This window comes from Sphingobacterium sp. 18053, assembly GCF_902706145.1.
Classification (GTDB): Bacteria; Bacteroidota; Bacteroidia; order Sphingobacteriales; family Sphingobacteriaceae; genus Sphingobacterium; species Sphingobacterium paramultivorum.
The window spans coordinates 1-115,343 of record NZ_CACSJW010000007.1; the positions used below are offsets into that span (position 1 = coordinate 1).

At 39.5% G+C, this 115,343-nt stretch carries 85 protein-coding genes and 5 tRNA genes (1 of these 90 running past the window's edge); 50 read left to right on the plus strand and 40 right to left on the minus strand.

All coding sequences use genetic code 11. The features are described 5' to 3' along the window. Positions 1-114 precede the first annotated feature (114 nt). The 17 genes from GVK91_RS16985 to GVK91_RS17065 form a co-directional block, all read right to left on the minus strand. Positions 115-258 carry a hypothetical protein gene (locus GVK91_RS16985; RefSeq protein ID WP_159730427.1) on the minus strand — a complete coding sequence of 48 codons (144 nt, stop codon included), beginning with the start codon at positions 256-258 and terminating at the stop codon, positions 115-117. Positions 259-293: 35 nt separating this feature from the next. Continuing rightward, on the minus strand, positions 294-458 hold the full coding sequence (locus tag GVK91_RS16990; RefSeq protein WP_159730429.1) for a hypothetical protein: 165 nt from the start codon (positions 456-458) through the stop codon (positions 294-296). Positions 459-726: 268 nt separating this feature from the next. Then, entirely contained in the window at positions 727-5,004 is a 4,278-nt protein-coding gene (rpoC, locus tag GVK91_RS16995) for a DNA-directed RNA polymerase subunit beta' (protein WP_153847174.1), read from the minus strand. 71 nt (positions 5,005-5,075) lie between these two features. Further along, positions 5,076-8,885 (minus strand): DNA-directed RNA polymerase subunit beta, encoded by a 3,810-nt coding sequence (rpoB, locus tag GVK91_RS17000; RefSeq protein ID WP_153847175.1) that lies wholly within the window; start codon positions 8,883-8,885, stop codon positions 5,076-5,078. A 168-nt stretch (positions 8,886-9,053) separates the two neighbouring features. Continuing rightward, positions 9,054-9,431, minus strand: coding sequence for a 50S ribosomal protein L7/L12 (gene rplL, locus GVK91_RS17005; protein WP_003011668.1), 378 nt, complete (start codon positions 9,429-9,431; stop codon positions 9,054-9,056). Positions 9,432-9,509: 78 nt separating this feature from the next. Next, positions 9,510-10,028, minus strand: coding sequence for a 50S ribosomal protein L10 (gene rplJ, locus GVK91_RS17010; protein WP_046672239.1), 519 nt, complete (start codon positions 10,026-10,028; stop codon positions 9,510-9,512). Positions 10,029-10,030: 2 nt separating this feature from the next. Beyond that, positions 10,031-10,729, minus strand: a complete 699-nt coding sequence (gene rplA / locus GVK91_RS17015; RefSeq protein WP_046672240.1) for a 50S ribosomal protein L1 — start codon at positions 10,727-10,729, stop codon at positions 10,031-10,033. Positions 10,730-10,751: 22 nt separating this feature from the next. Continuing rightward, the gene (gene rplK, locus GVK91_RS17020; RefSeq protein WP_028072660.1) at positions 10,752-11,195 is read right to left on the minus strand and encodes a 50S ribosomal protein L11; all 444 of its coding nucleotides are present in this window, start codon (positions 11,193-11,195) and stop codon (positions 10,752-10,754) included. 267 nt (positions 11,196-11,462) lie between these two features. Beyond that, positions 11,463-13,049 carry a S41 family peptidase gene (locus tag GVK91_RS17025; protein ID WP_159730431.1) on the minus strand — a complete coding sequence of 529 codons (1,587 nt, stop codon included), beginning with the start codon at positions 13,047-13,049 and terminating at the stop codon, positions 11,463-11,465. Positions 13,050-13,119: 70 nt separating this feature from the next. Further along, positions 13,120-13,665, minus strand: a complete 546-nt coding sequence (gene nusG / locus GVK91_RS17030; RefSeq protein WP_046672242.1) for a transcription termination/antitermination protein NusG — start codon at positions 13,663-13,665, stop codon at positions 13,120-13,122. Positions 13,666-13,685: 20 nt separating this feature from the next. Continuing rightward, positions 13,686-13,880 (minus strand): preprotein translocase subunit SecE, encoded by a 195-nt coding sequence (secE, locus tag GVK91_RS17035; RefSeq protein ID WP_028072657.1) that lies wholly within the window; start codon positions 13,878-13,880, stop codon positions 13,686-13,688. 23 nt (positions 13,881-13,903) lie between these two features. Next, positions 13,904-13,974, minus strand: a tRNA-Trp gene (locus GVK91_RS17040). Positions 13,975-14,138: 164 nt separating this feature from the next. Further along, complete coding sequence (gene tuf, locus GVK91_RS17045) at positions 14,139-15,323, minus strand: elongation factor Tu (protein ID WP_153847177.1); 1,185 nt, start codon at positions 15,321-15,323, stop codon at positions 14,139-14,141. A gap of 72 nt (positions 15,324-15,395) precedes the next feature. Continuing rightward, positions 15,396-15,467 (minus strand) — tRNA-Thr (locus GVK91_RS17050). 95 nt (positions 15,468-15,562) lie between these two features. Continuing rightward, positions 15,563-15,635 (minus strand) — tRNA-Gly (locus GVK91_RS17055). 50 nt (positions 15,636-15,685) lie between these two features. Next, positions 15,686-15,766 (minus strand) — tRNA-Tyr (locus GVK91_RS17060). A gap of 26 nt (positions 15,767-15,792) precedes the next feature. After that, positions 15,793-15,865 (minus strand) — tRNA-Thr (locus tag GVK91_RS17065). A 325-nt stretch (positions 15,866-16,190) separates the two neighbouring features. On the opposite strand from GVK91_RS17065, the gene GVK91_RS17070 reads away from it, so the two are divergent. Beyond that, a complete protein-coding gene (locus tag GVK91_RS17070; RefSeq protein ID WP_159730433.1) occupies positions 16,191-17,354 on the plus strand; it encodes a BamA/TamA family outer membrane protein in 1,164 nt (387 codons plus the stop codon). A gap of 177 nt (positions 17,355-17,531) precedes the next feature. Here the strand turns inward: GVK91_RS17070 and GVK91_RS17075 are convergent, their stop codons facing one another. The 4 genes from GVK91_RS17075 to GVK91_RS17090 form a co-directional block, all read right to left on the minus strand. Then, on the minus strand, positions 17,532-18,050 hold the full coding sequence (locus GVK91_RS17075) for a hypothetical protein (RefSeq protein WP_235032946.1): 519 nt from the start codon (positions 18,048-18,050) through the stop codon (positions 17,532-17,534). A gap of 82 nt (positions 18,051-18,132) precedes the next feature. Beyond that, positions 18,133-19,452, minus strand: a complete 1,320-nt coding sequence (locus GVK91_RS17080) for a PAS domain-containing sensor histidine kinase (protein ID WP_159730437.1) — start codon at positions 19,450-19,452, stop codon at positions 18,133-18,135. Positions 19,453-19,455: 3 nt separating this feature from the next. Next, positions 19,456-20,817, minus strand: coding sequence for a sigma-54 dependent transcriptional regulator (locus GVK91_RS17085; protein WP_153847181.1), 1,362 nt, complete (start codon positions 20,815-20,817; stop codon positions 19,456-19,458). 32 nt (positions 20,818-20,849) lie between these two features. Beyond that, complete coding sequence (locus tag GVK91_RS17090) at positions 20,850-22,232, minus strand: TolC family protein (RefSeq protein WP_159730438.1); 1,383 nt, start codon at positions 22,230-22,232, stop codon at positions 20,850-20,852. A gap of 623 nt (positions 22,233-22,855) precedes the next feature. On the opposite strand from GVK91_RS17090, the gene GVK91_RS17095 reads away from it, so the two are divergent. The 19 genes from GVK91_RS17095 to GVK91_RS17180 all read left to right on the plus strand — a co-directional run bounded on the left by GVK91_RS17095 (position 22,856) and on the right by GVK91_RS17180 (position 64,364). After that, on the plus strand, positions 22,856-24,109 hold the full coding sequence (locus tag GVK91_RS17095; protein ID WP_153847183.1) for an efflux RND transporter periplasmic adaptor subunit: 1,254 nt from the start codon (positions 22,856-22,858) through the stop codon (positions 24,107-24,109). Between the two features lie 81 nt (positions 24,110-24,190). Beyond that, entirely contained in the window at positions 24,191-26,566 is a 2,376-nt protein-coding gene (locus tag GVK91_RS17100; RefSeq protein ID WP_159730440.1) for an ABC transporter permease, read from the plus strand. Positions 26,567-26,596: 30 nt separating this feature from the next. Continuing rightward, entirely contained in the window at positions 26,597-28,963 is a 2,367-nt protein-coding gene (locus tag GVK91_RS17105) for an ABC transporter permease (RefSeq protein ID WP_153847185.1), read from the plus strand. A 91-nt stretch (positions 28,964-29,054) separates the two neighbouring features. Continuing rightward, positions 29,055-29,732 carry an ABC transporter ATP-binding protein gene (locus tag GVK91_RS17110; protein ID WP_046672289.1) on the plus strand — a complete coding sequence of 226 codons (678 nt, stop codon included), beginning with the start codon at positions 29,055-29,057 and terminating at the stop codon, positions 29,730-29,732. A gap of 44 nt (positions 29,733-29,776) precedes the next feature. Then, positions 29,777-32,182 carry an ABC transporter permease gene (locus GVK91_RS17115; RefSeq protein ID WP_153847186.1) on the plus strand — a complete coding sequence of 802 codons (2,406 nt, stop codon included), beginning with the start codon at positions 29,777-29,779 and terminating at the stop codon, positions 32,180-32,182. Positions 32,183-32,230: 48 nt separating this feature from the next. Then, positions 32,231-34,606: an ABC transporter permease gene (locus GVK91_RS17120; RefSeq protein WP_153847187.1), complete on the plus strand. Its 2,376-nt coding sequence runs from the start codon at positions 32,231-32,233 to the stop codon at positions 34,604-34,606. A gap of 62 nt (positions 34,607-34,668) precedes the next feature. Continuing rightward, positions 34,669-37,089, plus strand: coding sequence for an ABC transporter permease (locus GVK91_RS17125; protein ID WP_153847188.1), 2,421 nt, complete (start codon positions 34,669-34,671; stop codon positions 37,087-37,089). 34 nt (positions 37,090-37,123) lie between these two features. Further along, positions 37,124-39,595, plus strand: a complete 2,472-nt coding sequence (locus GVK91_RS17130; RefSeq protein ID WP_159730442.1) for an ABC transporter permease — start codon at positions 37,124-37,126, stop codon at positions 39,593-39,595. Between the two features lie 47 nt (positions 39,596-39,642). Beyond that, entirely contained in the window at positions 39,643-42,051 is a 2,409-nt protein-coding gene (locus tag GVK91_RS17135; protein ID WP_159730444.1) for an ABC transporter permease, read from the plus strand. A 69-nt stretch (positions 42,052-42,120) separates the two neighbouring features. Then, positions 42,121-44,502, plus strand: coding sequence for an ABC transporter permease (locus GVK91_RS17140; protein ID WP_159730446.1), 2,382 nt, complete (start codon positions 42,121-42,123; stop codon positions 44,500-44,502). A gap of 32 nt (positions 44,503-44,534) precedes the next feature. Then, positions 44,535-46,898 (plus strand): FtsX-like permease family protein, encoded by a 2,364-nt coding sequence (locus GVK91_RS17145; protein ID WP_153847192.1) that lies wholly within the window; start codon positions 44,535-44,537, stop codon positions 46,896-46,898. Between the two features lie 215 nt (positions 46,899-47,113). After that, a complete protein-coding gene (locus GVK91_RS17150) occupies positions 47,114-49,504 on the plus strand; it encodes an ABC transporter permease (RefSeq protein WP_159730448.1) in 2,391 nt (796 codons plus the stop codon). Between the two features lie 100 nt (positions 49,505-49,604). Beyond that, complete coding sequence (locus GVK91_RS17155) at positions 49,605-51,968, plus strand: ABC transporter permease (protein WP_159730450.1); 2,364 nt, start codon at positions 49,605-49,607, stop codon at positions 51,966-51,968. Positions 51,969-52,067: 99 nt separating this feature from the next. Beyond that, positions 52,068-54,452, plus strand: a complete 2,385-nt coding sequence (locus GVK91_RS17160; RefSeq protein WP_159730452.1) for an ABC transporter permease — start codon at positions 52,068-52,070, stop codon at positions 54,450-54,452. A 39-nt stretch (positions 54,453-54,491) separates the two neighbouring features. Further along, on the plus strand, positions 54,492-56,885 hold the full coding sequence (locus GVK91_RS17165) for an ABC transporter permease (protein ID WP_159730454.1): 2,394 nt from the start codon (positions 54,492-54,494) through the stop codon (positions 56,883-56,885). 51 nt (positions 56,886-56,936) lie between these two features. Further along, entirely contained in the window at positions 56,937-59,327 is a 2,391-nt protein-coding gene (locus GVK91_RS17170; protein ID WP_159730456.1) for an ABC transporter permease, read from the plus strand. A gap of 32 nt (positions 59,328-59,359) precedes the next feature. Then, positions 59,360-61,765 carry an ABC transporter permease gene (locus GVK91_RS17175; protein WP_159730458.1) on the plus strand — a complete coding sequence of 802 codons (2,406 nt, stop codon included), beginning with the start codon at positions 59,360-59,362 and terminating at the stop codon, positions 61,763-61,765. Further along, the gene (locus GVK91_RS27650) at positions 61,758-61,892 is read left to right on the plus strand and encodes a hypothetical protein (protein WP_259255529.1); all 135 of its coding nucleotides are present in this window, start codon (positions 61,758-61,760) and stop codon (positions 61,890-61,892) included. The genes GVK91_RS17175 and GVK91_RS27650 overlap by 8 nt, the downstream gene beginning before the upstream one ends. Before the next feature lie 66 nt (positions 61,893-61,958). Next, positions 61,959-64,364 (plus strand): ABC transporter permease, encoded by a 2,406-nt coding sequence (locus GVK91_RS17180; protein WP_159730460.1) that lies wholly within the window; start codon positions 61,959-61,961, stop codon positions 64,362-64,364. A gap of 149 nt (positions 64,365-64,513) precedes the next feature. Here the strand turns inward: GVK91_RS17180 and GVK91_RS17185 are convergent, their stop codons facing one another. Next, complete coding sequence (locus GVK91_RS17185; RefSeq protein ID WP_153847198.1) at positions 64,514-65,185, minus strand: hypothetical protein; 672 nt, start codon at positions 65,183-65,185, stop codon at positions 64,514-64,516. 136 nt (positions 65,186-65,321) lie between these two features. On the opposite strand from GVK91_RS17185, the gene GVK91_RS17190 reads away from it, so the two are divergent. The 6 genes from GVK91_RS17190 (at position 65,322) to GVK91_RS17215 (ending at position 75,027) form a co-directional block, all read left to right on the plus strand. Continuing rightward, the gene (locus tag GVK91_RS17190) at positions 65,322-65,546 is read left to right on the plus strand and encodes a helix-turn-helix domain-containing protein (RefSeq protein ID WP_153847199.1); all 225 of its coding nucleotides are present in this window, start codon (positions 65,322-65,324) and stop codon (positions 65,544-65,546) included. 205 nt (positions 65,547-65,751) lie between these two features. Beyond that, on the plus strand, positions 65,752-68,193 hold the full coding sequence (locus GVK91_RS17195) for an ABC transporter permease (RefSeq protein ID WP_153847200.1): 2,442 nt from the start codon (positions 65,752-65,754) through the stop codon (positions 68,191-68,193). Positions 68,194-68,219: 26 nt separating this feature from the next. Beyond that, positions 68,220-70,667 (plus strand): FtsX-like permease family protein, encoded by a 2,448-nt coding sequence (locus GVK91_RS17200; protein WP_159730462.1) that lies wholly within the window; start codon positions 68,220-68,222, stop codon positions 70,665-70,667. Between the two features lie 256 nt (positions 70,668-70,923). Next, entirely contained in the window at positions 70,924-73,317 is a 2,394-nt protein-coding gene (locus GVK91_RS17205; protein WP_159730464.1) for an ABC transporter permease, read from the plus strand. Between the two features lie 101 nt (positions 73,318-73,418). Beyond that, complete coding sequence (locus tag GVK91_RS17210) at positions 73,419-74,078, plus strand: ABC transporter ATP-binding protein (RefSeq protein WP_046672265.1); 660 nt, start codon at positions 73,419-73,421, stop codon at positions 74,076-74,078. Positions 74,079-74,175: 97 nt separating this feature from the next. Then, positions 74,176-75,027 carry a transglutaminase-like domain-containing protein gene (locus GVK91_RS17215; protein WP_317164631.1) on the plus strand — a complete coding sequence of 284 codons (852 nt, stop codon included), beginning with the start codon at positions 74,176-74,178 and terminating at the stop codon, positions 75,025-75,027. An 8-nt stretch (positions 75,028-75,035) separates the two neighbouring features. Here GVK91_RS17215 and GVK91_RS17220 read toward each other — a convergent pair whose 3' ends face one another. Further along, positions 75,036-76,205, minus strand: a complete 1,170-nt coding sequence (locus GVK91_RS17220) for a hypothetical protein (protein WP_159730466.1) — start codon at positions 76,203-76,205, stop codon at positions 75,036-75,038. 179 nt (positions 76,206-76,384) lie between these two features. On the opposite strand from GVK91_RS17220, the gene GVK91_RS17225 reads away from it, so the two are divergent. From GVK91_RS17225 to GVK91_RS17280, 12 genes are all read left to right on the plus strand, one after another. After that, the gene (locus GVK91_RS17225) at positions 76,385-77,035 is read left to right on the plus strand and encodes an epoxyqueuosine reductase QueH (protein WP_153847204.1); all 651 of its coding nucleotides are present in this window, start codon (positions 76,385-76,387) and stop codon (positions 77,033-77,035) included. Between the two features lie 102 nt (positions 77,036-77,137). After that, positions 77,138-77,674, plus strand: a complete 537-nt coding sequence (locus GVK91_RS17230) for a DUF177 domain-containing protein (RefSeq protein WP_159730468.1) — start codon at positions 77,138-77,140, stop codon at positions 77,672-77,674. A gap of 14 nt (positions 77,675-77,688) precedes the next feature. Continuing rightward, positions 77,689-77,880: a 50S ribosomal protein L32 gene (rpmF, locus tag GVK91_RS17235; RefSeq protein WP_046672269.1), complete on the plus strand. Its 192-nt coding sequence runs from the start codon at positions 77,689-77,691 to the stop codon at positions 77,878-77,880. Between the two features lie 106 nt (positions 77,881-77,986). Next, the gene (plsX, locus tag GVK91_RS17240) at positions 77,987-78,925 is read left to right on the plus strand and encodes a phosphate acyltransferase PlsX (RefSeq protein WP_159730470.1); all 939 of its coding nucleotides are present in this window, start codon (positions 77,987-77,989) and stop codon (positions 78,923-78,925) included. A 7-nt stretch (positions 78,926-78,932) separates the two neighbouring features. Beyond that, entirely contained in the window at positions 78,933-79,922 is a 990-nt protein-coding gene (locus tag GVK91_RS17245) for a beta-ketoacyl-ACP synthase III (RefSeq protein WP_046672271.1), read from the plus strand. 74 nt (positions 79,923-79,996) lie between these two features. Further along, entirely contained in the window at positions 79,997-80,476 is a 480-nt protein-coding gene (gene accB, locus GVK91_RS17250; RefSeq protein WP_159730472.1) for an acetyl-CoA carboxylase biotin carboxyl carrier protein, read from the plus strand. A gap of 73 nt (positions 80,477-80,549) precedes the next feature. After that, positions 80,550-81,905: an acetyl-CoA carboxylase biotin carboxylase subunit gene (accC, locus tag GVK91_RS17255; RefSeq protein WP_153847209.1), complete on the plus strand. Its 1,356-nt coding sequence runs from the start codon at positions 80,550-80,552 to the stop codon at positions 81,903-81,905. A 76-nt stretch (positions 81,906-81,981) separates the two neighbouring features. After that, positions 81,982-82,842, plus strand: coding sequence for a twin-arginine translocase subunit TatC (tatC, locus tag GVK91_RS17260; protein ID WP_153847210.1), 861 nt, complete (start codon positions 81,982-81,984; stop codon positions 82,840-82,842). 13 nt (positions 82,843-82,855) lie between these two features. Beyond that, complete coding sequence (gene rpiB, locus GVK91_RS17265; protein WP_088160307.1) at positions 82,856-83,302, plus strand: ribose 5-phosphate isomerase B; 447 nt, start codon at positions 82,856-82,858, stop codon at positions 83,300-83,302. A 180-nt stretch (positions 83,303-83,482) separates the two neighbouring features. Continuing rightward, positions 83,483-85,057 carry a M28 family peptidase gene (locus GVK91_RS17270; protein WP_159730474.1) on the plus strand — a complete coding sequence of 525 codons (1,575 nt, stop codon included), beginning with the start codon at positions 83,483-83,485 and terminating at the stop codon, positions 85,055-85,057. A gap of 154 nt (positions 85,058-85,211) precedes the next feature. Next, complete coding sequence (locus GVK91_RS17275; protein ID WP_159730476.1) at positions 85,212-86,144, plus strand: DnaJ C-terminal domain-containing protein; 933 nt, start codon at positions 85,212-85,214, stop codon at positions 86,142-86,144. Positions 86,145-86,148: 4 nt separating this feature from the next. Next, positions 86,149-86,439, plus strand: coding sequence for a chaperone modulator CbpM (locus tag GVK91_RS17280; protein ID WP_088160304.1), 291 nt, complete (start codon positions 86,149-86,151; stop codon positions 86,437-86,439). A 22-nt stretch (positions 86,440-86,461) separates the two neighbouring features. On the opposite strand, the gene GVK91_RS17285 is transcribed toward GVK91_RS17280, so the two are convergent. The 5 genes from GVK91_RS17285 to GVK91_RS17305 form a co-directional block, all read right to left on the minus strand. After that, positions 86,462-87,352, minus strand: a complete 891-nt coding sequence (locus GVK91_RS17285; protein ID WP_153847214.1) for a hypothetical protein — start codon at positions 87,350-87,352, stop codon at positions 86,462-86,464. A 16-nt stretch (positions 87,353-87,368) separates the two neighbouring features. Further along, positions 87,369-89,102: a M56 family metallopeptidase gene (locus GVK91_RS27395; RefSeq protein WP_200845651.1), complete on the minus strand. Its 1,734-nt coding sequence runs from the start codon at positions 89,100-89,102 to the stop codon at positions 87,369-87,371. 30 nt (positions 89,103-89,132) lie between these two features. Next, positions 89,133-89,501: a BlaI/MecI/CopY family transcriptional regulator gene (locus GVK91_RS17295; RefSeq protein ID WP_075991136.1), complete on the minus strand. Its 369-nt coding sequence runs from the start codon at positions 89,499-89,501 to the stop codon at positions 89,133-89,135. Between the two features lie 151 nt (positions 89,502-89,652). Continuing rightward, positions 89,653-90,057: an alternative ribosome rescue aminoacyl-tRNA hydrolase ArfB gene (arfB, locus tag GVK91_RS17300; RefSeq protein WP_159730478.1), complete on the minus strand. Its 405-nt coding sequence runs from the start codon at positions 90,055-90,057 to the stop codon at positions 89,653-89,655. Further along, positions 90,054-90,773: a DUF1003 domain-containing protein gene (locus tag GVK91_RS17305; protein ID WP_159730480.1), complete on the minus strand. Its 720-nt coding sequence runs from the start codon at positions 90,771-90,773 to the stop codon at positions 90,054-90,056. The genes arfB and GVK91_RS17305 overlap by 4 nt, the downstream gene beginning before the upstream one ends. 362 nt (positions 90,774-91,135) lie before the next feature. Between GVK91_RS17305 and bshA the strand changes: the two genes are divergently transcribed. The 4 genes from bshA (at position 91,136) to GVK91_RS17325 (ending at position 94,864) form a co-directional block, all read left to right on the plus strand. Beyond that, entirely contained in the window at positions 91,136-92,278 is a 1,143-nt protein-coding gene (gene bshA, locus GVK91_RS17310; protein ID WP_075991133.1) for an N-acetyl-alpha-D-glucosaminyl L-malate synthase BshA, read from the plus strand. 74 nt (positions 92,279-92,352) lie between these two features. Then, positions 92,353-93,057, plus strand: a complete 705-nt coding sequence (gene pyrH, locus GVK91_RS17315) for a UMP kinase (protein WP_075991132.1) — start codon at positions 92,353-92,355, stop codon at positions 93,055-93,057. Between the two features lie 28 nt (positions 93,058-93,085). Further along, complete coding sequence (gene frr, locus GVK91_RS17320) at positions 93,086-93,649, plus strand: ribosome recycling factor (protein ID WP_075991131.1); 564 nt, start codon at positions 93,086-93,088, stop codon at positions 93,647-93,649. A 231-nt stretch (positions 93,650-93,880) separates the two neighbouring features. After that, positions 93,881-94,864 carry a sugar phosphate isomerase/epimerase gene (locus GVK91_RS17325; protein WP_235032947.1) on the plus strand — a complete coding sequence of 328 codons (984 nt, stop codon included), beginning with the start codon at positions 93,881-93,883 and terminating at the stop codon, positions 94,862-94,864. A 44-nt stretch (positions 94,865-94,908) separates the two neighbouring features. Here GVK91_RS17325 and purE read toward each other — a convergent pair whose 3' ends face one another. The 8 genes from purE to glyA form a co-directional block, all read right to left on the minus strand. After that, positions 94,909-95,418 (minus strand): 5-(carboxyamino)imidazole ribonucleotide mutase, encoded by a 510-nt coding sequence (gene purE, locus GVK91_RS17330; protein ID WP_088160297.1) that lies wholly within the window; start codon positions 95,416-95,418, stop codon positions 94,909-94,911. 8 nt (positions 95,419-95,426) lie between these two features. Next, positions 95,427-96,569 (minus strand): 5-(carboxyamino)imidazole ribonucleotide synthase, encoded by a 1,143-nt coding sequence (locus GVK91_RS17335; protein WP_153847218.1) that lies wholly within the window; start codon positions 96,567-96,569, stop codon positions 95,427-95,429. Between the two features lie 31 nt (positions 96,570-96,600). Further along, a complete protein-coding gene (locus GVK91_RS17340; RefSeq protein ID WP_046674041.1) occupies positions 96,601-97,104 on the minus strand; it encodes an NADH-quinone oxidoreductase subunit B in 504 nt (167 codons plus the stop codon). A 2-nt stretch (positions 97,105-97,106) separates the two neighbouring features. Next, complete coding sequence (locus GVK91_RS17345) at positions 97,107-97,697, minus strand: NADH-quinone oxidoreductase subunit A (protein ID WP_159730482.1); 591 nt, start codon at positions 97,695-97,697, stop codon at positions 97,107-97,109. Between the two features lie 335 nt (positions 97,698-98,032). Next, positions 98,033-99,373: a signal recognition particle protein gene (ffh, locus tag GVK91_RS17350; RefSeq protein WP_159730484.1), complete on the minus strand. Its 1,341-nt coding sequence runs from the start codon at positions 99,371-99,373 to the stop codon at positions 98,033-98,035. 133 nt (positions 99,374-99,506) lie between these two features. Next, complete coding sequence (locus GVK91_RS17355; RefSeq protein ID WP_088160292.1) at positions 99,507-100,202, minus strand: zinc metallopeptidase; 696 nt, start codon at positions 100,200-100,202, stop codon at positions 99,507-99,509. A gap of 443 nt (positions 100,203-100,645) precedes the next feature. Next, the gene (locus tag GVK91_RS17360) at positions 100,646-101,242 is read right to left on the minus strand and encodes an RNA polymerase sigma factor (protein WP_075991123.1); all 597 of its coding nucleotides are present in this window, start codon (positions 101,240-101,242) and stop codon (positions 100,646-100,648) included. A 554-nt stretch (positions 101,243-101,796) separates the two neighbouring features. Beyond that, positions 101,797-103,068, minus strand: coding sequence for a serine hydroxymethyltransferase (gene glyA, locus GVK91_RS17365; RefSeq protein WP_075991122.1), 1,272 nt, complete (start codon positions 103,066-103,068; stop codon positions 101,797-101,799). A 285-nt stretch (positions 103,069-103,353) separates the two neighbouring features. Between glyA and GVK91_RS17370 the strand changes: the two genes are divergently transcribed. From GVK91_RS17370 to GVK91_RS17400, 7 genes are all read left to right on the plus strand, one after another. Next, positions 103,354-103,704 carry an iron-sulfur cluster assembly accessory protein gene (locus GVK91_RS17370; RefSeq protein ID WP_046674047.1) on the plus strand — a complete coding sequence of 117 codons (351 nt, stop codon included), beginning with the start codon at positions 103,354-103,356 and terminating at the stop codon, positions 103,702-103,704. Positions 103,705-103,917: 213 nt separating this feature from the next. Beyond that, positions 103,918-107,331: an isoleucine--tRNA ligase gene (gene ileS, locus GVK91_RS17375; RefSeq protein ID WP_159730486.1), complete on the plus strand. Its 3,414-nt coding sequence runs from the start codon at positions 103,918-103,920 to the stop codon at positions 107,329-107,331. Between the two features lie 3 nt (positions 107,332-107,334). Then, a complete protein-coding gene (locus tag GVK91_RS17380; protein WP_046674049.1) occupies positions 107,335-107,721 on the plus strand; it encodes a TraR/DksA C4-type zinc finger protein in 387 nt (128 codons plus the stop codon). A gap of 55 nt (positions 107,722-107,776) precedes the next feature. Next, entirely contained in the window at positions 107,777-108,427 is a 651-nt protein-coding gene (locus tag GVK91_RS17385) for a lipoprotein signal peptidase (protein WP_075991120.1), read from the plus strand. Positions 108,428-108,516: 89 nt separating this feature from the next. After that, entirely contained in the window at positions 108,517-109,461 is a 945-nt protein-coding gene (locus tag GVK91_RS17390) for a M20/M25/M40 family metallo-hydrolase (protein WP_075991119.1), read from the plus strand. 181 nt (positions 109,462-109,642) lie between these two features. Next, on the plus strand, positions 109,643-110,557 hold the full coding sequence (locus tag GVK91_RS17395) for an NAD(P)-dependent oxidoreductase (protein ID WP_153847221.1): 915 nt from the start codon (positions 109,643-109,645) through the stop codon (positions 110,555-110,557). 14 nt (positions 110,558-110,571) lie between these two features. After that, positions 110,572-111,099 (plus strand): acyl-CoA thioesterase, encoded by a 528-nt coding sequence (locus tag GVK91_RS17400; RefSeq protein ID WP_046674180.1) that lies wholly within the window; start codon positions 110,572-110,574, stop codon positions 111,097-111,099. 110 nt (positions 111,100-111,209) lie between these two features. Here the strand turns inward: GVK91_RS17400 and GVK91_RS17405 are convergent, their stop codons facing one another. The 4 genes from GVK91_RS17405 to GVK91_RS17420 form a co-directional block, all read right to left on the minus strand. Then, complete coding sequence (locus tag GVK91_RS17405) at positions 111,210-111,617, minus strand: EVE domain-containing protein (protein ID WP_075991117.1); 408 nt, start codon at positions 111,615-111,617, stop codon at positions 111,210-111,212. Positions 111,618-111,644: 27 nt separating this feature from the next. Further along, positions 111,645-111,995 carry a gliding motility protein GldC gene (gldC, locus tag GVK91_RS17410; RefSeq protein ID WP_088160288.1) on the minus strand — a complete coding sequence of 117 codons (351 nt, stop codon included), beginning with the start codon at positions 111,993-111,995 and terminating at the stop codon, positions 111,645-111,647. Positions 111,996-112,099: 104 nt separating this feature from the next. Further along, positions 112,100-112,345 (minus strand): hypothetical protein, encoded by a 246-nt coding sequence (locus GVK91_RS17415; RefSeq protein WP_075991115.1) that lies wholly within the window; start codon positions 112,343-112,345, stop codon positions 112,100-112,102. A gap of 6 nt (positions 112,346-112,351) precedes the next feature. Continuing rightward, complete coding sequence (locus tag GVK91_RS17420) at positions 112,352-113,722, minus strand: DEAD/DEAH box helicase (protein ID WP_153847222.1); 1,371 nt, start codon at positions 113,720-113,722, stop codon at positions 112,352-112,354. A gap of 176 nt (positions 113,723-113,898) precedes the next feature. Between GVK91_RS17420 and GVK91_RS17425 the strand changes: the two genes are divergently transcribed. Further along, positions 113,899-115,343 carry the 5' portion of a S46 family peptidase gene (locus tag GVK91_RS17425; RefSeq protein WP_159730488.1) on the plus strand. Its footprint extends 694 nt past the window's final position, so only the first 1,445 of its 2,139 coding nucleotides appear in the window; it begins with the start codon at positions 113,899-113,901; its stop codon lies beyond the right edge, outside the window.

A 115,343-nucleotide genomic window follows, 5' to 3' on the forward strand; every position in this document is an offset into this window, starting at 1 on the left:
CATAATCAGAATTCTTTTTTTATATCTCTGATCTTGGATCGAATTGAACGAATTACTTGAATTTGTTCATGACTTTCGTTTGTCTACTCGTCACGCTTACATGATTGTGTTTTCTTAAAGAACTTTTCGCGCTTCAACTTCCGTATCCGCTATATTCCGATAGGCATTGCGCCCCTCTTTATCGTTTTGTTTTCCCCTTCGTTTCCGTTGGGACTGCAAAGGTAGAAATCTTTTTTGAACTTCCAAAAACTTTTTCAAGTTTTTTTTCTTTTCTTTTTTTTCGATTTCCGCGTTTAAAATAAACTGAGCGGGATTTTAAATCCTGTCAGGCTTCTCTTAAACCCTTCTTTTTTCATGATTCCCTCTTTCGAAGCAACCGTTCCTCCCTTGCGGAGTGGTGCAAAGATAGGGAGTTTACCAACAAACTTCCAAGCCTTTTGTTTATTATTTTTTAACATTAAGGTTAACTAACTGTAACATTGAACGATTCATTTAAGATAGATATGCATTAAGCCGTCCAATCAGGTAAAATTAACCAATTAAACGGCCAAGCTGCTTGCTATAAATTTCAGTTCGCCCCCCTCCCTTAACAAGCAATTTCACAACTAAAAGGGCAAGTTTAAATACATTTTACTACGTTCTTCTATATCATATAAGGTCGCTATAGAAACAAAAAAGGTCCAGACGAATGTCTGGACCTTTCTATATAAAATAATCTATGATAGATTAATCTTCTTCTTTCGAAGCCAACAATTGATCGTACTCTTCGCGAGAACCGACAATTAAGTTGCTGTATTGACGGATACCTGTACCTGAAGGGATCAAGTGACCAACGATTACGTTTTCTTTCAAACCTAATAAGTTATCACGTTTACCTGCGATAGCAGCCTCGTTCAACACTTTTGTAGTCTCTTGGAAAGAGGCTGCAGAGATGAACGATTTCGTACCCAATGAAGCTCTGGTAATACCTTGCAACAATGGACTTGAAGTCGCCGGAATTGCTTCACGAACTTCAACAAGTTTTAAGTCACGACGTTTCAGACTAGAGTTTTCTTCTCTCAACTTACGTAAAGAAACAATTTGTCCCGGACGTAAATTATTGGAGTCTCCCGCATCAACAACAACTTTCTTGTCAAACAAGGAATCATTTTCTTCCATGAAATCCCATTTGTTAACTGCTTCTTTTTCTAAGAAACGCGTATCTCCTGGATCTTCGATGTTAACTTTTTGCATCATTTGGTGAACGATCGTCTCGAAGTGTTTATCGTTGATCTTTACACCTTGCAGACGGTATACCTCTTGGATACCATTCACAATGTAATGTTGCACCGCTGATGGACCTTTGATCGACAAGATATCCGCAGGAGAGATCGAACCATCTGATAATGGCATACCAGCTTTCACGAAGTCATTATCCTGAACAAGGATATGTTTAGAAAGAGGTACCAAGTATTTCTTGATTTGACCATCACGAGATTCGATAGACATCTCACGGTTACCGCGTTTCACACCACCCAATGTTACCACACCGTCGATTTCTGTTACAACAGCAGGGTTAGAAGGGTTACGTGCTTCGAATAACTCCGTTACACGTGGTAGACCACCTGTGATATCTCGCGTTTTACCTGTAGAACGAGGGATTTTAACAAGGATACCACCTTCTTTCACTGTTACACCATTAGCAACTGCAACGTGGGCGCCTACTGGGATATTGTAGGTACGAATAACCTCTCCCGATTTATCAAGAATCTTGATGGATGGGTTTTTCGTTTTATCGCGTGTTTCAATAATTACTTTCTCTTTGTGACCAGTTTGCTCATCTGACTCTTCACGGAAGGTAACACCTTCGATGATTGCATCAAATTCAACTTTACCGGCAAATTCCGAAATAATTACTGCATTATATGGATCCCATTCGACCAATTTATCACCTTTAGCTACTGTACCGCCATCCTCAACGAACAACTGTGAACCATAAGGAATATTTTGTTGGAATACGATTTTATTATGTGCATCAATGATCTTAACCTCACCAGAACGTCCTAAGACTACCTGATGTGTGCCATTATCGTTTGTTTGCGAAACAGTACGTACGTTTTCAAATTCGATTTTACCATCGTATTTAGAAATGATACTTGAATCAGCAGCAATGTTCGATGCCGTACCACCCACGTGGAATGTACGAAGTGTCAACTGTGTACCTGGCTCACCAATTGATTGAGCGGCAATAACACCCACAGCTTCACCTAACTGAACACGCTTACCTGACGCCAAGTTACGTCCGTAACAACAAGCACAAACACCACGCTTAGACTCACAAGTTAACACCGTACGAATCTCAATTCCTTCGATACCTGCTTTTTCGATAGTTTCAGCAATTTCCTCAGTGATATCTTCATTTGCAGAAACGATCAATTCGTCAGTATCCGGATGAAGAACGTCATGCAATGGTGTACGACCCAAAATACGATCGAACAATGGCTCAACAACATCATCATTATCTTTCAATGCTGTTGTATAAATACCACGTAAACCACCACAATCTTGTTCCACAACGATCATATCTTGCGCTACGTCATGTAAACGACGAGTCAAGTAACCCGCATCCGCTGTTTTCAATGCCGTATCGGCAAGACCTTTACGCGCACCGTGGGTAGAGATAAAGTACTCCAATACGGACAAACCTTCTTTAAAGTTTGACAAGATCGGGTTTTCGATAATCTCACCACCAGAAGTACCTGATTTTTGAGGTTTCGCCATCAAACCACGCATACCACATAACTGACGAATCTGCTCTTTCGAACCACGCGCTCCAGAATCCAACATCATGTAAACTGAGTTGAAACCTTGGTTATCATTCGAAAGAATATCCATAACGTGTGCAGTCAATCTGTTGTTGATACGCGTCCAGATATCGATGATTTGGTTATAACGTTCGTTGTTTGTAATGAAACCCATGTTATAGTTATTCATTACTTCTTCAACCTCGTTAGTTGCTTGTTGAATCAATTCAGCTTTCGCAGCAGGAATGTTCAAATCTTCCAAGTTGAACGAAAGACCACCTTTGAAGGCTGTTTGATATCCCAATTCTTTCATATCATCCAAGAATTGTGCTGCACGAGCCATACCCGTAGTCTTCACAATTTCACCGATGATATTACGCAAAGATTTTTTCGTAAGCAATTCATTGACAAAACCCATTTCCTCAGGAACAACTTGATTGAAGATCACACGACCTACAGTTGTTTCTAACAAGGTATCAACAATGCTACCATCTTTTTGTCTAACTTTTGTTTTTACTTTAATCCAAGCGTGAAGATCAATTTGCTTCTCATTTAAAGCGATGATAACCTCTTCAGCCGAATAGAAAATCATATCTTGACCTCTTACGATTTGATCACCAGCAGTTTTACGGCCTTTAGTAATATAGTAAAGACCCAATACCATGTCTTGAGATGGTACTGTGATTGGAGAACCATTCGCAGGGTTTAAGATATTGTGCGCACCTAACATTAAGATTTGGGCTTCCAAAACTGCAGCATTACCAAGAGGTAAGTGGACTGCCATCTGGTCACCGTCAAAATCGGCGTTGAACGCTGTACACACTAATGGGTGTAATTGAATAGCTTTACCCTCTACTAATGTAGGTTGGAAAGCCTGAATACCCAAACGGTGAAGCGTAGGTGCACGGTTTAGCAATACAGGGTGACCTTTCAATACATTCTCAAGGATATCCCATACCACAGGATCTTTACGATCAACGATTTTCTTAGCTGATTTTACTGTTTTTACAATACCACGTTCGATCATCTTACGGATGATAAACGGTTTGTAAAGTTCAGCAGCCATATCTTTAGGAAGACCACACTCGTGTAATTTCAAGTGAGGACCTACAACAATTACCGAACGAGCTGAATAATCCACACGCTTACCTAACAAGTTTTGACGGAAACGACCTTGTTTACCTTTCAAAATATCAGATAAAGACTTCAATGCACGGTTACCTTCTGTCTTAACAGCGTTCACTTTACGTGAGTTGTCAAACAAAGAGTCTACCGCTTCTTGAAGCATACGTTTTTCGTTACGTAAGATTACTTCAGGAGCCTTGATTTCGATCAAACGTTTTAGACGGTTGTTACGGATAATCACACGACGGTATAAGTCATTCAAATCCGAAGTCGCAAAACGACCACCATCCAAAGGCACTAAAGGACGCAATTCAGGTGGAATGATTGGAACGATTTTCACAATCATCCATTCTGGACGATTCTCGATATTTTCACGTGAACTACGGAAAGCCTCAACTACATGAAGACGTTTTAACGCTTCATTTTTACGTTGTTGAGAAGTCTCATTAGCAGCTTGGTGACGTAAGTCGTACGACAATTGATCCAAATCAATACGTTTCAACAAATCTTCTAACGCCTCAGCACCCATCTTAGCAACGAATTTTTGAGGATCGTTATCGTCTAAATATTGATTTTCTTTTGGTAAGGTATCTAAAATATCTAAATATTCTTCTTCAGTCAAGAAGTCCATGAAGTTGATACCATCTTCTTCCTTAATACCAGCTTGGATAACCACATAACGTTCGTAGTAAATGATCATATCCAATTTCTTGGTAGGAAGTCCCAATAAATAACCAATTTTATTAGGAAGAGAACGGAAGTACCAAATGTGCGCAACAGGAACCACCAAGTTGATATGTCCCATACGCTCACGACGTACCTTTTTCTCTGTTACTTCAACACCACAACGGTCACATACAATACCTTTATAACGGATACGTTTGTATTTACCACAGTGACATTCGTAATCCTTTACAGGACCAAAAATGCGCTCACAGAATAAACCGTCACGTTCTGGTTTGTAGGTACGATAGTTAATCGTTTCCGGTTTTGTAACTTCACCACTTGAGCGTTCCAAAATAGTTTCTGGAGAAGCCAAGCTGATCGTAATCGAAGTGAAGTTGCTTTTAATTTTATTATCTTTTTTGTAAGACATACTTATTCAAAAGTTAAAGCTTTATAAAGAAGCTTTGAAGGACTGAGCCCTTCAAAGCCCTATTTGCTTAATTAATCCAATGTGATATCTAGACCCAATCCACGTAACTCGTGTACCAATACGTTGAACGATTCTGGTACCGATGGTGTCGGAAGGTTGTTACCTTTTACGATTGCCTCGTAAGTTTTGGCACGACCAACCACGTCATCCGATTTCACAGTCAAGATTTCTTGAAGGATGTTAGACGCACCAAATGCTTCCAATGCCCAAACCTCCATCTCACCGAAACGTTGACCACCGAATTGCGCTTTACCACCCAGAGGTTGTTGCGTGATCAATGAGTACGGACCGATTGAACGTGCGTGCATTTTATCATCAACCATGTGACCTAATTTCAACATGTAGATTACACCCACTGTCGTCGGTTGATCGAAACGGTCACCTGTCAATCCGTTGTACAAATATGTACGTCCAGATTTTGGTAAGCCAGCTTTCGCAACCCAATCTTGTACCTGATCCATTTCAGCACCATCAAAGATAGGTGTAGCAAATTTCACACCCAATTTTTGACCTGCCCAACCCAATACGGTTTCGTAGATCTGTCCCAAGTTCATCCGTGAAGGTACCCCTAGTGGGTTCAACACGATATCAACTGGTGTTCCATCTTCTAAGAATGGCATATCCTCGTCACGTACGATACGTGCAACGATACCTTTGTTACCGTGACGACCGGCCATCTTATCCCCTACTTTCAACTTACGTTTTTTAGCAACGTAAACTTTAGCCATCTGCACAATTCCTGATGGAAGTTCATCACCGACAGATACTGCGAATTTATCACGTTTGAATGAACCTAGCTCTTCATTAATTTTGATATTGTAATTATGAAGGGCCATTTTGATCAACTCGTTTTTATCTTCGTCAGTTGTCCATCCCATTGGGTTGATGTTGTTGTAATCCAATTCAGCTAAGATTTTTTGTGTAAACTTAGCACCCTTAGCAACCAACAACTCTTTATATACATTGTAAACACCTTGGCTTGTTTTACCATTCACTACAGTGAATAATTTTTCAACCAAACGATCTTTCAATGATTTAACAGCTCTATCGTGAGCAACCTCTAGTTTCTCTAAAGTTTTACGCTCAACCTCTTTAGACATTTTCTTCGCACGCGAGAATAACTTCGTATCGATAACAACACCTTTTAATGATGGTGGAGTTTTCAATGAAGCATCTTTCACGTCGCCAGCTTTGTCACCAAAGATTGCACGTAACAATTTCTCTTCTGGAGAAGGATCAGACTCACCTTTAGGTGTGATTTTACCAATTAAGATATCACCACCACCAACTTCAGCACCGATACGGATAATACCGTTTTCGTCTAAGTCTTTTGTCGCTTCTTCAGATACGTTAGGAATATCAGCTGTTAACTCTTCTTCACCACGTTTTGTATCACGAACTTCAAGTTCGAATTCTTCAATGTGAAGAGAAGTAAACCAGTCTTCTTTCGCTACACGTTCGGAAATTACGATCGCATCCTCAAAGTTATATCCTTGCCAAGGCATGAACGCTACTTTCAAGTTACGACCTAATGCCAATTCACCATTTTCAGTCGCATAACCTTCACATAATACCTGTCCTGGTTCAACTCGCTGACCTTTCTTAACGATAGGCTTCAAGTTCATACATGTATTTTGGTTGGTTTTCTTGAATTTGATCAATTTATATGTTTTGACATCATCATCGAATGATACAAGACGATCATCGTCGTTTCTGTCATAACGGATCTTGATTTCATCAGCATCTACATATTCTACTACACCATGACCTTCCGCATTGATCAATGTGCGTGAATCTTTCGCAACACGACCTTCAAGACCAGTACCTACAATAGGAGCTTGTGGACGCAATACAGGCACGGCCTGACGTTGCATGTTCGATCCCATCAATGCACGGTTGGCATCATCGTGTTCCAAGAAAGGAATTAATGAAGCCGCAATAGATGTAATTTGGTTTGGAGCAACGTCCATATAATCAAGCATATTAGGCTCGATAATTGGGAAGTCACCCTCATATCTGGCTTTCACTTTCGCATCTTCGAAATTACCTTTGTCATCATACAAAGCATTCGCTTGTGCGATTGTTTTACCATCTTCATCCTCAGCAGATAAATATACGACTGGCTCGTCAACCACAACAATCCCATCTTTTACCTTACGGTAAGGAGTCTCGATAAATCCTAAGTGGTTAATTTTCGCATGTACAGCCAATGAGGAGATCAAACCGATGTTTGGACCCTCAGGAGTTTCAATTGTACAAAGACGACCGTAGTGTGTATAGTGAACGTCACGAACCTCGAAACCTGCACGCTCACGGGAAAGACCACCTGGACCTAAAGCTGACAAACGACGCTTGTGCGTAATTTCAGCAAGAGGGTTAGTCTGGTCCATGAACTGAGACAACTGGTTTGTACCGAAGAACGAATTGATTACCGACGAAAGTGTACGTGCGTTAATCAAATCGGTAGGTGTAAACACCTCATTATCACGAATGTTCATACGCTCACGGATTGTACGAGCCATACGAGATAGACCTACACCAAATTGAGCATATAATTGTTCACCTACAGTACGTACACGACGGTTTGACAAGTGGTCAATATCATCTACTTCAGCTTTAGAGTTGATCAAATTGATCAAATACTTCACAATCGCAATGATATCCTCACGGGTTAATACTTTCGTCTCATCCGGAGTTCCCAACTTCAACTTACGATTGATACGGTAACGACCTACATCACCTAAATCGTAACGTTTGTCAGAGAAGAATAAACGATCGATGATACCACGAGCAGTTTCCTCATCTGGTGGTTCAGCGTTACGCAATTGACGATAGATATGCTCCACCGCTTCTTTTTCTGAGTTGGACGTATCTTTTTGTAAAGTGTTATATATAATAGAATAGTCCGCATTGTTTGACTCATCATCTTTTGCTAAGATAATAGACTTAACGCCAGCTTCGATAATCAAATCAATGTGATCTTCTTCTAGAACAGTTTCACGCTCAAGGATAATTTCGTTACGGTCGATAGATACTACTTCACCTGTATCTTCATCCACGAAATCTTCTACCCATTTTTTCAATACCCTAGCCGCAAGACGACGACCAACATATTTTTTAAGACCAGATTTACTAACTTTTACTTCATCCGCTAAATCGAACAATTCTAAGATATCTTTATCCGAATCGTAACCGATAGCACGCAATAAGGTCGTAACTGGAAATTTCTTTTTACGGTCGATATAAGCATACATGACGTTGTTTACGTCAGTTGCAAATTCGATCCAAGATCCTTTGAAAGGAATTACCCTTGCAGAATAAAGTTTAGTACCATTTGTGTGTCTACTTTGACCAAAGAAAACGCCTGGTGAACGGTGTAATTGCGATACGATGACACGCTCTGCACCATTTACCACGAAAGTACCTTTAGGAGTCATATAAGGGATAGTCCCTAAATATACATCCTGAACAATGGTTTCGAAATCTTCGTGTTCTTCATCATTACAAGATAACTTTAACTTAGCCTTTAAAGGAACGCTATAAGTCAAGCCGCGCTCGATACACTCTTGGATATCATAACGTGGTGGATCAATGAAATAATCCAAAAACTCTAGCACAAAAATGTTTCTTGAATCAGAAATAGGGAAGTTTTCCGAGAATACCTTGAACAGCCCTTCCTGATGGCGGTTGTCAGAAGTAGTTTCTAATTGAAAAAACTCCTTGAAAGATTCCAATTGCACATCTAAGAAATCTGGATATTCCAATACTTTCTTACTTGTCGCAAAGTTTATTCTTTCTTGTTGAATATTATTGTTTGCCAAGGGAATATGAATTTTAGTTTTAAAAAAACTGCGCTTACACTTATGCTGTAAACCACCTTTCCACTGTGCCCAGCATATACACAGCATAGTGGCGTATTGATATAAATAGGAATAGACTCTGACGAAAAATCGTCAGAGTCTAAACCTTTTCGGGCTAATTAGTTGAGATTATTTAATCTCAACAACAGCACCAGCTTCTTCTAATTGTTTTTTCAAAGCTTCTGCTTCGTCTTTAGATACACCAGTTTTTAATTCTTTAGGTGCTCCGTCAACTAAATCTTTAGCTTCTTTCAAGCCTAATCCAGCTAAATCTTTAACCAATTTAACTACAGCTAATTTTTGACCACCAGCTTCTTTCAAGATAACGTCAAATGAAGTTTTCTCTTCAGCAGCAGCAGCACCACCTTCAGCTGGAGCAGCAGCTACAGCAACAGCAGCAGCAGCAGGCTCGATGCCATACTCGTCTTTTAAGATATCAGCTAATTCTTTAACTTCTTTTACTGTTAAGTTAACTAACTGTTCAGCAAGTTGTTTTAAATCTGCCATTTTATTTTGAATTTTTGAATGTACTTTATAAAAATTGTTAATTAAATTGTAACGAATGTTTCTGTTCTAGAGGATTCGTTAACCTCTTTCTTCTAAAGCTTTTACTAAACCTGCAACAGTATTTCCTCCTGATTGAAGAGCTGAAATAACATTTTTCGCAGGAGATTCCAAGGCTGCGATAACGTCCGCAATAAGTTCGTTTTTAGATTTAAGATTAACTAATGCAGTTAATTGATTATCTCCAACGAATGCAGTTGCTTCAATGAATGCCGCTTTTAACAACGGTTTTTCACCTGATTTACGCAATTCTTTGATTAATTTCGCAGGTGCGTTAGCGACTTCCGAAAACATCATTGTAGACGCTCCTTTAAGCGTTCCAAAGATTTCTTCTTCATCAACACCAGCTTCGATTAATGCTTTCTTGATTAAAGTGTTTTTTACAGCTTTAATCTCGATGCCTTGTTCAAAACATTTACGACGAATGTTATTCACTTTTTCAACGGACAACTCAGCAGTATCGGTAATATAGAAGTTACCGTAAGATTTAATCTGTTCGGCCAAAGCTAGAACAATTTCTTGTTTTTCTTCTTTTCTCATGATTAAATACCTGCTACTGATTTAGTCTCAATATGAATACCAGGACTCATAGTTGAGGAAATGTGAATACTTTTAAAGTAAGTTCCTTTAGCTGCAGATGGTTTCAAACGAGCTAGAGTTTGTAATACCTCTAGTGCGTTATCATATATCTTATCTGCATCGAACGACGCTTTACCAATAGAAGTATGGATGATACCGGTTTTGTCAACTTTGAAATCGATCTTACCACCTTTTACATCTGTTACAGCTTTACCAACTTCTGTTGTAACTGTACCAGTTTTAGGGTTAGGCATCAAGTTTCTCGGGCCTAAAATACGACCCAATTTACCAACTTTAGCCATAACACTAGGCATAGTAATAATGATATCAACGTCAGTCCAACCACCTTCAATTTTGCTGATGTAATCATCTAAACCTACGTAGTCTGCACCTGCCGCTTTAGCTTCTTCTTCCTTATCAGGAGTACATAAAACTAAAACACGAACAGTTTTACCAGTACCGTGAGGTAATGTTGCAATACCACGAACCATTTGATTTGCTTTACGAGGATCTACGCCCAAACGAACGTCGATATCCACAGAAGCATCAAATTTGGTCAATGAGATTTCTTTAACTAAAGCCGAAGCTTCTTTTAAAGAGTATGCTTTACCAGCTTCAATTTTGGATAGTGCCGCTTTTTGATTTTTTGTTAATCTAGCCACTTTTCTTAAATTGATTTCTTAATTAATTGTTCCAAGGAGCATTACCTGATACAGTAATACCCATACTACGTGCTGTACCAGCTACCATTCTCATAGCAGCCTCTACAGTAAATGCATTTAAATCAGGCATTTTATCTTTAGCGATTGTCTCAACTTGTTCCCAAGTGATAGCCGCAACTTTTTTACGGTTAGGCTCGCCAGATCCACTTTTTAATTTAGCAGCGTCTTTCAACTGAACAGCTACCGGTGGAGTCTTGATGATAAAATCAAATGATTTATCAGCGTAAACTGTAATGACAACAGGTAATACTTGACCTGGTTTGTCTTGCGTACGAGCGTTAAACTGCTTACAGAAATCCATGATATTCACACCTTTAGCACCTAATGCAGGTCCTACTGGAGGTGAAGGATTCGCAGCTCCGCCCTTAACTTGTAATTTTACTAACGCACTGACTTCTTTTGCCATTTTGTTTTGAATTTAATTTTGTTAAATGTCTGTTAGTAAGTTGGAAGCAAATAACGTAACATTCATCGGCCAGGACGTAACACCCCAACCGAGGTGCAAAGTTAATAAGAAGATTTGAATCCTGCAAGTATCTAACTTTTAATTTTTCAGGAATTTATGTTTTTTTACATCCTAGCCCAGATTGCCCATCCTTCTACAAAAAAAAATCTTGACACTTTTCTAAATATTAACACTAGAATTATCGGTTTTAGCAAATTCACATCAGCTCTACTGTCCTTTAATAGACTTCAACACCTTATCCAATACCGGATCTTTACCCTTGATAACATCATCAACACTCCGTACGACAGGAACATCCGGCATTACACCCCGCCCCTCTTCTGACACTTGATAATAAGGTTTGACATCCATTAAGCCAAAACGCCAACGTAGATGGGAGTTCGGAAGTTTCAGCACAGGAAGAGATCCGGCAACTGTCCCATTGGCAGCCCCACCAGTTTCCTCCCCCACAAAAACAGCCCGCTTCCCAACTTTTAGATTTGTAGCAATTAAACTCGCTGCAGAAAAAGTCCCGCCATCAATCAGTACATATAAATTACCACGATAGCGACTACTTTTGGATTTTTCGACTTTACTCCCTGTAAGGTGGGTATAATTTATCCCATCTTTGGAAAAGCTTTTTGTCCAGGACACGACAGCACTTGGTATAATAAATGGTGATAAAACGGGATAAGACCAGCCCGGCAATCCTTTTATCTGATAAAACGGCAAGTTGAATTTTGAGGTGATAACTGCCGGCTGAACAAATTGGAATTTATCTGCTTCAACCAGATAGCTATATAATTCACGGACATCGGACAAACGTCCGCCCAAATTGCCACGAAGATCCAAGATCAGGTATTGTACTGAATTAAGCTCAAGGCGATCAAAAATTCTTCTATAGGCTTCTTTTGGACGCCCATACGAAAAGTCAACCACTTTCAATGAAGCAACACTACTATCGCCTTTGACAGGGAAAGAGAGCTGTTTACTCATTCTTTTTAGATTGGCATTATAACCGAATATTTTGCGCTGCTTTTTCGTGTCGGACTTCTTTTCGGAAGGCTTCTTATTCGTTTTTTCTGTCGCAGCATGGCTGGTTCCCACCTTTCCCTTCTGTTCAGCGGCTTCAAACCTTCTGACAACAGTCCGCTCATATGTACTATCGGCACGAGAAAACAAAACCGAGATAGAATCTTTATACCCCAGTTCCAATTGGTAATACCGTGGTAATAAACGCTCGAAAGCCTGATCTATAAATGTTGTATTATAGCCGTCCGACGTAAAGGTTGGACGATATTTTGTGTACAGATTTTGCGGTTGTATCCCCTCAATGGCAAGAATTTTAGAGCCTGCTACCAAACTTGAATCTAACGTCCCATTTTTTGAGAGATAGAGTGTATTTTCTTGCCAATGAAAGCCCAATTGCGAAAAGGGCCCCTTGCTTTTTTGATAGCGGACCTTATCTTTACCTTTCGGATCAAATTTGGAAATAAGCGGACTCAGGGTCATATGTCCCTGCCGAACTTGGGCCAGTACAGAAGCTAATGCCAGCTGAAACTGATTGGGCAATAATGGCTGGTGGATCGCCCTACGAAGGCTGTCGAACTTAACCTTTAACTGATCCTCCCCCACATACAGAAACAAGTCTGGATGCATTTTCCATAAGTTATGCTCAACATAGTTGATATCTTGCTGCATAGCTTCCACTGCCAGGGGAGTTTCAATAAACCGATTGTACTTCTCGACATTTGCACAGCTCAGCAATGTCAGCACATACACCAATACAAATAGATAAATAGTTGGCCTTTTCATTTGTAGTAAGATACAAAAAAAAGCCTTCCAATTTTCATGAAAAGCTTTTCTCTATCGTTAATTACTAATCTTACTCTTTTTCTACTTGCATGTAGTTTAGTTCAAGTGGAGTCTTACGACCGAAGACCTTCACCATCACGATTAATTTCTTTTTATCTTCGTGGACTTCTTCGATTTCTCCGGTAAATCCATTGAAAGGACCATCGTTTACTTTCACTGTTTCACCCACATAGTAAGGAACGTTAATGGTTTCACCTTGCTCGGCCATTTCATCCACTTTACCTAGGATACGATTTACTTCTGCTTGGCGCAAAGGGACCGCATTACCAGCTTTATCTCCCAAGAAACCAATTACGCTATTGATATTTTTGATGATATGCTCTAACTCACCGTCAAGAGCTGCTTCTAATAATACATAACCAGGATAGTAGTTACGCTCTTTAGCAACTTTCTTTCCATCACGCATCAAGTAGTATTTTTCCATTGGAATCAACACCTGAGGAATCAAGTGCTCAATACCTAAACGGCTAACTTCGGCATCAATATATTGCTTTACTTTCTTTTCTTTACCACTTACAGCACGAACTACGTACCACTTTAAACCTTGATCTGCCATAAATAAATACGATTGAAAAATTAAGAAGCAATACCGTACAAGAATTCTAACCCTACGCTTGAAGCTTTATCCATTACAAAGACAACCAATGCAATAAGAAGAGATGCAACAAGCACAATAACAGCTGAACTTTGTAACTGAGACCATGTAGGCCAAGTCACTTTCTCAGTGATCTCTACATAAGAGTCTTTAAAAAAATCAAGTACTTTTGCCATTTTAGTTTATCTGTTTTTATAAGCACGGGCACCAGGACTCGAACCCAGACCAAAGGTTTTGGAGACCTTCGTTCTACCTTTAAACTATGCCCGTGTATTTCTTATTTTGTGATGCAAATATAGTGTTTTAAACCACTTTCTGCAAATATTTTTTCACTTTTTTTTTATTTTAATCCGATAAATCGCTTATCGAAAAAATAAGCTAATCAACCTCAGTCGATTAGCTTATTCTATGTGATTCTAAATCTTTATTAAAGACTAGATAATTTCAGTTACCTGACCAGCACCTACTGTACGACCACCCTCACGGATAGCGAAACGTAGACCTTTTTCCATTGCAATAGCAGAAATTAATTTCACGCTGATTGTAACGTTATCACCTGGCATAACCATTTCAGTACCTTCTGGTAAAGAGATTTCTCCAGTTACGTCAGTTGTACGGAAATAGAATTGAGGACGGTATTTGTTGAAGAATGGAGTGTGACGACCACCTTCAGCTTTTGACAATACGTAAACCTCAGCTTTGAAATGATCGTGAGGAGTTACTGAACCTGGTTTACAGATAACCATACCACGTTTGATATCAGTTTTCTCAATACCACGTAACAATAAACCTACGTTATCACCAGCCTCACCGTAATCTAAGATTTTACGGAACATCTCAACACCTGTTACTGTAGATTTCAAGTTCTCAGCACCCATACCTAAGATCTCAACTGGATCACCAGAGTTGATTACACCTCTTTCGATACGACCTGTAGCAACTGTACCACGACCTGTGATCGAGAATACATCTTCTACTGGCATCAAGAAAGGTAATTCAGTCAAACGTGGAGGAATTGGAATGTAGTTATCTACAGCATCCATTAATTCCATGATTTTCTCAACCCACTCAGGCTCACCGTTCAATGCACCTAAAGCAGAACCTTTGATTACAGGGATATCATCACCTGGGAATTCGTAGAATGATAATAACTCACGAACTTCCATTTCAACTAAGTCTAACAACTCAGCGTCGTCAACTAAGTCAGTTTTGTTCATGAATACTACTAACGCAGGAACACCTACTTGGCGAGCCAACAAGATGTGCTCACGAGTTTGAGGCATAGGACCATCAGTCGCAGCAACTACGATGATAGCACCGTCCATTTGAGCAGCACCAGTTACCATGTTCTTAACGTAGTCAGCGTGACCTGGACAGTCAACGTGTGCATAGTGACGGTTAGCTGTAGAATATTCTACGTGTGCAGTATTGATTGTGATACCACGCTCTTTTTCTTCAGGAGCAGAGTCAATTGAATCAAATGAACGAGCTTCTGACAAACCTTTATCAGCCAATACTTTAGTGATAGCAGCTGTAGTTGTAGTTTTACCGTGGTCAACGTGACCGATAGTACCAATGTTTAAGTGTGGTTTACTACGGTCAAATTTCTCTTTTGCCATGTTTATGCGAATTAGTAATTATAAATTATTTCTATTTGTTATATACTCTTGCTTAACTTTTACACAAGTACGAGCCAAAGATGGGATTTGAACCCACGACCTCTTCCTTACCAAGGAAGTGCTCTACCCCTGAGCTACTTCGGCTTACTAAAAAACCTTATTTACGTATTAATGCCCCCACCTTTAGATACATTATTATCAAAGAAGATAGAGACTAAATTTAATACTTGAAAAATTTGAGCGGAAGACGAGGTTCGAACTCGCGACCTATAGCTTGGAAGGCTATCGCTCTACCAACTGAGCTACTTCCGCTTAATAATTAGAAACTAGAATAAACCTAATACTCTAATTAAAATAAAGTGTGGAGGGAGAAGGATTCGAACCTTCGAAGCCGAAGCAACGGATTTACAGTCCGTCCCATTTGACCGCTCTGGAACCCCTCCAGACCTGTAACTTTCGTTACATTTAGAGCCTCTTATCGGAATCGAACCAATGACCTACTGATTACAAGTCAGTTGCTCTACCAGCTGAGCTAAAGAGGCTTCTAATATCTTTATTTAAACTTACATTCTATCAACGTCTGACTAAGCATTTCTACCTTTTCAGCGAGTGCAAATATCGAATTTACTTTTGATTTCTGCAAGTTTATTTTTTATTTTTTTTCATTTAAAGAACTAAGCAAACTTTCGTTGTTTTGAACCGTTGTTCCCTTGTTTGCTGATGCAAAGATAGACACAAAACTCACTTTACAAAAATATTTGTCAAAAAAAAAGACAGTTTTTGGCAATTATACTGATATGCAGCACAATAATTTTTCATTGCATATTTACCTGTTTTGGTTATTTGGCTAATATACTATCTTTGGGCATGCAAATTTTACCGCAATCACTTTCAAAACTTACCCGATACTCCGTACTATTTACGGTACTTTTAATGGGATCGGCCGAATTGAAAGCTCAAAATATTATTCAAAAATTGAGTAAAAAATTTCTTTCCTCTGAAAGAGATTCTACACGTTCCGGTAGTTTTATGGTTTTACCGGCCGTTGGTTATGCGCAGGAAACAGGCGTCGAATATGGCCTGGCAAGCGCTTATAATTTTTATCTGGACAAATCTGATCCCAAAATCCGCACCTCCACTGTCATGGTCATGGGAACCTTTACATCCAATAGTCAGTCCAACTTCAAACTGCAGACCGATCTTTGGACTAAAAACAACGACTACCATCTGATTAGTGAAATACGCTACCGTAATTGGCCCTTTAACTATTATGGTGTCGGTATGGACACTTGGAAAGCCGATGAAGAACGCATTGATCAAAAATTATTTCGCGTCAAACTCGAAGCCGAGAAAAAAATCAGCAACAACCTGTATTCGGGTATCAACATTCAATACGATAACTTCACGATTCGTAGCGATAGTGCAGATCGCATTTTTAATCATTCCGATCTTATTGGAAAGCATGGCGGACAACAGCTACTCGTAGGTCTTTCGCAATTGTTTGACAATAGGGACAACGTTTCTTATACAACAAAGGGGTATTATGCTAAATTGCGGCTGGCCTATGCTCCAAAGTTATGGACAAGTACTGATTTTACGGGGGCAAACCTCGATCTGGATCTCCGTGGCTTTATTCCTCTGCACAACCAAGTCACGCTGGCCCTGCAAGGAATCTTTCGTTCCACATTTGGAAAAACAGTCCCATTTTACAACTACCGTGAACTCGGTGGAGACATGATGATGCGCGGTTATTACCTCGGGCGATATCGTGACAAGAATTACCTTGCCTCGCAGGCTGAACTACGTTATCGCTTTCATCCACGCTTTGGTATTGTTGGTTTTTCAGGGCTCGGGTCGACCTTTTCCAAGGAAAATAGCAGCCGATATGTCGCAAGTTATGGTGGTGGTTTACGCTACTTCTTTAGTCTCGAACACAAGAGCAGCATACGCTTTGATTATTCTTTTGGTGAACAAAGACCCGGAGAAAAAAGACAGTCGGGTTTCTATCTGTCCCTAAGTGAAGCTTTTTAATAAACAAGAGCATCCATATATTTATGGATGCTCTTGTTTATTCTTGCCTAATGGCATCCACCTTTTCCTTTTTCCCCTCCTCTCCAATTCCCTCAACTTCAGATAAAATACTTGATGCCCAACGGAACGCGGTAGATGACTGACCATCGACAGTCAAAAAGAGGTCGGAACAGCAGCCTAAAATCGAATCAGAAAATTCTCTTTTCGCTGTTCTTTTCTAAAGTAAACCAACCCAATTCGGTATAGATCTATCGTAACTACACTATGATCATCCTCCTTCAGCTTATTCCAATAGGCTTCCCTTTTCGCTGATAAATGGGGCTCGTTTATAATTAATAAATCTCGATCGCCAACATTTTCCAAAAAATTCAGGTCGAGATCATCCAAATCAATATAATAAATATGTCGATACGCATAGCTTCCGCATTGGTCCTGTAAAAGTTTATTATAACTTTCAAGCGGACGATCGGCCCAATAGCTAAAATTGTCGTAAGCAAATGTCCTTAATAATCGATCGATTAATGCATACTTTTTCTGTTCTACCTTGCTCTCGTTTTGAATAGTTTGCGGTAGTTCTGAAATACTTTCTTTGGATGTCTTTTGATAGATCACTTCGTCTACCAATTTATAAACAAAAGGAGAATGGGTCCCATGGCGACTATGGGATACAAAATAATGCCGCCAATACTTAAGCATGTAGTTCATTTCGCTGCAAACATCGCTAAATTTTATGATTTTTCACATGGAACATCGGGTTTTAGTTTGCAGGAATGACCCCTTAAAACTGGAGAACAAAAACACTCCCTTCTCCTTCCGTACTATTGAGGAAAATAGTTCCTTTGTGCAAAAGCATGATCTGTTTGCTTAGGGTCAGGCCGACCCCTGTACCCGTTTTCTTTGTTGTAAAAAATGGCGTAAAGATCTGTTCCTGAAGATCGGCAGGAATTCCTGCTCCGTTATCTTCAATCCGAATCTGCACCTTTCCGTCTACTTCAAGAGCAGATAAACTAATATAGGCTTCTTCCCTATTTTTAACCGCATCTATTGCATTCAACATTAAGTTAATAATAACCTGCTCGATCAAATTGACATCGGCAGATAAGATTAGCCGTGTATTTTTCAGAATAATATCGACATCAATATTTTTCTGGATCAAGGTTGGTTCAAGCAGCTGATAAATATGTTCAAATAACTGCGAAATTTGGATCGGCGCTAGCTGAGGCTGATCGACCTTATTGATCATACGATAACTCTTCGCAAAATGTAAAAGTCCTTCACTACGACGTTTGATGGTGGAAATACCTGTTTTTAGATCATCAATATCTTCAGCTCCTTTAAAATGGTCCAAACGACCGTTTAAGGTTTCAGCAAGTGAGCTGATCGGGGCAATGGAATTCATGATTTCATGCGTTAGTACACGTAATAACTTGTGCCATGCCTTCGTCTCAGTCTCATCAATTGCTTCGTTGATATTTTGGTACACAACAATGCGAAACAAGGCGTCCTGTGTCTCAAAGCTTGAGCTCTGAATCAATAATTTTATTTTTCCTTTACTTGATTGAATGGACTCCATCTGTTGCTGTCCGTTTTCAAGTAACATGGTTTTTTCGTAAAGATCATTGTTTTTTTTCTTCAGTCCCGTGATGTTTCCAAGGTGTGGCAAATGAAACAGCTGTTTGAAAGCCTCATTCACCCACATGACCTTACCACTATCCATCTCATAAAAGATAATCGCCGAATTCAGCATATTGATCACACGATCCAGGTATTGGTGCTGAATCTCCTGCTTAATGCTGATCTCCTTATATGTTTCGTTGATCTGATTAAAGGCCAGAAAAAGCTGCCCCTCTACTGACTTTGTATTTTTCACCAAGAAACGTCTGGTAAAGTCGCGGTATTTGACCGCTTCGGAAAATTCAATCAGTTGCCTGGCCAAAAAATTATACTGTGCATATAGGTTAAAACCTAGGTATAGCATCATACAAAAGATCAAAGCCGCCTGTACATATTCCCTTTTTAGTAGCAAATAAGCGCTCGCAAGTGCCGCTACCAGCAGTAATATAACCTTGATTGCATTTAAGATTTTTCCGTGCCTCATCGACTAAATATCATATTTCTCCAAACGTCTATAAAGCGCCGCCCTGGTAAGCCCTAATTCTTTTGCTGCTTTACTGATATTTCCGTTATACCGCTCAATCGCCGATTTGATTGCTTTACGTTCCAATTCTTCCAGATTTTGACTGCTGGGACTGGATTCGACAACGCTGTTATCCATTTGCTGTTCTATTGGCGAGAAAAAGAGATCATTTCCGGCAATACTGAGCTGATCAGCCATAATTACGGCACGTTCGATGCTGTATTGGAGTTCTCGGACGTTGCCCGGGAAATGATATGCACACATTTTTTTAACCGCATCCGGTTCAAAGCCTTCAATCCGCTTATTGTATTTCTTCGAATAGATATCGAGAAAATGATCAGCCAATAGCTTGATATCCTCTCCTCGCTCACGCAAAGGCGGCACCTGAATTTCCACGGTATTGATCCGATAAATTAAGTCTTTTCGAAAACGACTTTCATCTGCGAGCTGTTTCAACGGAACATTAGTTGCTGAGATTAAGCGTATATCCACCGAGATTGGTTGATAGGAACCCAACGGTGTCACTTGTCTATTCTGCAGTACGGTTAACAATTTAGCCTGTTGCTGCAAAGAGATATTGCCAATTTCATCGAGGAACAATGTCCCCCCGTTTGCTGCTTCGAATCGACCTTGGCGGTCTTCACGGGCATCTGTAAATGCGCCCTTCTTATAACCGAAAAGCTCGCTTTCAAATAATGTTTCTGTCAGCGCCCCGACATCAACCTTAACATAGGTCCGGTCTGAACGTAAGGATCTTCGCTGAATGGCTTGAGCAATCAGGTCTTTCCCGGTCCCATTTTCACCTAATATTAATATATTGGCATCTGTAGGTGCAATTTTCTCCAATTTATATTGCAGTTCGTCCATAACAATGGAATTACCAATCAAATCAGGACTATTCGCACTACTGAGCAAGGAACTTTTACTTTTCTTTTCTTTATTTTTTGATTCAGCAAGAGCGCTTTCGATCGTTGCCAATAATTGCTCATTTTCCCAAGGTTTCACGACAAAATCTGATGCTCCCTGTTTCAGCGATTTTACAGCGAGATCAACAGCTCCATAAGCCGTAATCATAATGACGTGTACCTGTGGAAACTTTTCTTTGATCCGAGACAACCAATATAATCCTTCATTACCGGTATTAATCGTACTTTTAAAATTCATATCTAAAAGCACCAGATCGTAAGGTGTCTTCTCCAGATGTGCTATTAGGTTCTCCGGATTGGGTTCAACTTGAATATGACTAACTTTAGGTTTAAGCAAGATTCTTGCCGCAGTTAATAAATCCTGGTCATCATCAACGACTAAAATAGATGCTTTTTTCATACTTCCTGACTTCATTGAAGATACTAAGATAACTATAAATTCAACGAGCCTGCGTAATAATCATTGATATATTTTTGCAGCAGCCATTCATACTGCTTGACGACCAATTGAATCTGGCTGTTGTCGAATTTCGTTTTTGCGGTCAAAAATATCACTGAATTACTATTTCCCAATTCGAATACTACTTTGGCAATACGAAAAGATTCCGCATAATTTTCATTCTGACTACGCAATTGTGTAATCATATTGCTTGCGTTCTGCAAGTTAAAAACCGCATTGGACGTCGCCGACCGTAAAACATTTTGTTGGATCTCTTTTTGAAATCTAGCCGTCTGCAAATCTAGTTTTGCCAAGCGGACGTTGTTATAAACCTGCAAATGATTAAAAATCGGAACAGAAAGATTGAGAGAAATATACTTTCCTACGTTATTACGCATTTGTGACCAATACGTTCCTTGAATCCCCAATTTAGAATAATTTGATCCTAAACCAGCGTTCAGGCTTAAGGACGGATAATAGTATGATTTCGCAATCTTAATATCCCGCTCCGCCACTTTGATCCGATAATCCAGCGCCTGTATATCCGGCAATTGATCAACAGCCATTTCATAGAGCTGTTTCGCATCCAGTCGCTGCCCGCTCTCTTTTATTCCGAGGTTATCCAATTCGCCCAATTGATTTTCATCCATATTTAATAAGGCAGCAAGTTTCACCCGGCTACTGTATAGTAACTGACGATTATTTTCAATCGTGTTAACATCATTTGCCAGTTGTCCTTTCAAATCAAAGTAATCCCCAGGATTAATTGCGCCTTCCTTATGCATGCTCTCCGCACGTCTGACCTGTTCTCGGGTAACCTCAGTCTGCATTTCTGATTGCCGCAATATGTCCTGAGCAGTCAAACTTTGGATATAAGCGGTAATAACGTCCAGTTTTAAAGCATTAATCTGTGTATCAAAAGTCAATTTACCGGCAGTCTTTGCATCAGCACGCATCCGGATATCGTGAAATAAACGGAACCCTCTAAATATTGGAAGGCTTGCGCCCAAAGAAAAATTCCCTGTTGAGTTGTTGGATGAAATATATTGAAGGGTCGAATTATCCTGAGATCTTCCTGATGTTAGGCTATGCTGTAAGCTTGCGTCAACATCGGGAAGTCTATTCGCTTTAGCCTGTGCTAAATTCACTTCCGCACGCCTCACATCGAGTTCATTCTGCAATAAGGCTGGATTGGCCTTTATTGCCAACTGAATACACTCAGCTAAGCTCCGCTTGGCAATTTGTTTATCGTCTACCGCTGCAATTGTTGCTGTCCCCGTTACTCTTTCCGTTAGTCGCTGCTCCGTCTGTTGCGCCCCTGCCTTGGCATAACTCAATAAAAAGCATAATGTACTATATATATAGACTCTCTTCATATCCATTTTTTATTTTGTTGCTGACCATCGCCATGCCAAACAACAAAAACACTAACTATCAAATAGATACAAAAAACATATTTTCAAAAATGTTCATTAATGAACAGTCGGTGTGCGTAGTTGGACAATAGCAAAGACAAACTGTATAAATAGAAGAATAATTCAAATCAAATTCGACATTTATTCTTCTATTCAATGGATATAAGTCGGAGCTTGTTCGGATTTTTTTCGGTTACAACCGAAGAAGAACCGAACAAGCTCCGAACAAGCACCGAGTAAACAACGAAAGTAATATAGTTAAATCCTAAATTTTAACAGACCACTTTTACCAACCTTTTGGACCGATCGGTCAATATAGCTACCTACCTCTTACCTAATTTGCCCCAACAGAGTAGCCTTTGCCCCACCGGAACTAATGTGCTTCACGGCAGCCAGATTATATTTGCTAAAAGCGCTTCAGTTGACGCCCTAAACAGCAAAAAACTTCCAGTTGTACGCCTTCGTACAAGAAGTGTCCGCTATCGAACACCAAGCTTCAAACTAAACAAAATAAGAATCTATCAATCAATAAATTACATTCTTGGCACAGCTTTCATAGTTATATACAAAATTGATATTAAATTATGGACAGACCTTTAGAAAAGAAGAAGTGGAATAGCAAACGTATCATGACTATTGTGGGGGTTGCTGGCTTAGTTGGATTGATCAGCGCCAGTTTCTATTTTACCTCCGGCAAAAGCAAACTGAATGTTGAAGCTGACCGCATCTCTATCGTCGAAATAAAAAATGGAAACTTTCAGGAATTTATCCCTATAAATGGCACTGTGCTTCCTATTAGCAGCATATACCTCGATGCTTCTGTTGGTGGACGCGTAGAAGAAAAGTTTGTAGAAGATGGCACTATCTTAAAAAAAGGGGATGCAATCATGCGTCTTTCCAATACCGATCAGGAGCTTACCTTGGTACAACAAGAAACGCAAGTGCTGAATCTATTGACACAGTCCCAAATAGCGCAGACCAATGCACAACAAGCATCGATTAACAACCGCAACCAAATGGCTGATGTAGAACAAGCCTACCGAGAAGCTGAACGTATCTATACCTTAAATAGAAAATTACTCGCTGAAAAAGCCATTGGTACACAAGAGTTCGAAAAATCAAAGAACGATTATAACTATCAAAAAGAACGGGTCAACTTGACCAAGCAGATCCTAAAACAGGACGAAATCTCTAATGCGCAAAAAACTAATCAGGATAAGCAAACTTATCAACGTACACAGAGCGCATTGGAACTGATGAAAAGAAAAATTGGTGATCTGATCGTTAGAGCACCTGTTGACGGACAATTGACAGCCTTCGATGCAGAAATCGGACAAAACAAAAACGCCGGGGAACGGTTGGGACAAATCGACGTCTTGACAGGATTCAAAGTGCGTGCTGATATTGACGAACATTATATCAACCGTATTTTCCCAGATCTACAAGGTGAATTTTCTATCGGTGAAAAAACCTACAAACTCCGTATCAAGAAAGTCTATACACAGGTCACCAATGGTCGATTCCAGGTTGACATGGAATTTATCAATGATGTTCCAAAAGGGATTCGTCGTGGACAAACTTTACAGATACGTTTAGCGTTAAGTGACGAGACAAAAGCATTATTACTGGCAAAAGGAGGATTCTATCAACAGACCGGTGGTAACTGGATCTTCAAATTGGATAAAAATGGAAGCACAGCATATCGTGTCGATATCCAATTAGGGCGACAGAATCCGGAATATTATGAGGTTATCAAAGGTCTACAACCGGGGGATAAAGTTATCGTATCGAGCTATGAGACCTACGATAAGGTTCAAGAGTTGAATATTAAAAAGTAACATCATATAGCGGTTATCGAAGAGACTTGATTAAGTGCATCAAATCTTTTTGATAACCGCTATGATCCTATTCAAAGAACAATGATAAAGAACGCGATCAAAACTGGAATTCGTTCCTTGCTTACAAACAAGAAGTTTACACTTCTGAATATTGCCGGACTAAGTATTAGTCTAACAGTGGTTATTGTCATTGCACTTTGGATCACGGATGAATTGTCCTTTAATAAGGTCTTCAATAATGCGAATCGAGTATATGAACTGTCGACAAACTTCGATAAGGAAAATGACCAATTCGTTCATGCTGCACCACCGCCAATTGCGCTATATGGAAAATTAAAAATTCCCGCAATACAAGAGGCGTGTCGCATAAGTGCTGGGCAGGACATACAGTTCAATAAAGATAAACTGATGGCCAGCGAACATGGGGTGTATGTTGACAGTACCTTTAACAACGTATTCGATGCTAGTACAGAATCGTTGACTCCCGAAAAGTTATTCCAAGGAAAACAGTCAATCGTTATTACAGAAAAGATTGCCAATAAATATTTTAAAAATGAAAATCCATTAGGACAAACGCTCTATTTAGAAGTTGACCCTATTCTGAAAACTGGTAAACAGCCTTTTCTAATTACAGCAGTCATCAAAGACTTCCCTAGCAATAGTTCCATTAAGGCTGATTATCTATTACCATTTGAACTACTGGCCAGTCTATCCAAAGAGCCTCTGGATGAAAAATGGGGCAATTTTCAATATTACATTTATTTTTTGCTAAAGCCAGGTGCCAATCCGGATCAGGTGGCACAGCAGCTCACCGCCATCCAAAAAGACAATTTTCAAGGAAATACGCTGTATACTAAATTTGCATTCTTCCTACAGAAAATAACACAAACAAATCTATATACTCCTAAAGGTGGTGACAGCGGTATGCAGTCCGTTTATATATTTGCAGTCATTGCCTTTGTTATCTTACTAGTTGCCTGTATCAATTATGTCAATTTGGTTACGGCCCGAGTTACAAAAAGAATAAAGGAAATCAGTATTCGTAAAATTATTGGCGCTAAGAGAAGTCATCTTTTTCTTCAATATCTGACCGAGTCTGCGGTGCTGTTTTTGATTTCATTAGGTATTGCTACCCTACTCGCTTATCTAGCGATCCCATTTTTTAATGTGCTCGCTGAAAAAAACATTCAATTCAGCCTTCTTTCTTCCGAACTGTGGTTTATCTTTCTACTCACCTTTATAACAACTGTACTAATTGCAGGAATCTACCCTGCTGTACTTTTCTCAAGCAACAAGGTGTTGAGCCAGCTAAAAAATAACAGCACACTATTTGGCAACAAAAATAATCTACGAAAAGGACTTGTTGTCCTACAATTCTGCTGCACAGTTATACTCATTATCACCACTTTTATTTTTGAGAAACAACTGCATTATATGCGTCACAAGGATTTAGGATACAATAAAGAAAATGTCTTTCTATTTGAACAGAAAAACTTTTTGCCCCATTATGAAGCAATCCGAAACGAACTACAGCATCAACAGGGTATTTTAGGAGTTACCGCCGCCAGCAACGACATCAGTAACATCGGATCTGAAACCGCCGACATTAATTGGGATGGAAAAGACCAACTGCAGTCTAATTTTTTCATTAGACGCGTTGCTATTGATCCAAACTTCACTTCTGTTTTAGATATCAAATTAGCCGAAGGAGCTGGTTTTACAAAAAATCCTTCCGATAGCAGTCATGCACTACTGAATGAAACTGCAATTAAACAAATGGGCTTAAAAAATCCCATTGGTAAAACCATTACTTTTCAGGGAAAAACACTGACTATTGTGGGCGTCATGAAGGATTTTAATTTTAATGACCTAAAAACAGCTATAAAACCCTGCATCTTTTTTTCCGGTATGGGCTATGCACTTGGCGGAATGTATATCAAGACCAGCCCAGGACATGAAGAACAGGCACTTGCTGCCGTCCAAAAGCTATGGAACAAATACAACCCCCAATCAACCTTCAATTATTCCTTTATGGATGAATCTTTTGATAAAATGTATAAAAAGGATATTATCCATGGAAAACTTGTTCAGTTATTTGCCGCTATAACCATTTTACTTTCATGTATCGGATTATCTGGGCTCGTATTGTTCAGCACAGAATCTAAACTGAAAGAAATTGGAATCCGTAAAACCCTAGGTGCATCGAAACGGGATATTGTTATGATGATCGGTAGAGATTATATGATCCCAGTGATCGTATCATTCCTTATTGCTTTTCCAATTTCCTGGCTGATTATTTCCAAGTGGCTTGACAATTATGTTTACCGCACATCAATAGATCCTTGGGTTTTCTTATTAGCGGCGATAACAACTATTTTATTGGTTGTTCTTACAGCCGGTTCAGTTTCGCTCAAAGCGGCAATGGTCAACCCTACAAAAATTTTAAGAGACGAATAGAGTAATAAAATAAATAATACAAGATATACGATGATTAAAAACTTTATTAAAACCGCACTTCGTAACCTTTGGAAAACCAAAGGGTACAGCTTTCTAAATATTTTTGGACTGGCGGTCGGGATTGCTGCGGCATCGTTGATTTTTTTATGGGTTGAAAATCAGTTGAGCTTCAACGATAATTTCGCCAACAAAAAGGATATCTACATTGTCAAATCAAAACAGACATACGATGGTGCCACCTATGTTTTCGAATCAACACCTGGACCATTTGCCCAGAGCGTAGAAAAAGAAATTCCTGGCATCAAGCATGCCGTTCGCATTAGCTGGAATTCGCCAATGCTGTTTTCCGTCGGAGACAATAATATATTTCAAAATGGTGTATATGCCGATGGAAGCATCGCCGATGTGCTATCCCTAGCATTTCTTGAAGGTGATCGAAAGACTGCTTTTGATCAAGTCAATAACATTGTATTATCAGAAACTGCAGCGAAGAAATTATTTGGCAACCGTCCTGCATTGGGAAAAACTGTCAAAACAAACAATAGTGAACCTTTCATCGTCACTGCCGTTATTAAGGATCTTCCGAAAAATAGCACATATGATTTTCAATGGCTCATCCCTTTCAAAAAATTTGAAGCTGGTCAGGATTTTCTAAAAAATTGGGGGAACAATAGTGTTCAAACGCTAGTTCAGGTCGAAGATAATGCCAACGTCGATCAGATTAACAAGCAGATGATGGATTTCGTCAAACACAAGACCAATGGTGAAGTCACTTTCTCACAGAATTTTCTCTATCCAATGGAACGTTGGATTACCTACAATCAGTTTGATAACAGTGGTATTGAAAAAGAAGGTGGCATTAAAAATATTCGTCTATTTACCTTGATTGCATGGGTTGTCTTACTGATCGCCTGTATCAATTTCATGAATCTTGCAACTGCAAGATCTGAAAAAAGAGCAAAAGAAGTTGGGATGCGCAAAGTGGTTGGTGCAAGTCGCAAATCGCTCATTATGCAATTCTTGGGAGAATCCCTTGTGTTGGCAATTATTTCCTCTCTTGTTGCCATATTACTAATCTATATCTTCATCAGGCCGTTCAACACCATGATAGGCCAGGATCTTCAGGTTAATCTTTTGGCTCCCTCACACCTGCTATTTTTAACGACAATAACATTAGCATGTGGATTATTTGCAGGTAGCTATCCCGCATTTTTCCTTTCTGCATTCAAGCCGCTTTCAACGATCAAAGGGGCGAAACAGAAGGCCGGTAGTGGAAGTCTTGTCCGTAAAGGGTTGGTCATCCTGCAATATACAGCCTCAGTTGTATTAATTATTTGTACCATTATTATCTACCAACAGATTCAGCACAACAAGAACAGGGATCTCGGATTTGATAAGAGTCAGGTGTTGACTACAGCGCTACAAGGCGATATGGCCAAACATCTGCCGCTCATTAAAAATCAATTATTGGCAACAGGAGTTGTTCAAGAAGTCGGTGTCAGTGACATGAGTATCCTCAATATCAACTCCAATACGTCCGGTTTTAGCTGGGATGGAAAAGACCCAAATGCCAGTATTTTGATTGGTATGTTACGTTCTGATGAGGGTCTTATTCCAGCTTTGGATTTAAAACTTTTTGACGGTAGAAACTTCCATCAAAATTTTGCAGGTGATAGCACCTCGGTTGTCATCAACGAAGCATTTGCAAAACTGATCAAAAAAGATGGCCTTGTGGCCGGTAGCATCATCAGTTACGGTGAGGAAAAATTCACCATCGCCGGTGTCGTCAAGAACTTCGTTTATAACAATGTGTATGCCGATCCTGAGCCGATGCTGTTTCTACCAATGAATAGAGATAATGGGATCATGACCATCAAGACAAAGGCTGGAGTAGATTTACCAGATGCCATTCAACAAATCGAGAAGGTCATCGTCAAAAATAACCCAGGCTTCCCTTTTGACTACAAATTTTTGGATGATAGCTTCAACAATAAATTTAAAGCCGAGCTTTTCGTACAGCAACTATCCAGTGTATTTGCACTCATGTCCATCATTATCTCCTGCTTAGGTCTATTTGGTTTAGCCGCCTTTGCAACTGAGCAACGCGCAAAAGAGATCAGCATCCGTAAAGTCTTGGGCGCCTCTGTTTCGGGACTTATCCAAATGCTCAACCGTGAATTTGTCATTCTTGTAGCGATCTCATGTATCATTGCCTTTCCTATTGCGTGGATGATCATGAGCAAATGGCTAACTAATTATGCACATCATATCGATATTTCCTGGACCATTTTTGTCATCAGTGGTCTGACAGCTATTATCATTGCCCTATTGACAATCAGTTCACAGGCATTTAAAGCAGCGATAGCCAATCCGACAAAGACTTTAAGAGATCAATAAACAATAAAAAAGAATTTAATAACAGAAATAGTAACTGTCCAAAGCAATTTCGCCAAGGATACAAAACATAAAAACCATGAGCACAAAAAATATGATCAAAATCACAAATCTTCAAAAGTATTACCGCACAGAAGAAGTTGAAACCGTCGCATTAAACAACCTCAATATCCATGTCAAAGAGGGAGAGTTTGTTGCTGTAATGGGGCCTTCGGGCTGTGGGAAATCGACTTTACTCAATATCATTGGTCTATTGGATGATTTGGATGAAGGAAGCTATCTGTTCAACGAGATTGAAGTTGCCAAATTCAAAGAACGCGGTCGCTCAGATCTTCGCAAACATAACATTGGTTTTGTATTCCAGAGCTTCAATTTGATCGATGAACTGACAGTATTTGAAAACGTGGAACTTCCACTGGTTTATACCAATGTTCCAGCAGCAGAACGCAAAAAACGTGTAGAAGAGGTTTTGGAAAAAGTGCAGATCATGCACCGTCGCAATCACTTTCCACAACAGCTGTCCGGAGGTCAACAGCAACGTGTAGCTGTCGCTCGCGCCGTCGTGAATAATCCAAAACTGATCCTTGCCGATGAGCCTACAGGTAACCTCGATTCCAATAATGGTAACGAAGTTATGCAACTCCTGACTGAATTGAACGAGGCCGGCACAACCATCGTCATGGTAACACACAGTGAGCACGATGCAAAATTCTCTGACCGTGTAATCCGCATGCTAGACGGACAAGTGATTATGGAAACAACTTCGGTATAAGACAACTCATATATAACCAAGATATTACTCCTAATAACCTATAGATGATGAGCACGATTAAATTAATTTTCAGACAACTATGGCGCAACCGTCTTTTCACATTTTTAAATGTATTTGGGCTTGCCATCGGAATAAGTGCCTGTTGGCTAATTTTCCGCATCGTCAATTATGAATTTAGTTTTGACCAGCATCATCCGGAAAGTGAGCAGATTTACAAGGTCCATACCTCCTATGAAGAAAAGGATAAATTAGATCATTTCGATGGTGTTCCCGCACCATTACCGGCATATATCAAGGAAAACTTTGTCAATGTTGAACTGACAGTACCCATCTTTAAACAATACTTCGAGCGTGTCAGTAATAATCGCGGAGCGCAGAAAATAGAGTTTGAAGATCAGCCCGAAATCATCAGTACCACGGGAGACTATTTCAAAATGACACCTTATGTTTGGTTAGCTGGCGACCAAAGGAATATACTAAAAAATAGCCATGAAGTCATCCTGACAGAATCGCGGGCTAAATTGTATTTCCCAAACACGTCAATAGACCAAATCATAGGAAAGACCTTATCCTATGATAGTACATTGTATAATGTCACCGGTATTGTAAAAGATCTAGCGCATCCAAGCAGCTTTTTGGGTAAAGAATTTATACGGATTCCAGAACAGGAATGGAATAGTACAAACTGGAACAATTCAAATTCAAATTGGCAGCTCTTTATTAAGGTAAAATCATCGGCTTCCATTCCTAACCTCATAAAGACAGCCGACAAAAAGGCGTATGAGATGACACATGCCGAATTTGACAAGTTTGGATTTAAAATGCATGTAAATACAGTTCCTTTAAAAGACTTACATTTTACTTCTTACGCGCAAAATAACGTTGATCAGAAAATAATGTATGGTCTTATCGGCATAGGTATATTTTTGCTCTTACTCGCCTGTGTCAATTACATCAATCTCGCTACCGCCCAAATCCCACAACGCGCGAAGGAAATTGGTATCAGAAAGACATTGGGAGAAAGCCAGAAAAGAATTACAAAATCCTTTCTGCTAGAAACATTTTGCATTACGGCTTTTTCGGTGCTTTTATCTTGGCCCTTACTTATTCTCATTCAAACAGTTTTAGCAGCATATATTCCCGATCAGCTCAAGTTGTATCCAGATCCCTGGGGCGTATCGCTATTTTTAGCAACACTTACAATTACGATTACCTTAATTTCCGCTGGTTATCCGATCTTATTGACAAACAAAGTCAAGATTGTTGAAGTCATTAAAATCTCGAATGCGCAAAGTCTTAAATTTGGCAATCTTTCTTTTCGAAAAATGCTCATTGTTTTTCAATTTTTGATTGCTCAGCTATTTGTTATTTCAACTTGCATCATTGGTCTGCAGTTGAAACATGCACTACAGAATAACTCCGGCTTCGATAAGGATGCGATCATTACCCTACGTTTCCCGAGTAAAAGTTATCAGGACAGTAATGTTGATCCTTTTGTTTTCAAACAAGCGATTAAGCACATCACAGGTGTAGAGCAGGCTTCCTTGGGGCATCTGCCCATGAGTAACGACCATTGGGGAAATGCCTTGTTTGCGAAAAGTGATACGGGACAGGTACAAGCCGATGTACAAATGAAATTTGTCGACCAAGATAACTTTAAGCTCTATAATTTTAAAATGCTTGCTGGCCGCCCGCTGCAATTGGCCGATACGAGCACAGGCATCGTGTTAAACTTAGCCAGCGTTCAAAAATTAGGTTTTAAATCTGCTGAAAATGCTGTAGGGAGCTTTGTTACGTATACAGACAAACAGCGGCAGATTGTGGGCGTAACTGACAATTTTCACACAAAAAATCTCCATGCAGCCATTCAACCTGTTGTCATGCTGAGTTCCATTAAAAAATGGGAATTAAACAGACTAAGTGTCAAACTCAACAATAATTCAACTACCTGGCCGGAAACTTTAAAACAGATTGGGAAAGAATGGAAAAAATATTATCCAAAAGCCCCATTCAAATATGATTTCTATGATCAGCAAATCAAAGAACTCTATAGCAGTGATCTAAAATTCTCGAAGATCATCAATCTATTTACATCAACGACGATTCTCATCAGCTGCTTGGGATTGATCGGTCTGGTTACCATTACCACAGTACAACGCACAAAAGAAATTGGTATTCGAAAAGTGTTGGGAAGCACGGTCCTGGGGATTATTGGATTATTATCAAAAGATTATATCAAACTTATACTCATTTCTATTTTGATCGCTACCCCAATTGCCTGGTGGGCGATGCACAAATGGCTAGATGATTTTGCTTATAAGATAGAACTATCCTGGTGGATGTTTATCATTCCAGCTGCCGCAACCCTACTTATTGCATTTTTTACGATGAGCTACCAATCCATAAAAGCGGCACGTGCAAACCCCGTAAATAGCTTAAGAGATGAATAAGATCATAAAGAAGCTCAATAGTGATCAATACAACAAACACCTGTCCCTATGATAAAGAACTATTTAATAACCGCAATTAGAGAATTAAGGAAAAGAAAATTCTATACTGCTATCAATATATTAGGTCTGTCGGTCAGCCTTACTGCCTCTATATTAATTATCTTCTGGGTACAGGATGAAAAGAGCTTTGATAAATTTCATCCAGACTTTGAACAGATTTACAAAGTCAATTCTCATTTGGATCCCGAGCACAACGGTTCGATATGGGGGACATCTCCCGGGCCGATAGGAAACTATGCACAAAATGTACCGGAGGTAGATTACGCAACGCGAGTTTCGCAGGATTACAGTACCACATTGGTCAATGACAAACTGAAACGTCCGGTAACTGATATGAACATCTATTATGTAGATGGTAATTTTTTCAAGATGTTTCATTTTCCATTGCAAGAGGGCTCTCTCTCAGGTTTTCAGGAAAATTATAAGCAGGCACTGATCACGGCTTCAACAGCCGAGAAACTTTTTAGTACGCAAAAAGCCATTGGAAAAACTTTCCGTTACCAAAAAGATCTCTTCACTGTAGCGGGTATCCTAAACGATATTCCACAAAACTCTTCGATGCAATTCGATGTAGTTATTCCACTGGGTTATCATGCACAGCGGTTTACAAACTGGGGCGGTAACGGTAAATGGAAAACTATAGATGAAGATATGGGTAACTATAGTTTTTCAACTTATATTAAAGTCAAACCTCATGCTTCTGCCGCACTTATTGGAAAATCGGTCACAGACACTTATACCAAAGCCCGCGACGGTGAAAACTCGACTATATTTGTTTTAGATCCACTCAAAACCATGCATTTAATAGCTCCTGACGGAAATAAATCGACGCTTCGCATGGTTCAGATTTTTGGGATCATTGCAATATTACTTCTGGTGATCGGTGCGGTAAATTATGTCAATCTGAGTACTGCAAGAGCGTTGGATCGGGCGAAAGATGTCGGTATCCGTAAAATAATCGGCGCCAACCGTCTCCATTTATTCCTACAATTTATCACAGAAACTGTTGTTGTATTTCTTTGTTCACTACTGATCGCTTTCATCCTTATAGTGATTCTTCATACCGGATATAATCAGATCGCACAAAAATCAATCAGCCTATCTTTCCATAATACGACGATATGGCTGTATATTGGGGCAGCAATTATAGGCACATTGGGACTGTCCAGTATATATCCTGCGATACAGCTTTCCTCATTCAATCCCATTCATTCGTTAAAAGGAAAATCAGTAAAAGGTATTTCCTCAAATACCATGCGTAAAATATTGGTGGTTTTCCAGTTTACGCTCTCCGTGACCCTTATTGTATGTACATTGGTGATCCGAAACCAATTGGCTTTTATCCAGAAGATCAACCTCGGCTATGACAGAGACCATGTGCTAACCCTAGGCCTTCCAGAGGAAGCCTACAAACATATGGACGCGATACGTGCCGAACTCAAAAGCAACAATGCCATACAGGCGGTCTCTCTATCCGGTGTTTACAACATGACGGATTTCGGAAATGCCACGGGCGATATAGATTGGCCCGGCAAGTCCAAAGACAACAAACTCATTGTTGCTCAAGCGACCATCGATAAGGATTTTATTCCCTTGATGAACATGCAATTCCTCGAAGGAAAAAACTTTAGCGGCATGCCGGTTGATTCGTCCGGCTATATCATCAACGAGACCTTGGCGAAACAAATGGGATTAAAACCGCCGTACGTAGGATCCAATATGAGTTTCCACGATTTCCCTGGGCAAATTATCGGTGTTGTGAAAGACTTTCACTTCAAATCCATCAAAGATAAAATAGGGCCAATGGTCTTCTGGACGCGCTGGGGATCAGGCACACTTTATGTTAAAACGAGTACGACAAAAGCCCCTGAGGCCATTAAAGCTTTAGAAAAGATCTATAACCGATATCCATCAGATGCTCCTTTTAACTACACCTTTATTGATCAGCAATTTGATAATCTATATAAATCCGAGCAGCGCACAGGTTTGTTGTTCAATATTTTCGCTGGCATCGCCATTTTTATATCTGCTTTAGGTCTGTTTGCGTTGGCAACTCACGAAGCGCAAATGCGTGTAAAGGAAATCGGCATCCGTAAAGTTCTTGGAGCTAGCACCTTTGGAGTCGTCCGGCTATTGGGGAAAAATTTCGTGATACTCGTCTCCATTTCCATTCTGATTGCCTGCCCTATTGCAGTTTACCTAATGAAACAATGGTTAAGCAATTTTGCTTATAAAACAGATCTAGAGATGCAAACATTTGTCTTCGGTGGTATCCTGGCCTTGCTGATCGCCATTATTACCGTCAGCTACCAGGCTGTTCGGGCAGCTTTATCCAATCCCGTAGATAGTTTAAGAGACGAATAAAAAGAAAAATACAGTAAAAGTGGATTAAACATATTGATACACTAAAACTAAAGAATAAAACAATGATCAAGAACTATATAAAAATAGCCTGGCGCAATATCTCTAAAAATAAAGGGTATTCAACCATAAACATAATTGGCTTGGCAATAGGATTAGCCTGTTGCCTATTGATAGCAATTTATGTACAAAATGAATTGTCTTACGACAAATATCATGTGAATAAAGATCGAATTTACCGCATCGTCCATGACTATAAAGATATAAGCAGCACAGAGCAGCATCAAATCTGGGGCAATGGTCCAATCGGTGAAGCCATCAAAGCAGATTTCCCTGAAATCGAGAAGGTCGTTCAATTTTCAGGACAAACGTCTATCCTGCTCAAACAAGGCGATAAAAGATTCCAGGAGGAAAATGTATTTTTCATGGACTCTACTGCATTTGATGTCTTCAGTTGGAAGGTTTTGGCCGGCGACCCTCATACAGCCTTAAAGAACGCCTATTCTGTCGTATTAACAGAAAGTACCGCTAAGAAATATTTCGGAGATCAAAATCCCATTGGCAAGACGCTTGAGGGAGGCTTAGCTGCGGGCCGTGCTGACGCAGGTCTATATACTGTAACAGCTGTAATGGCTGATGTACCTGCTAATTCACACTTTACGTTCGATGCACTGCTCTCGATGAGTACATTCCGAAACGCAAGACCCGATGTTTTTAATAAAGAAGGCTGGGATTATGTCGATTTTTACACCTACTTTCTCGCTTCAAAAGACTTTGATCCTGTAAAGTTCGACCAAAAAATACCGGAGTTTCTCAAACGGAATCTCCCAACAAATGAAAACCCAAACGCAAAATACAATTTCCATATCGAGCCACTTCTGCAAGCTTACATGCACTCGTCTGCGGATCGTCAACCCGGTACCAATGGAAGCTATCAGAATTTATACATATTCAGCATTATTGGCGGATTCATATTACTGATTGCCTGTGTGAACTTTATGAATCTGGCTACATCAAGGTCAATGGAAAGAGCAAAGGAAGTAGGCGTACGAAAAACCATAGGAGCAAGCAAAAGCAATCTGATCTTTCAGTTTATGTCTGAATCATTGGTTCTTGTATTCGTCAGTAGTATTTTGGCTATACTGCTCGTTATGGCCTTTCTTCCCTTTTTGGAAACATTCTCGGGCAAACACCTCAATTATTCGTCCCTGAAAGATGGAACGACCTGGGCAATATTCCTATTCACTACCATTTTTACAGGACTTCTTGCTGCCAGTTATCCCGCGTTGATTCTAGCTAATTTCAACCCCATTACAGTACTTAAAGGAAGTTATAGCAACAGCAAAGGGGGTATATTATTACGTCGCGTATTAGTCGTTTTCCAATTTTGCCTTTCTATTGCGCTCATTGCAGGTACAGTCGTCGTCTTTTCTCAACTAGATCAATTACAGCACCGAGATCTTGGATTTCAAAAAGATCAACGACTGGTCATTGATTATAATTTTGATGATAAAGTAAACAATAACCTTGAAGCGATAAAATCTACACTTGCAAAAGATAAAGATGTATTGTCTGTCACCGCATCACGTACGGTACCAGGAACATTTTTTCCAAATGCAGGGACAGAAATCATGTCAGCAAATGGAACAATGAGTCAATTTGCTCCTTTCTTATATGAAGTCGATGTTGACTTTATTCCTAATATTGGTCTGCAAATGGCCGCAGGGCGTGCCTATTCCAGAGATTTCCCAGCAGATACGGCCCATTCACTTGTTATCAATGAATCTGCCGCAAAACAATGGGGCTATTCAAATCCACAAGATATTATTGGCAAACAATTTCGTCAATGGGGAAGAGAAGGAACGGTTATCGGTGTGGTGAAAGATTTCAACTACCTTTCTTTGCACCGTAAGATTGAGCCTTTAGCTTTGCGACTTGAACCAAGCAGCAGCCGATATTTAACCTTGAATATCCAACATGTAAACCAGCCTGAGACCGTTGCCAGAATCGGCAAGCTGTGGAATGAACTTGTACCAAACCGTCCATTTTTATATAGCTTTCTTGACGACAATTTCAATCGTCAATATGAAGCGGATTTTAATTTTAGAAGACTTTTCACAGCCTTCTCCGGACTGGCACTTTTTATTGCCTGTTTAGGTTTATTGGGACTTGTTACATATACAGCCCAACAGCGTACCAAAGAAATCGGCGTACGGAAAGTTCTCGGTGCATCCATTTATAATTTAATCCTCCTGCTCTCTTCCGACTTCATCAAGTTATTGGCTGTAGCGCTTCTCATCGCGACACCGCTATCTTGGATGGCGATGAAAAAATGGCTTGACAATTTTGCTTATCACATTGAACCACAATGGTGGATGTTTGTCTTTGCTGGTTTTGCTACAATCATTATCGCATTAGTAACTGTGAGTTTTCAAACACTCAAGGCTGCCAAGGCAAATCCTGTAGATAGTTTAAGAGACGAATAACAATATAATTTAATCCCATCACGATACTCCAGCTATGAGCAACCTTCTATTAAAATCGGCAATTCGACAACTTTGGAAGAATAAACTATTCTCCCTATTAAATATTATTGGACTAGCCATCGGCATTACGTCCTGTTGGGTCATATTTAAGATTGTCAATTATGAGTATAGTTTTGAAGCTGGAGTTCCTCAGCTTGATCGAACCTATCGGATCATTTCTCAGTTTAAAAATGATGGCAAGGATAATTACAATGGGGGATTGGCCAAGCCGTTTTATCAGGCCATCCGAAAAGAAATTCCGGGCGTGGAACTGGTCGCTCCAGCATTCAGAAATTATCAAATGGAATCCGTCACAATCAACAAGGGACAAAAAAATCAAAAACTTGTCGAGGACTTTGATGAGGCTGAAGGCAATGTGACGGAGACTACCAGCGACTACTTCAAGCTCGTTGGCTACAAATGGTTAGCAGGTTCACCTGAGAACGCATTTTCAACTGCCAACGACATTGTACTGACAAAAAAAAGGGCTGCCATTTATTTCCCAAACCAGGCTGCCCAGGGCTTGATCGGCAAAACCATCTTTTATAACGACAGCATACCCAAAACGGTTACTGGCATTGTTGATGACCTTGGCTTCAACACGGAGTTCAATGGTACAGAATTCATATTGCTTAAAGAAGAAGTCTACCCACTGAATGTCTGGACGAATACCAATGGTTCCGACAAACTTTATATCCGATTAAAAGATGGTGTAAAAGACCTTCCAATCCAGGCAGCTATCAATAAAATCGGACAAAAAAAATGGCAGGAATTCAGCCAGGAAAAAAAACCTAAGTTTGATTACAACCGTAAGGTCGTGGTCATGCCGCTAAAAGATTCCCATTTTGCAGTCCACATTAAAGAATGGTACGCCGAAAGAACAAGCAAAACCGTTATTTATGGGTTGATTGCCGTAGCTGCTTTTCTGATGCTTTTGGCCTGTATCAACTATATCAATCTTAGTACGGCACAAATCCCAGCACGGAGTAAAGATATCGGTGTCCGTAAAACATTGGGAAGTAGTCAGGGAAAATTGGTTAGCCAAATTATTTTTGAATCGCTTTTAACCATTGCCATTGCACTTGTTTGTTCGGTCTTTCTGACGAAATTGGCCTTTTTCTATTTTCAGGAAATGATTCCGGAGAAAGTTAAGGATTTTACCAGTTCGACGACATCAATGCTGTTTATCGCAATTTTACTGACCGTAACGACTTTAATTTCCTCGGCATATCCTTCTTGGTTAATTAAAAAGGTACAGCCTGTCAACTTATTTCGTGCCGGCAAGCAGTTCCAAATCGGAAAAACACAAATCAACCTTCGGAAAACGTTGATTGTATTCCAATTCTTTATTGCTCAATTTTTTACGGTTTCGGCCCTCATTATCGGGCAACAACTTTCCTATACCCTCAACAAAGATATGGGGTTTGACAAAGATGCTGTTGTTACCTTCGATCTACCTTCCAAGCTCATCAACAAATTTTATGAGGAAAAACTGGATCAAAGTAAGAAACAAACACTCCTACATGAGATCCAAAAAATAAAAGGTGTTTCGGCAGCGTCAATCGGTAGCAAGCCCTTATCAAATAATTATTCATCATCTTGGTTTCATCGACAAGACCCTACACTAAAAGAAAAAATTTCATCCGATATTTTCTTTAAAAATGCAGATCCGAATTATATAGCTGTATATGACATGAAGCTAATCGCGGGAAATAACCTACCACAATCCGATACTGTCAATGCCTATATTATCAATGAATCTGCTGTCAAGGCATTCGGTTTCAATTCGCCTCAAGATGCTATCGGGAAGTCAATTGGTCAAGAAGACAGTACCTTCCCGATCGTTGGCGTTATTAAAGATTTTCATGCTCAAGAATTCTATAAAGAGATCACACCTTTGGCTTTGCGCAGTTTTAGTGGCGGCGCTTATACCTTTAACATGAAACTATCGGGAAACAGCAAGGAATGGAAAGGTAGTATCGAAGCGATCAATAAAATATATGCGCGGTTTTTCCCGGGATACCCGATTGAAGTAAAATTTTACGATGAAACGATTGCCTCTCTTTATCAAAAAGAGCAAAATCTGGCTAAATTAATTAACGTAAGTACAATTGTTGCTGTTTTAATCGGTTGTTTGGGTCTCTTTGGGCTGATTACCCTTGCGGCTTTCCAACGCAGCAAAGAGATCGGTATACGCAAAGTTTTGGGTGCAAGTATTCCAAGTATCTTTCATTTATTGGCAAAGAACTTCGTACAGCTCATTTTAATCAGTATCCTAATTGCCGCACCATTGACCTGGTGGACGTGTAGCAAGTGGCTGGAAGATTTTTACTACCGCATCGACCTTACGGCAACACCTTTTATCTTAGGCGCTGGACTTGCACTATTTGCGGCAGTACTGACCATTAGTTTTCAATCGATCAAGGCGGCTATCCAAAATCCTGTCAATAGCCTACGGGACGAATAGCGACACGAGTATATCAAATCAGAGGGTTAACAAAAAACGAAATAACAATGATTGTAAATTCACTTAAAACAGCCTATCGTTTTTTAAAAAAACATAAGTTGATCACGTTTATCAATATCACGAGTCTTGCGATTGGTATTACCGCGACGTTGGTTATTTTCCTGATGATCCAATACGACTACAGTTTTGATAAACATGTTCCCAATCAACAACAGGTCTATCGTGTTGTCAATAACGGAGAGTTCAAAAATGCCGGCGTCTACGTACCGTTGGTACGCACCATGCAAGCAGAGTTACCCAACTTGGAGGCCGTAGCCCCGATTTATCGAAGCCATGTCCAAAAGCTGAAAGTTTCTCTGGCAACAGACAAATTCCAGACTTTCCCGAAAGAACAGAAGATGGTATTCACGAACAGTCAATATTTTGATATTTTCCCTTCAAAATGGTTGGCTGGAAGTGCTAAGGCTTTGAATTCATCCGGAAATATTATCCTTACAGAGAAAACATTAGAAAAGTTTTATGGAAAAGAACTGCCTGCAAATGTGATTGGCAAAACCATCATCTATGCAGATAGTATCCCACTTCAGGTCGCTGGTGTAATTGAAAATCCGCAGCATAATTCGGATTTCAATTTTGAAAGCTTCATCGCTGAGTCGACGATCCCACAGGATAACAATTTAAAAAACATGTATACATGGGAAGCTTGGAATAGCATATCGGATTCACATCAAGTACTTATCAAAACAAAAGCACAAAGCAATCCGCATCTACTGGAACGAAATATTGCTAATCTCCTTAAAAAATATAAATACAAAGAAGGAGAGAAAATCAACGACAAACTTGAATTACAAGCATTGGCAGATGTACATTTTGATACAAGATTTAATTATGACGCTACCCATCCGGAAGCACTACGCAACCTTATTTTACTTGCAGTCTTCCTCTTAGCCCTGGGGGCCGTAAATTTTATCAATCTATCCACGGCTCAGTCTATTGAAAGAGCCAAAGAAGTGGGCATTCGTAAGACGTTGGGTAGTTCTAAAACTACATTGATCAAACAGTTTTTGATCGAAACTTTTCTGATCACTTTGACAGCAACACTACTTGCAGTCTTATTATTGCCATTGTTCTTACATGTCTTTGAAGGATTTATTCCGAAAAACCTAAGCATGGAAGGTCTGGACAAAAGCGTTATTGTTTTCTTTCTATTTGGACAATTGGTCTTAGTAACCTTACTAGCCGGATTTTACCCTGCCTGGGTACTGACAGGATATGCTCCGGTGCTAGCACTCAAAAATCAGCTCGGAAAGAACACGAATCTTTCCCGAAGCGCATGGATACGCAAAGCACTGACTATTTTCCAATTTGTATTAGCTCAGGCTTTTTTGATTTGTGTGCTCGTTGTTGTCCGGCAAATCAATTACGTCTCCCATCGAGACATGGGATTTCAAAAGGACGCTATTGTTAATGTCTATATTCCGGGAGCTTTTCAAAATTCGGCAAAAGGTGTAGTCCTTAAAAATGAGCTCAAAAAGCTAACAGATATTAAGGCAATCAGTTTCGGGAACATTGCTCCTGCGATGAACGGCTGGATGACTACCGCAATCTCTTACGATCAATCGCCGGACAAGGAATCCTTGACTTTTGATAGCCGCTCTGGTGATGAAAACTATTTAGATGTTTATCAGATTCCACTTTTAGCAGGAAGAAATATCCGTCTATTGGATTCAACCAGTGAAATGCTGATTAATAGAAAGGGCCTTGAGCTACTACATATCAAAAATCCGCAGGATGCCATTGGCAAAACCTTCGAAAATGGACAAAATATCATCGTTGGTGTAATGGAGGATTTTGATTTGGCTTCTGCTCGACAAGGGGTCAAACCGGTTCTTTATACCGGTAGCAAAGAAGGATACGTACTCCATATTGCTTTGGATCAATCACATCCCGAAAACTGGAAAAATGCCATTGATAAAATAACGTCAAGCTACAAATCGGTTTTTCCTGATGATGAATTAGACCTGCGGTTTGTGGATGAGGTCATCCAAAACTTCTATACACAGGAGAAGCAGCTGTCTAAACTCTTATCCTGGGCGGTAGGGCTCTCTATGCTCATCGCCGGACTTGGTTTATTTGGATTAGCCATATTTACGGCAAATCAACGCACAAAAGAAATTGGAATCCGTAAAGTACTGGGGGCATCTGTTTTCCAGATCACATTTTTACTGCTTCGGAATTTGCTATCACTGGTTGCAATAGCCTGTCTAGTAGCTTTTCCAATTGCTTATTATTTTATGCATAGCTGGCTGAACGACTTTGTTTATCGAACTACGATAAGTCCCTGGATTTTTGGACTGTCTGCACTGGGGTTGATTGCATTTGCAAGTCTTGTACTATCAACCAAAAGTGTCTTTGCAGCAAAAGCAAACCCGATTAATAGTCTAAGGGATGAGTAAATAAGCGAGTAAAAGAGATAGGTTTATGTGTATTCATAACATGTATTAAGAACTTAAAACCCCATAACAATGATAAAGAACTTCATCAAAACCGCATGGCGAAGTATTTTTTCTAATAAATTCTACAGTGCCATTAATATTTTAGGATTAACAGCAGGAATGGTTGTGGGGATATTTCTATTGCTATGGATACAAGATGAGCTATCCTTTGACCGATTCCATAAACATCAGCGCTCCATTTACAAAATTGGAATAGAAGGGGGAACGGGGATATCAAAACGAATCTTTGGATCCATCATTGCTCCGGTTGGAAGTTCTGCCAAGAAGGAGATTCCCGAAGTTCAGGATGCTGTACGCATATTTAAAATCGGCGATGCCGCCATCAAGTATAAAGATAAAAGGTTTAATGAAAAGAACTTTGCGTTTGTGGATCCCAGCTATTTTAGTGTTTTTGACTTTTCCATATTGCAAGGCGACCCAAAGCGACCTTTCCCTGATAACAATTCAATTGTAATCACCCAGCGTACAGCACGCCGTTATTTTGGCGATGAAAATCCAATTGGAAAAACCGTCGTATTAGGAATAGAAGATCTATGTGTCGTCTCCGGCGTTATTGCCGATTACCCTGAAAATTCCACCTTTCAATATCAGGTGCTGATGCCCCTTTCTAGATTTAATGAGCAAGCCTATATCAAAAATAAAACTACCTACGACAATAAAACTTTTCTGTCGTCCATGGATGAGGATTGGTCTAGTTTTTCTTTTGAGACCTACCTACAATTGAGACCTGATGCTAACCCGACGGCAGTCGCACAAATACTACAATCCATACACGAGCGAAATAAACCCGAGGATGCCCCTGTACCCTACGTTGCTCAAGCGCTGGCGAAGGTCCATCTATACCAAATGGATGGTAGTGACGGCGGTATTGGAAATGTTCGAATTTTCACAGGTGTGGCGATTATGATTCTTGTAATTGCAAGTATTAATTATATCAATCTTTCTACTGCACGCTCGTTGTCACGCGCCAAAGAAGTGGGTATACGTAAAGTTATCGGCGCAGGTAAAAAGGAACTTTTTTTCCAATTTATATTGGAAACAACTATGCTCTTTACCATTGCTTCAACCCTAGCATTAGCCATCGTTTTCAGCTGTCTCCCTTTGTTTAATAACTTCTCCGGAAAACATATTTCTCTGCAACTCTCCAACCCTATGCTATGGTCAAGTGTATTGGCCATGCTCCTGGGTACGTTGTTACTCACCAGTATATATCCCGCTCTGCTTTTATCGAAGTTTGATCCAATTAAGGTATTGAAGGGTCGGTTTGCATTAAAAAACTCCAGTGCACGAAAAATACTGGTTGTCCTACAGTTCACTGTTTCTATAATCCTTATCACTTTAACAATTGTTATCAGTCGTCAATTAGATTATATAAAACATCAAAATTTAGGCTACGAAAAAGATCACATTATTTCCGTTGCCATGGCACCGAAAATGTCCAAACATTTTGATGCAGTAAAGAGTGAACTTCTAAAAAATAAGGATATTGATGCCGTTATTCGCCTCGGTAGAGATATGGTCTATGGCGGTGGTTCTACTGGAGATAACGACTGGGACGGAAAACCCAGTAAATCAAACCTCTGGTTTAACATCACGTATTCCGATCAATCTGCGCTCAATTTTTTCAAGATAAAACTTACACAAGGTCGTAATTTTACGGGATCAACAGCAGATTCAACCCATTTCATTATCAATGAAACGGCCGTACGGGAAATGGGGCTAAAAGATCCCATTGGCACACGCTTACGTATTCGAACAGTTCCGGGAACTATTATTGGGGTTGTAAAAGATTTTAATTATGCAAGCGTGAGACAAAAAATTGAACCCATGGTATTCCAATATAGCCCCAAAGATTGCTGGCAGCTTTATATCAAAACAACGACTTCCGGGGCTGGTTCCGCGCTGAACTCACTGCAACAGATCTGGAAAAGCTATTATGATGATATGCCGATGAACTATAGTTTCCTTGATGAAAGTTACCAGAACCAATATATGAATGAACAGAAACAGGGTGCGCTATTCAATTTTTTCGCACTGGTCGCTATCCTGATATCCTGCCTGGGACTTTTGGGATTATGTACTTACACCGCACAGGTTAAAACCAAAGAAATTGGAATCAGAAAAGTTCTTGGCGCAACTGTATTTAACATTATACAATTACTAAACAGGGAATTTTTACTCTTAGTCATTTTAGCCAATGTCATCGCAGTACCAATCGCTGTATATTTCAGCATAAATTGGCTCGATGGTTTTGCCTTCAGAACGACTCTCCCATTTACCATATTTCTATATGCGGCGGGGATAACCATTGCTATTGCATTATTTACGGTGAGTTTCCAGTCCATCAAAGCGGCATACGCCAATCCTGTAAAAAGTTTGCACGATGAATAGTTTATATTTGAGAACCAAAACAACAGCATAAAATGATTCGATTATTCCTAAAAACAGCGCTGAGAAATTTGAAGCGCAGTCCCTTAAACACAACAATAAATATTTTGGGATTAGCACTGGGGTTTACTGTTGCCCTGATAAGTACATTATGGGTACTGAAACAATTTTCTTTTGATAAGCATTACAGCAATTATCAACATATTTATCAGGTCATGATGACTGGAACTTTCAATGATGAGAAATCTACTGATCGCTCCACCCCTATTCCCTTGGTCAAAACGATCGCGTCTGATTTCAAAAATGAAATGCAAGATGCAGCACTGATCACGAATATGGAGAGCAACAATCTTAAGGTAGGTGATAAGAAGCTTAATGCACCAGGGTTTTATGCTATGGGAAAATTTGCCGAATTATTTTCTCTCGAATCTGTACAAGGAAATAGTACCACACCGAGCAATCCATCGACCATCATAATTTCAGAATCCTTAGCAAAACGACTGTTTGATAAGGTAGATATCATCGGGAAAACACTTCAATTGAATGGTAAAGAACAGTATACTGTTCAAGGTGTTTATAAAGATATTCCTGAAAACAACACTTTTTATGGCTTAGATTATGTATTGCCGTTTGTCGATTATCTTGCTAAAGACCAAGGTATTGAAGAAAGCTGGTCCAGCTGCTATTTCAGCACTTTCGCCAAGATCGACAATGATGCCTTTGTTCCCGCTTTGGAAAATAAACTAACAAATATCATCAACAAAAAACTGACGGATATAAAACCTGAAATCCTGTTACATCCGATGTCCAAATGGCATTTATATGATTCGTTCAAGAATGGAAAGAACGTAGGCGGACAGATTCAATATGTATGGATGTTTGTTTGGATAAGCGTATTCATCATTTTATTGGCCAGTATCAATTTTATTAACCTGAGTACGGCTAGAAGCTTAAAAAGAGGAAAAGAAATCGGGGTTTTAAAATCTGTTGGCGTCAACCGCCGGCAGCTTATTGCAGGCTTTCTTGTTGAGTCAATCCTCGCTGTAGCCTGCGCATTTTTGTTAGCTGTTCTATTCGCTACATTGCTTTTGCCTTGGGTCAAAACGATTACACATACGACACTGCATATCCCTTTTACCGATATTCGTTTCTATGGCTACTCCCTAATAGGAATAGGCGTTATAGGTCTTTTAGCAGGTATGTACCCCGCGTTATTTCTATCGGCTTTTAATCCTATTCTTGCACTTAAAGGTAAAATTAACAGCCGAAAAGGCGGATCAAGAAGTAGAAAGGCAATGGTCATCGTGCAATTTGCTATTTCTATTTTCCTAATGATATCTACTTATCTGGTGATTCAGCAACTGCATTTCACCAAGGATCGTCCAATAGGTTATAAAAGTTCAAATTTGATAAACATTACTTCATCCAATTCAACTATCGTCAAAAACTTTGATGTACTTCGAAAAGAGTTGATCGGTCAGCGCCTTGTCGCTGATGCCGCCCTTTCTTCCAACTTTGTGAACCACCTATCCTTAACAGGTGGTGGTTTTAATTGGCAAGGTAATGATTCCAAAGACGGTGCGATCATGGGGATCTTCACCGTAGATGAAAACTTTGCTAATACTGTACAGTGGAATTTTATAAAAGGACGCAATTTTTCAAAAGATTTCAAAACAGATTCAACTGCTGTTATTCTGAACGAAGCGGCGGCCAAATTTATGGGAGTTACCGACCTAAACAGCAAACAGCTTTCACGTGCCGGTATCAATTACCACATCTTGGGTATTATTCAAAATACGCTTTCCGAATCTCCTTTCAAATCCATTACACCGACGGCTTATTTTCTAAAATTTTTACCAAAGAATAAGATAACGCTTCAACTGGATGAAAATCAAGATCTCAAACAAAACCTAAAAGCGATTTCCACAGCGTTCAATCGCATAGATCCTGATCTCATTTTTGATTATACATTTACGGATCAGGAATATGCCAAAGAGTTTCAACAGATGGAAATGATCAAGAGCTTAACCAGTTTATTTACAGGGTTGGCCATACTCATTTCATGTCTCGGTCTCTACGCACTGGTTTCCTTTCTTACGGAGCAACGAGAAAAAGAAATCGGCATTCGTAAAGTATTGGGTGCATCAGAACTTGGCTTGTGGCGACTACTTTCCACAGAATACATTTGGCTCACAGGCATTGGCTTTTTACTCGCAGCCCCTTTAGCCTATCTCCTCATGGAATCATGGCTCGAAGACTATGTCTACCGCATATCAATTACATGGACGGTCTTTGCTATCACAGGCTTAACCGCGCTAATCATCACCTTATTAACCGTTAGTTACCAAGCGATTAAAGCAACATTAGCAAATCCTGTAAAAACCTTAAGAAGCGAATAATACCAATTTGTTCGGGGACGGACACTATACTGTCCGTTTCCGAACATTTAAAACCGCCATAAAAACACACCAAAAACCTAAAAATCAATACATTATATTTATGGCAAACGAATTGAACTACTTGGCTTTGCTATTTTTCGAATAACGGAGCCTTCTACTAAAGCGAGCTAAGTGACAAGAATATAGCCTAATTAACAGTCTAAATGCTCATAACCATGTTAAAGAACTATTTTAAAATTGCTTGGCGGAATATCAGAAAAAACAAAGGATTTTCTCTTTTAAATATGTTTGGCCTCAGTATCGGAATAACATGTTTTCTATTGTTGGCAGCGTACATATATCATGAATCCAGTTATGAGCGTTTCCTTCCAAATGCGGACCGTCTAGCTTATATTAGCCTCACCTATAAAGCACCCAATAGCACGGAAGAAGTAAATTCTGCAGTAACACCAACAGGCTTAGCGCCTGCTTTACAAGCTGAATTTCCGGATGTAGAACAGGCAACCAGATTCTACAGCTATTCCAAAGGCGGTAAAATAGAATCCAAAGAGGCACTAATAACTGAAAAAGGCCTACTTTATGCTGACCAAAATGTTTTTAAAACTTTAGGTTTTACCTTTCTCGAAGGTGATTCACGATCAGCCTTAGCAGAACCAAATCAGATTGTCTTAACAAAAAAACTCGCAGCGAAATATTTCCCCAATCAGTCGGCCATCGGTCAGACACTATCCATTGACAAAGTCAACTGGAAAATCACAGGTATCATTGCAGACTTGCCCACAAATACACAGTTGAACTTCTCTGCACTCCTTTCCAACAAAGGATTAGAACGCTACAAAGAAATGGCTTGGTCATCTGCAAATGATATAACCATAGCGCTCCTAAAAAACAAAGATCAGTTCGGTTCAATCCAACAGAAATTGGACCAAATGACAAAATCAAAATTCGCCGAAGCAACAAAACAAGGCTATCAATTTCGATTTGTCCTAGAAAAGCTGACCGATATCCATCTCCACTCCAAAGCAGCAGGCACAGGAAACATTACTTATATCTATATTTTAATGGCGTTAGGTGCTGCGCTTATTATTTTAACCTGCATCAATTTTACAAATTTGGTATTAGCACATGCGCTTGAACGCAAGAAAGAAATCGGTGTCAAGAAAGTTTTGGGTGCAGCAAAGAAAACGATATTCTTTCAGTTCTTTTTTGAATGTAGCCTCATGGTTTTTCTAGCTGTTGGTTTTAGCCTTCTGACTACGGTACTCTTGTTACCCGTATTCAGTTCATTTATGGGTACCGAAATGAGATTAACCGTATGGACAGACCCTCGGTTTTATACGATTTTACTTGTTTTCATAGCCTTGTTGACGCTGCTGTCAGGTGGCTGGCCTGCCTATTCAATCGCTAGCTCAAAACCTATTTCCATTTTTAAGCGAAAACTAACTGAAAAACGACATGGTATATCATTGAGCAAGGTACTCGTTACTTTTCAATTCAGTATCTCTATATTTTTTATTATCTGCACCTTATTTGCGAGTAGACAGATGGATTTTATCCAGTCTAAAAACACAGGATTGGATCGCTCTGATATGTTGGTCATTGATGGCCGAGGATGGCAAAATAAAGAAAGGCAGCTATTAAAAGAAAAGTTAATGCAGCTCAATAATGTCCAGGGCGTTACCGCTTCGTATGACAATCCCGTCAATATTCAAGGTGGCTACAGCGTCAGTGAAGTAGAAGGCCAACCCAATGATTTTGATATGGATGTCACTGCAATTCCGATTGAAAAAGATTTCGTATCCGTTTTTCATATTCCATCCGTTGCCGGCGCACCGCTGTCAGATGCGGACATTTTGCGCGCGCAAGACACTATTTCACCAGAATATGGGTTTGTAGTGAATACACTTGCTGCATCCGCCATGGGTTTTACTCCTGAACAGGCTATTGGAAAGAAAATCAACTTGAACGGACGTAAGGGCAGCATCAAACAAGTTGTTGCTAGTTTTAACTTTGCATCATTACACAACGAAGTCAAACCAATTGTACTTTTTCCTGAATATGATTATTTCGGCAATATTTTTATTCGACTCAATCCGACATCGCCGGTAAAAGATGTTCTTGCGCAGATAAAAGCTGTTATAAAAGATATTGATTCAAAAAACAGTTTTGAATATCACTTTCTCAATGATGATTATAACAAGTTATATCTCAAAGATCAGCAAACAACACGGGTAATGCAGTTATTTTCCATCATTACAATTGCTATCGCCTGTATGGGACTATTTGCATTATCAGCTTATGCCGTGCAACAACGCTTCAAAGAGATCGGTATTCGTAAAGTATTAGGTGCTTCAACGATCAAGATTGTCAACATATTGAGTGTTGACTTTATGGCCCTGGTCCTGTGTGCTGTATTGATCAGTGTACCCTTAGGCTGGTATGCCATGCACCGATGGGTAGAGAATTTTGCTTACCACATCACGCTAGACTGGTGGGTATTTATTGTGGCGGCGATAAGTGCATTATTGGTATCATTTATCACCATTAGTTTTCAAACCATAAAAGCTGCGATTCTAAACCCGGTTGATAGTTTAAGAGATGAGTAATTGTTTTAGTAGCTAATAAAAATAAAGACACCTGATAAATAACAAGCTGGACCTTTAAAATTCAAGTTTTTTCTATTTATCGATACCTAATACGACAGATATGCTTAAAAATTACATCAAAATAGCATGGCGGAACCTATGGAAAAGCAAGGGGTACTCTGCGATTAATATTATTGGACTCTCTATCGGATTGGCAGCAGTACTGATCATCGGTATATGGATAAAAAATCAATTGCAATTCGACAATTTTTACAGCAATAAGGCGAACCTGTATAAGATTTGGATTAAAAATCAAAATGATGAAGGAAAAGTGGAGATGATTGAGATTACTTCTGGACGCGCGACACGTGCTCTAATAGAAGACTATCCAGAAGTCGAACATGCAGCGCGCATACATTGGAGTACTACCAGGCTGGTGTCATTTAATGAAAAAAAAATCAAATCCAAAGGAAATGAAGTAGATCCAGATTTTATAAAGATGTTTGATTTTAAATTCCTTAAAGGAAATAGTGAACAGGCTTTGCAGAACATCAAAAATATTATCCTAACGGAAAGCTTGGCAAAAAGTATATTTGGGGACACAGATCCATTGAATAAAACTATCATACTTGATAATAAGGAGCCTTATCAAGTATCTGCTGTTATGCAGGATCTCCCAAGCAATACAAATTTTGATTTCACCTACTTGATCCCTTTAGCCGATGCTAGCAAATACTCACCCAATTGGAATACAATTACATTCTCAAGCTATGTACAGTTAAAGGCCGGAACAAATATTGACGCCTTTAATAAAAAGCTCGTCAACATCATTGCAAGAAAATCCAATAATGAGATAAAAGGATCTCTGTTCTTATATCCTGTATCAAAAATGCATCTCTATTCAAAATTTGAACAGGGTATCCCTACTGGCGGAAAAATAGATCAACTCAAATTGGTCGCTGGGATTGGTCTATTGATATTATTGATTGCCTGTATCAATTTTATCAATCTTAGTACGGCCCGCAGTCAAAAAAGGGCTAAAGAGGTTGCAGTGCGAAAAGTTGCAGGAGCACAACGCTCGAGCCTTGTTAGCCAGTTTCTTATAGAGTCTATATTACTCACTTTGATTTCGGGTGCATGCGCTATCACATTAACCATACTTGCTGTGCCGATGTTTAACAAGATCTTAGATAAACCTTTAGCTTTTTCATTCTCAGACACGACAATGTGGTTTTCCCTAATAGGTTTTATCCTGATGACAGGACTATTAGCAGGATTGTATCCCGCATTTGTATTATCCGCTTTCAAACCGATAAAATCCCTTAAAACAGTTAATATGTCGAAAAAATTCGCTCTGAATTTCCGCGAGATATTGGTTGTTTTTCAGTTTGGTATAGCCATTGTCCTTATCGTCGCCACTATTGTTGTACGAAAACAAATTGACTATGCCGGACAACGCGATATTGGTTATAATACCGACCAGCTCATAGAGATCGGCATGGAAGGCGATATGGGGAAAAACTATGAGGCTATCAAATCAGAACTAATCAACAGTGGGGCTGCTACCGCAGTCACACGTACCGGATCTTCAGTCGCCAGCTTCGCCGGAAGTGCTTGGAGTGGATTTTCCTGGCCTGGAGCGACTCCTGAACAGGAGAAAAAAATGGGATTTGACCTAGGGAGGGCCGAAAATGACCTTGTTAGAACTCTTGGATTAAAACTCATAGCCGGTCGTGATATAGATTATCCGAGATTAGCGGCCGATAGCACTGCCGCATTACTAAACGAAGCAGCTATTAAAGAAATGAAGCTGGAAAATCCTATTGGAAGCTCCCTAAAATGGGGCGATAAAACCTATACCATCGTTGGTGTAATCAACGACTACATTAGCGGTTCTCCTTATAACCCGGTAAAGCCCATGTTTATATACGCCAACAAGAAATCCTTGTACAATTTAGTAGTCCGTACCAGTCCTACAACTTCAATCAATAATCAGCTGAAACAGATCGGACAAATTATAAAAAAGTTCAATCCGGCCTACCCCTTCGAGTACCAGTTTGTGGATCAGAAATTTGCAGCTAAATTCAAAGATCAGCAACAGACTGCTCAACTCGCATTCATTTTTTCGGGATTAGCTATTTTTATCTCTTGTCTGGGCTTATTTGGGCTTGCTTCTTATATTGCTGAGCTAAAGACCAAAGAAATTGGCATTCGTAAGGTACTAGGCGCCTCGGTAACTGGAATTACCGCAATGTTATCGAAAGATTTTGTTAAGCTTGTCATTATTTCCATTCTAATTGCCTCGCCAATAGCCTGGTGGGCAATGAACAAATGGCTACAGGACTTTTCCTATCGAATTGAAATACAATGGTGGGTTTTTGCACTAGCAGGAATTTCTGCTTTATTCGTAGCTTTCTTTACGGTAAGTACACAAGCCATAAAGGCTGCCAATAGTAATCCCGTAAAGACATTAAGAGACGAATAAGCGCAAAAATTAAGTACGTAAAAAGTCAAGGGTAAAAAATAGAACGACAGTTGGTTCGCTTCAATTAAACAAAATACTGCAAAACGAAAAATTAAAACCATGATAAGGAACTATATCAAAATCGCGTGGCGTCACTTATGGAAGAACAAAGGATATTCCTTTATCAATATTCTGGGGTTAGCTTTAGGTATAGGGATTTCGTTGATAATCGCCCTTTGGATCAACTCAGAAATAAGATTTGACCGCTTTTATACCAACACAGGCCGCCTATATCAAGTTTATACAAGCGATGTATTTGATGGCAGTCACCATACCTGGGGAAATACACCACATGTACTAGGCCCGTTTTTAAAGCAAGAACATCCTGAGATAGAACAGATGGTGCGCACCTGGAAGATTGACCATCGTATCCATCATGATGCCGAACCAAGCTTAAGTGCCTCAGGGGTCGCTGTAGATTCTGCTTTTTTAAAACTTTTTGATTTCAAAATTCTAGCCGGAAACTCAGATTCTCCCTTGTCCCGTCCGGATGCTTTGGTGCTAACTGCATCTACTGCAAAAAAATTATTCGGTAAGCTTGATGTCATTGGACGTCGAGTCGAAATGGATACCACTGTTTCCTTAACTGTCGAAGCGATTATTGAGGATATTCCCTCAAATTCCAAATTCTACGGAAATGACTTCCTCTGTTCATTGGATTACCGGGCCAAAACAGGCATGACTTTTAGTGATTCGTGGACAGCCTATAACCATGAAACTTACGCTCTTCTAAAAGAAAGGGCAACAGTGGGTGCTGTCAACAGGAACATCGAAAACATGGTTTCCAAACACACCAACGGTACCACAAAAGCGACCATATATCTCTATCCTGCTAGCCGTTGGCATCTCTACAACAAATCGGTCAACGGACAAATGGTCGCAGGTAATATTACCACGCTACAGTTATTTGGACTGATCGGCATATTTATCCTCCTAATAGCTTGTATCAACTTTATAAACTTAAGCACCGCAGGAGCCGAAAGACGTGCTAAGGAAATAGGCTTACGTAAAGTAGTGGGTGCGCCTAGAAAATCGCTCATTCAACAATTTCTATTAGAATCGTTTATTTTAACCTTTCTGGCCGGAGTCTTGGCGCTATTATTTATTCTCTTGGCGCTTCCGTCTTTCAATAAGCTTATCAGCGGACATCTTGCAATCATGGATCATCCGCTGTTTTTCTCCTGCCTATTCCTCGCCATTATCTTCTTTTGTTCGCTCTGCGCGGGATTATATCCTGCTTTTGTATTATCGGCTTTTGATCCAGTAAAAACCTTAAAAGGAAATGTCTTACCATCTAAATCAGGCCTTCACCCCAGAAAAATACTCGTTACCTTGCAGTTCACTATATCGATAGGTCTAGGTATATGTACATTTATAATCGGTCAACAGATACGCTTTGGGGAGCATCGAGATAGCGGATACGACCGTAACAACTTGATATATGTACCACTTCAGGGAAATTTAAATAAAAACTATGAGGCTTTAAGGAATGAAGTATTCCAACAAAATATTGCCAGTAGTATGACCAAATCCTGGGGGCGCATCAGTCGTTCGGGAAGTAATAGCTGGGGATACTCCTGGCCCAATGACCGGCCAGAAGACTATGACGTCGTATTCAACAATATGGCGACAGACTGTGATTTCATCAAGACAATGGGGATCAAATTAGTACAAGGACGGGATATCGATATTTATACACACCCCTCTGATTCCAATGCGTTACTACTGAACCAGGCTGCTGTTGCTAAGATGCGATTGTCCAATCCCATCGGCACACCAGTTACGGTATCCAAAGGTACGGCATACCAACGTACCTATCATGTAGTAGGGGTTATCGAAGATTTTGTGCTGCAATCTCCTTATCAAGATATCGAACCTATGATGATCCAAGGCCCTATGGGTTATGCCGATTATTTTCATATCCGGTTAAATACTGCTAAAGGCCTATTGGCGAATATAGAAGGTATCCAATCCCTGATCAAAAAGTATAATCCAGATTACCCCATAGATATTCGTTTTATTGATGACGATTATGCTTTAAAATTTGCCGGTCAAAAACGCACAATGACGCTGACAGGTTTATTTTCAGGACTCGCAATCCTGATAGCATCTATGGGTTTATTGGGACTAGTCTCTTTTGCAACGATCCAGAAACAAAAAGAAATCGGTATCCGAAAAGTACTCGGCGCCTCTGTATTCGGAATTATTACATTATTGTCCCGAGGCTTTATTATACTGATAGGTATTGCACTGCTCGTCGCCTCTCCTATCGCTTGGTGGATTATGAATCAATGGCTGGCAGACTACGTACATCGCGTAGATATACAGTGGTGGATATTTGCATTGGCGGGCTCATTAGCGATAATGATTGCTTTACTTACAGTCAGTACAATGGCTGTTAAAGCAGCAAGAGCCAATCCTGTCAAAAGTCTACGGGACGAATAAAGAATCTTATAACGATCATAGATAACAGCTAATATAATTATGATAAGGAACTATATCAAAATCGCGTGGCGCAACCTGGTGAAAAACAAATCCTTCTCCCTGATTAACATCATCGGATTGGCGATCGGTATGGCCGGAGCATTACTTATAGCACTTTGGTTGCAGAACATGTTAACCATGGACCGCTTTCATGAGAAGGGTGATCGCCTGCACGTATTGAGTAATCGTGACGAATTTCAAGGCGAAAAATCAGCCTGGGCCTATACACCTAAAATACTAGCGCCCTCATTGGCTGCAGATTTTCCAGATATCGAAGCTTTTACCAGATATAATGAGGGGCCTCAATTTTTAACAACTTTCAATGAAAAGAAACTGATCGCAAATACTGTTTTCATCGATCCCGGTTTTTTCAAAATGTTTTCTTTACCTTTTGTGAAAGGAGAACAGAATGTGAGATTTGATCATCCCAAAGGTCTTGTGCTCACGGAAAGTTACGCAAAAGCGCTGTTTGGAAATGAAGATCCTATTGGAAAATCAGTTCGGATAGACTCGGTTAATCAAGTCACCGTGCAAGCTATACTTAAAGATCTTCCGAGTAATTCAAGTTTCAAATTTGACATCCTCCTCCCATTTGAATATGCAAAAATAATCGGTTACGTAGACGATAACTGGAGCAATAATTCAATAACTACCTATATCCTGTTAAAAGAAGGTACTTCAGTCAACGCATTTAACGACAAAATCAGAACCTATCTGAGAGATCATATCAATACAAGTAATAAAGCTGCCGGTTATACTTCTGCAAGAAATACGGGTGAGATTTTTGCCTTCCCCTATCCAGATTCTTTCCTTTACAATAGCGGAAAAGGAGGAAATTATACTTCCGGACGTATCGATATCGTCAAGCTATTTGCTTGGATTGGTGTATTTATTTTATTGGTGGCAAGCATCAATTTTATGAATTTGAGTACGGCACGTTCCGAACGCCGTGCAAAAGAAGTCGGTGTCCGCAAAGTAATTGGAGCTAATAAGACGAGCCTAATGGCGCAGTTCCTGGTTGAAAGCATATTGATTAGCCTGATCGGCATGGTACTAGCGACTATACTTGTTTTTATTGTCCTGCCATTTTTTAACGAGCTTGTCGGAAAACAGCTTAGCTTATCGTTATTAAACTTACCAACCTGGCTTTTTTTAATTGGTTTTGCCTTATTTACGGGTGTGTTAGCGGGTACCTACCCGGCCTTTTTCCTTTCTTCATTTCAGCCTATCAAGACCTTGAAAGGGAAATTTGTTTCTAAAACAAGAGGCCTTAGTATTCGCTCGCTCTTAGTCGTCATTCAATTTAGTCTCGCTATTATATTGATTATCGCAACAGTCATCGTCGCGAAACAAATCCAATATACCAAACAGCGCAACCGCGGTTATAATGAAAATGGGCTACTTTATAGCAGCATCCAAGGTGACCTCGAGAAGAATTATAAAATTCTTAGAAATGAACTGTTAGCCAGCAACGCAGTTGTTTCTGTTTCGAAAAACATGTCGCCGGTAACCGATTTCTATAGCAATGGCTGGGGATTTACCTCCGGCACACCAACGGAACAGGACAAACGCATTTCCTATAACCGTTTTAGTACCGATGCCGATGCTGTAAAGAACCTTGGTTTGACATTGATCCAAGGCCGCGACATTGATATCTATAAATTTGCAACGGACAGTACAGCCGTAATTTTAAATGAGTCTGCCGTTAAAAGTCTCCATCTAAAGAGCCCTATAAACAGCATTGTGGATGGCGATGGAACAAAATGGACCGTAGTTGGAGTGGTCAAAGATTTCATTATTGGATCGCCATTTGGAGACAAAAAGCCCATGGTGATATTAGGGCCACAGGCTTGGTTTACAACAATCCATTATCGTTTAAATCCAAACAATAATATCGCAGACAACTTAAAAACGATTGAGTCAATCTTTAAAAAGTTCAACCCAGACTATCCTTTTGAATATCAATTCATTGACAAGACCTACGAAGAAAAATTTAAGGAAACAAAAGCTATAGGTACTCTGGCCATGATCTTTGCAGGATTGACGATCTTTATTTCCTGTCTGGGTTTACTGGCATTAATCGCCTATATGGCTGAAACGCGCATGAAAGAAATTGCTGTCCGCAAAGTTCTTGGAGCAAGTGTCACCCAAGTAACCTCTTTACTTTCAATCGATTTTATTAAGCTTGTTGTGGTCGCAATTTTTATCGCCACACCTATCGCTTGGTGGGCCATGGATAAATGGTTACAAGATTATAGTTATCGAATTGAGATACAGTGGTATTATTTTGTCATTGCTGGGCTATTAGCTATTCTGATCAGTATGGCTACGATAAGCTATCAAGCAATTAAGGCTGCATTAGGTAATCCTGTTAACAGTTTACGCGATGAGTAGCCCAAAGTTTAACAACATTGTTTCCTATAGTTTTAGACCATAAAGAAAGGCATGAATTCATTCAAACTTACTTTTCGCAGCCTCATTAGCAACCGACAATATACCTGGATCAATATCTTAGGGTTAAGTATTGGTTTTTCCTTGTGTCTTCTCGTATTCGCTCTTGTCATTGAAGAAAATTCATATGACAAAAGCTGGAAAAATGCGGATCATCTCTTTCGGATTGTCACTATAGATTCAACGGCTGGCCTTGAACGCCAAATGTCCAGAACATTCGTTAATTTAAGTACGGAACTCAAACAAGTATTTCCGGAGATTCAAAATGAGGCTCGGATAGAATCCAGAAAATATTATTTAAAACCACATGCAAGCTCAGCACAGCCCATAGGCATACAAGTTTTGGAGTCGGAAATAAATATCTTGGATATGTTGAGCATCAAGCTTCTCGAAGGCAATCCCAAACAGCTGGTCCAAGGAAAAACAAACTTGCTCATCGGCAAAGAATTCAAAGAAAAGTACTTTAAGAACGAAAATGTCATCGGCAAAGTCATCCAAAGTGCCGACCCCTATACCGATCAGCCATCCGATTATATCATTACGGGTGTTATGGATAATCTTCCTTATAATTCAACGCTCAGAGCTTCCGCCATTGCTTTAGTCCCCAAAATATCGATGGAATTAAGCAAAGATGGCTCAGGCTACTACACCGAACAATTTGTACAGCTAAAACCCGGGACACCAAGAATAGATCTTGAGCAGAAACTAAATCATTGGTATAAAGGATACCTCAGTCCTAACACAAAACAGGTGACTTCCTTTCGCTTGCAGCCTATTCAGGATATATATATGGAGCCATTAGGCAGTGCTGATATCAGCGGCAACCAAAAAACAACAAACATATTTGTAGGTGTTGCCGTTTTGGTCTTTATTATTTCCTGTATCAATTTTATTAATATTTACGCTGTAAGAACAGTTAAAAAATTAAGAGCACTTCATATACATAAAGTATTGGGGGCCAGCCGAGCCCAAATGATCAGACGAATGCTATTGGAAACAATCCTACTGTTTTTTATTTCTGCATTATGTAGTTTGGTACTCTTTAGACTTGGATTGTCCCAACTGGAACACTTTATAGGCTATGATCTCGCTTATATTAAATCCATACAACTCCCGTTGCTATTGGCATTTATCACGACTGCAATTGCCCTCGGCCTGCTAATTGGTTTTTATCCAGCATGGCTGATCTCCGGTATTAAGAGTTCAGATGCCTTAAAAAATAAGCTATCAAAAATTCCCAATGCAGAAGTCTTTATCAAAAAAATGCTTATCACAACACAGTTTAGCATTGCCATTATCGTCATCATTGGCCTTATAACAATCAAGTCCCAACTCAGCTATATGCAAGCAGCTCCCTTGGGAATGGAAGTCAAAAATGTGCTTAACATCGATTATTTCAACAAGGGTACACAAAATACAAATATAAAAGATCGCATTGGTCAACTTACCGGGGTTGAATCGGTCAGCGTCGCTGCCTGGACGCCAACAATCGGGTCAGGCTACCTTGCCAAGACAATCGTTGACAAGGACGATCCAGGAAAAAATATCCAAGTCAGTTTCATCGGTGGCGATGTCGATTTGTCCAAGACTTTGGGAATCCAGTTGGTTAAAGGTCGATTATTGACTCCTGAAGATTATACGCATGTTGAAATGGATCTGGGAGAAGACGAAGGTATCAATAATGCCCTTGTGACCGAAAGTACGGCAAAAAAGCTTGGGATAGACAACCTCGGTATCCTGTATAAAGACCTTCAAATTATCCCCGTCGGAATCATTAAAGATTTCCATAGTGAGTCTTTTCGTAGCAAAATAGTACCAACAGTGATTTTGGCAAAAGATTTTAACGGAAGCGGCAATATTCTGATAAAAGTAGGGAAAGGACAAGAACAACAAATCTTTCGATCGGTATCTCAAATTATACAAAATACCTATCCAGATAAACACGTTTCCTTCCATTGGATAGATGAATTGATTGCAAAACAATATGAAAAAGAGAGCAAGCAAGTGCAATTATTTATCCTATTCAGTGCATTGACATTGTTGATTTCTGCCTTAGGAATCACAGGATTGATTATGCAAAATCTCGAACAACGTACCAAAGAAATTGGCATACGCAAAGTCCTAGGCGCAACAGTGCTCGACATATCACGTCTCTTTTCAAAAGATTATCTCATCTTAACGACCTTGGCTATTTTTATTGCTAGTCCAATAGCGGGGTATTTTTCAAAAAAATGGCTCGAAGATTATGCGTACAATGTGAGCGTACAATGGTGGTTCTTTATCCTTGCCGCGCTTGCCATCTTTTTAATCAGCATCATTACTGTCAATTTCCAAACAATACGTGCCGCACTAAACAATCCAGTAGATAGCTTACGAAACGAGTAAATATTCATTTATAGTAATAAAGGGGCCTCAATATGATCAAGAATAATTTAAAAATAGCATGGAGAAATTTAACCCGCAATTTCTCCACTTCGTTTATCAACATCGTTGGATTGGCCATGGGAATTGCAACCTGCCTTCTGATCAGCTTATATGTGACCGATGAATTTAGTTTTGATCGTTACAACGAGCATGCAGACCGTATTGTACGTGTTGTTTTCAGAGGAACTGTAAAGGGCGGAACGATCAATGAGGCACATGTGATGCCACCTGTAGCTTCGACTATGAAGTCAGAGCTGCCCGAAGTTGAAGAAACTGCACGACTAAGAATCGGTGGATCACCTCTATTTGTCGTCAATAATAAAGTGTTTCACGAAGAAAAAATGGCTTTCGTGGATGCTTCTTTCTTCAAAATTTTCACGCTCCCTTTTATTAAAGGGAATTTGTCTACAGCTATTTCTTCCCCAAATTCTGCAGTGATTTCCGAATCCACCGCCTTAAAATACTTCGGCACAAAAGATGTTGTCGGTCGAGACCTCATCATCAAAGACAGTCCAAATATCCTCAAAATCACTGGAGTAATCAAAGATGTCCCTAAAAACTCTCATTTTCATTTTGATGTATTTACCTCTTTGGATGCACTGGAAGATTCACGATCAGATTCGTGGATGACTTCCGAATATTATACTTATGCGCTGCTTTCGAAGAATGCTTCACGTGAAAAGCTCGAAAAAAACTTAGCCACTCTATTCGACAAACATGTTGCCACACAATTTATGGCAGGTTTTGGCATGAGTTACCAAGAATACAAGAAAACGGGAAATAAGATCGGTCTTTACCTACAGCCGCTCACAGATATCCATCTATATTCGAATTTCAACTACGACCTCAGCGCTCCGGGGGATATACGTTATGTTTATATTTTTAGTGCTATTGCACTCTTTATGCTATTGATTGCCACAATTAATTTCATGAATCTATCTACAGCCAGTGGCTTTAGGCGGTGTAAAGAAGTAGGTGTACGAAAAGTATTGGGTGCCGACAAACAAAACCTGATGCGACAATTTATGCTGGAGGGCGTCCTCCTGACTTATATTTCCTTGGGAATAGCTTTGGGAATTGTTTTACTTGCCCTCCCTCTATTTAATCAGATTTCAGGCAAAGATATTGAAATTCAAAAACTTGACGCTTTTAAAATTATCCCCTTCCTGCTGACTTTTGGTTTAGTCGTCGGTCTATTTTCCAGCAGCTATCCCGCGTTATATCTATCCTCATTTAATCCGCTCCGTGTATTAAAAGGGAAAATAAGTCGTTCGACTAAAGGCCTTAATTTACGCAGTGGGCTTGTTGTATTTCAATTCATCATTTCCGTCGGACTTATCTTTGGAACCGTGGTGGTTGTTCAGCAGCTGGATTATATGCGTCATATTAAACTTGGATATAACAAGGATAATGTCCTTATTATACAGAGCTGGCCTTTGGGGAAAAACGAAAAGACATATTATAATTTATTGATGCAAGATAGCAGAATCAAGCATGTCTCTCATTCGTCCTATCTCCCTGCTGGAGAAAGTAACAACAACAATTTTTTCATCTATCCAGATGGCAATACTGATCAATGGGTCAAAACGATTCGTTACGATATAGATGAAGAATATATTCCGGTTATGGGTATGCAGCTTAAAGAAGGACGAAATTTCGCAAAAACATTTGGTAATGACAGCCTTTCTGTCATCATCAATGAAACTGCAGCAAAAGATCTAGGTTGGAACGATCATAGCCTTGGCAAAATATTGACCAATAAAGACAACAAAAGCTATCGTGTTATTGGTGTCGTTAAGGATTTCCATTTTCGCTCTTTACATGAGCAGATCTCTCCGCTTGTGATGGTTCTTAGCGATCAAGCCGGGAGTTTGATTCTCAAAACCCAAACAGCCGATATGGAGAAGCTCATTCAAAAATTAGCGTCTCTCTATCGTTCCTTTCCAACAGACATTCCATTCAGCTATTCCTTTTTGGATGACCGATACGCACAAACCTACCAAGCAGAAGTGAAAACAGGTAAATTACTGAGCATGTTTGCGGGACTGACTATTTTTGTGGCCTGCCTTGGTTTATTCGGCTTGGCTATTTTCACCGCCAATCAACGCAGAAAAGAAATAGGGATCCGGAAAGTTGTTGGAGCTACAGTTCCCGACATCACACGCATGCTTTCCACTGAGTTCGTCAAACTCGTTCTAATTGCCATTATCGTTTCTTCTCCCCTAGCTTGGTGGATGATGCACAAATGGTTAGAGAATTTTGCGTACCGTATTGAGATGCAATGGTGGATGTTTGTGCTAGCAGGAGCGCTAGCCGTTTTTATTGCTTTAATTACTGTAAGTTCACAAGCGATACGAGCGGCTCTAACAAAGCCTGTTGACAGTCTACGTGATGAATAAAAATAAACTTGTCTGTTCAGCTGTGGACAAAGCACTGTCCGATATCGAACAGCAAGTAAAAGAATCAGGAAGGCAATACGTTAATGATCAACAGGATAATTACTTGGCTAAACATTTGTATTTTTAATTTTATAAGTGGAGCATACAAGCTATCAGCAGCTCCACGACCGGAATAAATTCTTAGTATAAGACAATGAACTTTACAAACTTCAAAATTGCTTGGCGAAATATCGGAAAGAAAAAAGTGCAAAATCTGATCAATCTAATTGGATTGACCTGCGGTATTACTTTTCTACTACTTGTAGGCGCCTATGTATGGGATGTACATCAAGTGAATAGCAATATCAAAAATATTGATCGGCAATTTTTGTTGCAAAGCAACTATAAGAAAGAAGGATTTGGTATTAATTTAACCACACTAGGGGCGCTCCCCAAAGCCTTACATGAGGAGTATCCCAATCTGGTCTCTAATTATTATCGGATTGATGGATTGACAGGTATCGTAGCAAACGGTGCGACAATTCATGAGGAAGGGATGTCTCTCGGAGATCCTAGTCTATTGACGATGTTCGGATTCCATATTTTAGCGGGCAATGCCAATACGGCTTTGAATAATCCCTTTTCAGTTGTCATCAGTGACAAAGCCGCCATAAAATATTTCGGCCATGTGGATGTACTTGGAAAATCGCTACAAATAAAAAATTTCAAGGGTGAAAAACACGATTTTGAAATTACAGCAATCATCAAATCCGATGTCCAAAATGCCATTATGGATCTCACAAAAAATATGCATGCAGACATATTTTTACCGATCATCAACGAGCAATTCTTTGGCCGATCTATCGACAATTGGAATAACCCTTATATTGCGGGTTATATTGAATTGAAACCAGGTGTAAGCTTGGAACGAGTAGATGCCGCCATCGAAACGCTGGTAAGAAAAAATACCGATAAAGAATTTTCCAGTCAATATAGCCCCAATCTAAAACCATTGAAAACTTATTATTTGGATGACAATCAAGGGGCTGTCCGTAAAATGATACAGACGTTGATTTGGACTGCCATTTTTATCTTGATCATGGCTATCATCAATTTCATCAATTTTAGTATCGCTCAGCACATTACCCGATTAAAGGAAATCGGTGTTCGCAAGATGATGGGATCATCTCGAGTGCAGCTTATTAGACAACTGATGACCGAATATATCCTGATCGTGGCCATAGCAACATTAATCAGTCTGCCAATCTATATCGTCACAAGTCCAATTTTCGAACATATCCTGATGCGCAAGCTGCCTACGTTGATGGAATTGCCGATTTATTTTTTTGGTCTATTGGGTATAATGACGTTATTAATTGGTTTACTGGCGGGTCTATATCCAGCAATTAAGCTTTCCAATATAGCGGTACTTCCTGCAGTCAAAAATCAGTTTTCGACGTTGGGAGGCAAACAGCTGGTACGAAAAATTCTTTTGTTTTTTCAATTTGGGGTAGCCTTGCTCCTGCTGGCCTGCACACTAATTATTTCCAAACAAGTGGACCTATTTCTCCATAGCAATCTAGGTTACAACAAGGACTACTTATTAACCGTTCAAGTACCTAGAGATTGGTCCGAAAATGGTGTTCGCAAAATGGAGACTTTACAACATGAACTCAGCCAGCAACCAGAAGTAAAATCTGTAAGCTTATCTTATGAAACACCTGGATTACTGGGATTCAATATGCAATCTGCATTCGGTACGATTGAAAACAAAGAAATCCAGGTACAACGGATTACAAGTGATAGTCACTTTTTGGGAACCTATGAGATACCGCTAATTGCCGGAACTTTTCTTCCTAAAAACTATGCTACTCATGCGGATAATAGACCAGTTGTCATCAACAGGAAAGCTATGGATGATTTTGGCTTTAAAAATGCCGAGCAGGCTATTGGTCAGCAAATAGCAATCAATGATCCTAGTTACAAAATGACTATTGTGGGCGTTGCTGAAAATTTTGTAGCCAACACACTTCATCAGGCATCCCCGCCTATTATCTGGATAGATGTACATGAGAGCCTTCAATACCGATACCTCAGTATTCGCTTACAAAAAGGCTCTCTTTCCAATGCAGTACAACAACTAGAAAAAAAATGGAAAACGTTGCTACCTGATGCACCGTTCGAGTATCAGTTTATGGATGAACGTATCAAAAGTTTATATGAAACTGAGTTGCAGCTGCATCGCGCTTCCCAGATTGCTACGGTTGTTTCACTACTGATCGTGGCATTGGGACTTACCGGATTAATATCGCTTTCCATCCATCTGCGCAATAAAGAAGTTGGCATTCGTAAAGTACTTGGGGCTTCACTAGCACATTTGATGTTGCTCTTTTCAAAAGAGTACTACGGAATCTTCCTATTTGCTGCATTTACGACAGTTCCACTGAGCTATCTATTGATGCAATACTGGCTACAAAATTACATTATCCGAGTAGAAATCAATGCATTTACCTACTTGTTACCATTGGGGACGTTGATTGGTTTGCTGAGTTTATTGGTTGGCATTATTGTATTTCGATCAACTCGGTTTAATCCAGTTGAAAAATTAAGAGATGAATAAGAAAAATAAGCCGTAGGGTGTGCGAAAATTATTATCAAGCTGAATTGGGTGTAGTAGTTTATAATTGGTTCCCTACGGCTCAGTATCTTTATACTCTTCCAGTAGCTATTCGTTGCGAACAGCTACTGGAAGAGTAACTCCTTATTCCTTTAACCACCATAGCTTTTCGATAGATAAACAAATCCATATTTTGATTCTTTCCGAATAAGTTTAAGCTCATCAGACCGATTGAGCAAATCTTCAAGTATCTTCATCAGGTTTTTAGGTTGGATATATTTGTCAAGCTTTTCACAACAGCGTTTATGTATTTCGGAAGGGCTTCTATCTACACTAAAATATCCTTCATTTATTTCCGCAGTTATCAAATTATTAATTTTTTCGACAGTTAACTTTGTAGCGTCTTCATAAGGATCAATATCATGACGAGCATCTATCAACTTGAACTCTATTATCCGTTGCCCCTCTTCAACATCCAGTCGGCTTAACAAATAAACAACACGATCATTGAGCGTTGTCACTTCGAGTTCGTAAGTATGTTTCTGTAAGTTTATGTCCATACCTGGCAGCATTATGGAATTCGTACTACTCACATTCAACACACGACAAAATATATAGTAATCAATAGCAAGAATCGTTTTAATTTTGAAAGACTCAATCTTGCTCATAAAATCCAATGGTTTCCCCATTAAAAAAGAAACTTCTTGTGGAGATAGACCGAGTGAGACACGCTGCAAAAGCATACTATAAAATATTAAGATTTCTATTTCATCACATTTTCTCTTACAAAGCTTAGTTAAGTGTTGGTTACTTTTCTTTTTCATAATATGCTCAATTTACTTGTATAGTTATTCAATACAAAAGAATAGAAAATATTCTAAAAATAAAAACATATGTATAAATAAAAATAACATTTTGTATATTTATCTATACAAAACAAGAGCATACTAAATCATAACTATGACAAAACTAGGTGAATTTTTAGAGAAGAAATCCGTTAATAAATCGCGAATTGCACGCAAAACAGGTTTAAGTAAGGCGAGAATCAATGAGTTAACGATGACCGAAACGGCTAAATTGCGTTTGGATGAAATGTACCTGATCGCATTGGCTATTGATACTGATCCAGCTAAAATGATGTTCGAACTATGTGATCATCTCCAGCTGAAAGATATTGAAGATTAAGCAATTCTCTATTTAACGCCAGCGCCTAGAACGTCTGTGCGATACTGAACGCCAAACTGTTCGATATCGTACAGACTGGCGTTTCAAATTTAAACCAACAAACTAGTTATCAACATATTAACAAAATGGCAACGCAATTGATTTCAGCTTAAACGTCTGTTTTGATTATAACTACCAGTCATTCAGGCGCTAAAAAAATTCTGCTATGATAGGAAATAATCTCAAAATAGCTTGGCGGAATATGGCAAAAAACAAGCTATATTCATTCATCAAGATTGGTGGCTTTGCCTTTAGTATTGCGATCTGTATTCTTATTGTTTTATATATAAAACATGAGACAAGCTATAATAAGTTTTATCCGGCTATGGATAGAATTTACCGCTTGGTTGTTCAGTTACCTATTGAGAATAAAACCGAGCGCTGGGTTTCACTTTCTGCACCGGTAGCGCCAACCCTAAAAGCAGAAATACCGTCCATTGAGCAAACGGGGCGCATCCTACCCAATCCGTTATTCGGTGCGGGCAGCAACCAATTGTCATTAAATAACAGCCCTGATAGCCATTACGATGATGGATTTGTCTATGTCGACCAGTCCATTCTCGACATGTTTCCTATGCCAATGGTTTCGGGCCAGCTGTCCCATGCACTCGACAAGCCCAACACATTGGTTATCACCAGAAGCAAAGCCGAAAAATACTTTAAAAATGATCCAATTGGACAAACGATCTATCTCAACAACAATAAATCTAAGGCGTATACCATCACCGGGGTCATTGAAGATATGCCCAACAATTCGACCCTTGCCGGTTATAGTTTTTTTATGTCGCTCGCTGGAGAACCTTTTTATCAAGGCGAACAGACTGCTTGGCTCAATAACAATTATACCGTTTATGTCAAATTAAAACCCAACGTAAATGTTGCACTGGCAGAAAAAGAAATTTCAAAGAATTACTTAGAGATACATTATCTCCCTGAATATCTAAAATCAGGACGTAAACTTAATCCGCTTTTCAAGCAGGCAAAAATAACTTTACAGAATGCACTCGACATGCATTTAAAATCTGCGGATATAAGCGACGATAAAGTTAGTACATTGAACAGAGGGGATATTCGCATGGTTTGGACCTTCGCAACAATAGCTTTATTTATTTTGTTCATTGCCTGTATTAACTTCATCAACTTATCGACAGCAAATGCAGCAACGAGAGCAAAAGAAATTGGTATCCGTAAGACTATTGGCTCCTCCAGGAAGCTGCTTGTTGGACAATTTCTTGTTGAAGCAATTTGTTATAGTGTATTGTCACTGATTATTGGGCTCTTTCTTAGCTGGCTACTACTACCCGTATTCAACCATCTAGCCAACAAATCCTTAACCATTCCTTGGATAGCAGCGTACTTCTTTCCTTCTCTTTTGGTGGCTATATTGGTGATCGGTGGCCTTGCCGGGATCTATCCAGCACTGTATCTATCCAAATTTAAACCAATCACCGCACTGAAAAACAATGTCATTGGCGCTAAATCTTCGCTCTTTAGGAATAGTTTGGTTGTCTTTCAATTCGCAACCTCAATTATCCTTATCGTTGGAGCATTGGTGACCAATAAACAGATAAACTACATATTGGACAAAGATCTGGGATTTGACAAGGAACAAGTCGTTGTGCTTCGCGGTATTGGAACATTATCGAAACAGCTTCCAAGTTTAAAAAATGAACTAAAGAGCCTCCCCAATGTTGCTTCAGTTTCCATGGGTGATTTTCTTCCAGTCCCCATCGATGGTGCCAAACGAAATGGCAATCCGTTCTGGGTCGATGGCAGAAAAGATCTTGATATGGCTACACAGGGCCAATTTTGGGAAATCGATCAGGATTACCTGAGCACATTCGGTCTTCATTTAAATAAAGGACGAAATTTTGATCCTACCAGAGCCACCGATAGCAGTTCGGCTATTATCAATCAAAAATTGGCCGACGAACTTCACTTAAAGAATCCCATTGGAGCAAAAATCACCAATGGCAATACATGGACGGTCATTGGCGTAGTAGATGATTTTATTTTTGAGTCGCTAAAGGATAAGGGGTACGCAGGGCTTTGTATGACATTACAAGGCAATCCTTCCCTTCTCTCTATTAAGGTAAAACCGCAACATCTCAAAGAGACGCTCGCTGATATCACAGGAGTATGGGACAAATTTGCCCCAAATCAACAAATTAACTACAGCTTTTTGGACGAAGGTTTTGAGGCCCTTTATCAAGACGTGGAACGGACCAAGAATATATTCACTTGTTTTGCTCTTGTTGCCATTTTTGTTGCTGCACTCGGGCTTTTCGGTCTCGCAACTTATGTGACACAACAACGGACCAAAGAAATTGGCGTACGTAAGGTACTTGGAGCCAATGCGATTAGATTACTCCGATTATTGTCTGGAGATTTTATAAAATTGGTGTTTGTAGCCTTGGTCATTGCCACACCAGTTGCGTGGTGGGCAATGAACCAATGGCTTACAGATTTTAACTATCGAATCGAAATAAATTGGCTATACTTCATTCTTGCGGGAATGAGTGCCATTTTAATTGCTTTAGGCACAATCAGCTATCAGACATGGAAAGCCATTCGCACCAATCCTGTGGATAGCCTGCGTGATGAATAAATACAAAACCGTAAAAGACTTTTATTATGATAGGAAATAATTTAAAGATCGCTTGGCGAAATATGGTCAACAATAAGCTTTACTCGATCATCAAGATCGGCGGGTTCGCTTTTAGCATTGCCATTTGCATTCTTATTATGCTGTACATTCGACATGAAACGAGTTATGATAAAATGTATCCCAACATGGACCGTGTTTTCCGTCTTATCGTTTCAGCACCCGATGGAGATAAAGTAAGGCAAACCTTTTCCTTTCCTGCCCCAGCAGCTAAAACCTTGCAAGAGGAAATCCCAAGTGTTGAGTTAGCCGGTCGCATTTTACCCAATACCTTATTTGGTGCCGGAAGCAATTTGTTTACTGTAAATGGCCGTGCGGAGAACTACCTTGATAAAGGTTTTGTTTATATTGATCAGTCCATTTTGGAAATATTTCCGCTTCCGGTCGTACAAGGACAGTTATCACATGCGCTGGACAAACCCAATGCGATAGTCATTACCAAAAGTAGGGCTCAGAAATATTTCAAAGGAAATGCCGTAGGACAAACCATCTATTTGAACAATAATAAAAATGTTTTATACAACATAACGGCTGTGATCGATGATGTTCCAAACAATTCCAGTCTTTATGGTTATGATTATTTTATATCCCTAGCAGGGGAACCATTTTATCCGGGTGAACAAAACAATTGGGGCGCGACAAATTACATTACCTATGTAAAACTGAAGGAGAATACAGATATTGCCAACGCACAGCGTAGCATTTCAAAAAACTATATTCAGGACCATTATATTTTGCTCAACAAAAAAAATGGAATGAAAATATCACCCGAAATGATGCAATCAACCGTATTGCTTCAAAACGCGCTTGATATGCACCTGCACTCGAAGAATATTTCGGAATATGGAATGGCGACACAATATCAAGGCGACATTAAGATGGTCTGGATATTTGCGGGCATTGCATTTTTTATATTATTGATTGCCTGTATAAACTTCATCAACCTATCAACGGCGAATGCAGCAACGCGAGCCAAAGAAATCGGGATTCGAAAAACCATTGGATCAAATCGACGGACACTGATTATCCAATTTATGACCGAAGCGATATGTTACAGTCTTATTTCACTCCTTATAGGGTTATTATTAGCCTTCCTGTTATTACCGCTATTTAACAATCTAGCCAACAAAGCGCTGTTTATACCGTGGACAGTGTGGTACTTTGTTCCTTCGCTGATTTTGAGCATGTTGTTCATCGGTATCCTTGCTGGCTTATACCCAGCGTTCTATTTATCAGGATTTCAACCTATCAACGCATTAAAAAGTAAATCGGTTGCTAATCCTAAATCTTCGTTGCTACGTAATGGACTGGTTATTTTCCAGTTTGCAACATCTATTATACTGATCATCAGTGCACTCATTGCAAATCAGCAAATCAGTTTTATGCTTAATAAAGACATTGGCTTTGATAAAGATCAGGTCATTGTACTTCGTGGTGTAACAGGTATTGCCTCTCGGGCAAAAGAATTAAAAAATGAATTGAAAGCCATTCCAACAGTTCGTGATGTCTCCATCGGCGACTACTTACCGGTTCAATTGGATGGTGCAAAAAGAAATGGGAATCTTTTTTGGGCCAAAGGAAAAGAAGATCTTGAATTGGGAGAAGGTGGGCAATTCTGGAATATCGACGAAAGCTACCTCACTACATTTGGACTAAAACTTATAGCAGGCCGAAACTTTGATCCACATATCACTTCGGATAGTACTGGCGCTATTGTTAACAAAAGAATGCTTGCTGATCTAGGCATCAAGGGAAATCCGATTGGGGCACAAATTACTAATGGCATGACGTGGACCATTATCGGCGTCGTCGACGATTTTATCTTTGAATCGATGAAAGATGAGGGCTACTATCCCGTTTGTATGACACTAGCCAATAGTCCTTCCATGTTTTCGATCAAGACCAAGTCAACCGATATGGCTAAAACTTTGGATGAGATAAATATGGTATGGAATAAATTTGCGCCTGATCAAAAAATCAATTACAGCTTTTTGGATGAGGGCTTTGCTTCCCTTTATCAAGATGTCCAACGGACGAAAAATATCTTCAGCTGCTTTGCTTTTGTAGCCATCTTTGTTGCAGCTCTGGGACTTTTCGGACTGGCAACCTATGTGACCCAGCAACGTACCAAGGAAATCGGTGTCCGCAAGGTTCTTGGCGCGAGTTCCATCCGATTACTCCGACTACTTTCCGGAGACTTTATAAAATTGGTGTTTGTAGCCTTGGTCATTGCCACACCTGTTGCGTGGTGGGCAATGAATCAATGGTTGAGAGATTTCAACTATCGAATAGAAATAAATTGGTTCTACTTTATTCTAGCGGGTCTCAGTGCAATCCTGGTTGCATTTGGAACCATTAGTTATCAAACTTGGAAAGTCGTCCGTGCCAATCCAGTCGATAGTTTAAGGGATGAATAAAGTCAGGAGATCTTAAAAATTGGTGTTTGTTGCCTTGTTAATTGCCTTGCCTGTTGCGTGGTGGGCAATGAACCAATGGCTCAAGGGGCATGGATGTTCGATTCTGGACGTAAACTGTTCGAAATCGAACATCCAAAAACAAAACAAAAACACGATAAGTGATTTATAATAAAACTATTACGACACTGGCAAGGGGATTGTAATTTTAATTGAGTGAATTGGTTCGCATTAGTTTAAACATAATATCCTCCAAAAAATGGCAAAAAATGATTTCAAACTAGCTTGGCGTAAACTCCTAAAAAATAAAGGTTTTACTTTCTTAAATATTGTTGGTCTGACCTTGGGTTTTACGGGTTTTATCCTTTCCTATCAATACATCAATCGGGAAACGAGTTACGATAAATGGAATCCACATTTTAAGGATATCTACCAAATTGGCCTTGAAGCAGAAGGTGCATTTACGGACGAAACTTCACCTTCTCTGGCTCCATTGCTAAAACAGAATTTACCTGATATTGTATATGCAGGTAGAAAAATAGTTTATAATTACGGAAGTTATCCCCTTTTTGGTGAAAAAACAGTCCTTATTAAAAATGCTGCACTGATTGACTCCTCAGCCGCACGAATCTTTCAAATCGAAAATGCGACCGGACCGCTCTACAAAAACAAGGACCAAAAGGATGCGACCATGGTCAAAAGCCATATTGCCGAACAACTATTCAAAAAAGAAGACTTAAATTTTGACAGTCCCCAGTCGATTCCAACTCAAAGCCTTGCCTTAGGTGTGCGAGAGACGATTTATGGCACCATCAAAAAGCAAGGTCTGTCCATGATTGATTACGATCTCCTTTTTATCCGTGAACCGCAGGATCTCTTTGCCGATAATAATCCCTTTTTGTATCAAACTTATATTCAGGTTCGGCCCGGTACGGATATCACAAAGTTGACCAATCGCATCAATGCGCTTTACCAGAAAGAAATTGCACCAAAAGATAAAATACGCTCATCCAGTTATGCCAAGGGAAAAATCTACCTAGATCCACTTGCCAACCTTCACCTTCGGCCAAAAACGGGAAATAACACGGCTTATATCATTACGTGGATTATTGGTATTCTTTCGGTCTTGATTCTTTTACTTGCTTCGGCCAATTTTGCCAACATGATTATGGCACAGGCGGATCAACGACTTAAAGAGCTTGCCCTAAAAAAAATATTGGGAAGCTCACGTTGGGCTATCGTCAGGCAATTGGTACTGGAAGTATTTATTCTGACTTTCAGTGCTGCAATCCTAAGTTTCGTTACTTTGGCCCTCACAGGAAATATCCTCCAAAAATGGTTCAATGATGATCTTAAGGGGTATATTTTGAGTTCGGAGACAATCGCCCAACTTGCTATTGCCGTACTATTGACAACAATTCTATCGGCAATATACCCAGCGATCGTACTCTCTGGCTTCAAATCCGTCAATCTGCTCAAAGGCGGATTATCCTCAATACTAAAGAAAGGAACATTCCGAAATGCCTTGCTAACTTTCCAGATCAGTATGGCTATCCTCTTTATCTCGGGCATGTTGGTTATTAGAGCACAGCTAAATTATATGCAGCAGGCGGATAAAGGGTTTGAGCCTGCACAAGTTGTCAATTTCAAAGGTGTAGGTATGTATTACAATAAAGACACCTACAATCAATTAAAACGTCGATTAGAAAACGACCCGAGTATTGCAGCTACCGCATCGGCAACAAATATCCCAGGAGAGGGCGAACAGCCTCCTAAAATGGATTTTTCTTATGCACAAAAAACTGTTTCATTCGCACATGTCGGCATTGATCCTAAATACTTCAAGACGTTAAATATCCCCAGCATACAGGGGAACACCAATATTTCAATAGATCAACTGCTTCGCGATTCCTTGGCCAACTATGCTATTATCAACGAATCTGCAGCCAAAAATTTAGGACTTGAAAACCCTATGGGGGCTAAAATTAAAGGCTGTGATGTCAACTTCGAAATTGTCGGTCTGGTCAAAGACAGTAAAGCTTATGGTTTTGAAAATGTAGTTCAACCGACCATCTATTCATTTAAAAGTGAATGCGGAAGCATGCGCTTGCAAACAACCCTCATGGTCAAAACAAAACCAGGAATGGTCGATCGGGCAATTCAAACAGTCAAAGCAGAGTGGGAGAAAAATCCATCCACAAAAGATCTGCCCCTTGATTATTCCTTTATGGATGAGCAATATGCTTTACAGCACAAAAAACAGCAAGAATTGCAGACTGCTTTTAATAGTTTCACCAGCCTTTCTGTTATCATCGCGGCCTTAGGGCTGTTCAGTATGGCGGCATATCAGGCGGCATTACGAAAAAAGGAAATGAGCATCCGTAAAGTACTAGGAGCGTCGGTACAATTGCTCTTTATTCAATTGAACAAACCATTTTTCAAGCTCTTTCTGATCGGGATCGGCATAGCCCTTCCAATAGCATATCTGCTCATGAATAGGTGGCTTTCCAATTTCGCCTATCACATTCAGCTGTCCTGGGGGTCGTTTTTGATCCCAATATTTTGCATATTTATACTCATATTGGTTTCCATCAGTTTCCAATCTATCAAAGTCGCAAAAACAAATCCAATAGATAGCCTGCGCGATGAATAAAAGATAATATGAGCAGAGAGGGCCTTACCCCAGAATCGAACAATAAATATGGTTACTAGTAAAAATTTAAATACGAATATCTAAGATCTCAATACTAAAAAATGATACAATTAAAAAATTTATTCAAGTGGTATAACGTAGGTGGTACACGCTCATTCGTCCTTAAAGATGTAAGTCTCGATATCGCTGAAGGTGATTTTATCTCCATCATGGGACCTTCAGGGTCTGGAAAATCGACTTTATTAAATATTATCGGTATGCTCGATGAACCTGATGAAGGTGAATATATCTTTATGGGCGAGAATGTATTGGAAATGAAAGCGAAAAAAAGAACGCAACTATACCAATCTCACATCGGCTATGTATTTCAAGCTTACCATCTCCTGGATGAATTGACCGTATATGAAAATATTGAAACACCCTTGATCTATAAGGACATTTCGAGCAAAGAAAGAAAAGCTATTGTTGCCGATATGCTCGATCGCTTTGGCATTGTCGGGAAGAAGGATCTCTTCCCAGCCCAGCTATCCGGTGGCCAACAACAGATTGTAGGTATAGCGCGTGCATTAGCGGGATCACCCAAGTTATTGCTGGCCGATGAGCCTACGGGTAACTTAAATTCCAAACAAGGCGAAGAAATCATGGATCTATTCAAACAGCTCAACGATGATGGTGTTACAATTATACAAGTAACCCACTCTGAAAAGAATGCCGAATACGGTAAAAGAGTTGTCAATATGCTGGATGGTCAGCTCAAATAATTGTATGCCAATTTAACCTGGATAATCCCTACGCAGTACATCAATTACGGTAGGGATTTTTTTAGTTCATATTTCGAATCAATTCTTTAACTTCGTTATGATGAATGAGAGAGAGTTGAAATCGCTAATATCCCTGTTGGACGACACCGACCAACAAATTATTCAGGAAGTGGAACACCAGTTAAAAAGCCAAGGTCCTGAGGTTGTACCCTATTTGGAAAAATTTTGGGAATCAAGCTTCGATCCCAAAATACAGGGGCGGTTAGAGAATATCATTCATGAAATTCAATTTGATCAGACCAAAAACGAGTTACAGATCTGGAACCTGAGTAACTCATTCAATCTACTGGAAGGATTAATTATCCTCAATAATTATCAATATCCTTCTTATCAAGACCATAAGATTGTTTTAGCGATAGAGGATCTCAAAACTGAGGTATGGCGCGGTTTGCATTACGACATGAGCCCACTGGAAAAAGTGAACCTGATGAATCATGTTCTTTTTGGCTCCTTCGGCTTAGCAGGAAATACAAAGGATTATCATCACCCACAGAATTCCTATATTGGTCAAGTGCTCGATACCAAACAGGGAAATCCCTTAACCCTATCCTGCATTTATAGTATCATTGCACAAAAATTGGACATTCCAATCTACGGTATTAATTTACCAAAGCATTTTGTTTTGGCGTATATGGATTCGGATGAAGAAGGGAATGAAAATGTGCTGTTTTACATCAATGCCTTTAATCGTGGGCAGGTTATGCAGAAAAGCGATGTAAATTCATTTTTGAAGCAACTGAACCTCAATCCGGATAGAGAATTTACCTATCCCTGCGACAATGTGACAATCATTAAACGAGCTTTACGAAACCTGATGTCTGCCTACGAGGAATATGAAAGTTCAAACAAGCAACAAGAAATCAAAGAGCTTTTCCAGTTGCTTGCTTAAACTGTCCATTAAAAGTTAGTAGTAGACCGGCCGTCCAAAAAGATATAATTTGGATTCAGAGAACCATAGGTTTTCGCCGCTATGTCAGGTTTTAAATTACCGTCGCTTAAGCCAGTCAATGGAAAACGCGAAATTGTACGATTCTTTAGATCAGAAACATAAAAGAATTTCCCTTCGTTGAGACGGTCATCAATGGCTATCCCCCAAGGCTCTTCCAAACCTGTATTAGCACCACTCACAACATAATCAGGGTCTATATTTTTCTCTGTAGTTCCACTAAACAAAGTCGTAGGGTCTTTGAAAAATAAGACTTCTTTACCCGCTGTTACGGCCAGCAAACCCTTATTAGGCGCATAAGACACTGGGCCTAATTTAGTCTTACCTTTGATATATACCTTCAATACTGGACTAAATCCATCTACGCCGACAATCGTATCACGTGGCTGATCGATGAGTTGTTGTTTTAGATTAGTATAAACAGCAAATCCACTTTTATTTTCTGCTCCTTCATTATTAAAGCCTATAACAACAATTTTTTGATTATTATCACCTGTGCTATTGTTCACTAAGGTCAGAGAACTAGGAACAATGGTTCCAAGGTTAATCTGTTTGTCAATGATTGGTGCTCCACCTTTTGATCCTACTTTTCCGCTTGGTGTGCTTATAGCATAAAACATGGAGCTGCCTACTCCTCGATTTGTAACCGCCAATAGAAATGGTATTGTAGCAGATCCAGAAGTACCATTTTGCTGGGCATATGTATAATAAGCCAATCCCTTAACATTTGTAAAACCACGGTATCCAATTGCGCCTGCATTACCTGGAATTCCATAAATATCATTTGCAAAAGGAATACGCTGAATAAAGGTATCCTGAGCCGTTATACTCGCCTGAAAAATAGCCTGGGCACTTGCATCAAAAAGAATGGGTCCCCCTCCCTTAGCCGGAGAAAGATACTGATAGATATTATCCAAATTGTTCGTATCTGCCGGATCTACAATCATCATATTCTTCAGGGAAGAATTATTCGGATCATAATCCAGGAAAGAGATATATAATCGTGATATCTGCGTGACACGTCCAATATTGCTTGGTTCATCATCCAGTTTCTTGCATGATGTAAAACCTAGTGTACTGGCAAAGAATAGAATAACAAAGGATTGAAACGAAAATTTCATATATTTTTTATTAAAAATAGCGTATTGCGTTAAACATACAAATCTACTAATATATGCAGCATATAAACGAATTTATATAATTCTTTTAAGGACAAACTCGCATAAGTAAAACGGAAATATTTGTCAATTCGCTACTTTTTGATTAAAATTGTCCTTGTTTTTTGTTAGCACATACGATTATGGAAAATAAGGAATTTGTAAGGGAGACGTTGGCATTACCGGGAGAGGGCAAAAAATTACTTTTACACTCCTGCTGTGCTCCTTGTTCAGGAGAAGTGATGGAAGCGCTCATTGCTTCGGATATCGATTTTACAATCTATTTTTACAATCCCAATATTCATCCCCGCAAAGAATATGATTTACGCAAAGACGAGAACATCCGATTTGCGGAAAAACATAATATCCCTTTTATTGATGCGGACTACGATGTTGATCATTGGTTTGATTTGGCCAAAGGGATGGAGCAAGAGCCTGAAAGAGGCATTCGCTGCACCATGTGTTTTGATATGCGTTTTGAAAAAACAGCTGAGTATGCGGCTGCGAATGGCTTTGATGTGATTTCAAGTTCGCTGGGTATCTCCCGCTGGAAAAACATGGAGCAGATCAATGATTGTGGTTTACGTGCTGCCTCCCGCCATGAAGGGATGGAGTATTGGACATTCAACTGGCGCAAGAAAGGTGGTTCTGCACGTATGCTTGAAGTCTCCAAAAAGGAGAAGTTCTATATGCAGGAATATTGCGGCTGTGCTTATTCGCTACGTGACACCAACAAATGGCGTATGGCACATGGGCGCGAAAAGATAGAGTTAGGCAAAAATTATTATGAATAAGCCCTGTTACTGGTGTATATAAAGCTTTGCTTCGGAATATTTAAAAAAATATTTCTATCCTAATGATTTTATACATACCTTTGCAGGCTCAAATGCAAGATTGTGAAACATCTAAAACAATACAGAATTCCCTTTTCGGGGCTCAACGCTGGAAAGCACAATTTTGAGTTTGACATTAATAAAAAGTTCTTTGACTGCTACGAACATTCGATTGTAAAAGATGGCAACCTGAAAGCAGAAGTTGAATTGCAAAAACAAGAAAATCTATTGATTTTGCATTTTGATATCCAAGGCGAAATTCAATTGACCTGTGATACCTGCTTAAAAGAGTTTATGTCATCGATTTCAATTCAAGAACGAATATTAGTCAAATTCACGGATGAAGATTGGACAGATAATACCGAAGAGGTGTTAATCTTATCCAAAAGCGACCATGAGTTGGATATAGCTGAGTTATTATACGAATACATTAATTTAGCTGTTCCCTATTTCGTTAAATGTGAAGAGCAGGGACAAGGCATACAATGTGATCCTGAGATGCTCGCGTTATTTACAAGCGAGCCCGATTCAGAAGAACAAAAAGAAGAAGAAATTATCGACCCACGTTGGGAAGCATTGAGAAATATTAAAAATAACTAAAACAAAAATACGAGATGGCACATCCAAAACGTAAAACTTCTAAATCAAGAAGAGACAAAAGAAGAACACATTATAAAGCTGAAGCTCCAAGCTTGACAGTATGTAAAGAAACTGGCGCAGTTCATTTACCTCACCGTGCGTATACTGTAGACGGAAACTTGTACTACAACGGTAAATTGATCATTGAAAATACAGCTGTTGTCTAAGGTAAACCTTTCATAACACCAAAACATCCCAGACAAGCACTATTTTAGAAATTTGCTTTACTTTGGGATGTTTTTTGCGTATTATTGATTTACTAAATAATAACGGATGAAGATTGGTTTAGATATTTTAGGAGGAGATTATGCTCCTAAAGCAACGATAACAGGTGCTATTGAAGCACAAAAACAGCTTACTGGAGACCAAAGAATAGTCCTTTTTGGTAAAACTGAAGAGACTAAACAATTAATCAATCAAGCCGGAGGAAATTCATCTGACTTTGAATATGTAGAGGCTCCAGAAGTCATTGCAATGGGTGAACATCCAACCAAAGCGATAACTCAAAAACCCAACTCAAGTATTGCGAAGGGATTTGAATATTTAAAAAACAAAGAAATTGACTCATTCGCTTCTGCTGGTAATACTGGCGCCATGCTTGTGGGCTCAATGTTCAGCGTTAAAGCTATCCCAGGCGTATTACGTCCTGCAATAGCATCCATTGTTCCCAAATTAAAATCAGGCTTCGGAATCTTATTGGACGTCGGCGCTAATGCGGACTGTAAACCAGAGATGTTGAACCAATTTGCAATCTTGGGAAGCGTCTTTGCCGAACATGTGTTTAATGTATCCAACCCTAAAGTGGGATTATTGAATATCGGAGAAGAAGAAGAAAAAGGAAACATCCTAACAACCTCTACCTACCCCCTACTTAAAGCCAACGACAAGATTAACTTTATCGGAAATGCAGAAGGCCGTGACCTGTTCAGTGACCATGCCGACGTTTACGTCTGTGATGGATTTACAGGCAACGTCGTCTTGAAACTCGCAGAATCATTTTATGTAGTGACATTGAAAAAAGGTTTTAAAGATGATTTCTTCGACCGATTCAACTACGAGCAGTACGGCGGAAGCCCCATCTTGGGAGTTAATGCTCCTGTCATTATTGGCCATGGTATTTCGACGCCTGAGGCCATTAAAAATATGGTTTTATTTTCAAGAGATATGATCGAGTCTAAATTCATTGACAGCATCAGATCTATTTTCAATTAGAATATTTATGTCAAAGATTCACGCCGCAATCACGGCTGTAAATGGTTACGTTCCGGATTATATCCTTACTAACAAAGAATTGGAAACAATGGTCGACACCAACGACGAATGGATTGTTTCCAGAACGGGAATCAAAGAGCGTCGCATCTTAAAAGGTGAAGGGCTTGCTACTTCAGATCTTGCTGTACCTGCGGTTCAAGGTTTATTGAAAAAAAGAGGTATAGCTGCTACAGATATTGACCTTATTATCTTTTGTACAAGCACACCAGATATGCTGTTCCCTGCGACTGCAAATATTCTGGCCGATAAAATCGGAGCAACAAATGCATGGGGATTTGATCTTCAGGCTGCTTGTTCAGGTTTCTTGTTCGGTCTGAATACGGGAACACAATTTATCACTGCTGGTACACATAAAAAAGTCCTTGTTATCGGTGCAGATAAAATGTCTTCGGTAATCAATTATCAAGACCGTAATACCTGTATCCTATTTGGTGATGGTTGTGGTTGTGTATTGTTGGAGCCAAATGAAGAAGGAATGGGTATACAAGATGCTATTTTAAAAACCGATGGTTCCGGAGGACAGTTTTTGAATATTAAAGGTGGGGGTTCACTGAATCCGGCGTCGCATGCAACTGTAGATGCAGGATTACATTATGCTTACCAAGAAGGTCGTACGGTGTTTAAATTCGCAGTAACCAATATGGCAGATGTTGCACATGAGGTTATGGTCAAAAATAACTTAAAGTCAGAAGATATTGCTTGGTTGGTACCTCATCAGGCCAACAAACGTATTATTGATGCAACTGCAGAACGTGTGGGTCTTCCGGAAGAAAAGGTGATGGTGAACATTCAAAAATATGGAAATACCACCAGTGGTACTATCCCTTTATGCCTATGGGAATGGGAATCTCAATTGAAAAAAGGAGATAATCTTATCCTTGCAGCTTTTGGCGGTGGTTTCACTTGGGGATCCATCTATTTAAAATGGGCGTATTAATTGTCCATTTTATGGTATAATTTATTACTTTTGACAGTTAGAATTTTTTAGAAACAAACAAAACCTAGAATACTATGGGTATGGATATCAAACAAATTCAGGACTTGATTAAATTCGTTTCAAAATCAGGCGTGAATGAAGTCTCAATTGAAGAGCAAGATTTTAAAATTACAATAAAAACAAATCAAGAGCCTACGTACGTAACAGCTACTGTTCCTGCTATTGCTCCAATTGCTGCTCCTCAAGTTGCACAAGCAGCGGCGCCAGCTCCAGTAGCTAGCCCTGCAGCACCTGCCGCAAGTGCTGAAGCAAACTTGATTACAGTCAAATCACCTATGATCGGTACATTTTACCGTTCGGCTGGACCTGGTAAACCATCTTTCGCCAATATTGGTGATGATATCAATACCGGTTCTGTATTATGCATCATTGAAGCAATGAAATTATTCAACGAAATTGAATCTGAAGTTTCAGGTAAAATCGTTAAGATTTTGGTAGAAGACGCTCAACCTGTTGAGTTCGACCAACCATTATTCTTAGTTGAGCCTAAGTAATTTACAATTACGTAAATGAATACATGTAGCCTCCAAAGGGCTACATTTTTTGCAAACTTCATAATTCAAGACAATGTTCAAAAAAATATTAATTGCAAATAGAGGCGAGATTGCCCTGCGCATTATCCGTACCTGTCGTGAAATGGGTATCAAGAGTGTCGCAGTATATTCCACTGCTGATCGAGATAGTTTACACGTAAGATTTGCGGATGAAGCCGTTTGTATTGGTCCTCCTCCAAGTAGAGATTCTTACTTAAACATTCCGAATATTATTTCTGCTGCTGAATTGACAAATGCAGATGCAATTCATCCAGGATATGGCTTCTTATCGGAAAACGCACGCTTTTCAGCAATCTGTGCAGAATATGGTATCAAATTTATTGGTGCTACTGCAGAACAGATCGAAAAAATGGGTGATAAATCCCGTGCTAAGGATACCATGAAAAAAGCTGGAGTTCCTACAGTTCCGGGATCTGAAGGTTTGATTTCAGGTGTAAAAGAAGGTATTACATTAGCGAATGAAATTGGCTACCCAGTCATCATCAAAGCAACTGCTGGAGGTGGTGGTCGTGGTATGCGAATCATTTGGAAAGACGAAGAGTTCGAACCAGCTTGGGATTCTGCGCGTGTTGAATCTGCTGCTGCTTTCGGTAACGATGGCATCTACCTTGAAAAATATGTAGAAGAACCGCGTCACATCGAATTCCAAATTGTGGGCGATCAATTTGGCACGGTATGTCACCTATCTGAACGTGACTGCTCGATACAACGTCGTCACCAAAAATTGATCGAAGAATCTCCATCACCTTTTATGACTCCTGAGTTGAGAGCTGAGATGGGTGAAGCTGCAGTCAAAGGTGCTAAAGCTGTAAACTATGAAGGTGCTGGTACAATCGAATTCTTGGTTGACAAACACCGTAATTTCTATTTCATGGAAATGAATACCCGTATCCAGGTCGAACACCCTGTAACGGAAGAAGTAATCAACTTTGATTTGATCAAAGAGCAGATAAAAGTGGCCGCAGGAATTCCGATCTCTGGTAAAAACTATGAACCAGGAATGCATGCGATTGAATGTCGTATCAATGCGGAGGACCCTTTCAACAATTTCCGTCCTTCACCAGGTAAAATCACCAACTTCCACTCACCAGGCGGACATGGTGTACGTGTAGATACACATGTTTACTCTGGTTATTCAATTCCGCCGAACTATGACTCGATGATCGCTAAATTGATCACTGTGGCACAAACTCGTGAAGAGGCCATCTGTACTATGGAGCGTGCATTGAGCGAATTCGTCATTGAAGGGATCAAAACAACCATTCCTTTGCATTTGAGATTGATGCGTGACCCTAACTTTAGAGCCGGCAATTTCACAACAAAGTTTATGGAAACTTTCGACCTAACGGAATATCCAGCAGAAGATTAAATAAAATTATCTTTACATACATAAAAAATACCATTCTTTACAATAAGAATGGTATTTTTGTTTCCAAACAATTTTTATGAGTACACCTAATTCGAAAGATCTAATACAAGCTATTAAAGATAAAGGGAAGAATATAGAAGCAGAAATGTCTTTTTTTGACCACCTTGAGGTTTTGAGATGGCATTTGGTCCGTTCAGCAATTGCGATCTGTATCTTTGCAGGTATTGCCTTTACATTCTACGATTTCGTATTCAACGATATCATCATGGGGCCAAAGAATCTAAATTTTTGGACCTATCGCATGATGTGTAAAGCCGCAGATGCTTTCAATTTAGCGGACTTCTGTGTCAAGAAAATCCCCTTTAATATCATCAATACCGAACTAGCAGGTCAATTTATGCTTCAGATAAACTCCTGTTTATTGATGGCTTTGATGATGGGCTTCCCTTACCTTCTTTTTGAAATCTGGTTATTTGTAAAACCAGCATTGACCGATGTAGAAAGACGGTCTGCACGTGGTTTTGTCTTTTACGCTTCTTTATTGTTTATCTTAGGTGCACTCTTCGGATACTACATCGTTGTACCCTTATCCATCAACTTTTTAGCAAATGTATCCCTAAGTGATGAAATCGTCAACCAGATTACTATTGATAACTACCTTTCTACGATATCAACGTTAACATTGGGCTGTGGGATTGTTTTCCTACTTCCAATACTGGTATTTATCCTCTCGAAAATAGGCATTATGACCCCTGAATTTATGCGGGCCAGCCGTCGTTATGCAACTGTAATTATTTTAGTGATAGCCGCTATCATTACACCTTCTGCAGATGTGATCACCATGTTGACCGTTGCAGCACCAATGTTCTTATTATATGAGATCAGTATCATGGTTTCTGCGGATGTCAAAAGAAAAAAAATAGCACAAGAAAAATAAAATAACAATAAAAATGAGCAGCGTAAAGAAAATTGCGATTGGAAGTGACCACGCGGGTTTTGAGTACAAAACAGCTTTGGTAAGTTTTCTAAATGAACTGGGGTATGAAGTAACAGACTTTGGAACAAATTCTCCAGATTCAGTTGATTATCCAGATTTCGCACACCCAGTTGCATCAGCGGTAGAAAACAAAGAAGCTGATGCTGGAGTCTTAATTTGTGGAAGTGCAAATGGTGTTGCTATCACAGCGAATAAACACCAAAATATCCGTGCTGCGATCTGTTGGTTGGAGGAAATTTCGGCCTTAGCCCGTCAGCATAATGATGCGAACGTCGTATGTATACCTGCACGTTTTATTGACCTTGACCTTGCTAAAAAGATCGTCAACACATTTATGAACACGGAATTCGAGGGTGGACGTCACGCTAACCGTGTAAACAAAATAGCTTGTAGCTGTTAATAAATTAACATTTTTTAAGAAGCGGATGAAAGGTAAACTACACTTTTCATCCGCTTTTTTTTATATATTGTGCAGATACTGACACCTGTTATACGAATTAAGCAGATGATGCTCGCTTAATCCGGTTAATTAGAATTACAAAAATAAAGCGTTGAAAGTCGCACTAGTAAAAAATAAACAATGAAAAAAATATACAACCTGCTTTGGATCGCATGCTCCCTGATGAGCTGTGCAAAAGCACAGGACGTAAACAGTAAATATGCGGATGAAATCACAGTAGAATCTACACAGAAGCATCTGCGCACATTAGCTTCTGTCGATTTTGAAGGCCGAGGGACCGGCCAAAAAGGGGGGCGCCTGGCAGCAGAATATATTGCTAATGAATTTAAAAAATATGGCCTTAGTGCGCCTGTCAATGGATCCTATTTCCAACCCCTGCAGCTAATTCGCAACAGCTTTAAGGTAAAGCAATTTAGTATTAACGATAGACCATTCCAGCATGGTAAGGACATTTTTGTCATTGGCAACAATGAGAACAAGTTCTTCGAAAGCAATGAAATTGTGTTTATAGGCTATGGCATAGATGATCCCAAGTATTCGGATATCTCAGGCATGGATCTCCACAATAAGATTGTTATGTTGATCAATGAAAATGAGCCAACAGATGAGAAAGGGAATTCATGGATTACCAGCAAAAAGACTGCTTCGGACTGGGCAACAACCCGAAATAAAAAAGTCAAAGAGATCCTTAAACACAGTCCCAAAATGGTACTAGCCATCAATAGTCAGCTGTCTCAACTTTTGGAGGATGCAGGAGACCGTGCTATTGAGGGCCGTTATAATTTGGCGGTGGACCAACCCGCGCCGGAAAAGTCGCCGATGATCCCTGTGGTCAATATTACAGACCATGCAGCAAATTATATTCTAAACCTAGCGAGAACCAATCTTGCTACTGTGGTTGCAAAGATTAATCGTACGGGACAACCGAATTCCTTTGTTATTTCAACAAATTTTAAAGCTGAGTTTGGCACCAATGCGGCTCCTTTAGCCGATCCAAATATTCTTGGTTACCTGGAAGGAACAGATAAAAAAGACGAAATCGTTGTGATTGGAGGACACTACGACCATGATGGAATGGATTCCAAAGGAAATATCTTCTTTGGGGCCGATGACAATGCCTCGGGCACAACAGCCGTCCTTGAGTTGGCACGTGCTTTTTCTAAAGCTAAATCAAGCGGAAATGGCCCACGACGCAGTATTTTGTTCATCACCTATGCGGCAGAAGAAAAAGGTTTACTGGGTTCCAAATTCTATACAGAAAACCCTATCTTTCCATTGAAAAACACCGTTGCCTGCATTAATATTGATATGATTGGCCGTGTTGACGACAAACATCTCAAAGGTAATCACGATTATATCCATGCGATCGGTTCAGATAAATTGAGCTCGGAGTTATATCAGATCAATAAAAATGAGAATGAAAAAAATACGAAACTGGAGATTGACTATATGTATGACAATCCAAAGGATCCTATGCGCCTCTACTATCGCTCCGATCATTATAACTTTGCCAAGAAAGGTATACCATCTGTGTTTTACTTTTCGGGCTTGCATCCGGACTACCACACGCCTGCAGATACCTATGACAAGATCGACTTTCCATTGATGGTTAAACGTGAAAAGCTCGCATTTTACACCGCATGGCAAATAGCCAATCGAGAAAATCGCCTGGTGGTTGACAATAATAAAGAGTAAGGTCAAATTATCGGCTGTAATAAGGATTACTTTATACTATATAAAAAAGCAAGTAAATGATTGTTTACTTGCTTTTTTATGTATTAAAATGACCTTTAGCATAAACCTTTTATCCACAATTATTGTTATCTTTAATACAAAACAAGTATAATTTATGGCTTTTGTAGATTACTATAAAGTGCTTGGCATTGATAAAACAGCTTCAGCTGATGAGATCAAAAAAGCATATCGAAAACTAGCCCGTAAATACCACCCTGATGTCAACCCCAATGACAATGAGGCCAAACAACGATTTCAGGAGATTAATGAGGCAAATGAAGTATTATCCGATCCCGAAAAGCGCAAAAAATATGACCAATACGGTGAACATTGGCAACATGGAGAGGAGTATGAAAAAGCGCAGCAACAATACCGTCAGTCCCAATCCACCGGAGGAAATCCATTCGGAGCTGGGGGAAATCCATTTGGTAGCGGCGGTTCCCAGGAGTACACTGGAAACTTTGATGATGGGCAATTCTCGGATTTCTTCGAACAGATGTTTGGCAGCAGACGCGGGGGAGGCCGCCAAAGTACATTTCGTGGGCAGGACTTTAATGCTGAACTCAGCTTAACCTTACAAGAAGCTTACACCACACATCAACAGACCTTCAATATCAATGGAAAAAGTATCCGCATCACGATTCATGCTGGAGTGGAGGATGGTCAAAAAATCAAACTGAAAGGATATGGCAGTGAGGGCATCAACGGGGGGCCAAAGGGAGATCTCTATATCACAATTAACATCACACCAGATGCCCGTTTTAAACGCCAGGGGAATGACTTATATACTACACTTGATGTAGACCTTTATACAGCTATTCTAGGCGGCGAAGTGACCTTAGATACATTCGGCGGAAAAGTTAAACTGAAAATTAAAGCCGAAAGTCAAAATGGCGCAAAAATGCGACTTAAAGGAAAAGGATTCCCCTTATATCGCAAGGAAGGTGAATTTGGCGACCTGTATGTCACATTGAATATCCAAATGCCCAATAATCTGTCTGCCGAAGAAAAGGCATTGTTCCAACAGTTGAAGGATTTAAAACAATAATCTTATGGAAACGACACTCATTAAAGTCATTGACTTCTGCCAGTCCAGAAAGGTTGAAACAACCTTTCTGCAAAGCATGGAGGAATACGGACTCATACATATTGTCATTCAACAAGAAGAACAATATATTGATGAAGAGGAGCTCCAAAAATTAGAGCGTTTTTCAAATCTCTATTATGACCTTGAAGTAAACCCTGCAGGAATTCAGGTTGCTAGCCATCTATTGGAAAAAGTTGAGCAGCTCCAAAATGAAATTTTGCATTTAAAGAATAAATTGAAAGCCCTGGATTATTGATCCAAGGCTTTCAATTTATTCTTTAGAATTCCACATCCCGCTCTGTATTCACCTTAGTCTGCCAAACAATCTTGTCTTGCAATGTGGTATACAGAATTTCATAATCCCCTTTACAGGTCACAAAGGAACCATAAAAATCACCGGGCTTCATCACGCGGTAAACAACCAGTTTTCGTTCTCCGCCAACTTCACCATAAGCTTTCATTAACATATAGCCTGTTTTATTCACCTTTTCTTCAGGGATTTTATAATCCAAATGTGAACGGCTACTACCATCATCGGGGCATAAAATCTCTGTGCGGCTCGGGGTAAATTTATAACGGTCGCGATACATAGCAACATTGGACATGACCACATCCTTCGCCCACGCGATATCGGTAAAATCCTCAGGGAAGAGAAAGATCAGCGACACCATTTTCTCTTGCCAAAGGCGCCCATTAAACGGAATTACAAAATGAAGCAGCTTTTGTCCCTTAAAAGTTGTAGTCGTATAAAAATATCGCCCTTCCTTATTTTGCTCCCGTTGAAAAGAACTTAAATCAAGTAGGTGATTTTTCTTCCCTTTTACATTTGGCGAGTTGTTCACTACAGCAAGCATGTCATACTGATATTTTCCTTCCAGATGTCCAGAAAACAAAACCTGATACGCGGTATCTGAATAGCGTAAATGGCGCAATACACGACGAAATCGATTGTCAACCTGCTTTGCATTAATTGGATTAGTCTTACCTTGCCAATTTTTCTCCTCCATAATATCATCCCCGAGGAATACGGTGAGCTCTTTGTTAATATTAACAAAATACTCATCTCCTTGTACAGCAAAACCGTTGGGAACCACTTTATAGGACTTACAGGACGAAAGCATGGCCAAAACCACAATAAAATAGAAAATTTGAATGAATCTGCTCTGCATATTTATGATCTAATCTTTACTTCTTTAAATTTAAACGAATCGGCAATGTGTAAGCAACTCGCACCGGTTTACCGTTAACTATCCCCGGCTTCCATTTTTTTGCACCTTTTAAGAGCTCCAATGCCGCCTCTTTGGTTCCATAACCAAGATCTTTTTTTACATCAACATGGGATAAACTACCATCCTTTTCGACAATAAAAACCACTTCAACAATGCCATTAACCTCCCGTTTAATTGCTGCTTCAGGAAAAACAAAATTATCGCCTACCCAGATCATAAAAGATCGCATTCCCCCAATAGGTGTTGGTTGCACCTCAACTTTATCAAAAGTTACTAAATCGGACTGAAAATCCAACGAAAGATTCCAGCGGTCGCGTTCATCTTCCGTCCTTATCGCTTTTATTTCCTTGAGTTGTTTTTCCGTCTCTTCACCAGATTCAGCGCCAGGGAATGAATGAGATGACATCCGAACCTTTCTGCCCAATGTGTCGGTTTCCTCCCAATAATAAGTTGTTTTTCCGCCAACGGTAACAGGTAAGGAAAGCAGCGATCGAACGACTTTCCCATTGACGATTGCAGGTTTCCATTTCCCACTTGCTTTTACACCATTTTCCACAGCTGATGCCAGGCCATGCCCCAAATCATTCTTAGCCTTTATATGGCTCAACTCACCGTTTTTCTCCACGATGGCTGTGATGACAATTACCCCGATCACATTATTCTTGATAGCTTCATCACTCACTTGAATTCTACTGCTCAATCCCATGACATACTTTTTCATTCCTCCAACTGGAATGGCCAATACCTCTGGATCTTTGTAGACCTTCATGTCTTCATTTACCTGTTCGTTTTTTAACTCCTCAGGTTGGTTCGATAATGTCTGCTCATCAGTCACAGTTAACCTATTGACGCTTTCTTCAACATCCGCTACCATATCCTTGGCCCTACTCGTATTAAAGACCAACGTAGACCCCGCTACCACCAATAGCATGGGCAACACAATCACATATAACAAGCGTTGCCTTTGTACAGATTTAACTTTAAATAACATCGTGATGCGCTGCTTTAAAAAAGAATGGTTGGAAAACTCATGTGAAAAAGCCAATTGATCTGTACGTAATGCATGAGCAACCAGCATTTCTGCATAAGCCACTTTATCGGTCGAGCAAATTTCATCTACAATATACTCGTGTTGAAACCTTATTTCCTTTTGAAAGAAATACACAACAGGATTGAACCAATTGAAAATTTTGAGCAGCTCAATCAACACCAAATCGTAGGAATGTCCCTGCGCAGTATGGACCTGCTCATGCCATGCAATATTCTCCTTGTTTTTAATCGATTTTCCAATCACGATCCTATTAAAAAAAGAAAAACTCAGGTATTCAGGAGAAGAGCGCAATACCCGAACAAGTTGCCTGATGCGTATCACCAGGAAAAAAAAGGCGACTCCCACTCCTATCCAATAAATCTTGGTAAGAATATCCAACAGAAAAAGAGGTTTTTCTTCGATCGGGCTCCCGATTTCGACATCCATATATGTTCCTAAATCGACCTGTGGAATATGATTGGAAATCATCTCTGTCTTGGGCAATTCAATAAAAATACCCACGGGAGCTAATAAAGAGAATGCAACCATTCCAATCAGATAGATCCGATTCCATTGAAAAAAAGTAAGTTTTCTAAAAATCAGTTTGTAGAGCACAAAACTGATAATCAATGAAACATTGACAATCAATAAGTAAATCATAATCAAAAGTTTATAAAAGAGTATTGGTTGTTATTTATTACGTTCGATGATGGACAAGATGTCATCAAGTTCTTTGATGTCCAACCTATTCTCCTCCAAAAAATAAGAGAGCATACTTTTGGGCGAATTATCAAAATAATTGGTTAATAACTTACCTGTAATACCTTTCTTATACTCCTCTTTTGAAATCTTTGGTAAATATTGATGACTTTTACCAAAAGATTCATGCGTTACAAAGCCCTTCGTTTCAAGAATACGAACGATGGTCGAGACCGTATTGTAGGCCGGTTTCGGTTCCGAAAGTCGATCAATAATCTCTTTGACAAAGCCACGGCCCATCTCCCAGAGCTCTTGCATAATCTGCTCCTCAGCTTTCGTTAACTCTTTAAAATCCTCCATAACTCCTCAAGAATAAAATAAATACCTGAATAATAAATCAATAGACAAGGTATAACTAAAAACATAGTTTTACAACTAATAAATTAGTTTAAACATAAACAAACTGACAATCAGCGTATTATTTTTTCTTTAATCTGTAATGTAGTCATTTTTATTCATCGAAATTCTTTTTCCTTGAAGCTTTCAATTGAGATTGTTGCTTCTTTCGATCCAGCCTTTTAAGAACACTCGAATACGGAGTTTTGGTTTTCTTACGAGGTTTTGCTGGCACAAGTGCGGCCGTCAATATACGCTTAAAGCGATCGATTGCGATTTCTTTATTGCGGACCTGCGACCGATCGATATCGCATTCCAATTGCAGTATTCCTTCTTTATTTATACGATTTGTCAACGCAGTGAACACCATAGCTTTTTCCTCAGCAGAAACAGCTGTCGATAGCGCAACATCCCACTGCAGCAATACTTTCGATGACACCTTGTTTACATGTTGTCCACCTGCTCCACCCGACCTGGAAAACTTAAACGTAAGTTCTCCTATTACTCCTTCTAAATTCATTTATTTTTAAATGCTTCTTCTATTTTTTCCATCTTTTTTAATAGAAAGCTCAACTTTTCCACTTGATCCCGTTGAACTTCGACAAGTTCTTGTTCTTTGCGGATAATGAGATGATCTATTTTTTCATGCAATTCCCTGATTTCGAGTTCAGCTTTTAAGTTGACCATATAGTCATTTCTTGCGCGTTCACGGTCCTTATCTTCCTGTCTGTTTTGACTCATCATAATAACCGGAGCTTGCAAGGCCGCTACACAGGACAAAATCAAGTTAAGTAAAATAAAGGGATAAGGATCAAAGCCTTTATTATTTAACCAAAAGAAATTGGCTGCAATCCAAACAATCAAAAATAAGACAAAGGAAATAATAAAGGTCCAGCTTCCGCCAAACTCAGCCACTTTATCTGCAACCCGATCTCCTACGCTGACTGGCTCCTTATTATCTCCGTCTAAACTTGCGCTGATTACTTTATTTTCCTTAAAGCTATTGATTACCTGTTGGTCCAATTGACTTAATTGCCCCGACTCATCCTTCAAAAATTCGGAGATATAAGTTTCCTTAAATCGTGTCAACTCGCTTGCGGCGATATACTTGTCCTTACTAAAACTTGGATATTCCTTTTTTATCAGCTTGAAAATAGGTTGTCGGATTGAAGCCCCCAAAATACGTTGCTCTGAAGGAAATTGCTGTCCTGAAATATCACTTATAAAGTTATCCATATACCGATTTAATGTCTATTTAAAGATAGTGCTTTTTAACCAATCAAAAAATTCACAAAACTATGGCAATTGGTTTTTGTTATTTTACGCATAAATAGTCGAAATTTGCAACACAAAATTCATGAATAAGCGTTATCAATTTTTCATGTTAGCATGAAATAATTTAAAAAGACAATTGTTAAGGTAAATAACTTGGTCGGCGCCTCATGAATAAAAATAGTTTATATGTGATAGACGTCACATGTCTTGGACGACAACACGCAGAATACTAACATTAGGTTCCTTGGAGCCTTTAAACACAAATTAAACAGCGCGTATAACGGGATGCCGTTAAAAATATACGCTCAGACATAATTACGCAGATGAAAATAGGAATTGTTTGTTATCCCACCTTTGGTGGAAGTGGTGTTGTTGCAACCGAACTAGGAAAGGCCTTGGCCGCTAATGGACATGAGATCCATTTTATCACCTACCGACAACCCGCACGTCTGGATTTCTTCTCTGAAAACCTATACTACCATGAGGTAGCTGTTTCGCAGTATCCACTTTTTGACTTTCTACCCTATGAATCTGCATTAGCCAGCAAACTGGTTGATGTTGTTCGTTTTGAAAAGTTGGATTTGATTCACGTCCACTATGCCATTCCACATGCATCGGCGGCATTTATGGCAAAACAGATCTTACTCACTACGTATGGCATTAATATTCCTGTAGTAACGACCTTACATGGTACAGATATTACACTGGTTGGTAAAGACAAGAGTTTTAGTCCTGTTGTTACATTCTCCATCAATCAATCCGATGGCGTAACTGCGGTATCACAGAATCTGAAAGATCAAACGCTCCAATACTTTGACATTACCCGAGACATCAAAGTGATCCCAAACTTTATTGATCTGGACAGGTTCAGCAATAAAGATCGGTCACATTTCAAAAAAGCGATCGCACCGGGCAATGAACGTATATTGGTTCATACCTCCAATTTTAGGAAAGTTAAAAATACAGAAGATGTTATTCGTATTTTTAAGAAAGTACATGATGTAATCCCTTCCAAATTATTAATGGTAGGTGATGGTCCAGAGCGTCGAAATGCAGAGGAACTATCCAGAGAGCTTGATGTATGCAAAGACGTACGTTTCTTGGGGAAACAGGATGCAGTAGAAGAAATATTGTCTGTATCGGACCTTTTTCTGATGCCTTCAAGCTCGGAAAGCTTCGGTCTAGCGGCCCTAGAAGCCATGGCCTGTCAAGTTCCGGTGATCTCTTCCAACACCGGTGGTTTACCTGAACTGAATGAAAACGGTATCACTGGATTTCTCAGTGCTGTAGGTGATGTTGATGATATGGCGAAGAATGCAATTTATATCCTTGAAGATGGGGAACGCTTAGAGAAATTTAAAGAAGCAGCGTTAAATCATGCAAAAAGATTCCAATTGTCTAATATTATGCCTTTGTATGAGCAGTATTACCAAGAAGTCATTAATCAAACAATAAAAGCACAATAAATATCACTTTAAGGCTTAAGGGATGAAAAAAATATTTTATCTTTGACCTTTGGAAAATTTCCAAAAAAACAATTATGAAATACAAACGTATCTTATTAAAACTTAGCGGTGAATCCTTAATGGGTGACCAAAGCTATGGTATCGATATTAACCGTGTATCACAATACGCTAATGATATCAAAGAAATTCACGATCAAGGTTTAGAAATTGCAATTGTTATCGGTGGTGGTAATATATACCGTGGTCTAAGCGCTGAAAAATCAGGCATGGACCGTGTTCAAGCAGACTATATGGGCATGCTTGCCACAGTCATCAACAGCATGGCTCTTCAAGATGCGCTTGAGAAGGTTGGGAAAAAGACACGTTTGCTTACTGCGATCAAAATGGAGCAAATCTGCGAACCATTTATTCGTAGAAGAGCCGTTCGCCACTTGGAAAAAGGCCGTATTGTTATTTTCGGAGCTGGTACTGGAAACCCATATTTCACGACAGATACTGCTGCATCTTTGCGTGCAATCGAAATCAATGCAGATGCTGTATTGAAAGGAACACGTGTAGATGGTATCTATACTGCCGATCCTGAAAAAGATCCTAGTGCAACAAAATTTGAAGAAATATCATTCACAGAGGTTTATGAGAAAGGATTAAATGTCATGGATATGACTGCCTTTACCCTTTGTCAAGAAAACAAATTACCGATCATTGTATTTGATATGAACAAACCTGGCAATTTATTAAAACTTGCCAATGGTGAACATGTCGGAACTGTGGTTAAATAATTTAAATCTGTAAAAAACGTAATCTTATATGAACGAACTAATTTCAATTGAATTGGACGATTGTAAAGACAAGATGTCCAAAGCAGTTGCTCACACCGAATCCGAATTAACTAAAATTCGTGCCGGTAAAGCTTCTCCATCTATGTTAGATGGAATTTCAGTAGACTATTATGGTAGCGCCACTCCGCTTTCACAAGTGGCCAACATCAATACAACTGATGCACGGACTATTGTCATTCAGCCTTGGGAAAAATCGCTTATCAACGCAATTGAAAAATCTATCACAGACGCCAACCTAGGAATCAATCCGCAGAATGACGGTATCGTTATTCGTCTAAATGTTCCTCCTTTGACAGAAGAAAGAAGACGTGACCTGGTTAAAAAAGTAAAAGAGGAAACTGAAAAAGGCCGTATTGGTGTTCGTAATATTCGTAAGGATGTCAACGAATCCATCAAAAAATTAAAAAATGACGGTGCTTCAGAAGATGAAATTAAAACTGCCGAAGGTGAGGTTCAAAAGTTAACGGATGCATTCATTGTAAAAGTTGATAAATTGGCTGAACTGAAAGAAAAAGATATCATGACTGTTTAAGTGTTCCTACTTGAATAGAAAAAAGGTCTGAAAAATATTCAGACCTTTTTTATTGGTATGAAGACCGCCCCACTTCTCACCTAAAACGGACTCTTACCGCCCCACAATACCTAATCTCTCCGAAGATTTTATAGTTTATAAAATCAACATACTCTTCAAAAATATTCCTTGTTGCACCATTGATTTCTGAACAAATAATTGTACATTGTACACTAACAAGTAATCAATTATATGATGAACAATTCTCGCCGTCAATTTTTAAAGCAAGCTGGAATAGGTCTTTCGGCAGCTTATCTAGTGCCCAACTTTATATCTTGTCAAAATAAAGCCGGTGCAATCAGCGACAATCCATTACAGAATATAGGCGTACAGCTTTATTCCATCCGCGATTTAATGGATAAAGATCCGAAAGGATCTTTGGAACAAATTGCCAAAATTGGGTATAAACATGTTGAGCTCTATGGTATAGACGCCACAGCCAAGCAGTTCTGGAAATTGCCCTACAAAGAGTTGAAGAAAATATTGGATGATAACGGTCTAAAAACACATTCAGGCCATTACGACATGTCCAAATACCTAAGTAAAGCCCACACCGACAAAGAAGACCTTACAGTTTATTTTGATGCAGCAAAAGAGCTTGGTCAAGAATATGTAATTGCTCCTGTAACACCGATGTTTGATCTGAATGCATTGAAAAAAGACGATTATCTCTATGCTGCGGAACAATTAAATAAAGCTGGTGAGCAGGCTAAAAAGCTGGGCTTAAAAGTTGCTTATCACAACCATTTCTGGGAATTCAGGGATCTCGGAAATAATACAACTGGAGAAGAGGTAATGCTTGCATTTACTGAGCCCGACCTGGTCGATTTTGAATTAGATCTTTTCTGGGCAGAGAAAGCGGGTAAAAATCCGATAGCACTCTTCGAAAAGTTTCCGAATCGTTTTAAACTTTGGCATGTCAAGGATATGGATAAAACAAAATCCAATCCTATTGAATGGCCCAAAGATGGGAAATTGCCGATTGAGCAAATCTTCAATGATATCAAGTATACCGAAGTGGGGACCGGAAGCATCAACTTCCCTGAAATCGTTAAAGAAAGGAATAAAGCCGGACTTAAATATGCTTTTGTTGAGCAAGACAATATCTATATGCCAAATAAGATGGAAAGTCTCAAAAAAAGCTACGACTATGTACAGGCAAATCTTACAAAATAAAAAAGGGAGCAATGCTCCCTTTTTTATTTTGTAAGATTGTCAGCTTAAAATTCGGTATCTTCTACCTCTACTGCGGTCTCGATTACTTTTCTCGCCAACTCTTCTTTAAATTCGATGATATTCTTGCTGATTGTTTCATCATGTGTACCAAGAATCTGAGCAGCCAATATACCTGCATTCTTCGCAGCATTTAAAGCGACAGTTGCTACAGGAATACCATTGGGCATCTGAAGAATGGAAAGTACCGAATCCCATCCATCAATGGAATTTGATGATTTTACAGGCACGCCTATCACAGGTAAATGTGTAATAGAAGCAACCATTCCAGGCAAATGCGCCGCACCACCCGCTCCAGCAATAATAACTTTCAAACCACGAAATGCTGCATTTTTCGCATAATCAAACATACGTTGTGGCGTACGATGTGCTGAGACGATCGTTACCTCAAATTCCACCCCAAGGGCTTTGAGCACATCTATAGCATCCTGCATAACAGGAAGGTCTGATTTGCTTCCCATGATAATGCCTACCTGGGCCTTATTATTGACTGACATAGTATTGTTTAAGCTTTAACTTTTAATATTTCTTGTACTTTTCTTGCATTGGAGATCGCTTTCTCCCGATCATCATTGATGATACAAACATGGCCCATCTTGCGGAATGGCTTCGTATATTTCTTCCCATATAAATGGATATATACGCCTTCCATTGCCAACACCTCTTCTACTCCCTCATATTTGGCCAATCCTTCATAGCCAGGTTCACCTAACAGGTTAATCATAACGGCATTCGTTCTGCATCTGGTATCACCTAACGGTAGATTGAATATAGCCCTTAAATGCTGCGCAAATTGCGACACATAATTACCCTCTATTGTCTGGTGACCACTATTATGAGGGCGCGGCGCCAATTCGTTGACCAAAATATCACCATTTTTCGTTAGGAACATCTCTACAGCCAATATACCTACGACCTGCAAATCATCGGCAATCTTTTTTGCTATCGCCTCTGCGCGTTGTTGAATCTCTACACCATACAAAGAAGGCGCAATCAAAAATTCCACCAAGTTAGCCTGAGGATTAAATTCCATCTCCACCATTGGAAATGTAGACACCTCCCCCTTATCATTCCGGGCAACAATGACCGCAATTTCCTTTTCAAAATCTACCCATTCTTCAATTAAGCTAGCTTCTTCGAACGCCTCTTGTATATCCTGTTGGGTAACAATCTTCTTCACCCCTTTTCCATCATATCCATCCTTACGCAATTTCTGGATATACGGTAAGCTTAACGAGGCATTTACTAAATTATCCTTATTGGATATCAATTGAAACGCCGAAGTTGGTATATCGTTTTGTTTAAAAAATTGCTTTTGTAGACCTTTATCTTGAATCAGACGAATGATACGTGATTGTGGGTACACGATTACTCCCTCGCCTTCCAGTTTCTCCAAAGCATCTACATTCACCTTCTCGATCTCGATGGTGATCATGTCCAAATCCTTACCGAAATTATAGACCGTTTCAAAATCGCCCAATGAACCACATTCAAATTTATTGCACAACTTGCGACAAGGAGCATTCTTATCCGGGTCCAATACATGAACGTTTATATTGTAATTAATGGCTTCCTGGATGAGCATTCTTCCCAGTTGACCACCGCCAAGAATACCCAATTGCAATTCACCATAAAAATCTTTTGCCATAATTGATTTAAAATCTTATAAAATTTATCTTTTAAGCTTTTCCGCTGAACAATTGCTCACCTAACAAGCTTTCTTTGTCTATCTTTTTTTGCAACTCGATAAAAGCACCAATTAGTGCCTCGGGACGTGGCGGACATCCCTGGACATAAACATCCACAGGGATAACGCGATCTACCCCCTTGACCACATGATAACCATGCTGCCAATATGGACCACCACAGTTGGAGCAAGAGCCCATCGAAATAACATATTTAGGATCTGGCATCTGTTCATATAGTTTCTTGATACGATCGGCCATCTTAAAGGTAACCGTTCCAGCAATAATGATCACGTCGGATTGCCTTGGAGAAGGCCTTGGGAATACGCCCATCCGATCTAAATCGTAAGTTGAAGCCATTGCCCCCATCATTTCAATGGCACAGCAAGCAATACCAAAGCTCATAGGCCACATCGAAGATAATCTTGCCCAATTCAGCAAATCATCTAATTTGGCAACAATAACACCATTATTCTGCAATTGGCTATCTAAACTCATGCTTACTCAGGTTTTTTAAATCGAGGTTTAAAGGCTGGTTTCGGCGTCGACACCTGTTCATCTACCGTTGTTTTGTGTGCGACAGTTTCATCTACAACCAGTGCAAAATCACGCACCTGATAAGTCTTACTATTCAGGCTCGCATAGGCGCTATCCGGAATAGGTACAGGAACTTTAGGTAAGGACACATTCGGTTTAACCCATTCTAAATCACCCTTTTTCCAGACAAAAACCAATCCTAGAATTAAAATACCAATGAACATAGCCATTTCTATCATGGTAAACCACCCCCATCTTCCATCTGCCGCAATATATTCGGACTGTCCAAATACAGTGGCCCATGGAAAAATAAAAATAAGCTCCACATCAAAAAGTAAAAATACGAGGGCGATCACATAAAACCGTGGATTAAACTGAACCCAAGAAGAACCAATGGGATCCTCACCACATTCGTAGGTACCAGATTTGATGGGATTATTCTTTTTCGGAGAGATTAAACGTGCAAGAAAAATGGTCGCACAGACTAACAGCGCCCCTATCAGAAGAATGATAAGGATTTTGCCGTATTCCGATAATTGCGCGGGGTCATCCATAATAATTACAAATTTAACAAATATTTCGTTCACTCGGGTGAGGAACTTGAAATTACGAATTATTTCTTTAAAAACAGTTCGAATTTTGCGGAATCAACCACCAGTATCCTGTCCGCAAGTAACCTAGATTCATCTTGCACAGCGCATAATAGAAACGAAAAAATTAATCAAAAAGGCAATACAATGATCAAAACCTTCATGACTTCGCAGACACCAACAGCAATGAAAGCGGACTGAAGGTTCTTTTTGGCCAATAAGATCAGACACTTTCAGAAAAAAAAATAGGGCATCGTATAAAACGATGCCCTTCTTATGATGTAACTATTCTCTAAAAATTACATTTTTCCTGGCATTTTGGGCATATTACGCATCATTTTAGCTGCCATCGCTGGATTAGACATCTGCTTCATGACTTTACGCATATCACCAAATTGTTTCAATAACTTATTCACTTCATTAATATCAGTACCTGATCCTTTCGCAATACGTAAACGACGTTTTTGATCAATGACATCCGGGTTTTCGCGTTCAAAAGGTGTCATGGAATCGATAATCGCTTCAATGGGTTTGAAAGCATTGTCATCTACTTCAATATCTTTCATTGCTTTACCAACACCAGGGATCATTCCCATAAGGTCTTTCATATTACCCATTTTCTTGATTTGTTGAATCTGGGATTTAAAATCGTTGAAATCGAATTTATTCTTACGGATTTTCTTTTGGAGCTCTGCAGCTTGCTTCTCGTCAAACTGTTGCTGCGCACGTTCCACTAAGGATACGACGTCACCCATACCCAAAATACGGGATGCCATACGATCAGGGTGGAATACATCCAATGCATCCATCTTTTCACCTGTACCAATAAACTTAATGGGTTTATTAACGACAGATTTAATCGATAATGCAGCACCACCGCGTGTATCACCATCCAACTTAGTCAATACTACACCTGTAAAGTCCAGACGGTCGTTGAACGTTTTAGCTGTATTCACAGCATCTTGACCAGTCATTGAATCCACAACAAATAGGATTTCGTCTGGTTTTGTCGCTTCTTTAACTGCAGTAATCTCAACCATTAAAGGCTCATCGATCGCCAATCGACCAGCTGTATCGATGATTACAATATTATTTCCATTACGTTTTGCTTCTTCCACACCCGCCTTGGCAATTGCAATAGGATCGTTAGATTCACGATTCACATACACTGGTACGCCCACTTGTTCCGCGAGCACTTCCAATTGATCAATCGCTGCAGGACGGTAAACGTCACCAGCCACCAACAATGGTTTTTTATTCTTTTTATCTTTAAGGTACAAGGCCAACTTACCTGAGAACGTTGTTTTACCAGCACCATTCAAACCCGCAATTAAAATCACTGTTGGATTTTTTCCTGTCTCAAGCTCTGTAACAGATCCGCCCATCAAAGCTGTCAACTCATCATTCATGATCTTCGTCAACAATTGGCCTGGGGAAATACTTGTCAGTACATTTTCGCCTAAAGCTTTTTGTTTAACATCGTCGGTAAAAGTTTTGGCAGTTTTATAATTCACATCGGCATCCAACAACGCTTTGCGAATTTCTTTCATCGTTTCTGCAACGTTGATCTCGGTAATACTACCTTGTCCTTTTAATACTTTAAAGGCCCTATCTAACTTATCTTGAAGATTTGAAAACATAAAATCTGAATCTTATTCTATATAAACAGCAAAGTTAAAAAAATTGTCTATAGTAACCTCATTAACACACCATAAAAAATGCGACTATAAAAAATAATCGCATTTTTGTAGGATAAAGTTACAATCCCCGTATTTAATCACTTCTACGGCCACCGAATAAAATCGATGCATAATATAAAAGTGTTACCAACGCACTTAACGCTGCTACAACATACGTCATCGCGGCCCATTTCAAAGCATCTTTTGCACCGTCATGTTCTTCACCATTATAGGTTACACCAGCATGGTTTAACCATTCCAGTGCGCGGTTCGACGCATCAAACTCGACGGGCAAGGTGATAAAAGAAAATAAGGTCGTAATAGCCAGCGCCCCAACTCCAACAGCTAAAAGCCATGGATTACCACCTTTAGAAAAAGCAAACAGCATAACGCCCAACATCAATACCCATGATGTCATTTTGGAAGCCGCATTGACCATCGGTACCATTGCCGAACGGAATCCTAACCATTTATAGGCTTTGGCGTGCTGTACAGCATGACCACATTCGTGCGCCGCTACCGCTGCAGCTGCAACACTGCGGCCACTGTAAACTTCGGGGCTTAAATTAACGGTTTTATCTGACGGATTATAGTGATCTCCCAAACGATCTGGGATAGACAATACCTTTACATCATATATACCGTTATCATTTAACATTTTTTGCGCAATCTCAGCTCCAGACATCCCGTTGCTCAAAGGCATTTCGGAGTATTTCTTAAATTTGTTTTTGAATCTTGTTTGGACAATTAGGCTTACCACCATTATTCCAATAAATAAAATCAAGTACATAGCTATTCAATCGTTTTATAGTTATAATATGACTATCAAACCTTATTCCAATCGTTGAAAAAAGGTATATGCATAAATTTCTAAGATAAAAAAAGTCTTTGACCTGACAAAAAGAACAGGTTCTTCTGATCTCCACATGACATAATTGCCACATCATTTGGACAAATAACTCCGCTTTCAGCTTCGGTCCAACGAAACACTTACACTGATTAACAAGAATTCAATACGTATACTCATCAGTCATTTCCGAAGGCGCACAGTTATTTTAAGTTCAATCAGGAGCAGATTATTGAAGGAAATGGCTTTTGAAGGCATGATGCGCAAAGGATTGTAGCATTGCCTTAATTACAAACAAACAGTGGGAAAATACAAAAGCAGCGAAACTTCCTGTAATCCAAATTGGGAATGTAAATAAGAAGGGGCGTTTTGCAATGCCCCCTTTATTACAAATAGCCCATTTGCAGGGTGAGATCAGTACCTTCAATCATCTTACGTAAATTGCTCAATGCGTAGCGCATCCTCCCCAAAGCAGTATTGATACTTACTTCGGTTATTTCCGCAATATCTTTAAAGCTCATATCACAAAAGTGTCGCATAATGAGCACTTCTTTTTGATCGTCCGGAAGTTTTTGGATCATTTTCTTAAGATCAACATCAACCTGCTGTTTGAGCATTTTTGACTCTGCGCTTTCATCACTAAATTCGAGCACCTCAAAAATATCAAATCCATCCGCATTCACAATATTTGGAGCACGTTTTGCTTTTCTAAAAAAGTCAACAATCATATTGTGCGCTATACGAATAGCCCAAGGTAAAAATTTACCCTCTTCATTATATTTACCGGATTTTAATGTGTTGATGATTTTAATGAAAGTCTCCTGGAAAATATCTTCAGCAAGATATTCATCTTTTACTTTCATATATATAGAAGTATATATTTTCGATTTATATCGATTCAACAATGCCTCTAGACCGGACTCTTGGCCACCGACATACATTTGGATCAACTCTTGATCGCTTTTACCTTTTAGAAGTCTCATACGTCACTTACTTTTTTAGCAGTTCGCAAATAAATTATCAGTTCTGTGTTAAAATGTAAATGTTTGCCGTATAAACTATCCTTTCTTATTGTAAAACAATCAATTAATCTAAAACCAAATTACCGCAAAATAAATGAGTAATCAAATTATTACAATTTATTTTAAGGTTTTTTAACATTTAAAAATAAGTTATCTGCCTCTAAAAATAAGTTATCTGCCTCACATTTCCAAACCGAGCTCTTAAGGCAATTCTCCCAATCCCTCCGAAACAAGCTAGAACCAGCAGTTGTACATGAGAAGGACAACACGCCAATGCGGCATTATTTAATCCGAACTTTATAGGGAGTTAATAGGGACCTAATAGGGACCTCATTCGGATGAGCCCCTATTTGAACCGTATAAAATACGGTTCAGGTTATTATATAATTCCTTTGATAAGTTAAATTGGTACGGACTTATACCATACATGTTACGCTGAAAATAGCTGTAAGAAAATAAAAAAGCGGAACCACCGCATTGGTGATTCCGCTTTTTTTTATTCCTAGGGGAATTTCTTATTTATACAATGGGAACTCAGCCATCATTGCTCTTACTTTACCATGGATCAAATCCAGTTGAGCATCGTTAGATGCATTTTTCAATGCCTCATCGATCAATTCGCCGATTTGTATAATTTCATTCTCTTTAATACCACGTGTTGTAATTGCAGCAGTACCAAAACGTACACCTGAAGTCACAAAAGGAGAACGTGTATCGAAAGGAACCATATTTTTATTTGTTGTGATACCGGCTTTACCTAATACAGCTTCAGCTTCTTTACCAGAAATATCTTTGTTGCGAAGATCCACCAACATCAAGTGATTGTCTGTACCACCAGAGATGATCTTGTAATCTCTTTCTACAAAGAATTGTGCCAATGCAGCTGCATTTTTCTTTACCTGAACGATATATTCCATATACTCATCGGATAAAGCCTCACCATAAGCGATCGCTTTCGCTGCGATTGTATGCTCCAAAGGACCACCTTGTGTACCTGGGAATACAGCTAAATCCAATAATTGCGTGATTGTACGGATTTCACCTTTAGGTGTTTTGATACCCCATGGATTTTCAAAATCTTTACCGACCATAATCATACCACCACGTGGACCACGAAGCGTTTTGTGTGTCGTTGTCGTAACGATATGGCAATGTGGAAGTGGATCATTCAATAAACCACGAGCGATTAAACCTGCAGGGTGAGAAATATCAGCCATTACGATAGCACCAATTTCGTCTGCAACTTTACGAATGCGCGCGTAATCCCAATCGCGAGAATAAGCCGAAGCACCACAGATGATCATCTTTGGTTTTTCACGAAGCGCTGTTTCTTCCAATTGCTCGTAGTCAATTAGACCTGTATCTTCTTTTACACCATAAAATAATGGTTGATAGATCTTACCAGATAAGTTCGCTGGTGAACCGTGTGTCAAGTGACCACCGTGAGATAAATCAAGACCTAAGATTTTGTCGCCGGGTTTGATTGTCGCCAAAAAAACAGCCGCATTTGCTTGAGCACCAGAGTGAGGCTGAACATTTACCCATTCTGCGCCAAATAATTGTTTTGCACGATCAATTGCGATGGTTTCAATCTCATCCACAACTTCACAACCTCCATAGTAACGTTTTCCTGGGAGGCCTTCTGCATATTTATTTGTCAACACTGAACCAGCAGCTTCCATCACTTGTTTTGAAACAAAGTTTTCTGAAGCAATTAATTCAATACCTTCTTCTTGGCGTTTAAGCTCATCAGCTATTAAATTAAAAATGGCTTGATCTCTTTCCATTGTTTTTAAATGTTGTAAAGTAAATTTTGTAGTTTATTTTAATGCCTCAAAGATAGCATATTCCATAAAGAATATCGACAAAAAGTCCTATTTTATTAAATATTCTTAGAAAAATAGCCTTATTTATGCGAATTACCTAATTAGGTCAAGATCATTTTATGGTGCTATCGGACTGAACAAGCGTATGAAGAATTGAATGTTTCGAAAATGTCAAAAAATCCCGGTCAAGCAATTTGCCATTAAAAAAATGTATTTTTGTATTGGATTGGCTAAAACACTATTACAATGAGTACAGAACATACAGCAGTTGCTCCTGTTTCTTTAACAGAAGGGGCAATCAAGGAACTAAATAAATTAAAGGATCAACAAGAAATCTCTGATGATTTTGGTTTACGTGTCGGTGTTGAAGGCGGCGGTTGTTCCGGTATGAGTTATATCTTGGGCTTTGACCAGAAAAAGGACGGCGATAACGAATACGAAATTCAAGGAATTCGCATCTTTATGAACAAAGCACATGGCCTATATCTTGCCGGTATGGAAATCGACTTCAAATCAGGACTAGATGCAAGGGGCTTCACATTCAATAATCCCAATGCAACAAGTACCTGCGGATGTGGAAGCAGTTTTTCAGCATAACTGAATTTCAGCACGAATGAAATAACAAAGGGACTGCCGAAGGCAGTCCCTTTGTCGTAGCAGATGCTTCCATCATTTTCGCCAGTTGATCGAGTGAAGATTTCAAAAAGTTCAACCTCGATTTAATGATATAAGCACAACAAAGCCCTCTTTCATTTTCCATCATAAATCACTAAATTAGCGACCTTTAGAAAAGAAGCATACAACAGTCTGATGTACAAAGAATATAAGCAGTTAAATTTACCCGAGATAGGTAAAGAGATTTTGACCCGTTGGGAACAGGAAAAAATATTCGAAAAAAGTATCAATAATCGTCCTGAAAGCAAGACCTATACATTTTTTGAAGGTCCGCCTTCTGCAAATGGAATGCCTGGAATTCACCACGTGATGGCACGTACGATTAAGGATATTTTCTGTCGTTACAAGACTTTGAAAGGTTACCAAGTGAAACGAAAAGGCGGCTGGGATACCCATGGTCTGCCCATTGAACTTGCTGTCGAAAAAGCTCTTGGAATCACAAAAGAGGATATCGGCAAAAAGATTACCGTAGAACAATATAATGACGCTTGTCGCAAGGAGGTAATGAAATATACCGATGTATGGAATGACCTAACCACCAAAATGGGCTATTGGGTTGACCTTGAACATCCTTATATTACTTACAAGAATGAATACATCGAAACCTTATGGTATTTATTGAAAGAACTTTACAAAAAAGGTCTTTTGTACAAGGGTTATACGATACAACCTTACTCTCCGGCAGCAGGTACAGGATTGAGTTCGCATGAACTTAACCAGCCCGGCACCTATAAAGATGTTAAAGATACCACCATCGTTGCAGAGTTTAGACTTATCAAAAGTCAGCTTCATCCAGCTATAGAAAAATTAGTTGACGACGATGCGGAGGATGTAGCATTCATTGCCTGGACGACCACGCCATGGACTTTACCGTCCAACACAGCCTTGGTTGTAGGCAAGAAAATAAATTATGTTAAGATCCGAACTTTCAATAAATATACCGGTGCTCCTGTATCTGTCGTATTAGCGAAAGATTTGATCAGCAAACATTTTAAAGCGGAAGGAGAAAATGCATCCTTCCAAGACTATAAATTGGGCGACAAAGTAATTCCTTGGGAGCTTGCAACAGAATTTGTAGGCGAAGAACTTGTTGGCTTGCGCTATGAGCAATTGTTGCCTTATATCACCAACGAGGACTTACAAGAAAATGCTTTCCGCGTTATTCCAGGCGACTTTGTTACGACTGAAGACGGTACCGGTATCGTCCACGCTGCTCCTACTTATGGTGCGGATGACTTTCGTGTAGCAAAAGAACATGGTGTACCGGGCATCTTGGTGAAAGATGAAAATGGAAAAGAGGTACCTACTGTTGACCGTACTGGACGTTTTGTAAGTGAAATCACAGATTTTGCCGGAAGATTTGTCAAAGAGGAATATTACAGCGCTGAGGAACGTTCAAAAGAAGACTTCAAACCTACAGACGTGTTGATCTCTATCAAACTGAAAGAGGACAACAAAGCTTTCGATGTCAAAAAATATGAGCATACCTATCCACATTGTTGGCGTACCGACAAACCTGTTCTATACTATCCATTAGATAGCTGGTTTATCCGCACAACAGCAGTGAAGGAAGATTTGGTTGCATTAAATAAAACCATCAACTGGAAACCTGAAGCAACCGGTACCGGCCGCTTCGGAAACTGGCTAGAAAACTTGGTAGACTGGAACCTTTCGCGTTCGCGTTATTGGGGAACTCCACTTCCTATCTGGCGTTCAGAAGACGAAAATGAAGAAGTTTGTATCGGCTCCTTACCTGAATTAAAGTCCTTATTGGAAGCTTCTTTGACCTCAGACGTTTTGTCTGACGATGAAAAAGCGAAGAATAAAGCTTACTTGGATAAATTCGACACCGAGCAACTTGATCTTCACCGTCCATATGTGGACGATATCGTTCTTGTTTCTGATGCCGGACAAAAGTTATTCCGCGAACCTGATCTGATAGACGTCTGGTTTGATTCGGGCGCAATGCCTTATGCACAATGGGGATTGGATCACGAAAAATTAGCCAAAGGCGAAGAGTTTCCTTTTAAAGCTGGATTCGATCACGCATACCCGGCAGACTTTATCGCTGAAGGGGTTGATCAAACACGGGGTTGGTTTTTCACCTTACATGCGATTTCTACAATGATGTACAAATCGGTTTCCTTCAAAAACGTGGTTTCCAATGGCTTGGTATTGGATAAAAATGGAAATAAGATGTCCAAACGCCTAGGCAATGGTGTTGATCCATTCTCGACGATCGATCAATACAGTGCTGATGCAACACGCTGGTACATGATCAGTAATGCGGCACCATGGGACAACCTTAAATTCAATATGGAAGGATTGGATGAAGTCCGCCGTAAATTCTTTGGTACTTTATATAATACCTACGCTTTTTTTGCATTGTATGCCAATATCGATAAGTTCTCTTATTCAGAACCAGATATTGCTTTGGAAAAACGTCCTGAAATTGACCGTTGGATTATCTCCTTGTTAAATTCGTTGACCAAGGAAGTAGACGAATACTTAGCGGATTACGAGCCTACAAAGGCCGCGCGCGCTATTCAAAACTTTGTTGATGAACATCTCAGCAACTGGTATGTCCGTCTTTGCCGTCGTCGTTTCTGGAAAGGAGATTATTCAGAAGATAAAATTTCGGCCTATCAAACACTTTATACATGTCTTGATACGATTGCGAAATTGATGTCGCCAATATCACCTTTCTTCTCGGATAGATTATTCCTGGATTTGAATTCAGCCACGAACAAGGAACAAGTTGAATCTGTTCACCTGGCGAATTTCCCGGTTTATAATGAAAGTCTAGTCGATAAAGATCTGGAAGAACGTATGGCTTTAGCGCAGGATATCTCATCGCTGACACTTTCTTTACGGAAGAAAACTTCCATCAATGTACGTCAACCATTAAATAAAATTTTGGTTCCAGTACTGGATAGTGCTTTCCAAGAAAAGGTAGAGAAAGTAAAAGATCTGATACTTTCTGAGACCAATATCAAAGATATCGAGTTCATTACAGATACCACTGGTATTATTAAGAAAAAAATAAAACCAAATTTCAAAGCTCTTGGCGCGAAAGTTGGTAAGGATATGAAGTTAGTTTCTTCGTCTATCCAATCGTTGACTATAGATCAAATCAGCACGTTGGAATCAACAGGCGAATTGGCCCTAGCAGGCACGCCATATACGATTTTACTGAGCGATGTAGAAATTATAGCAGAAGACGTTGAAGGATGGCAAGTAGCGAATCTAGGTAAATTGACCGTAGCATTAGATGTACATATCACCGAAGAATTGAAAAAAGAAGGTTTGTCAAGAGAATTGATCAACCGCCTACAAAATCTAAGGAAGGATAAAGGATTAGAAGTCACTGATAGAATTAACGTAAAGTTAACAGCTGCTTCAGAAGTGGTTAATGCTGCCAACGAAAATTTATCGTATATTTGCACCGAAATTCTGGCCGATTCATTGGTATTTGAAGATTCACTAACTGAAGGAGAGACCATCGAGATCGATGGCAAAGAACTTAAGGCATTAATCCAAAAAAATTAAATTATGGCAAACAACAACGAGAAAACACGCTATAGCGATTCAGAATTACAAGAATTCAAAGATATTATCTTGGACAAGCTTAGAATAGCAAAAGAAGAGCTTTCCTCGTTGACCGCAACGCTTAATAACAGTAATGCTAATGGTACCGACGATACTGCTGGAACGTACAAGACATTGGAAGACGGTTCAGCTACTTTAGAAAAAGAGCAAACAAATCAATTGGCTGCTCGTCAAAAGAAATTTATCGACAACCTAGAAGCGGCGTTGGTGCGCATCGAGAACAAAACGTATGGTATCTGTAGAGAAACAGGAAAACTGATTCAAAAAGAACGTTTGAAAGCTGTTCCACATACAACGTTGAGCATCGAAGCGAAAAACAAACAATATTAATTTTAGGCATTAAATATATGGTCTTTGCTTAGGCAAGGACCATTTTTATAACACAATGAAGGGTTATACGAAACCGATCGCGCTCATCGTAGCGATACTTTTAATAGATCAATTGTCAAAAATATGGGTTAAGCTCACAATGACAATTGGACAAAGCCACCATGTATTGGGCAAATTTTTCCAGATTCATTTTATTGAAAACAATGGAATGGCCTATGGTATGGAATTTGGCGGTGATTATGGAAAATTATTTTTGACGGTATTTCGTATTTTAGCCGTAGCTGGTATTGGATACGGCCTACATTACATGATCAAAAATAAGTATAACCGTGGATTCATCTTAAATGTTGCCCTAATTCTTGCCGGTGCCTTAGGAAATATCATCGATTCTGCTTTTTATGGTGTCATCTTTAGTGAAAGTACCTGGTATGATAAAGCGAGTTTATTCCCAGCAGGTGGTGGTTATTCTTCCTTCCTGCACGGAAAAGTAGTCGATATGCTTTATTTCCCATTAATTCAAGGCAACTTCCCTTCTTGGGTGCCCTTTTGGGGCGGTGAAGAGTTCCTCTTCTTCCGACCTGTATTCAATATTGCCGACTCGGCAATTTCTGTTGGGGTGGTTTTGATCCTGTTATTTCAAAAACGGTATTTCAAAACAGAAAAAGAAGAGAAATCCAGCATCCACAGTGAAATCGTTGAAGATTAACGAAATATCCTTGAAAGCCTTGTTAATCCCAAGGCTTTTATTTTTTTGCACATATAACCCAATACAACTATCTAAACTCTACTATTAGCATGAAAAACATTAGCCTACTTCTGACATTTTGCTGCCTACTAGGAATCCAAATAGCGCAGGCACAGCAGATCGAAGTTTCTAACTTAAAGAAACATATCTATTACCTCGCCGACGACAAAATGCAGGGACGAGGAACGGGCAGTAAGGAAGTATTTAAAGCTGCAGATTATATTGAAAAGGAATTCAAAAAATACAAACTTGAGCCTAAAGGTGAAAAAGGATACCGCCAATCCTTCAAAGCCAAAGTCTGGAAAGTAAAAGTTGCAGACAGCATTCGCAATGCAGATAATATCATTGGATTTATTGACAATGGTGCAGACTTAACAGTTGTTATAGGTGCACATTACGATCACTTGGGAACAGGTCGTCAAGGAAGTTCAAAAGATTCCTTAGGAGTAGGCAAAATCCACAATGGAGCCGACGATAATGCCTCTGGTACGGCTGGTTTATTGGAGCTCGCACGTTACTTTAGCAGCAACAATGAAAAAGAACCCTACAACTTATTGTTTATTGCTTTCGGGGCGGAAGAATTGGGATTAGTTGGTTCCAAATATTTTACGGAACACCCTACTCTACCATTGGAGAAAATCACAGCCATGCTCAATATGGATATGATCGGCCGCTATAATCCCAGCAATGGCCTTGCTGTAATCGGCTATGGAACAAGTAGTCAATGGCCAGCTATATTCAAAGATGTTCAGGCACCTATAAAATTTAATCTTAGCAAGGATGGCAACGGCGGATCTGACCAAACTTCATTCTACAAAAAGAATATACCGGTGTTGTTTTTCCATACTGGTGGACACCCAGACTACCATATGCCGACCGATGATGCCGATAAAATTGATTATAACGCTTTAAAGTCCATTTTAGATCTAGAAAAAACAGTAGTTGAAAATATCATGAAACAATCCAGTAAAATGGATTTTATATGGACCAACTAAAACAAAAAAGGCGGATTTGTGTCTAACAGCATGTGATAATCTAGCTTTTATATGCTCAAATGCTATAACAGAGATTAGTAAATTAGTTTGTAGACATACACGAATAAACTAAACAGCACACTTAAGACCCTGCAAACGAGTCTTTATAAACAGGTGCTTGGATATCATTTAATTATTGTTGATGAAAAAAATTCTAGTGACAGGATCCAATGGATTCCTTGGCCAAAAAGTCGTTGATTTACTTGCTAAAAATGACCAATATGATGTTGTTGCCATTTCAAAGGGTCCAAATCGCAACCCGAATCAAGTGGATTATGCTTTCTTTCAAGTAGACCTATCGGATCGGGAAAAACTGACAGATTTTTTATCTGCACAAACTTTTGATGCAATTGTACATACAGCAGCCATGACAAGTGTGGAAGCTTGTGAAGCAGATCAAGCAGCATGTCAATCGCTTAACGTCGATCTCGTAGCCTATTTGGCTTCCTACTGTACTGCACATCAGACCCAACTGATCCACTTATCTACAGACTTTGTATTTGATGGCAAAAAAAATGCGCCTTATGATGAAACAGATCTCCCCAATCCGCAAAGTGAATATGGGAAGAGTAAATACGCTTCCGAACAAGTGCTTGTGCGGTCCAGCTGCAATTATGCTATCCTTCGCACGATATTAGTCTATGGGATCAATGCTGACCCCAATCGTTCGAATCTAGTATTATGGGCTAAAAGTAAGTTGTCGCAAAATGAACCCATAAAAGTAGTCAATGACCAATGGAGAATGCCTACCTTTGTGGATGATTTAGCTTATGCTTGCCAACTCGCTATTGACCGAAAAGCGCAGGGAATATTTCATATTTCGGGAGCAGAGTTAATGTCGATCAATGAGGCTGTCTACAAAATTGCAGACTACTGGCAACTAGATAAAGGATTGATTTCGGAGATCAGTGCTGCCAGCATTGGACAGGCGGAGAACAGGCCACGGCAGACAGGCTTTGATCTGACTAGATCTAACGCTGAATTGGGTTATGTGCCGACGTCATTTATGGATTCTTTGGCAATCATAGATAATCAATTCAAAACGTTTGGACGATAATGACAAATAATGATATGATAGAGAAATTTGCGCGAGAGTCATACACTGAGATGAACGAATTGGTATTACCCAACGACACAAATACTTTTGGGAATTTGATGGGTGGCCGTTTATTGTATTGGATGGATATCTGTTCAGCTATTGCTGCTCAAAAACACTGTAGCAATGTCGTCGTAACAGTATCAGTCGACAATGTATCTTTTAAGCGCTCCATTAAACTTGGTGAGGTCGTCACGATACAAGCTCAGGTAACGCGTGCGTTTAATAGTTCTTTGGAAGTACGTATGGAAATTTTCGCGTCTAATTTACCGGAAGGCACCCGTGTAAAAACCAACGAAGCTTATTACACCTTTGTTGCTGTTGATGCGGATAACAATCCTAAAGCTGTGCCTGTATTAATTCCGGAAACAGATATAGAACACAAAGCTTACGAGGATGCATTACAACGAAGAGAACTGCGCCTTATTCTCGCGGGGAAATTAAAGCCTGAAAATGCAAAAAAATTAAAAGCGCTGGTCAGTCTTTTTAGCCAAAAGAACTAATGCTTGATGTTCATGACTTACGTACTGTGTAAATACTAAAAAAGGGAAAACGATCGTTTTCCCTTTTTGATTTATATCCCCATATACTGGGTTGATTTATTCGCGGTAGCTTACGCGTTACCAAGCGCTAAAATTCGATCAAATTCTTCTGGCTTCAAAGGCATTACAGACAAACGTCCTTGTCTGACCAAAGCGATATCCTGCAACTGCTCATCAGCCTTGATAGTTTCCAACGTAACGGATTTCTTCAGCGTCTCTACAGGTGCCAGATCCACAACGACCCAACGCTCATCATCTGTTGTCGGATCTTGATAAAATTCCTTGACGACTTTCGCCACCCCCACAACTTCTTTTCCTTCATTGCTATGGTAGAACAGGACCAGATCCCCTTCTTTCATAGCTTTGATATTATTCCTAGCTTGATAATTACGAACGCCATCCCAAAATGTACGGCCATCTTTATTAAATTGTTCCCAGCTATATTTAAATGGTTCAGATTTTACTAAGAAGTATTGCATGGTCAAATTTCTGTTAAGCGTTAAAAACTATTGTTGTGGCATTAAAACTTCCATTTTATCTGCAAAATGCGCACAGTAATCACGCAAGTCGCCAATAACTTTTTCTGCCATTGGATCACCGCCTGAAGAACGGATAAAAGAGTCGCCCAATGTTTGGAGCGTTTCATAGAAAAAACGCTTCATCTCATCGTAGGGCATATCTTTAGTCCAAAGGTCAATACGCATTGAATTTTTATAATGTGAATCCCATAGGGCTAAAAACATCGCTTTTGCAGGTAATTCCTCCGCATTATTTCCATCTGTAGAAGACCACATGATATTTTCAGGCACGTTGTTTTCATCTAACTCTACCTGTAATTTTATTTCAGCTTTTTTCATTTTAATATTATTGAGCTATTTATATTGAGCTATGTTTTTTGAAACAGGAACTATATTTGCCATCGATTCACAACCTAACTCGTCTTTATTTTTAATTTTACCTCTTACCCAAAGGTTACTTTGACAATTAAACTGGTGACACAAACGACTACCAAAAATGCCAATTGTAATAACCACATTTTTTTATTTGGCTTTACAAAGACCCTAAATACAATATCAATGACGGTCAATATCAACAACAATAGGATAAATGCGCCCCAAGTAAATAAAGCCTTTTCATCATTGGGGTTTTCCATAACAAACCAGGCAACAAGGCATGCACTAGCGATATTTAGTGGTGTAAAGCGCACAATAAATTAACGTTTTTTAAAATTGCGATTTGTTCCTCCCGATTTTCCACCTGCAGACTTACTTTTACTTTTTGCTTTTGGTTTAAATCCGGAAGCTCGTTGTGCCTCCCGCACTTCTTTCTGTTTGATAACGTATTTCTTTTCGTGAAAAGCACCTTGGAAATCTGGATCATCTTTTCGTTTTTGATTATCAATCTCGCGCGCAATATCCTGTTTTTCATGATAGGGTGTTTTCTCTATAAAGACATCCTCTGGTAGTGCGTAGACAGGTATACTTTGCTTGATCAATTTTTCGATTTTGCGAACATAATATTTCTCGGCATCATTACAGAACGTGATAGCATCTCCCTCATTGAAAGCTCGCCCGGTACGTCCAATACGATGCACATAATCTTCTATAACAATAGGTACTTCAAAGTTGATCACATGGCTTACATTAGAAACGTCAAGTCCTCGCGCCGCCACATCCGTTGCGACCAAAATACGAATATTCCCTTCCTTAAACGCATTGATGGAGTTGATACGTGTATTCTGCCCCTTATTGGCATGAATAACACGAACCTCATCTTTACCATATTTACGTTCCAAAAAGTGGAAAACATTGTCTGCTACCTGCTTTGTCTTACAGAAAACAATCAATCGGCTAAACGCTTCATCATCTTGCAAGAGATGTTGAAGCAAATTCAATTTTGTCTTTTGGTTGGGTACAACATACAATGCCTGACTCACCGTTTTTGCTGGTGTAGCTTGTTCCGACACCTCAATAACGGTCGGAAATGCTAAGAAATCACCTGCAATTTTGCGAACAAGCTCACTCATTGTTGCTGAGAACAATAAGTTCTGACGTTTGCGTGGTACGATTTCAAGTACACGATGGATCTTACTAATAAAACCCATATCCATCATCTTATCGGCCTCGTCCAAGACCAAAAATTTGAGTGATTTGACAACAATGTGCCCTTCGAGGTACAAGTCTAAAAATCGACCTGGAGTTGCCACAATAATATCCACTCCTTTTTCGAGTATTTCTATCTGAGTTTTTGGTCCTAATCCACCATAAAGTACCACTGAACGCAAATCAAGGTAAGTAGAAAACAGCTTAATATTTTCTTCGATCTGCATGGCCAATTCTCTCGTTGGTGTCAAAATCAACGCACGCGCATCATTTCCCTGAGCATACTTTAACTTCATCAACATGGGCAACACGAATGCCGCGGTTTTTCCAGTTCCCGTCTGAGCGATTCCCATCACATCCTGCCCGGCCAATATTGGAGTAATTGCCTTTTCTTGGATCTCTGTCGGTTGTTGATACCCCGCCTCCGCTATCGCATTTAAGATCTGTTTATTGAATTTAAAATTTTCAAATGATTGCTGCATCTTGCAAAGATAAGGAAAAGAGTCCATTTGACTTTCCTTGACAACCAATACGGCACACATTTACTTTCAATTGACATAAAAATTGGTAAAAAGCATATTATAAAGTCTAATATTTTGGTTTTTAAGAGAATTAAAGCATTTTTGTACTGTATAAACAAACTTTTTATCAGGTTGATATGAAAAAATTATGGATGTGTTTGTTGTTCATCACAACAAGCTTTGCTGCATTTGCCGATGAGGGAATGTGGTTTTTAATGTATCTAAAGCGTCTGAATGAGTCAGATATGCAGAAAAAAGGGCTTCGCTTAAGTGCCGAAGAAATCTACAGCATTAACCACTCTAGCTTAAAAGATGCAATCGTACAATTCAATGGTGGCTGTACTGCTGAGATCGTTTCTGATCAAGGCTTGGTATTCACCAACCATCACTGTGGATATGGTGCTATTGCTGAACTTTCTACACCAGAAAATGATCATTTAACAAATGGTTTCTGGGCCAAATCCAAAAATGAAGAGTTAAAACCTAAATCTTTGTCGGTTCGCTTTTTTGTGCGCATGGATGATGTTTCAAAACGAATCTTAGGTTTGGTCAACAACAAAATGGCTGAAGATGAACGAAAAAAAATCATTGCCGCTGAAATTGCCAAAATTCAAAAAGAGAATAGCGAAAATGGTAAGTATGTGGTTGAAGTAAAATCGTTCTACCAAGGCAATGAGTATTATTATTTTGTATACCAAGATTACAATGATGTCCGTTTGGTGGGAACACCCCCAAATAGCATTGGAAAATTTGGCGGTGATACGGATAACTGGGAATGGCCACGTCATACGGGAGATTTCTCAATTTTCCGAGTTTACGCTGATAAAAATGGTAATCCAGCAGAGTATGCACAAGAAAATGTCCCTTTGAAACCTAAACATTTCCTACCTGTCAGCTTAAAAGGTGTTCAAGAAGGAGATTTCGCGATGATCTTAGGCTATCCAGGTCGTACCAATCGTTGGATGCCTGCTGGAGGAATCAATCAGAATGTTAAATTCGCTTATCCAGCTTGGGTAGAAGCTTCTAAAACAGGTATGGATGCCATGAAAAAATTCATGGATCAAGACCAAGCTGTAAAATTGAACTATGCTTCAAAATACTCTCAGGTAGCTAACTACTGGAAAAACCGTCAAGGAATGATTGATGCTTTGACATTACATAAAACTGCAGAATCTAAAGCAAAAGACGAAGCTAAATTTGACAAATGGGCAAATAAAGCTGCAAACAAAGCAGAATACGGTGACGTCATCAAAACAATCAACGAATTTTATGCTTCGACAAACGAGAAAGCTAGACATGACAACTATTTAATGGGTATGTTGCGTTCTAGTGCAATTGCAGCTTTACCGAACACAATTGGATCAGGTTTAGAAGTATATACTGCTGGAGATGAAGCAAGAAGAAATGCTATTCTTCCTCGTTTAAAATCTGCCATCGATGCAGGTTATGAAAAAATGTACATGCCGCTTGAAGAGCAAGTATTGATTGACGAATTGAATCTTTATGCTAAAAAAGCAGGAAATATTGCGCCATATATTGCAGAATTGGCTGCTAAAAATAACGGTGACTTTACGGCTTATGT

Bases quoted from the DNA above. Each gene is read 5' to 3' on its own strand.
- GVK91_RS16990 (WP_159730429.1), bottom strand. From the start codon at position 458: ATGTTAAAAAATAATAAACAAAAGGCTTGGAAGTTTGTTGGTAAACTC.
- rpoC (WP_153847174.1), bottom strand. From the start codon at position 5,004: ATGTCTTACAAAAAAGATAATAAAATTAAAAGCAACTTCACTTCGATT.
- rplL (WP_003011668.1), bottom strand. From the start codon at position 9,431: ATGGCAGATTTAAAACAACTTGCTGAACAGTTAGTTAACTTAACAGTA.
- rplJ (WP_046672239.1), bottom strand. From the start codon at position 10,028: ATGAGAAAAGAAGAAAAACAAGAAATTGTTCTAGCTTTGGCCGAACAG.
- rplK (WP_028072660.1), bottom strand. From the start codon at position 11,195: ATGGCAAAAGAAGTCAGTGCGTTAGTAAAATTACAAGTTAAGGGCGGA.
- GVK91_RS17025 (WP_159730431.1), bottom strand. From the start codon at position 13,049: ATGAAAAGGCCAACTATTTATCTATTTGTATTGGTGTATGTGCTGACA.
- nusG (WP_046672242.1), bottom strand. From the start codon at position 13,665: ATGGCAGATCAAGGTTTAAAGTGGTACGTAGTTCGTGCTGTAAGTGGT.
- secE (WP_028072657.1), bottom strand. From the start codon at position 13,880: ATGGCAAAAGTACTTGATTTTTTTAAAGACTCTTATGTAGAGATCACT.
- tuf (WP_153847177.1), bottom strand. From the start codon at position 15,323: ATGGCAAAAGAGAAATTTGACCGTAGTAAACCACACTTAAACATTGGT.
- GVK91_RS17070 (WP_159730433.1), top strand. From the start codon at position 16,191: ATGCAAATTTTACCGCAATCACTTTCAAAACTTACCCGATACTCCGTA.
- GVK91_RS17075 (WP_235032946.1), bottom strand. From the start codon at position 18,050: ATGCTTAAGTATTGGCGGCATTATTTTGTATCCCATAGTCGCCATGGG.
- GVK91_RS17080 (WP_159730437.1), bottom strand. From the start codon at position 19,452: ATGAGGCACGGAAAAATCTTAAATGCAATCAAGGTTATATTACTGCTG.
- GVK91_RS17085 (WP_153847181.1), bottom strand. From the start codon at position 20,817: ATGAAAAAAGCATCTATTTTAGTCGTTGATGATGACCAGGATTTATTA.
- GVK91_RS17090 (WP_159730438.1), bottom strand. From the start codon at position 22,232: ATGAAGAGAGTCTATATATATAGTACATTATGCTTTTTATTGAGTTAT.
- GVK91_RS17095 (WP_153847183.1), top strand. From the start codon at position 22,856: ATGGACAGACCTTTAGAAAAGAAGAAGTGGAATAGCAAACGTATCATG.
- GVK91_RS17100 (WP_159730440.1), top strand. From the start codon at position 24,191: ATGATAAAGAACGCGATCAAAACTGGAATTCGTTCCTTGCTTACAAAC.
- GVK91_RS17105 (WP_153847185.1), top strand. From the start codon at position 26,597: ATGATTAAAAACTTTATTAAAACCGCACTTCGTAACCTTTGGAAAACC.
- GVK91_RS17110 (WP_046672289.1), top strand. From the start codon at position 29,055: ATGATCAAAATCACAAATCTTCAAAAGTATTACCGCACAGAAGAAGTT.
- GVK91_RS17115 (WP_153847186.1), top strand. From the start codon at position 29,777: ATGATGAGCACGATTAAATTAATTTTCAGACAACTATGGCGCAACCGT.
- GVK91_RS17120 (WP_153847187.1), top strand. From the start codon at position 32,231: ATGATAAAGAACTATTTAATAACCGCAATTAGAGAATTAAGGAAAAGA.
- GVK91_RS17125 (WP_153847188.1), top strand. From the start codon at position 34,669: ATGATCAAGAACTATATAAAAATAGCCTGGCGCAATATCTCTAAAAAT.
- GVK91_RS17130 (WP_159730442.1), top strand. From the start codon at position 37,124: ATGAGCAACCTTCTATTAAAATCGGCAATTCGACAACTTTGGAAGAAT.
- GVK91_RS17135 (WP_159730444.1), top strand. From the start codon at position 39,643: ATGATTGTAAATTCACTTAAAACAGCCTATCGTTTTTTAAAAAAACAT.
- GVK91_RS17140 (WP_159730446.1), top strand. From the start codon at position 42,121: ATGATAAAGAACTTCATCAAAACCGCATGGCGAAGTATTTTTTCTAAT.
- GVK91_RS17145 (WP_153847192.1), top strand. From the start codon at position 44,535: ATGATTCGATTATTCCTAAAAACAGCGCTGAGAAATTTGAAGCGCAGT.
- GVK91_RS17150 (WP_159730448.1), top strand. From the start codon at position 47,114: ATGTTAAAGAACTATTTTAAAATTGCTTGGCGGAATATCAGAAAAAAC.
- GVK91_RS17155 (WP_159730450.1), top strand. From the start codon at position 49,605: ATGCTTAAAAATTACATCAAAATAGCATGGCGGAACCTATGGAAAAGC.
- GVK91_RS17160 (WP_159730452.1), top strand. From the start codon at position 52,068: ATGATAAGGAACTATATCAAAATCGCGTGGCGTCACTTATGGAAGAAC.
- GVK91_RS17165 (WP_159730454.1), top strand. From the start codon at position 54,492: ATGATAAGGAACTATATCAAAATCGCGTGGCGCAACCTGGTGAAAAAC.
- GVK91_RS17170 (WP_159730456.1), top strand. From the start codon at position 56,937: ATGAATTCATTCAAACTTACTTTTCGCAGCCTCATTAGCAACCGACAA.
- GVK91_RS17175 (WP_159730458.1), top strand. From the start codon at position 59,360: ATGATCAAGAATAATTTAAAAATAGCATGGAGAAATTTAACCCGCAAT.
- GVK91_RS27650 (WP_259255529.1), top strand. From the start codon at position 61,758: ATGAATAAAAATAAACTTGTCTGTTCAGCTGTGGACAAAGCACTGTCC.
- GVK91_RS17180 (WP_159730460.1), top strand. From the start codon at position 61,959: ATGAACTTTACAAACTTCAAAATTGCTTGGCGAAATATCGGAAAGAAA.
- GVK91_RS17185 (WP_153847198.1), bottom strand. From the start codon at position 65,185: ATGAAAAAGAAAAGTAACCAACACTTAACTAAGCTTTGTAAGAGAAAA.
- GVK91_RS17190 (WP_153847199.1), top strand. From the start codon at position 65,322: ATGACAAAACTAGGTGAATTTTTAGAGAAGAAATCCGTTAATAAATCG.
- GVK91_RS17195 (WP_153847200.1), top strand. From the start codon at position 65,752: ATGATAGGAAATAATCTCAAAATAGCTTGGCGGAATATGGCAAAAAAC.
- GVK91_RS17200 (WP_159730462.1), top strand. From the start codon at position 68,220: ATGATAGGAAATAATTTAAAGATCGCTTGGCGAAATATGGTCAACAAT.
- GVK91_RS17205 (WP_159730464.1), top strand. From the start codon at position 70,924: ATGGCAAAAAATGATTTCAAACTAGCTTGGCGTAAACTCCTAAAAAAT.
- GVK91_RS17210 (WP_046672265.1), top strand. From the start codon at position 73,419: ATGATACAATTAAAAAATTTATTCAAGTGGTATAACGTAGGTGGTACA.
- GVK91_RS17215 (WP_317164631.1), top strand. From the start codon at position 74,176: ATGATGAATGAGAGAGAGTTGAAATCGCTAATATCCCTGTTGGACGAC.
- GVK91_RS17220 (WP_159730466.1), bottom strand. From the start codon at position 76,205: ATGAAATTTTCGTTTCAATCCTTTGTTATTCTATTCTTTGCCAGTACA.
- GVK91_RS17225 (WP_153847204.1), top strand. From the start codon at position 76,385: ATGGAAAATAAGGAATTTGTAAGGGAGACGTTGGCATTACCGGGAGAG.
- rpmF (WP_046672269.1), top strand. From the start codon at position 77,689: ATGGCACATCCAAAACGTAAAACTTCTAAATCAAGAAGAGACAAAAGA.
- plsX (WP_159730470.1), top strand. From the start codon at position 77,987: ATGAAGATTGGTTTAGATATTTTAGGAGGAGATTATGCTCCTAAAGCA.
- GVK91_RS17245 (WP_046672271.1), top strand. From the start codon at position 78,933: ATGTCAAAGATTCACGCCGCAATCACGGCTGTAAATGGTTACGTTCCG.
- accB (WP_159730472.1), top strand. From the start codon at position 79,997: ATGGGTATGGATATCAAACAAATTCAGGACTTGATTAAATTCGTTTCA.
- accC (WP_153847209.1), top strand. From the start codon at position 80,550: ATGTTCAAAAAAATATTAATTGCAAATAGAGGCGAGATTGCCCTGCGC.
- tatC (WP_153847210.1), top strand. From the start codon at position 81,982: ATGAGTACACCTAATTCGAAAGATCTAATACAAGCTATTAAAGATAAA.
- rpiB (WP_088160307.1), top strand. From the start codon at position 82,856: ATGAGCAGCGTAAAGAAAATTGCGATTGGAAGTGACCACGCGGGTTTT.
- GVK91_RS17270 (WP_159730474.1), top strand. From the start codon at position 83,483: ATGAAAAAAATATACAACCTGCTTTGGATCGCATGCTCCCTGATGAGC.
- GVK91_RS17275 (WP_159730476.1), top strand. From the start codon at position 85,212: ATGGCTTTTGTAGATTACTATAAAGTGCTTGGCATTGATAAAACAGCT.
- GVK91_RS17280 (WP_088160304.1), top strand. From the start codon at position 86,149: ATGGAAACGACACTCATTAAAGTCATTGACTTCTGCCAGTCCAGAAAG.
- GVK91_RS17285 (WP_153847214.1), bottom strand. From the start codon at position 87,352: ATGCAGAGCAGATTCATTCAAATTTTCTATTTTATTGTGGTTTTGGCC.
- GVK91_RS27395 (WP_200845651.1), bottom strand. From the start codon at position 89,102: ATGATTTACTTATTGATTGTCAATGTTTCATTGATTATCAGTTTTGTG.
- GVK91_RS17295 (WP_075991136.1), bottom strand. From the start codon at position 89,501: ATGGAGGATTTTAAAGAGTTAACGAAAGCTGAGGAGCAGATTATGCAA.
- arfB (WP_159730478.1), bottom strand. From the start codon at position 90,057: ATGAATTTAGAAGGAGTAATAGGAGAACTTACGTTTAAGTTTTCCAGG.
- GVK91_RS17305 (WP_159730480.1), bottom strand. From the start codon at position 90,773: ATGGATAACTTTATAAGTGATATTTCAGGACAGCAATTTCCTTCAGAG.
- bshA (WP_075991133.1), top strand. From the start codon at position 91,136: ATGAAAATAGGAATTGTTTGTTATCCCACCTTTGGTGGAAGTGGTGTT.
- pyrH (WP_075991132.1), top strand. From the start codon at position 92,353: ATGAAATACAAACGTATCTTATTAAAACTTAGCGGTGAATCCTTAATG.
- frr (WP_075991131.1), top strand. From the start codon at position 93,086: ATGAACGAACTAATTTCAATTGAATTGGACGATTGTAAAGACAAGATG.
- GVK91_RS17325 (WP_235032947.1), top strand. From the start codon at position 93,881: ATGATGAACAATTCTCGCCGTCAATTTTTAAAGCAAGCTGGAATAGGT.
- purE (WP_088160297.1), bottom strand. From the start codon at position 95,418: ATGTCAGTCAATAATAAGGCCCAGGTAGGCATTATCATGGGAAGCAAA.
- GVK91_RS17335 (WP_153847218.1), bottom strand. From the start codon at position 96,569: ATGGCAAAAGATTTTTATGGTGAATTGCAATTGGGTATTCTTGGCGGT.
- GVK91_RS17340 (WP_046674041.1), bottom strand. From the start codon at position 97,104: ATGAGTTTAGATAGCCAATTGCAGAATAATGGTGTTATTGTTGCCAAA.
- GVK91_RS17345 (WP_159730482.1), bottom strand. From the start codon at position 97,697: ATGGATGACCCCGCGCAATTATCGGAATACGGCAAAATCCTTATCATT.
- ffh (WP_159730484.1), bottom strand. From the start codon at position 99,373: ATGTTTTCAAATCTTCAAGATAAGTTAGATAGGGCCTTTAAAGTATTA.
- GVK91_RS17355 (WP_088160292.1), bottom strand. From the start codon at position 100,202: ATGTACTTGATTTTATTTATTGGAATAATGGTGGTAAGCCTAATTGTC.
- GVK91_RS17360 (WP_075991123.1), bottom strand. From the start codon at position 101,242: ATGAGACTTCTAAAAGGTAAAAGCGATCAAGAGTTGATCCAAATGTAT.
- glyA (WP_075991122.1), bottom strand. From the start codon at position 103,068: ATGGAAAGAGATCAAGCCATTTTTAATTTAATAGCTGATGAGCTTAAA.
- GVK91_RS17370 (WP_046674047.1), top strand. From the start codon at position 103,354: ATGAGTACAGAACATACAGCAGTTGCTCCTGTTTCTTTAACAGAAGGG.
- ileS (WP_159730486.1), top strand. From the start codon at position 103,918: ATGTACAAAGAATATAAGCAGTTAAATTTACCCGAGATAGGTAAAGAG.
- GVK91_RS17380 (WP_046674049.1), top strand. From the start codon at position 107,335: ATGGCAAACAACAACGAGAAAACACGCTATAGCGATTCAGAATTACAA.
- GVK91_RS17385 (WP_075991120.1), top strand. From the start codon at position 107,777: ATGAAGGGTTATACGAAACCGATCGCGCTCATCGTAGCGATACTTTTA.
- GVK91_RS17390 (WP_075991119.1), top strand. From the start codon at position 108,517: ATGAAAAACATTAGCCTACTTCTGACATTTTGCTGCCTACTAGGAATC.
- GVK91_RS17395 (WP_153847221.1), top strand. From the start codon at position 109,643: ATGAAAAAAATTCTAGTGACAGGATCCAATGGATTCCTTGGCCAAAAA.
- GVK91_RS17400 (WP_046674180.1), top strand. From the start codon at position 110,572: ATGATAGAGAAATTTGCGCGAGAGTCATACACTGAGATGAACGAATTG.
- GVK91_RS17405 (WP_075991117.1), bottom strand. From the start codon at position 111,617: ATGCAATACTTCTTAGTAAAATCTGAACCATTTAAATATAGCTGGGAA.
- gldC (WP_088160288.1), bottom strand. From the start codon at position 111,995: ATGAAAAAAGCTGAAATAAAATTACAGGTAGAGTTAGATGAAAACAAC.
- GVK91_RS17420 (WP_153847222.1), bottom strand. From the start codon at position 113,722: ATGCAGCAATCATTTGAAAATTTTAAATTCAATAAACAGATCTTAAAT.